Annotated in this window: 96 protein-coding genes, 1 tRNA gene and 1 pseudogene (1 of these 98 running past the window's edge); 34 read left to right on the top strand and 64 right to left on the bottom strand. The window is 48.7% G+C overall.

The annotated features are described in order from the left end of the window. Window positions 1-269 precede the first annotated feature (269 nt). Window positions 270-899 (bottom strand): O-methyltransferase, encoded by a 630-nt coding sequence (locus EJP77_RS15030; RefSeq protein ID WP_127200058.1) that lies wholly within the window; start codon window positions 897-899, stop codon window positions 270-272. A 171-nt stretch (window positions 900-1,070) separates the two neighbouring features. Between EJP77_RS15030 and EJP77_RS15025 the strand changes: the two genes are divergently transcribed. Beyond that, window positions 1,071-2,210 carry a THUMP domain-containing class I SAM-dependent RNA methyltransferase gene (locus EJP77_RS15025; RefSeq protein ID WP_127200057.1) on the top strand — a complete coding sequence of 380 codons (1,140 nt, stop codon included), beginning with the start codon at window positions 1,071-1,073 and terminating at the stop codon, window positions 2,208-2,210. 42 nt (window positions 2,211-2,252) lie between these two features. Further along, the gene (locus EJP77_RS15020; RefSeq protein ID WP_425464253.1) at window positions 2,253-4,232 is read left to right on the top strand and encodes an LTA synthase family protein; all 1,980 of its coding nucleotides are present in this window, start codon (window positions 2,253-2,255) and stop codon (window positions 4,230-4,232) included. A 171-nt stretch (window positions 4,233-4,403) separates the two neighbouring features. On the opposite strand, the gene EJP77_RS15015 is transcribed toward EJP77_RS15020, so the two are convergent. The 8 genes from EJP77_RS15015 to EJP77_RS14980 all read right to left on the bottom strand — a co-directional run bounded on the left by EJP77_RS15015 (window position 4,404) and on the right by EJP77_RS14980 (window position 9,786). Further along, window positions 4,404-4,637: a YuzB family protein gene (locus EJP77_RS15015; protein WP_127200056.1), complete on the bottom strand. Its 234-nt coding sequence runs from the start codon at window positions 4,635-4,637 to the stop codon at window positions 4,404-4,406. A gap of 281 nt (window positions 4,638-4,918) precedes the next feature. Beyond that, window positions 4,919-5,227, bottom strand: coding sequence for a HesB/IscA family protein (locus EJP77_RS15010; RefSeq protein WP_127200055.1), 309 nt, complete (start codon window positions 5,225-5,227; stop codon window positions 4,919-4,921). A 103-nt stretch (window positions 5,228-5,330) separates the two neighbouring features. Beyond that, on the bottom strand, window positions 5,331-5,570 hold the full coding sequence (locus EJP77_RS15005) for a hypothetical protein (protein ID WP_127200054.1): 240 nt from the start codon (window positions 5,568-5,570) through the stop codon (window positions 5,331-5,333). A gap of 601 nt (window positions 5,571-6,171) precedes the next feature. Further along, window positions 6,172-7,092, bottom strand: a complete 921-nt coding sequence (locus tag EJP77_RS15000; RefSeq protein WP_127200053.1) for a M14 family metallopeptidase — start codon at window positions 7,090-7,092, stop codon at window positions 6,172-6,174. A 320-nt stretch (window positions 7,093-7,412) separates the two neighbouring features. Beyond that, on the bottom strand, window positions 7,413-8,225 hold the full coding sequence (racE, locus tag EJP77_RS14995; protein ID WP_185897361.1) for a glutamate racemase: 813 nt from the start codon (window positions 8,223-8,225) through the stop codon (window positions 7,413-7,415). A gap of 232 nt (window positions 8,226-8,457) precedes the next feature. Further along, the gene (locus EJP77_RS14990; RefSeq protein ID WP_127200051.1) at window positions 8,458-8,817 is read right to left on the bottom strand and encodes a YtxH domain-containing protein; all 360 of its coding nucleotides are present in this window, start codon (window positions 8,815-8,817) and stop codon (window positions 8,458-8,460) included. Window positions 8,818-9,056: 239 nt separating this feature from the next. Further along, window positions 9,057-9,485 carry a DUF86 domain-containing protein gene (locus EJP77_RS14985; protein WP_127200050.1) on the bottom strand — a complete coding sequence of 143 codons (429 nt, stop codon included), beginning with the start codon at window positions 9,483-9,485 and terminating at the stop codon, window positions 9,057-9,059. Between the two features lie 13 nt (window positions 9,486-9,498). After that, window positions 9,499-9,786 carry a Dabb family protein gene (locus EJP77_RS14980; protein WP_127200049.1) on the bottom strand — a complete coding sequence of 96 codons (288 nt, stop codon included), beginning with the start codon at window positions 9,784-9,786 and terminating at the stop codon, window positions 9,499-9,501. A 222-nt stretch (window positions 9,787-10,008) separates the two neighbouring features. On the opposite strand from EJP77_RS14980, the gene EJP77_RS14975 reads away from it, so the two are divergent. Beyond that, window positions 10,009-10,389 carry a hypothetical protein gene (locus EJP77_RS14975; protein ID WP_127200048.1) on the top strand — a complete coding sequence of 127 codons (381 nt, stop codon included), beginning with the start codon at window positions 10,009-10,011 and terminating at the stop codon, window positions 10,387-10,389. A 71-nt stretch (window positions 10,390-10,460) separates the two neighbouring features. Here the strand turns inward: EJP77_RS14975 and EJP77_RS14970 are convergent, their stop codons facing one another. The 4 genes from EJP77_RS14970 to wecB all read right to left on the bottom strand — a co-directional run bounded on the left by EJP77_RS14970 (window position 10,461) and on the right by wecB (window position 14,934). Continuing rightward, complete coding sequence (locus tag EJP77_RS14970) at window positions 10,461-11,771, bottom strand: 6-phospho-beta-glucosidase (RefSeq protein WP_127200047.1); 1,311 nt, start codon at window positions 11,769-11,771, stop codon at window positions 10,461-10,463. Continuing rightward, window positions 11,771-12,769, bottom strand: a complete 999-nt coding sequence (locus EJP77_RS14965; RefSeq protein ID WP_342773024.1) for an N-acetylglucosamine kinase — start codon at window positions 12,767-12,769, stop codon at window positions 11,771-11,773. The genes EJP77_RS14970 and EJP77_RS14965 overlap by 1 nt, the downstream gene beginning before the upstream one ends. A 79-nt stretch (window positions 12,770-12,848) precedes the next feature. Next, on the bottom strand, window positions 12,849-13,733 hold the full coding sequence (locus EJP77_RS14960; protein WP_127200046.1) for an AraC family transcriptional regulator: 885 nt from the start codon (window positions 13,731-13,733) through the stop codon (window positions 12,849-12,851). A 91-nt stretch (window positions 13,734-13,824) separates the two neighbouring features. After that, window positions 13,825-14,934: a non-hydrolyzing UDP-N-acetylglucosamine 2-epimerase gene (gene wecB, locus EJP77_RS14955; protein ID WP_127200045.1), complete on the bottom strand. Its 1,110-nt coding sequence runs from the start codon at window positions 14,932-14,934 to the stop codon at window positions 13,825-13,827. A gap of 222 nt (window positions 14,935-15,156) precedes the next feature. On the opposite strand from wecB, the gene EJP77_RS14950 reads away from it, so the two are divergent. Next, on the top strand, window positions 15,157-16,176 hold the full coding sequence (locus tag EJP77_RS14950; protein ID WP_127200044.1) for a glycosyltransferase family protein: 1,020 nt from the start codon (window positions 15,157-15,159) through the stop codon (window positions 16,174-16,176). Between the two features lie 625 nt (window positions 16,177-16,801). On the opposite strand, the gene EJP77_RS20715 is transcribed toward EJP77_RS14950, so the two are convergent. Next, the gene (locus tag EJP77_RS20715; protein WP_185897360.1) at window positions 16,802-17,254 is read right to left on the bottom strand and encodes a hypothetical protein; all 453 of its coding nucleotides are present in this window, start codon (window positions 17,252-17,254) and stop codon (window positions 16,802-16,804) included. Window positions 17,255-17,273: 19 nt separating this feature from the next. Here EJP77_RS20715 and EJP77_RS20710 point away from each other — a divergent pair, with 19 nt between their 5' ends. The 4 genes from EJP77_RS20710 to EJP77_RS14930 are packed head-to-tail and all read left to right on the top strand — an operon-like array spanning window position 17,274 to window position 19,529. After that, a complete protein-coding gene (locus tag EJP77_RS20710; RefSeq protein ID WP_185897359.1) occupies window positions 17,274-17,945 on the top strand; it encodes a glycosyltransferase family 2 protein in 672 nt (223 codons plus the stop codon). Continuing rightward, window positions 17,942-18,964 (top strand): polysaccharide pyruvyl transferase family protein, encoded by a 1,023-nt coding sequence (locus EJP77_RS14940; RefSeq protein ID WP_127200042.1) that lies wholly within the window; start codon window positions 17,942-17,944, stop codon window positions 18,962-18,964. Before EJP77_RS20710 ends, EJP77_RS14940 begins: the two co-directional genes overlap by 4 nt. 23 nt (window positions 18,965-18,987) lie before the next feature. Next, the gene (locus tag EJP77_RS14935; protein WP_127200041.1) at window positions 18,988-19,284 is read left to right on the top strand and encodes a hypothetical protein; all 297 of its coding nucleotides are present in this window, start codon (window positions 18,988-18,990) and stop codon (window positions 19,282-19,284) included. 41 nt (window positions 19,285-19,325) lie between these two features. Next, window positions 19,326-19,529: a hypothetical protein gene (locus tag EJP77_RS14930; protein WP_127200040.1), complete on the top strand. Its 204-nt coding sequence runs from the start codon at window positions 19,326-19,328 to the stop codon at window positions 19,527-19,529. A gap of 137 nt (window positions 19,530-19,666) precedes the next feature. Here the strand turns inward: EJP77_RS14930 and EJP77_RS14925 are convergent, their stop codons facing one another. Continuing rightward, the gene (locus EJP77_RS14925) at window positions 19,667-20,437 is read right to left on the bottom strand and encodes a sugar phosphate isomerase/epimerase family protein (RefSeq protein WP_246021899.1); all 771 of its coding nucleotides are present in this window, start codon (window positions 20,435-20,437) and stop codon (window positions 19,667-19,669) included. Between the two features lie 263 nt (window positions 20,438-20,700). Here EJP77_RS14925 and EJP77_RS14920 point away from each other — a divergent pair, with 263 nt between their 5' ends. The 3 genes from EJP77_RS14920 (at window position 20,701) to EJP77_RS14910 (ending at window position 23,787) form a co-directional block, all read left to right on the top strand. Then, on the top strand, window positions 20,701-21,510 hold the full coding sequence (locus EJP77_RS14920; RefSeq protein ID WP_246021898.1) for an EcsC family protein: 810 nt from the start codon (window positions 20,701-20,703) through the stop codon (window positions 21,508-21,510). 641 nt (window positions 21,511-22,151) lie between these two features. Next, window positions 22,152-22,700, top strand: coding sequence for an RNA polymerase sigma factor (locus tag EJP77_RS14915; protein WP_425464251.1), 549 nt, complete (start codon window positions 22,152-22,154; stop codon window positions 22,698-22,700). Next, on the top strand, window positions 22,693-23,787 hold the full coding sequence (locus tag EJP77_RS14910) for a hypothetical protein (protein ID WP_127200038.1): 1,095 nt from the start codon (window positions 22,693-22,695) through the stop codon (window positions 23,785-23,787). Before EJP77_RS14915 ends, EJP77_RS14910 begins: the two co-directional genes overlap by 8 nt. A 92-nt stretch (window positions 23,788-23,879) precedes the next feature. On the opposite strand, the gene EJP77_RS14905 is transcribed toward EJP77_RS14910, so the two are convergent. Then, a complete protein-coding gene (locus tag EJP77_RS14905; protein WP_127200037.1) occupies window positions 23,880-25,073 on the bottom strand; it encodes an efflux RND transporter periplasmic adaptor subunit in 1,194 nt (397 codons plus the stop codon). A gap of 16 nt (window positions 25,074-25,089) precedes the next feature. Further along, on the bottom strand, window positions 25,090-28,197 hold the full coding sequence (locus EJP77_RS14900; protein ID WP_185897358.1) for an efflux RND transporter permease subunit: 3,108 nt from the start codon (window positions 28,195-28,197) through the stop codon (window positions 25,090-25,092). Window positions 28,198-28,395: 198 nt separating this feature from the next. Between EJP77_RS14900 and EJP77_RS14895 the strand changes: the two genes are divergently transcribed. Then, window positions 28,396-29,703 (top strand): extracellular solute-binding protein, encoded by a 1,308-nt coding sequence (locus EJP77_RS14895; RefSeq protein WP_127200036.1) that lies wholly within the window; start codon window positions 28,396-28,398, stop codon window positions 29,701-29,703. A 93-nt stretch (window positions 29,704-29,796) separates the two neighbouring features. Here EJP77_RS14895 and EJP77_RS14890 read toward each other — a convergent pair whose 3' ends face one another. The 16 genes from EJP77_RS14890 to EJP77_RS14815 all read right to left on the bottom strand — a co-directional run bounded on the left by EJP77_RS14890 (window position 29,797) and on the right by EJP77_RS14815 (window position 50,439). Then, window positions 29,797-31,371, bottom strand: coding sequence for a response regulator (locus tag EJP77_RS14890; protein WP_127200035.1), 1,575 nt, complete (start codon window positions 31,369-31,371; stop codon window positions 29,797-29,799). Continuing rightward, window positions 31,364-33,154: a sensor histidine kinase gene (locus tag EJP77_RS14885; protein ID WP_127200034.1), complete on the bottom strand. Its 1,791-nt coding sequence runs from the start codon at window positions 33,152-33,154 to the stop codon at window positions 31,364-31,366. Before EJP77_RS14885 ends, EJP77_RS14890 begins: the two co-directional genes overlap by 8 nt. Window positions 33,155-33,339: 185 nt before the next feature. Next, window positions 33,340-34,281 (bottom strand): ABC transporter permease, encoded by a 942-nt coding sequence (locus EJP77_RS14880; RefSeq protein ID WP_127200033.1) that lies wholly within the window; start codon window positions 34,279-34,281, stop codon window positions 33,340-33,342. Beyond that, a complete protein-coding gene (locus EJP77_RS14875) occupies window positions 34,278-35,768 on the bottom strand; it encodes a sugar ABC transporter ATP-binding protein (RefSeq protein ID WP_127200032.1) in 1,491 nt (496 codons plus the stop codon). The genes EJP77_RS14880 and EJP77_RS14875 overlap by 4 nt, the downstream gene beginning before the upstream one ends. A 31-nt stretch (window positions 35,769-35,799) precedes the next feature. After that, window positions 35,800-36,765, bottom strand: coding sequence for an ABC transporter permease (locus EJP77_RS14870; RefSeq protein WP_185897357.1), 966 nt, complete (start codon window positions 36,763-36,765; stop codon window positions 35,800-35,802). Between the two features lie 104 nt (window positions 36,766-36,869). Beyond that, window positions 36,870-38,036 carry a M24 family metallopeptidase gene (locus EJP77_RS14865; RefSeq protein WP_127200030.1) on the bottom strand — a complete coding sequence of 389 codons (1,167 nt, stop codon included), beginning with the start codon at window positions 38,034-38,036 and terminating at the stop codon, window positions 36,870-36,872. Window positions 38,037-38,091: 55 nt separating this feature from the next. Then, window positions 38,092-39,069, bottom strand: coding sequence for a substrate-binding domain-containing protein (locus EJP77_RS14860; RefSeq protein ID WP_127200029.1), 978 nt, complete (start codon window positions 39,067-39,069; stop codon window positions 38,092-38,094). A gap of 416 nt (window positions 39,070-39,485) precedes the next feature. Beyond that, window positions 39,486-41,831 carry a glycoside hydrolase family 65 protein gene (locus EJP77_RS14855; RefSeq protein ID WP_221886017.1) on the bottom strand — a complete coding sequence of 782 codons (2,346 nt, stop codon included), beginning with the start codon at window positions 41,829-41,831 and terminating at the stop codon, window positions 39,486-39,488. A gap of 67 nt (window positions 41,832-41,898) precedes the next feature. Then, window positions 41,899-42,993 carry a carbohydrate ABC transporter permease gene (locus EJP77_RS14850; RefSeq protein ID WP_127200028.1) on the bottom strand — a complete coding sequence of 365 codons (1,095 nt, stop codon included), beginning with the start codon at window positions 42,991-42,993 and terminating at the stop codon, window positions 41,899-41,901. After that, window positions 42,994-44,076: a carbohydrate ABC transporter permease gene (locus tag EJP77_RS14845; RefSeq protein ID WP_127200027.1), complete on the bottom strand. Its 1,083-nt coding sequence runs from the start codon at window positions 44,074-44,076 to the stop codon at window positions 42,994-42,996. Window positions 44,077-44,340: 264 nt separating this feature from the next. Beyond that, window positions 44,341-45,747, bottom strand: coding sequence for an ABC transporter substrate-binding protein (locus EJP77_RS14840; protein WP_127200026.1), 1,407 nt, complete (start codon window positions 45,745-45,747; stop codon window positions 44,341-44,343). 340 nt (window positions 45,748-46,087) lie between these two features. Next, the gene (locus tag EJP77_RS14835; protein WP_127200025.1) at window positions 46,088-47,092 is read right to left on the bottom strand and encodes a LacI family DNA-binding transcriptional regulator; all 1,005 of its coding nucleotides are present in this window, start codon (window positions 47,090-47,092) and stop codon (window positions 46,088-46,090) included. Between the two features lie 336 nt (window positions 47,093-47,428). After that, complete coding sequence (locus tag EJP77_RS14830; RefSeq protein ID WP_127200024.1) at window positions 47,429-47,953, bottom strand: DoxX family protein; 525 nt, start codon at window positions 47,951-47,953, stop codon at window positions 47,429-47,431. A gap of 195 nt (window positions 47,954-48,148) precedes the next feature. Further along, a complete protein-coding gene (gene mobA / locus EJP77_RS14825) occupies window positions 48,149-48,766 on the bottom strand; it encodes a molybdenum cofactor guanylyltransferase (RefSeq protein WP_127200023.1) in 618 nt (205 codons plus the stop codon). A 120-nt stretch (window positions 48,767-48,886) separates the two neighbouring features. After that, window positions 48,887-49,294: a nucleoside-diphosphate kinase gene (gene ndk, locus EJP77_RS14820; RefSeq protein ID WP_127200022.1), complete on the bottom strand. Its 408-nt coding sequence runs from the start codon at window positions 49,292-49,294 to the stop codon at window positions 48,887-48,889. A 65-nt stretch (window positions 49,295-49,359) separates the two neighbouring features. Then, on the bottom strand, window positions 49,360-50,439 hold the full coding sequence (locus EJP77_RS14815; protein WP_127200021.1) for an acyltransferase family protein: 1,080 nt from the start codon (window positions 50,437-50,439) through the stop codon (window positions 49,360-49,362). 247 nt (window positions 50,440-50,686) lie between these two features. Between EJP77_RS14815 and EJP77_RS14810 the strand changes: the two genes are divergently transcribed. Then, complete coding sequence (locus tag EJP77_RS14810) at window positions 50,687-51,418, top strand: Crp/Fnr family transcriptional regulator (protein WP_127200072.1); 732 nt, start codon at window positions 50,687-50,689, stop codon at window positions 51,416-51,418. Between the two features lie 159 nt (window positions 51,419-51,577). Here EJP77_RS14810 and EJP77_RS14805 read toward each other — a convergent pair whose 3' ends face one another. Beyond that, window positions 51,578-53,053 carry a protein adenylyltransferase SelO gene (locus EJP77_RS14805; protein WP_127200020.1) on the bottom strand — a complete coding sequence of 492 codons (1,476 nt, stop codon included), beginning with the start codon at window positions 53,051-53,053 and terminating at the stop codon, window positions 51,578-51,580. A gap of 157 nt (window positions 53,054-53,210) precedes the next feature. Next, window positions 53,211-53,336: pseudogene (locus EJP77_RS14800) on the bottom strand (5-methyltetrahydropteroyltriglutamate--homocysteine methyltransferase); the annotation flags it as partial. 79 nt (window positions 53,337-53,415) lie between these two features. Here EJP77_RS14800 and EJP77_RS14795 point away from each other — a divergent pair. Beyond that, window positions 53,416-54,168, top strand: a complete 753-nt coding sequence (locus tag EJP77_RS14795; RefSeq protein WP_246021897.1) for a YqjF family protein — start codon at window positions 53,416-53,418, stop codon at window positions 54,166-54,168. Window positions 54,169-54,740: 572 nt separating this feature from the next. Here the strand turns inward: EJP77_RS14795 and EJP77_RS14785 are convergent. From EJP77_RS14785 to EJP77_RS20705, 8 genes are all read right to left on the bottom strand, one after another. Next, window positions 54,741-55,925 (bottom strand): MFS transporter, encoded by a 1,185-nt coding sequence (locus EJP77_RS14785; RefSeq protein ID WP_127200019.1) that lies wholly within the window; start codon window positions 55,923-55,925, stop codon window positions 54,741-54,743. 69 nt (window positions 55,926-55,994) lie between these two features. Then, complete coding sequence (rfbA, locus tag EJP77_RS14780) at window positions 55,995-56,891, bottom strand: glucose-1-phosphate thymidylyltransferase RfbA (protein WP_127200018.1); 897 nt, start codon at window positions 56,889-56,891, stop codon at window positions 55,995-55,997. Further along, window positions 56,888-57,898: a dTDP-glucose 4,6-dehydratase gene (gene rfbB / locus EJP77_RS14775; RefSeq protein WP_127200017.1), complete on the bottom strand. Its 1,011-nt coding sequence runs from the start codon at window positions 57,896-57,898 to the stop codon at window positions 56,888-56,890. The genes rfbA and rfbB overlap by 4 nt, the downstream gene beginning before the upstream one ends. Window positions 57,899-57,910: 12 nt before the next feature. Next, a complete protein-coding gene (locus EJP77_RS14770) occupies window positions 57,911-58,492 on the bottom strand; it encodes a chorismate--pyruvate lyase family protein (protein ID WP_127200016.1) in 582 nt (193 codons plus the stop codon). Between the two features lie 31 nt (window positions 58,493-58,523). Next, on the bottom strand, window positions 58,524-60,752 hold the full coding sequence (locus EJP77_RS14765) for a prenyltransferase/squalene oxidase repeat-containing protein (RefSeq protein ID WP_127200015.1): 2,229 nt from the start codon (window positions 60,750-60,752) through the stop codon (window positions 58,524-58,526). Window positions 60,753-60,774: 22 nt separating this feature from the next. Further along, entirely contained in the window at window positions 60,775-61,992 is a 1,218-nt protein-coding gene (locus EJP77_RS14760; RefSeq protein WP_127200014.1) for an MFS transporter, read from the bottom strand. Beyond that, window positions 61,989-63,188 (bottom strand): glycosyltransferase family 28 protein, encoded by a 1,200-nt coding sequence (locus EJP77_RS14755; RefSeq protein WP_127200013.1) that lies wholly within the window; start codon window positions 63,186-63,188, stop codon window positions 61,989-61,991. Before EJP77_RS14755 ends, EJP77_RS14760 begins: the two co-directional genes overlap by 4 nt. A 93-nt stretch (window positions 63,189-63,281) precedes the next feature. After that, window positions 63,282-64,193: an acyltransferase gene (locus EJP77_RS20705; protein ID WP_185897356.1), complete on the bottom strand. Its 912-nt coding sequence runs from the start codon at window positions 64,191-64,193 to the stop codon at window positions 63,282-63,284. 205 nt (window positions 64,194-64,398) lie between these two features. Between EJP77_RS20705 and EJP77_RS14745 the strand changes: the two genes are divergently transcribed. The 3 genes from EJP77_RS14745 to EJP77_RS14735 all read left to right on the top strand — a co-directional run bounded on the left by EJP77_RS14745 (window position 64,399) and on the right by EJP77_RS14735 (window position 66,864). Next, window positions 64,399-65,199, top strand: coding sequence for a PaaX family transcriptional regulator C-terminal domain-containing protein (locus EJP77_RS14745; protein ID WP_127200012.1), 801 nt, complete (start codon window positions 64,399-64,401; stop codon window positions 65,197-65,199). A 326-nt stretch (window positions 65,200-65,525) separates the two neighbouring features. Then, window positions 65,526-66,086 (top strand): PadR family transcriptional regulator, encoded by a 561-nt coding sequence (locus tag EJP77_RS14740; RefSeq protein WP_127200011.1) that lies wholly within the window; start codon window positions 65,526-65,528, stop codon window positions 66,084-66,086. After that, window positions 66,061-66,864 (top strand): alpha/beta fold hydrolase, encoded by an 804-nt coding sequence (locus tag EJP77_RS14735; protein WP_127200010.1) that lies wholly within the window; start codon window positions 66,061-66,063, stop codon window positions 66,862-66,864. The genes EJP77_RS14740 and EJP77_RS14735 overlap by 26 nt, the downstream gene beginning before the upstream one ends. A gap of 6 nt (window positions 66,865-66,870) precedes the next feature. On the opposite strand, the gene EJP77_RS14730 is transcribed toward EJP77_RS14735, so the two are convergent. Next, a complete protein-coding gene (locus EJP77_RS14730) occupies window positions 66,871-68,571 on the bottom strand; it encodes an MFS transporter (protein WP_127200009.1) in 1,701 nt (566 codons plus the stop codon). A gap of 160 nt (window positions 68,572-68,731) precedes the next feature. Between EJP77_RS14730 and EJP77_RS14725 the strand changes: the two genes are divergently transcribed. Next, on the top strand, window positions 68,732-69,349 hold the full coding sequence (locus EJP77_RS14725; protein ID WP_127200008.1) for a TetR/AcrR family transcriptional regulator: 618 nt from the start codon (window positions 68,732-68,734) through the stop codon (window positions 69,347-69,349). 123 nt (window positions 69,350-69,472) lie between these two features. On the opposite strand, the gene EJP77_RS14720 is transcribed toward EJP77_RS14725, so the two are convergent. Next, the gene (locus EJP77_RS14720; protein WP_127200007.1) at window positions 69,473-70,642 is read right to left on the bottom strand and encodes an alanyl-tRNA editing protein; all 1,170 of its coding nucleotides are present in this window, start codon (window positions 70,640-70,642) and stop codon (window positions 69,473-69,475) included. Window positions 70,643-70,816: 174 nt separating this feature from the next. Between EJP77_RS14720 and EJP77_RS14715 the strand changes: the two genes are divergently transcribed. From EJP77_RS14715 to paiA, 3 genes are all read left to right on the top strand, one after another. Next, window positions 70,817-71,581 carry an SDR family oxidoreductase gene (locus EJP77_RS14715; RefSeq protein WP_127200006.1) on the top strand — a complete coding sequence of 255 codons (765 nt, stop codon included), beginning with the start codon at window positions 70,817-70,819 and terminating at the stop codon, window positions 71,579-71,581. Between the two features lie 173 nt (window positions 71,582-71,754). Further along, window positions 71,755-72,207, top strand: a complete 453-nt coding sequence (locus EJP77_RS14710; protein WP_127200005.1) for a MarR family winged helix-turn-helix transcriptional regulator — start codon at window positions 71,755-71,757, stop codon at window positions 72,205-72,207. A gap of 25 nt (window positions 72,208-72,232) precedes the next feature. Continuing rightward, complete coding sequence (paiA, locus tag EJP77_RS14705; RefSeq protein ID WP_127200004.1) at window positions 72,233-72,751, top strand: spermidine/spermine N(1)-acetyltransferase; 519 nt, start codon at window positions 72,233-72,235, stop codon at window positions 72,749-72,751. Between the two features lie 82 nt (window positions 72,752-72,833). On the opposite strand, the gene EJP77_RS14700 is transcribed toward paiA, so the two are convergent. Together EJP77_RS14700 and EJP77_RS14695 are read right to left on the bottom strand one after the other, a co-directional pair. Beyond that, window positions 72,834-73,745, bottom strand: a complete 912-nt coding sequence (locus EJP77_RS14700) for an NAD(P)-dependent alcohol dehydrogenase (RefSeq protein WP_127200003.1) — start codon at window positions 73,743-73,745, stop codon at window positions 72,834-72,836. Window positions 73,746-73,857: 112 nt separating this feature from the next. Then, window positions 73,858-76,566, bottom strand: coding sequence for a winged helix-turn-helix domain-containing protein (locus EJP77_RS14695; protein ID WP_342773021.1), 2,709 nt, complete (start codon window positions 76,564-76,566; stop codon window positions 73,858-73,860). 235 nt (window positions 76,567-76,801) lie between these two features. On the opposite strand from EJP77_RS14695, the gene EJP77_RS14690 reads away from it, so the two are divergent. From EJP77_RS14690 to EJP77_RS14660, 7 genes are all read left to right on the top strand, one after another. Then, the gene (locus tag EJP77_RS14690; RefSeq protein WP_246021901.1) at window positions 76,802-77,884 is read left to right on the top strand and encodes a sensor histidine kinase; all 1,083 of its coding nucleotides are present in this window, start codon (window positions 76,802-76,804) and stop codon (window positions 77,882-77,884) included. Further along, a complete protein-coding gene (locus tag EJP77_RS14685; RefSeq protein WP_127200001.1) occupies window positions 77,881-78,549 on the top strand; it encodes a response regulator in 669 nt (222 codons plus the stop codon). The genes EJP77_RS14690 and EJP77_RS14685 overlap by 4 nt, the downstream gene beginning before the upstream one ends. Window positions 78,550-78,710: 161 nt before the next feature. Continuing rightward, window positions 78,711-79,121: a DoxX family protein gene (locus EJP77_RS14680; protein WP_127200000.1), complete on the top strand. Its 411-nt coding sequence runs from the start codon at window positions 78,711-78,713 to the stop codon at window positions 79,119-79,121. Between the two features lie 133 nt (window positions 79,122-79,254). Continuing rightward, entirely contained in the window at window positions 79,255-80,142 is an 888-nt protein-coding gene (locus EJP77_RS14675) for a fructose bisphosphate aldolase (RefSeq protein ID WP_127199999.1), read from the top strand. 300 nt (window positions 80,143-80,442) lie between these two features. Further along, complete coding sequence (locus tag EJP77_RS14670; protein WP_127199998.1) at window positions 80,443-80,865, top strand: MarR family winged helix-turn-helix transcriptional regulator; 423 nt, start codon at window positions 80,443-80,445, stop codon at window positions 80,863-80,865. Window positions 80,866-80,891: 26 nt separating this feature from the next. Beyond that, a complete protein-coding gene (locus tag EJP77_RS14665) occupies window positions 80,892-81,533 on the top strand; it encodes a nitroreductase family protein (protein WP_127199997.1) in 642 nt (213 codons plus the stop codon). Window positions 81,534-81,587: 54 nt separating this feature from the next. Then, complete coding sequence (locus tag EJP77_RS14660; RefSeq protein ID WP_127199996.1) at window positions 81,588-81,884, top strand: putative quinol monooxygenase; 297 nt, start codon at window positions 81,588-81,590, stop codon at window positions 81,882-81,884. A gap of 166 nt (window positions 81,885-82,050) precedes the next feature. On the opposite strand, the gene EJP77_RS14655 is transcribed toward EJP77_RS14660, so the two are convergent. The 6 genes from EJP77_RS14655 to EJP77_RS14630 form a co-directional block, all read right to left on the bottom strand. Beyond that, window positions 82,051-82,866, bottom strand: coding sequence for an ABC transporter permease (locus EJP77_RS14655; RefSeq protein ID WP_127199995.1), 816 nt, complete (start codon window positions 82,864-82,866; stop codon window positions 82,051-82,053). Further along, window positions 82,863-83,891: an ATP-binding cassette domain-containing protein gene (locus tag EJP77_RS14650; RefSeq protein ID WP_127199994.1), complete on the bottom strand. Its 1,029-nt coding sequence runs from the start codon at window positions 83,889-83,891 to the stop codon at window positions 82,863-82,865. The genes EJP77_RS14655 and EJP77_RS14650 overlap by 4 nt, the downstream gene beginning before the upstream one ends. A gap of 251 nt (window positions 83,892-84,142) precedes the next feature. Continuing rightward, a complete protein-coding gene (locus EJP77_RS14645) occupies window positions 84,143-84,331 on the bottom strand; it encodes a hypothetical protein (RefSeq protein WP_127199993.1) in 189 nt (62 codons plus the stop codon). A 103-nt stretch (window positions 84,332-84,434) separates the two neighbouring features. Continuing rightward, window positions 84,435-85,424: a quinone oxidoreductase family protein gene (locus EJP77_RS14640; protein ID WP_127199992.1), complete on the bottom strand. Its 990-nt coding sequence runs from the start codon at window positions 85,422-85,424 to the stop codon at window positions 84,435-84,437. A 93-nt stretch (window positions 85,425-85,517) separates the two neighbouring features. Continuing rightward, window positions 85,518-86,348: a helix-turn-helix transcriptional regulator gene (locus EJP77_RS14635; RefSeq protein WP_127199991.1), complete on the bottom strand. Its 831-nt coding sequence runs from the start codon at window positions 86,346-86,348 to the stop codon at window positions 85,518-85,520. Between the two features lie 240 nt (window positions 86,349-86,588). Next, a complete protein-coding gene (locus EJP77_RS14630) occupies window positions 86,589-87,176 on the bottom strand; it encodes a TetR/AcrR family transcriptional regulator (RefSeq protein WP_127199990.1) in 588 nt (195 codons plus the stop codon). Window positions 87,177-87,347: 171 nt separating this feature from the next. Between EJP77_RS14630 and EJP77_RS14625 the strand changes: the two genes are divergently transcribed. From EJP77_RS14625 to EJP77_RS14610, 4 genes are all read left to right on the top strand, one after another. Then, a complete protein-coding gene (locus EJP77_RS14625) occupies window positions 87,348-88,562 on the top strand; it encodes an MFS transporter (protein WP_127199989.1) in 1,215 nt (404 codons plus the stop codon). Window positions 88,563-88,628: 66 nt separating this feature from the next. Continuing rightward, the gene (locus EJP77_RS14620; RefSeq protein ID WP_127199988.1) at window positions 88,629-89,483 is read left to right on the top strand and encodes an ABC transporter ATP-binding protein; all 855 of its coding nucleotides are present in this window, start codon (window positions 88,629-88,631) and stop codon (window positions 89,481-89,483) included. Next, entirely contained in the window at window positions 89,476-90,129 is a 654-nt protein-coding gene (locus EJP77_RS14615; protein ID WP_127199987.1) for an ABC-2 transporter permease, read from the top strand. Before EJP77_RS14620 ends, EJP77_RS14615 begins: the two co-directional genes overlap by 8 nt. Continuing rightward, a complete protein-coding gene (locus EJP77_RS14610) occupies window positions 90,129-90,494 on the top strand; it encodes a GntR family transcriptional regulator (protein ID WP_127199986.1) in 366 nt (121 codons plus the stop codon). The genes EJP77_RS14615 and EJP77_RS14610 overlap by 1 nt, the downstream gene beginning before the upstream one ends. On the opposite strand, the gene EJP77_RS14605 is transcribed toward EJP77_RS14610, so the two are convergent. Both EJP77_RS14605 and EJP77_RS14600 read right to left on the bottom strand, forming a co-directional pair. After that, window positions 90,488-91,453 (bottom strand): alpha/beta fold hydrolase, encoded by a 966-nt coding sequence (locus EJP77_RS14605; RefSeq protein ID WP_127199985.1) that lies wholly within the window; start codon window positions 91,451-91,453, stop codon window positions 90,488-90,490. The genes EJP77_RS14610 and EJP77_RS14605 overlap by 7 nt on opposite strands. Further along, window positions 91,443-92,015: a MarR family winged helix-turn-helix transcriptional regulator gene (locus EJP77_RS14600; protein ID WP_127199984.1), complete on the bottom strand. Its 573-nt coding sequence runs from the start codon at window positions 92,013-92,015 to the stop codon at window positions 91,443-91,445. Before EJP77_RS14600 ends, EJP77_RS14605 begins: the two co-directional genes overlap by 11 nt. Before the next feature lie 182 nt (window positions 92,016-92,197). Between EJP77_RS14600 and EJP77_RS14595 the strand changes: the two genes are divergently transcribed. After that, window positions 92,198-92,599, top strand: a complete 402-nt coding sequence (locus EJP77_RS14595; RefSeq protein WP_127199983.1) for a VOC family protein — start codon at window positions 92,198-92,200, stop codon at window positions 92,597-92,599. Between the two features lie 118 nt (window positions 92,600-92,717). Here EJP77_RS14595 and EJP77_RS14590 read toward each other — a convergent pair whose 3' ends face one another. The 7 genes from EJP77_RS14590 to EJP77_RS14560 all read right to left on the bottom strand — a co-directional run bounded on the left by EJP77_RS14590 (window position 92,718) and on the right by EJP77_RS14560 (window position 100,768). Next, window positions 92,718-93,428, bottom strand: a complete 711-nt coding sequence (locus EJP77_RS14590; RefSeq protein ID WP_127199982.1) for an SDR family oxidoreductase — start codon at window positions 93,426-93,428, stop codon at window positions 92,718-92,720. 65 nt (window positions 93,429-93,493) lie between these two features. Continuing rightward, on the bottom strand, window positions 93,494-94,075 hold the full coding sequence (locus tag EJP77_RS14585; protein ID WP_127199981.1) for a TetR/AcrR family transcriptional regulator: 582 nt from the start codon (window positions 94,073-94,075) through the stop codon (window positions 93,494-93,496). Between the two features lie 146 nt (window positions 94,076-94,221). Further along, complete coding sequence (locus tag EJP77_RS14580) at window positions 94,222-94,656, bottom strand: MarR family winged helix-turn-helix transcriptional regulator (protein ID WP_127199980.1); 435 nt, start codon at window positions 94,654-94,656, stop codon at window positions 94,222-94,224. An 8-nt stretch (window positions 94,657-94,664) separates the two neighbouring features. Beyond that, the gene (locus tag EJP77_RS14575) at window positions 94,665-95,534 is read right to left on the bottom strand and encodes a quinone oxidoreductase family protein (RefSeq protein ID WP_246021896.1); all 870 of its coding nucleotides are present in this window, start codon (window positions 95,532-95,534) and stop codon (window positions 94,665-94,667) included. A 348-nt stretch (window positions 95,535-95,882) separates the two neighbouring features. After that, window positions 95,883-96,698, bottom strand: coding sequence for a glycosyltransferase (locus EJP77_RS14570; RefSeq protein ID WP_127199978.1), 816 nt, complete (start codon window positions 96,696-96,698; stop codon window positions 95,883-95,885). After that, window positions 96,691-97,821, bottom strand: a complete 1,131-nt coding sequence (locus tag EJP77_RS14565; protein WP_425464250.1) for a tetratricopeptide repeat-containing glycosyltransferase family 2 protein — start codon at window positions 97,819-97,821, stop codon at window positions 96,691-96,693. Before EJP77_RS14565 ends, EJP77_RS14570 begins: the two co-directional genes overlap by 8 nt. Window positions 97,822-97,900: 79 nt before the next feature. Continuing rightward, entirely contained in the window at window positions 97,901-100,768 is a 2,868-nt protein-coding gene (locus EJP77_RS14560) for a collagen-like protein (RefSeq protein ID WP_221886016.1), read from the bottom strand. A 543-nt stretch (window positions 100,769-101,311) separates the two neighbouring features. Here EJP77_RS14560 and EJP77_RS14555 point away from each other — a divergent pair. Continuing rightward, a tRNA-Ala gene (locus EJP77_RS14555) sits at window positions 101,312-101,383 on the top strand. Between the two features lie 247 nt (window positions 101,384-101,630). Here the strand turns inward: EJP77_RS14555 and EJP77_RS14550 are convergent. Next, window positions 101,631-102,203: a C40 family peptidase gene (locus EJP77_RS14550; protein ID WP_246021895.1), complete on the bottom strand. Its 573-nt coding sequence runs from the start codon at window positions 102,201-102,203 to the stop codon at window positions 101,631-101,633. 248 nt (window positions 102,204-102,451) lie between these two features. Continuing rightward, window positions 102,452-102,684, bottom strand: the 3' portion of a protein-coding gene (locus tag EJP77_RS14545; RefSeq protein WP_127200066.1) for a TauD/TfdA dioxygenase family protein. The gene runs 700 nt beyond the window's last position; the window shows 233 of its 933 coding nt (coding positions 701-933); the start codon falls outside the window, past its right edge — the gene reads right to left on this strand; its stop codon occupies window positions 102,452-102,454.

Below are 102,684 nucleotides of genomic sequence, written 5' to 3'. Positions count from 1 at the left end.
AAAGGCGAACACTCCGTTTCTCCGGAATCGCCCGACCCTCTCCGCTCGGCATTAGCTGAGAAGGATAAAAAGGGCCACATAGCTGGCTTTCGGCGCCTGCATAAGAAGATCTAGCTGCAACAACCAGTAAGTAATTCAATAGCTAGGCACAACAAAAACCACCGAATCCGGGCCTTATTCCCTCGGTGGTTTTTGTTGTGCCATCCTCCTGTTCCTAGATCAAATATCAGAAAAGGAACTGATCAACTTGCTACTTATTTCAACTTATCCTACTTCACCAAAGCCAGCGCCAGGCCGTCATAGGCCGGCAGGAAAGTACTCATCAATCGTTCGTCCTGAGCAATGGTCTCGTTGAATTTGCGCATTGCCTGCACGGAAGGGCCGTTCTTGTCCGTGTTCAGCGTGCGGCCGCGCAGCAGGGTGTTGTCCCCTGCGATGATCGCTCCGGGACGTGCCAGCTGGATCGCATACTCCAGATAATTGGGATAATTCTCTTTATCCGCATCGATGAAGAAGAAATCGAACTTGTCCCCCTTGGCATGCAGCGCCTCCAGGGAGTCCAGAGCCGGGCCGACCATATAGACCGCTTGGTCGGCATAGCCGGCTTCACGCATGTTGTCGTGAGCCAAATCCGCATTCTCCTGGCTAATCTCCAGGGAGACGATGCGTCCTCCCGGGGCTAATCCGCGCGCCAGGCAAATGCCGCTATATCCACCCAGTGCTCCGATTTCGAGCACGGACTCCGCCTTCGACATTTGCACCAGCATGGTCAGGAGACGTCCATAGCCTGGCACGATGGAGACGTCCTGAATTCCTGCTGCCGCAATGGACTCTTTTACCCTGAGCAGAGTCTCGTCAGCCTGATACAAATCCTCACTATATTGTTCTGGTGTGATCATGAAGATCATTCCCCTTTCTTGAACCGAAATCGGGTACAAACATCCGGGCTCTTGAAGCGAAAGCCCAATTGTATGTTTATGTACATTGTCCTATACTATACTGAATGAACATCAACAGATAAATTGTATGATTATTAAGGCATTCCCACAAGTCAAAATGGAGTTGAGATCATGTCAAGGCAATTAGAATTAATCGCGACAGCACCGATGGGTCTGGAATCCATTGTTGCCCGTGAATTGAAGGATTTAGGATATGAAGATGTGAGTGTAGAGAACGGACGTGTTAATTTCACAGGCGATTTCATTGATATCTGCCGCTGTAATCTGTGGCTCCGGACTTCGGACCGCGTGCTGGTGAAAATGGGGGAGTTCAGCGCTGTAACGTTCGACGAGCTGTTCGAGGGAACCAAGGCGCTTCCTTGGCAGGACTGGATCCCGGCCCATGGCGAATTCCCGGTCGAAGGCCGGTCGCATAAATCCCAGCTCAGCAGCGTCCCTGCCTGCCAAGGCATCGTCAAGAAAGCCATAGTCGAGAAGCTGAAGGAAACCTACCATACCGAGTGGTTCGAAGAGAACGGCCCAAGGTATGTGATTGAAGTTAATCTTTTGAATGACAAAGCGTTACTTACGTTGGATACAACTGGTCCCGGACTGCATAAACGCGGTTACCGCAAGCATGCGACAGAGGCTCCGCTGAAAGAAACTCTGGCAGCCGCCTTGATTCTGCTCAGCCGCTGGGGTCCGCACCGTCCGCTATATGATCCATGCTGCGGATCGGGCACGATTCCAATTGAAGCTGCCATGATCGGCTGGAACATTGCTCCCGGCTTAAGACGCTCCTTCAATTCCGAGAATTGGCCGGTGATCGGTGAGGAGTTGTGGCAGGAAGCACGCGAAGAAGCCTTCGATGCGGTACGTGATGACATCCCGCTTCAGATTACAGGCAGCGATATCGATGGGGAAGCGATTGAGATCGCCATGGCGGCTGCGAAGAGCGCAGGACTTGGCAAAGAAATCACATTCAAAAGACTTCCCGCAGCCAGCATCACCCCAGAAGGCGACTTCGGCTGTCTAATCACCAATCCACCGTATGGTGAGCGTATTGGTGAGGAGAAAGAAATCCGGAAGCTGATCTCCCAGCTCGGCAGAGTAGCCGCTGGACTTCCAACCTGGTCTTTCTTCGCTATTACTCCGACCAAGCAATTTGAGCAGGACTTTCACAAAAAAGCGGACAAGCGCCGCAAGCTGTTCAATGGCCGGATCGAGTGTCAATATCTTCAATTTCTTGGGCCTCTTCCCCCTCGTCGTTAGCACGAAGGGGAACTTGTCCATGTAAAGGAAGGAGCGCTAGGGATCGAAGTGAATTTACTAGAAAAAAGCGGTGCTGGTTCATCGTTGAGACGTGTGTTTCAGTATCGAAATCTGGAATACTTACTATTTATCGCCGTCATAGTATGGAAGCTGGCTTACATGCATTCACATCTGCATGCGAACAACATCGACATGAGCAGACTCGATTATGTTATTGCCATCGGCTCCATTATGGCGGCTTCCTTCTGGACGTTATGGCTTCCGAGAAGAGGCCGTGGCATCGCGCTTAGCATCTTGAATCTTCTGCTAACTGCCCTGATCTTCTCGGACCTGGTATACTATCGGTACTTTCAGGATTTCATTACTATTCCGGTGCTGCTGCAGGCCGGCCAGGTAGGTGAACTGGGCGGGAGCATCCGCGAGCTGATCCACTGGACTGATATCTGGTTCTTCATCGATTGGATCTTCTATATTCCCATGATCTTCATCCTGGCTTCCCGTAGACGCCGCAGCACTGTATATGAGCGTGGAGCTAGAATAAGTGATTCTCGTCTAAAGAGAATCACCCGGCGTCTGATCACAGGAATGGTCACCTTAGGCCTCGGTCTTGCGCTGGCCTTAGGGCCGATCCATTATTATACTTCTACCTGGGCTGTCGGTCTTTTTGCCGGGAACTGGTGGAATATGGCGCTCTACAATGTAACAGGGCTACTCGGGTTTCACTATTATGATGCTTACAAGTACGGCCTTGAGCACTGGGGTCCGAAGAAACAGCTGTCGGATCAGGAACTTGCAGACATTAAAATGTGGTATGACAAGGCAAGCTCGGATCGCCCGGTTATGAACGAGACTTACGGAGCGTACAAAGGCAGTAATGTGATGGTCATCCAGGCCGAAGCCTTCATGAACTTCATGATTGGCAAGCAGGTGAACGGTCAGGAGATCACCCCGAACTTCAATAAGCTGATGAAGGAAAGCCTCTACTATTCCAATTATTATCATCAGACCGGACAGGGCCGGACTTCCGACGCCGACTTCTCCTCCCACAGCTCGCTGCATCCGCTGCCAACCGGGTCTGTCTTCACCCGTTACCCGGACCATCAATATGATGTGCTGCCCCAGATTCTGAAATCAGGTGGGTACACCACCGCGGCTTTCCATGCCTATGACAGCAGCTTCTGGAACCGGTATACGATGTATAAGAACATGGGTTATGACCGCTTTTACAGCAAAAAGGATTACGTGATCGATGAGCCGCTCGGATGGTCACTTGGAGACAAGTCCTTTTTCAAGCAATCACTTGAGTTCATGGGCAAGGAGAAACAGCCGTTCTATTCTTATCTGATCACGCTGTCCAGCCATCATCCTTATTCCCTGCCCAAATCTGTACAGCAGCTTGATGTAGGCGAGTTCTCCGGAACGATATTCGGAGATTATCTCGAAGCGATTCATTATACCGATGCGGCGCTTGGTCAACTCGTTGATCAGATGAAAGCCGAAGGATTATGGGACAAGACGATCTTGTACTTCTATGGCGATCATGATAACTCAATCAAAGATAAGTCTTATTATGAGAAATTTCTGGGCAAAAGCTTGACGGACCTGGATATGGAGCAAATTATGAATCAGGTTCCGCTGCTCGTCCACCTGCCTGACGGGAAGCATGCCGGGGTCTATGATGAGCCTGCGGGGCAACTCGATATGACTCCGTCCTTGCTGCATCTGCTGGGGATCTCATCCAAGCCTTACTATATGATGGGAAATGATATTTTTGATGATCGGAGTAAGATGGTTGTTCTAAGATCTGGCGCGTTCACCGACGGGGCCATCTACTATATTCCTTCAGCAGACGGTGTGTTCGAGAATGGGACGTGCTATGACCTAAACACCCGTCAGAAGACCGAGGTGGAGCGGGCAAGAGCCGGATATGAGGAAGCCAAGAAGCAGCTCGATTATTCAGATAAGACGATTATGTACGATTTGATACAGAAGTTCGAGGAAGCTGTTCCGCAGGGTCGTTAGACCGGCGGGCAGCTTTTTTGCCTTAAATATAGATTATCATCAAAATGTAAGCTTCAGCGCAGCTGCATGTTAGACAGGCGTTAAATTCCCAATAAGTGGAAAAAAGCCCGTCAAGCGCTTCGGCTTGTCCGGACTTCTATGGATGTTCCCAGTACCCATCGGCGCTGGCCCCTATACACGGGGCTTCTTCACGAAAGGCTGGGCTTTCGCAAGCACTTCATCTTCTGTTGGTGCGCTGACATAGCGGCCATTAATATAGACGAAAGCCCGTTTGCCACAAGGACCGCAGTAAGACTTACAGCCGACCTTGATCTCGGCATCTGGAGCCATCTTCTGGAGCTTGGGTACGAGCGTCTTCAGACGGACGTAATTGCATTTATCGCATACGCGGATATCGTTAGCCATGCTGCTTCCCTTCTTCTATAAAAACTAGTAATTTCATGATTCCTAGGACACATTCTAATACAACGTATAAAGTCAATAAACGTATTGTACCTTAACTCGTCAGGATGGCGCAAGATGATGGATCACAGCTTTTTTGCAGCTCAGAAACAATTCACACTCTTGCCTAAATGTAATTCTTAAGTCAGCTTATAAAGTTATGCACAAAAAGACCGCGCAGGGCGTATCAGCCTGTGGCCGGTACGCTGCGAAGTCTTATTACTCCTAAGTCACTGCCGCTTAGATTAGTGATCCCCGTGATTGCCTTTGGAAGGGTTCGTGATGACAAATCCTTCTTCCGGAAAATACAAGTAATCAATCTTCACACCTTCCAGGAACGGGTCGCTCAGATCCACGATTACATCGATTTCTTTGTCCGTGGACACTACCGTATCCTTATCTGAAGGCTTGACCAAATCCAGACCATAGTGAGCATGGTCCCCATGAGAATGCGTGACGAATACTTTCAGCGCAAGACCTTTGCCCTGGTTCTCTTCCTTCTCAAATTCTTTCTTTATGATTTTCGCAGCGTTGCGTGTAATCTTGACACTCATGGCTTTCTCTCCTATTCGTATGTTAAACCTAATATGGCTATTGTAAATAATCTGCCCCCCGCATGCAAGGAGCAGACCACAGGTCCATCAGGAATAAGGAATCTTACAGGAGTGGATACTTCTTCTCAGCGCGAGTAACGAACCAGTTCATCAAGAACATCGACACCGCGATATCATCCAGCGGCATGAAGGGCATCACATCGGGCAGTACCCAATAGAGCCCCGCCGGAACCAGGAACAGCAGCTTCTCGGACAAGGGTATTTGGGAGGACGTGATGAGTCTAGGCAGCCGGCGGAAAATATGGGCCCAGCGCTTGAGCGACCATAATTTTTGAAGTTTCATGTATGTCCCCTCCTATCAAATAAAATGATAACATCAAGGTGCAGTCGTAACTACGGGAAATGCTTGGACTTTCGGCCGCTGTTGCCTCCGGATTTCCTGATTATAGATAGGGTGGTCGAAATCCGGAGACAAAGGTNGGGAAATGCTTGGACTTTCGGCCGCTGTTGCCTCCGGATTTCCTGATTATAGATAGGGTGGTCGAAATCCGGAGACAAAGGTATATGCTTCCGATGTAGCTTTCTTGCAGAAAGCTTGTAGGCGGTCGCTTGCGCTCCTACAGTTCCAAGCTTCCCCTCCGTTACAGCACCCTTAGGTGTCATTTAATTTGTATAAGTTGAATTTAAGAATTACTAATAGGCAAGAGTGTGAAATGATTCCGGAGAAGCGGAGCGTTCTGAAAGCTTTCTGAAAGAAAGCTACATCGGAAGCATACGCTTTGTGATTAGACTTCTACCTATAAAATTTCAATGAAGAAGTCTGAGAACAACAGCGATCGTAGGAACATTTCACACGGCAGCCTACCATGTAAATCATTAGTTCAACTTATATAAGTTCAAATAGTCTACCCATAGGATACCCGTTTTCCTGGTTCCTGAATAATTCAGGATCGCATCGCTTCCGCGAACAGTTCGGATACTTCCGCATAGATTCTCTCGAAATCGGCTGGCGGCAGGGGATTGACGCCTTCTCCGGCCTCAATTGTGAAGCCCGGTCTTCTAAACTCCTTGATGAACCAATCCTTGTACCCGGCATCACTCCCGGTCAGCTTAACTGCTCGGTAACCCGATGCATAGGAGAACCGGTGAGCCAGCTTCTGAGATTCATAAGGTTCCAGATCCCGGTAGTTCCAGTAGATCTCCTTGCCCTGCGTATGCAGGGATAGAGCCAGCTCGAAGTTCTCCCACCGGGTCAGTTCCGCAAGCGCTTTCGCTTCGGGCTCTGTAAGGGGCGCCGAACCGCCATAATCCTGGGATGCAGGCATGTGGATCCCGCGCCTCTGCTGTTCCTCTTCCCAATAGGCCGGGAACTGGTCATTTAGGTCCACCCCGTGAATATTCGCCTTCCAGCGGCTGAAGTCCATGCTTCCTTTATTCCAGCTGATCAGTTCATCTGCATTGGCGTGGGAGGCAGTCACACCTTCTTGAGATAAATTCACCCCGTCCGGATTGACCATGGGCACTGCCCACAAGGTGAACTCCTTCAGCCACAAGCATGCTTCTGTGCTCCAGCGCTCCGTAGCCACAGCGCTCGACGCGGCGATCTCTTCCACGAATCGCAAAAGCAGCGGAGAAGTGATCCATTCATTCGCATGCACCGAGGCGTTCATATGAATGGCACGAGGTCCGGTGCCCAGGCGAAGACAGTGAATGGGCTTGCCCATGACACTTCGTCCGATCTCCAAGACATCAAGATCAGGGTAAGCGCACTGCAGCTGCTTGAGCTGCTGAATGAGGTCTTTGTACAAATATTGATTTCCTACCTGAACAATTCGTCCTCTGCCATGTTGCGAACAGAATTCCATGAACCCACCTCTTTCCACATTTTTAACGCCTGTACGGAAGAGCATATCAGTTAAAATGCAGTGTTTCTTTTCTACCATTGTATGCTCGGGATACTTCGCCATGTTAATGACCAGAACAGCAAATACCCCGGAGAACCTAAGTTCTACCGGGGGTACTGCCAAGCTGAATATTTATATAAAACACAGTTAAATTTCCGCATATATGAGTAAAGTCATAACTTCGGGGGAAAGTTTGTTTCAATTATCCGCTCCGCCCACGTTTACTCTGAATATTTTTATTCTAACTGCGTTTTATATATGTTGTCTTCCGGGTCTTTACCCTACAGCACAGGATTCTGCCATACAACAGGCGTAAGATTGATATGTTCACCAAGCCACTCACATGCAATGGACTGGAACATTTCCGCGTCCCCGCTGCAGAAGAACTGATGAATCGGCGTCTCTTCGCCGCGGGCGAGCTGGCCTTTCTGGTACAATACCGTGCTGATCTCCCGCGCTGTTTCATCCGCTGAACTGATCAACTTAACCTTAGGTCCCATTTCAAGCTGAATCGCTTTCTTAAGGAAAGGATAATGAGTGCATCCAAGGATTAGGCAGTCGATGTTATTCTGCTTGATTTCTTTGAGGGCATCCCTTACGACTTCCGCCGTCTCCTGCGTATCGAATACCCCCCGTTCCACCAGCGGCACAAGTGTAGGACAAGCCTCACTTACCACATGAATATAAGGAGACAGCTCTTTAAGAGCCGCAGGATAGGCGCCGCTTTGAATGGTTCCTGCCGTACCGATTACACCGATATGTCCTGTCTTCGTTGCACTGATGGCCGCTCGGGCTCCAGGGCGAATAACCCCGATGACTGGAATGGAAATCTTGGATGCAATGTAGTCGAGCGCAGCCGCTGTAGCTGTATTGCAGGCAATCACGATCATTTTTGGATTAAATTGAATTAAATAGTCAACTATCTGCTCCGTGAACAAGCGAACTTCTTCCGGTGTGCGAGGGCCGTAGGGAGTACGTGCCGTATCTCCAAAGTAGATGACCTTCTCCCGGGGGAGCTGTCTCATGACCTCTTTCGCTACCGTCAGTCCTCCTACTCCCGAATCTAGTATTGCGATAGCTTGCTGCACGAACATCCCGCTTCCTTTTTCATAGGTTGATATGGAAGGAACTTAACTTAATTGGCTTATACATTCGTTCGTTCCATATGATTCTCACCGTTACTTTATGACATCCGGTCACAAAGCGTACCTAAATATTAACCCAATTTATGCGGGGGGACAAGGAAAGTGGAATATCTTACAAAATGCAAATAAGACCCCGAAGGGTCTTATGCTATATGGCAGTTACTTGAACACTTTCAGCAAATTACTTGACGGCTTCGGCAGACTCCGTTAATTCTGCATCAGTGGACTCGTTATTGTTCTCCGAAGCGGAGATTTGGACCACGAGCTCCTCCTCACTCACGCCTGCTTTAACTTTTTTCTCACGAAGTGCTTGAATGCTGCTGACTACATCATGAGCCTTGTCTTTTACCTTATTGATCACTTCGGAAGTATGCTCACCCACCTTGCCTGCAACCTCACGGGATTTGTCGCTAACCTGACGCGCACCGTCCGCGATGTCCTTGCGTAGCTCACTGCCTTTCTTAGGAGCGAGCAGCAGGGCTGCCGCCGAACCGATTACACTTCCTACAAGCGCGCCCAACCAGAAATTCTTTTGACTCATTTAACATCTCTCCCTTTCGGCACCCGGATATCTAAGACCAGCTTCATCAGGGCGAATGCCTATATTGTTGATTCATTATAAGCAGCCTGGGCTCGTCTTGACACAGATGAAGATGAATTTCGGGGAAATTATTCTGAACGCAAATAAAAAAGCCCAAACCAAGATCCAATGACCATGATTCAGGCTTATTTTGCTGATTGGATGCCCGGACTTATCTGTTGACCCGGCTGCCACAGCATTTATTTAAGTTCTCGGTCCAGGTAATCTCTAACCTTCACCGCAAAAGACGTAAGCGCATCCGGCAATCCGGCCACCAGCTCACTCAGCCCATCTTTGCGCCAGTCAAAATACTCCTGAACCAGTGGCCTGCGAAGCCTAACCAGCTCTGTCAGCAGCTTGGCAAGCTGGCCGTCAACGACTTTCTCATCCAGCATGATGTCGATGATATCCTCATAGCTGCTGGCATCCCGCATGATGAAGCCGTCGATGAGATAGCTCCCTACATCGGTCACGACTTCAATACCCAGATGCAGCGCTCTCTCCTCAGCGAAGGCATAGAGAAGCTCCAGATTCTGATTTTGCTTGGCCTCGGCCTGATTCAGCACCTCGATAATCTGTGGAATCACGTTAAGCCGCCGCTCAATCTGTTCCCGGTTCACATAATACATCAGTCAGAACCCCTTAAAATTCAAAGTCTACAGCAACCTGTGATTCACGCACCTGAACCATATGCTCAATCACTTTCTTGTGCTCAGGATGAACCTGATAGCCCTGAAGATCTTCAAGCGAAGCGAAGGTTGTAATCAGTGCAATATCATAAGAGCGCTCGGAGTGGATGACATCGGAGCCAACCTGAATATCCACCAGCTGCTCTACTTTCCCTTCCAATCCGCGAAGTACGGATACGGTTCTCTCTACACTCTCAGGCGAAGAATCTTTCAATTTGAACAGGACGACATGCTTAATCATTTCGCGTTCTCTCCTTGTAGTTCGAAATGGTGTTTCAAGTGGATAACCCTTAGGAAAATATATCATGGTTGGGGGAAAAGCAAAAGTTAACCGGCTGTATTCAGTTGTAGAATTAGCAACGAAGCTTCGGGTAGAATGACCTTATATCACAACTTATCTAATTCATGTATCGTCTATATATAGAATAAGCCTTATTTAAATCATAGGAGCTGAAAGTATTCCATGAGAAGACACGCAATGATACTATTGTTGCTTGCCCTATTCGTTACAATCCTTACAGTTGGATGCAGTCGCGAGACTAAACAGGCCGACATCTACACCGCTGCCGGGAATATAGCTTCTTTAGAGAGAACAGGCGGAGTTACAGATGGAGTACGCTCGGAATATGTAGTCAAGCTTACTGAGCTAAAGCTAGCTCCGCAGAACTCAGATCAGCAAACTGGCTTTTTCTCGGTTACTAAGAATACCGTGATTTATCGAACTACTCACAACAAAAAGATAAAAGTTAATGTTCCAGCAATCGAAATAGGGAGGCATGCCGAAATCACCTGGCGTTTCGCTAATGATCATCTCATTGAAGCATTAGAAATTGATATGAAATAACAGCTTAACTTGTGAATCTCTAACAATTTAAATGTAGTTGTGTTTCTCAAGTTCCATTTGCATCTACCTGTCTAATCCTCAAAAAACAGCGGCAAATGCGCCATATGCGCCTCCAGCATCTCATCAAGAATCGCCCTGCCAACGGCGACCGAAGGCACCAGGGGATGGTGCGTTATCGCCTGCAGAGCAAGATCCCGATCACCGCTTACTGCGGCCTTGATCGCCATGCTCTCATAGGCCTTCACCGCATGAAGCAGGCCTTTCACATGCTCGGGAACATTTGTAGGCATCAAGGGAATAGGGCCCTGCCCTGTAACAACGCAGTTAATCTCGATGCTGGCATCCTCCGGCAGGAAATCGTATACGCTGCCATTCGGTACGTTCAGCGTCTGAATATCATTGCTGCCTTGATACAGCGAGCGCATCAGCTTCACAGCAGCCTCGGAATAATAGGCGCCGCCGCGCTGTTCCAGCTGCTTCGGCTTCTCCTCGAGCGCCTCATCCTTGTAGAGCTCGAACAGCTCCTTCTCCACCCGGCTTACCACATCCGCCCGGGTTCCATCTCGTCCAAGTGCTTCTTTCATTTCTTCATACTTTTCGGTCATCATATAGTAATATTTCAGATAATAAGTTGGAACCGCACCAAGGGAACGCAGGAAGTCACTATCCCAGCCTACGGTAGGCACATTCTTTGCCGAATACTCGCGGTCTCCGGCTAGAATCTCGGGCAGCTTCTCTTCCCCATCAACCAGTGCAGAGGTAACCCAGTGCAGGTGATTAATCCCCACGAACTCAGGCAGTACACGGTTCTCATCCACGTTATACACTTCGGCAAGGAACTTCTGGAAGTTGATGGGTGAGTTGCACAGACCCACTGTCTTCACTTTCGAGTATTTCGTAACTGCCTCTGTGATCATACCCGCCGGATTCGTGAAATTAAGCATCCAGGCATTCGGCGCAAGTTCTTCGATATCCCGGCAGATGTCCAGAATTACCGGAATGGTGCGAAGTGCTTTGAACATCCCCCCAGGACCGGTGGTCTCCTGACCGACAACCCCGTGACGAATCGGAATATGCTCATCAAGCTTCCGGGCTTCCAGCAGCCCAACACGAATCTGTGTACTTATGAAATCCGCATCCTTGATTGCCTCGCGGCGGTTCAACGTTAAGTGTACCTCCATGTGTATGCCCGCCTTGCGGACCATTCGTCTAGCCAGATTGCCGACAATATCAAGCTTCATCTTGCCTGCTTCGATATCCACCAGCCACAGCTCAGCCACCGGCATGTCGTGATAGCCTTGAATTAAGCCTTCCACTAATTCGGGAGTATAGGACGATCCTCCACCGATCACCGCAATTTTCAGTCCTTGCTTGTTAATCATTACACTCGCTCTCCTTCCGATTTAGAAAACGAAAATCGCTCCAGCATCCGAATCACTTTCTCATTGGCTGGGTACCCCGCTTCATCCATAGCACTGAGCACAGCACCCGCCACTGGCTCCATCTTAATCCGAGACACCGCAGCCTTCGGGGCCGTCTTGCGGAGTTCTTGCTTAATTGCTTCTATCATGCTGTTCTGTCCGCTTTTCGCAAGCACACTGCCGCCAAGAACCACATCGAATACCTCATCCTGCATACCAAGGCGGCGGATTAATGCAGCTGCCGCATTGCCGTGCTCGGTCCCCTGCTCCCACAGGAAGGACCGGGCCAGCTCATCTCCCTGCCGGGCAGCCTCGAATACAAGCTCGGCAAGCCTGAGCGGAGGACGTAACTGATCATCCAGGGCGGCGTCCAGCATATGTGGAACTTCAGGGAAATCGGTCTCCCGCAGCACCAAATCGTGCAGCAGGGTCGGCTTGCCGCGCCCATCCCAAGCACGTACAGCAGAGCGGAAGGCGAAGTCCGCCAGACTTCTGCCTGACCCATGCCCATCACCGAACAAGTAGCCGAAGCCCCCATACTGAAGCTCTTCCCCAGACCTGTTCCGGGCAGCTGCGTTGAAGCCGCTCCCGCTGATAATCACCGCACCATAAGACCTTGAAGTTCCTGCACGCATAGCGATCATCGTATCACAGGTAATCCGGTAATTAGGGAATCCAAGTGCCCCAATCATGGGCCGCAGAATCTTATAGTCCGGTTCCCGGTCTGCCCCGGCAAGCCCGAAATACGCATAGGTCACATCTTCAGGTGATACCCCCGCCTCGTCCAGAGCTGATCGGCAAGCCAATGCAATATTCTCCTCAGCCTCCTTGATACCGGTCTGATGGTTCCCGTTACCTGCAGCACCTTGGCCCATGACTTGTCCGTTACTATTCACGATCAGACTGTGCGTCTTGCTTCCTCCCGCATCTACTCCAAGGTAGCAATTCATCCCACTCATCACTCCTTCTCCCTTACAGGATACAAAAAAAGAACTATCGCATTCTTCTGCAATAGTCCTCTCAATTGATACTATCTTACTATTCTCTTCGATCCCCATGCAGGCGTCTGCGCATAGTGGAAGGCGAGACACCGAAATGCCTGAGGAACAACCGGTTAAAGTTCGATAAATTACGAAAACCACAGGAGATCGCAATATCAAGAATAGGATCGCTCCCCTCTTCAAGCAGCCGCACAGCATGAGACAGCCGCAACTGGACCAGATAATTCAGAGGCGAGCTGCCCGCCGCCTGACTGAATAACGTGCTGAACCGGGAAGGACTGAGGTGTACAAGATCAGCAAGCTCCCGCAGCGTCCATGCTCTGGATAGATCTCCTTCCATATTGCGGATAACCTCCCGCATCAGCTCAAGCTGACGGGGCGGCATGAAACCGGCCGAAGCGGGGTCTGCATCGAAATGCCGGTTGACCTCAGCCAGGAAGAGCATGAGCTGCCCGATGATGACCGAACGGCTGGAACGCTTATTCTGTATATATTCCTGATAAATATTCTCGATATAAGTTATCATCACCTGACTCTGAGTATGACCGTTCACAATATGATGAGACGGGCTGGAATCATGGCTACGAAATGGTAAAAGCAGTTCAGGATCAAACCTTTGTCCGCCCGCAAGCAGCTGCGGATTGAACATGATGACAATCATTTTGAGATCATGCCCCTCATAAGCCCGGTGCAGATCATTCGAATCAATCAGGAACAGATCTCCGCGCTCAAAAGGGTATTCCCGGCCGTTAATCACATAAGTGCCGCTTCCTTGGGCAATTAGGTTAATCTCAAGCGCTCTGTGCCAGTGCAGGCGCTGAAATGAAGGGGAGACTCCAAATGTACAGGAGGCCGTAAGCGGGAATTCAGCAGGAAGATATATGTCATCACGGGCAATGGGACTCAGATTCAACGGTTTCAATGCGGGATCTCCTTCCTGACATGACAAGACAAGTTAATACGATATGAATCTATTGAATCATACCCCCACTTACTTAACAACCAAGAGGTCCTCAGAGATCGAAGAACTCAAGAATGATCTGGACAATGTGTTCAGAGGCGTATCCATCCCCAAATGGATTGCTGGCTTCAGACATCATTCTGTACGCTTCCTTATCATCAAGCAAAATAGCCATCTCACGATAAACACGCTCGGTCCGTGTTCCTATACATCGAAGCGTTCCTGCCTCCACTCCTTCAGGCCGCTCGGTCTTCTCCCTCAGGACAAGAACCGGCTTGCCAAGGGATGGCGCCTCCTCCTGAATCCCGCCTGAGTCCGTCAATACGAAATGACAGCGCGCCATGAAGTTGTGCGTAGCTACAACATCCAGCGGTTCGGTGAGATGAATTCTTGCCTTACCGCCAAGAATCTCCCCCGCCAGCTTCACGATCTCCGGATTCGGATGAACCGGATAGATGAACTCCACGTCCTCACGCTCTGCGGCAATGCGCGCAACGGCTTCGAACACTTCTTTCATCGGATTGCCCCAATTCTCTCTCCGGTGCATCGTCATGAAGATCCATTTGCGGGACTTATCCAGCTTCGCCAGGAGCGGATGATTGAACTTCTCCTGGATGGTCCACTGGAGGGAATCAATGACCGTATTGCCGGTAACATGCACATTCGCAATCCGGTTCTCGGCGGCGAGCTGAAGTCCGGACTGGACGGTTGGCGCAAAATGCAGATCGGCCACCCGGCCGATGAACTCCCGGTTCATCTCCTCCGGATACGGCGCGTATTTATCATAAGTCCGCAGGCCTGCTTCTACGTGTCCAATTGGAATTTGTGAATAATAGGCGGCAAGTGCGCCCATAAATGCGGTGGTCGTATCCCCATGAACAAGGACTAGCTGGCATCCCGACGAACGGATCACCTTCTCAAGACCTGTCAGCACCGATACACTGAGCTCGGCCAGGCTCTGTCCCGGCTTCATCAGATCCAGATCATAGTCGGGCTTAATCCCGAATACCTCAAGCACTTGGTCGAGCATTTCTCTGTGCTGGGCTGTCACACATACAACCGGTCTGAGGCCGGGGGTACGCTCCAATACTTTTACAAGGGGGGCCATCTTGATCGCCTCTGGCCTCGTACCGAATACAACGAGCACACGAACCTCTTCCATCTCTATAATCTCCTCCTCTAGCAATATCGGGATAGTATATGAGAGTGCGCCGCAAAGCGTATCCGCAGAGGACCTCAAATGAGCTTCCTTCCAAATAAACAGACTCTTTCAGCCGCTTGCTATAACCAACTATTTTTGCCATGAGGCGGGCCATTGGCGTTATTCTATGAAGCTAGTAATGCATAGGATGGAGCAAGCTTTCACAAAGGAGGGAAAAGCATTTTGGCTGTCATTATTTATCCCAAAACTATGAATTGGACATTTATGAAACAGCGGCCTCAGCAGCTGATGACCCAATTCGGAGCTCTGGGACATCAAGTGTATTTCGAGAATCTGGCGCCGCTCTCCCCCCATCTACAAGAAGTTGAGCCTGGCGTTCATCTGTTCACCGATCACCAGAGCTTTATGTCACGGACGCTTCCACGCCTGCGCAAGGAACAGCCGGTAGTGGTCTGGACGACCTGGGCCAAACAGCGATCCAGGCTGACCTTATTCAAGCCGGACGCGGTAATCTATGACTGCTGCGATGAATTCCCGCACTGGGCAAAGTATGAAGCCAAGATGGTTGAAGCATCTGATCATCTTGTAGCGACGGCGAAGTCTATTAAGACACGGCTTGAACTGGCTTACCCTGACAAACCCGTCACGCTAATTCCCAATGCGGCGGATCAAAGCTTGTTCGATCTCCCGCCGAGCGCACGGCCTTCCGATCTTCCTGAAGGCCCGATTGTCGCGTATATCGGCGCATGGGCTTACTGGGTTGATCATGCCTTGTTCGAGCAAATCGCCCGCACCTACCCTGGAGTTAACTTCGTCTCCATTGGAGCTCCTTATGGCGATATTCCATCTTATACGGAGCTTCCCAATGTTCATGTGCTCGGCGAGAAGCCGCACAGTGTACTGAAGCAGTATTTTCCTCATATTGATGTCGCTATTATTCCTTTCCTATATCATCCGATCACGCTGGCTACCAATCCGGTCAAGGCTTATGAATATTTGGCCACCGGGGTTCGCGTGCTGTCCACAGCACTGCCCGAATGCATTCATATGGAGCCTCATGTAACTACGGCGACGACGCATGATGATTTTACCGCCAAGCTCGGTCATATGCTCGCCACGCCGGATTCCGAAGCGAACCGGAATGCAAGAACCCAGTATGCCCGGCAGAATCGCTGGCAGGAACGGGGAATCGCAGGAGATGAGGTTATTTCCGAGGTTCTCCGCAAGAAATCCTTACTGTAATGAACGGGCTGGACTCCCTAATTGAAAAAAAGGTGATGGCGATCCCTGAGTCCTTGCTATTCGATCCAAGGTTGTATGCTGACCGGCTAATACGTCTGCTGGAAAAGAAAACCCACCCCCAAGGGGAGTGGGTACTCTGGAATCCTGCGGCGGTTGCGGTCAGCAGGCCTGTAATGGATTGGCTTGAGCGGCAGATCACCGGGATGCCGGAACTTAATCATATCCGGGTTATTGCGCTGGAAGGCGCTCGGGCAGTTGCCGGAAACCAGCAGAAATCCAGGCGGCTCTTGGTGCATGAGGAAGCCGCCAATGCCTCGCATTCGCCTGCTGGGGCTCATGCACCCTGTGTTCCTTTGATATGGCGGCGGGATTACTTGCTTCAGGAGCTTGGTCGTGCTTTTGATCCTTTGCCTTCGGCACTCTATCTGCCCTACGAGATCATGCCAATGGATCCGCATCAGATCGCAATTATCCCTGTTCCGCCAATTCTTCATCGCAATGAAATCGAAGAACAAACTCCCCCAGATCCAGCGCACCGTCCACTTCATTCCGGGATACGATGGCGGGTGATCCCTTCCCGCCCCCAGCTTGAAGGTGTGGTGCCTGTTATCGCCAACAGCCGTGTCTACCGCCAAGCGGCAGATACCGGGCTGGAGGGCGGCTGGTCTAGCGTCCAGCGGCAGGGTGGCGGCGGAGATGGACCAGGAACTGGGAGCAATGACCCCGCTGGGGCGAGTGGCGAAGATGAGCCGGGGGTGCACAGCGGTTGGCCCGCTCTTCGCCAGACCGGGAGTGGATTTGCCTTCCATCGGTCTGGCAGCGCGAACGATCCGGGAACTGGGGCGAGTGGCGGCAAAGCCGCCCCATCCCAGCCTGGGAACAGCTCTGGCCTTGCACGGCATAGCGGCCGTGATGCCGTGCCCGGTGCCGGGGCAGAAGGCGACCGAACCACCCTTGCCCAGACAGAGAACAGCCCTTCCCTTGTTGCACGGCAGGGCGGCCATGAAGCAGAACGAGGCGCCGGAGCAGAACGGAGACCGTCTGCCCCACCAACCCATACCAGCCCGGCTGTCTCCATCCTTCTGCCGGTCTACAACATGCGGGCTTCGCTCGGATGGGCGGTAAGGTCGGTTCTGGCCCAGACCTTACCGGACTTTGAGCTGCTCATCGGAGATGACGGCTCGGAGGATGGGTCGGCAGATCTGCCGTACCTGCTAAGCGACCCGCGGATTCGCATTCATCGCTTCTCCCCTAACCGGGGCAAGGTGTTCGTGCTTAACGAACTACTAGCCTTGGCGCGGGGCAGGTATGTGCTGGAGCTGGACGGGGACGACTGGCTCCAGCCCGAGGCGGCGGCGCTGCTCACCGCCGCCATGGATGGCGCGCCGGAAGCGGCCATCGCGACCGGCGCCAGCGGCCTGTGGCAGGGCACGCGCCACCTAGGCCCCTTGTGGCGCGGGGCCTTGCCTTACCGCGGGCACCGCGCGGACGCTGATGCGGCCGCCCCGCTGGTGCCGCGGCTGTACCGCGCGGCGATGCTGCGCGGGATCGGCGGCTGGCCGATTAGAGCCGGTGCGGATGCACGGCTCTTCGAGGACATTGCCGTCTGCGAGGCGCTGCTCGCCGAGCATCCGCACCCGGCCGTCATAGATCGGCCGGTGTATCACCGCGTACTCCGCGCTGACAGTGTCAGCCAGCGCGGCGGCGCGCGGTATCCCGCCTGGTTCAAAGCCCAGGCGGATAATATGAAAGGAGGACATCCGCAATGAATATTGCTGTCTGTGGTTATTACGGGATGGGCAATTTCGGTGATGATCTGTTCCTGCGTACTTTTCAGCAGGTCTTCTATCCGCACCAGGTCTATCCCTGGAACTCGCAGCTTGATCCAGATAAGACGGACGCCGTCATCATTGGAGGCGGCGATCTGATTACCCCCTATGCTTTCAACAGATACTATTTCCCGCCTGAACTTAGAGACAAACCCACCTGGCTGTACGGAGTCGGCATCGTGGATGCCTATCCCGAGGAGAGCTGGCCCGCCGCTCAGGTCGGACTGTACCGCGAGACCATCAGCCGCGCGAAGCGGGCGATATTCCGCGATTCAAGATCTGCGGATATTGCTAGACGTGCTGGCTTCCACAAGAACGTGGAAGTCGCACCGGATATGGCTTTTGGCTACAGGCAGCCGCGATATCCGTATAAGCAGCCCTCGCAGCTGCCTACAATCGGCATCTGTGTGTTCGCTTATGATTCCTTCCCGTTCGATTCCTTTGTCACACTAATGAAGTCCTTATCGGAACGGGGATATCATCTGCGTCTTATTCCAGCTGTAAACCATCCGAATGGCGGAGGATACTCTGACTATCCGATGTGTGTCCGGCTCAAAAACCGGCTTAGGGAGCTGCGTCCGGGTGCATCTATTGATATTTTGCCGCTGCTGCTCGATCTGGACCTGACCTACAGTGCAATCCAATCCGTCGATTATTTAATCAGCTTCAAACTCCATCCAACTCTGGTTGCACTGCGCGCAGGCATCCCAGCCTTAGCCTTCAGCGGGATGAGCAAGATTAAGAGCCTGCTTGCGGCATTTGGACTGGAGCAATATTACTGCAACTACAAAGAACCTCTTGAAAGCTTCAACCCGGTTATTGATGACTTTCTTGCTAACGGCCCGAATCTGGTTCGCTCACGTGCACGTCAGTTCCGATTAACCGAGCGGGAGAGCTTCAAGAGTCTGCTGCGGCTTCGTAAAGATATTGAGAAGTACCTGCTGTGGCATGGAAAATAGACCTGATTTAAGGAGGAATTCACATGTGGTTTTTTGGAATTGGTCATCTTAGACGAGAAGTGAAGCATCTTGCGAAATCCGTACGGCATCTGACGGAGCGTCTGGATGAAATAGAGAGAAATCTGGCTTCCGGCTTGTTCCCAAATCCTGCTCTGCAGGAGGTTCTTCAGGAAAAGATCGGGCAGACCGTCACGATCAGCACCGCCAGTGCAACCGTGGAAGGTATTCTGCTGACCGCAGGAACCGATGCCTTAGAGATCCGTGAGTCTACAGGGGATTTGGTGCTCATTCCTTACTCCCGGATCACTGTTCTGCAGTAACTTTAAATAGACACCTAACACCTATGAGAGGAGCTTGCTCTATGAATTTCCGTAAGCTTGCCCAAGGCTTCGTTGGCAAAGAGGTTGAAGTTCTGACACCTAACGATCTAATCTCCGGCACTCTGATCTCGGTTGGCGATACCACCGTGCTGCTAAAAGTACCCCCTGTCATATACGGTCCGCCGACGGATCTCGCCATAATTCCTTTACAGGCTGTAGAATTTATTCGTGTCGTAGCCTCTTAAAGCAGTACAGCAAAGCCCCGGGAATTCACACTTCCCGGGGCTTACATATTATCCTGGCATGACTCTACAGATACCCAATTGAGAGTAAGGGCATCCGGTCCCGAACTTCATCCCTTTTTTGTTGATTATGGTCTCAATTACATACACTCACGTACAATTCTCTTGATTCTGTCAAGCCCTTCCCACATGTCCCCGGGACCGTCATAAATAAGAACATAGGACCCTTCGTAGCCTTGGTCTTTGACTGCGGTTAAGCATCTTCTGAATTCGTCCTCATCCGGAACCCCATTCTCATCGTAACGAGCTTTCGCATGGACGGATACACTATGGGGTATTGTATCTGCAATCTCTGCATATTTAAGCGAGCCTTTGAAATTTCCAAAATCAGTGATCATTTTCATACCCTGGCCCGTTCTCTCAAGAATCTGAAGGCAGGTTGACGCGCGAGACGTGAGCGCTTTGAAATTCTCCGTAATGACCTCGACTGCATAAGATTTGGCGTACTCAGCCAGTTCAGACAAGACTTCTGCAGAGCGCTGAATCGCCTCCTCATCCGAAGAATCAGCCTCACCGGCGATAACCCGAATCTTCTTGGCCCCGCTTAAGGAGGCAATCTTGATCCAGCTGCGGATATAACCTATGTCCGATTCTCTTCTTACTGGATCGACAGTCGTAATATCACCATAATCAAGAAGCAGGGTGTCGAACTGTACTCCAGCTGCCTGGAAAGCTTCTTTCAGTTGATTCAGGTATACTGGATCCACAGCCAGAAAATGAAAATGACATATCTCGACAGCCTGGTACCCCCTTCGGGCCGCTTCAGCTGGCAGCTCCAGCAGAGTAAGGATTTGGGGTTGATCCTGAATATCCATTTGCTGAGTCTCGTTCACAGCATCCCAGATCGTCAACCTCAGGGGTCCGAGTAGCCGATGAAGGCTCCAGGTGCTTACGGATAATTATGACATAAGGATCACTCTCCAAATCTCTAATTTTTTAGAATTCAATATCATTCCAGCATAATCAGTACCTCATTACAAGTAGAGAATTTATAGGTATTGGGCTGCAACCCGACTCCTTAATCCTCGTATAATCCTTAGAAGGAGTGGTCATTTCCATGTCAAACCCTATGCCTATTGGGCCAAATTCGGAAACACAAGAAGAATTGAGAGTCATGCTTAAAGAGATAGAGTCTTGGGAGAAAAGCCAGAAGGATCTCTGGTTCTGGGAGAAAATCGGGCGGCTGCCCTTTATGCTGTTGGATCGCCTTACCCCCAAATTCATACAGAAGAAGCTCGGACAAGCTATGGATGAAATCGGCGGCTTCGTGCAGACCGGCGGACAGTATCTGATCTCCGAGTCAGCCGTGCTCAGCAAGCTTCGTAGTGAAGCGGTCCGCAGAGCCGGCGACGGGGCTTCCCATGTAGAGATTGAAGATCCATTAACCCTGGAGTCGGCCCGCCATCTGCCGATCACCGTTATGGACAAAACCAGTGATGAACTGGTCCAGAGCCGGGCTGCCTTCGCCACCGCCCAAGGGGCAACGACCGGATTCGGAGGCTTATTCACCTTAGCCATTGATATCCCTGCCATCCTAGGGTTGTCTCTTAAGACAATCCAGGAGATTGCCATTACTTATGGTTATGATCCCAAGGAAAAGTTGGAGCGCATCTTCGTGATAAAATGCCTGCAGTTCGCTTCGGCCGATATTGTCGGCAAGAAAGCCGTGCTTGAGGATCTGGCCGACTTCGGTAACGAGAACCGCCAGCGGGAGTCGCTCTCCCAGCTTCAAGGCTGGCGCGAAGTAATCGCTTCCTACCGGGACAACTTCGGATGGAAGAAGCTGTTCCAGCTTGTTCCTGTCGCAGGAGCACTCTTTGGCGCCATCATCAACCGGGGGACGCTCCAGGATGTAGCCGAAGCAGCTACCATGCTCTACCGGAAGCGGCGAATTCTTGAACGCCTGCGGGAGCTGGAAGCTTAGAGAGGGTGGATTCCCTGGATTCTTTGGGGCTGCCTCGACTGAATTCTTTGAGCTCACTTACAGTAATCGTATGCTTTACCTGACTTCCTTGGGCTGCCTGTCCAAGGATCGATACAGCACTTTGGCAGAGATAGGGGCCGTCCCAATTGCAAAAATTCAAAGCTTATAGACAACTCTTCTAAGAAATGGAGGCAAAGCTCTAGCCCAAGGAAGTCATCCTTGGGCTGGAGCTTTGCTGTTTGGGTCTATCGCTTGTTTCCTCAGGATATTGTGGGCGGGTGAAAGCCCGCCCACCTTCAGACTCACTTTCGAAAGACTTGGCAAAGAGTGAATCCATAGAGGGGGTTCTTGTTTTATGGTTCGTTGAAATTTCGCTCAAATTTCGCCGAAAGTCTGCGGAGAGACAGACTTAAGGACAAGCGAAAGCGGTCGCCTTTGTATTCGGATATATTCCACTGAAAATCATTCTATATATCCGAATACAACAGCGATGGGAGTAACGTTCGTTCTCGGAGCTTTTAGAACACAAACCGAACTCCTTAACAAAGAGCTGTCTTTTTCTCTACTGCCAAAAAATTTGCCAACCAATTAAGGGAACTAAATTTTGGTTTCTTTTGTCTAATGAGTAAGAGGTGAAGAAATTGGAACAAACACAGTGGGAATACATGATTCATATTGATCAGATGACTCCTTCGGATCTTCATGATCTCATGAATGCCTTCGGTCAGGATGTCTGGAATCTGGCCTATATCCTGACTCGAAGGCACGATTTGGCGGACGATATTGTGCAGGATGTTTTTCTAAAGGCTTATTCTTCGATTCATACGTTTCGCGGACATTCGGCGATCAAGACCTGGCTCCTGTCCATTACCCGCAACACATCTATTAATTATTTGAGATCCGCCTTTGTGAGAAAAGTCACCCTTTTCGAGTGGATTAACACTAAGGAGTCCTCCCCCTCAGCAGAGCAGAAAGTGATGGAGTATACCTTCTCATCGGAGATCTGGGATACCGTGCTAAAGCTGCCGATCAAGCTGAGAGAAGTCCTAATTCTCCATGCGAAATACGAGATGACTACCAAGGAGATCGCCGCCATGCTCCAGCTGTCCGAAGGTACCGTCAAATCCAGATTATTCAGAGCCCACGGAAGAATGGCCGCGTACCGAAAGGAGAGTGCTCTCTATGAGTAAGGGAACCGAAGAGCTGTATGATCAATTGAAGCAGGGCCCTTTTCAGCACCGGACGTTCACCAAAGACCATATGAACCGTATCGTCCATGAGGCAACTAAGCAGAATAAGCGTTCATCCCCTACCAAATCCAGGCTAGTCTGGGCTGCGGCCGCTTTTGTAATCATCATCAGTATTGGAACAATCTATGCGTATCTAAAGGGAAATCCGGCCGCTAAAGAGGTTGTTGCGACTCCTCCTATCGTCAGTCCGAAGGTTCAGGAATCAACAAGCGACATACCCGTGAAGCCCGACAAACCTAGCGGACAGCTGGGGGAACAGCTTCCTTTCACTGCTGAAATGGTGGAGTCAATTACGGTTAAGCCCTCAGGTAAAAGCACTGAAATTGCCGTTCCGAAGTCACGTTACACAGTGATCACAAACGGATTATATTGGGAGGACCTCTCCATCGCCAAGGCAGAAAATGACACTCCTGACGACAAACAGGTACAGATTCGAATTCATACCTCCAAAGGGGTTTACAGCGTGCCCTACAGCCTGGACAGCAATACTTATCAGCTTGGAAGTGCTCGCTACTACGCGGATGACCAAATGCTGCGCTTGATGTCTGGGCTGCTCGAACCTGATTCAGACCTGGCGAAGGTCGAACGGCTCTCGGCTGCAGCGCAGGAGGAAGTAGACAGAGGCGAAATGAAGCGAAATGACAACCTAACCTATAAGGCCGAACGGTTAAATGTAGACGGGAAGGATACTAACGGCTGGCTCAGTCAACTTGGACTTCAATCAAAGAGCTACACTTTCGCGAAGAGGTACTATAATAGCTTGACCCAACGTGTGAGCAACGTACTCTATTATAAGGAAACAGGCATAATTGCTTCGGCAAGTGAGGTCATTTTTCTGGACAGTAAATTCCAGACCCCGGATGGGATCAAGGTCGGTCTGACCAAGCAGCAGGTGCAGTCTAAGCTCGGGAAGCCGAATATGGAGACTGACTCCAGTTGGGATTACCGCGTAGGCGACTCGTTAAAGTTCCATCTGTATTTCGAAAATAACGAGGTGATCTTCATTTCCCTGACTATGCCCGCGTAAATCACCTGCCCAGCAAGAGAGAAGAGGCCTTCCGAACACCCGGAGAGCCTCTTCTTCTGTAACTCTATTTTGCTATAGATTCAGATCACCGGTCACTGGACCTGGACCTTCTCTCCATCTTTCAGCGTATACTGACCTGACACCACCAGCTTATCCCCGGCTGATGCCCCCTGAATCTCCTGATAAATTCCGCTCAGTCTTCCGAGTTCGATCTTCACCTGCTGAACTTTGTCTCCTTTCAGCACGAATATATAACTATGGTCCCCATCGCGGACGATGCTCCCTGTAGGGACAGCGAGAACGCTCTCCTCTTCTTCTGTAGTTAATTGAACCTGTACTCTGGAGCCAGGAACAAAGAAGGCGTCTTTGTTATCCGCTGTCAGCTGAAGAGTATATAACCGGGTAGTCGTGTTTGGAACGCCGGAGAGATAAGCAACTCGGACCTCCCGCTTATTTTGCGGCTGATCGGCATAATAGACACGGACGGTCTTCTTTCCCTTGACCAGCTGCGCCAAATCTTCGCTAAGCTCAGCTTGAATCGTTACTTGATTGGCATTAAGAATTAAGCAGGCCTTGCTTCCCTGTGTTATGCTGGCTCCTGCCGTTATGGCCAGCTCGGCCAGCGTTCCGCTGGATGGGGCTGTAATATTATAAGTATCCAGGGTCGCTCTTGCCTGCTCGAGCGATACTTTGGCTGTCTCGAGTTGAGATTTGGCGGCAGGTACCGAGCTTTTGGATTCCAGGAACTTGAGCTGTACCTTTGAGGTTTCCAGATTGTCTTTGGCTGTGTTGTACAGCTCTTCATTATTTGCCCGGGTTGCTTCCTTCAACTGTTTCTCATAACCGCTGATGGTCCGCTCCAGCTGTGCCCGGTTCGATTCCAGTTCTAGCTTGGCTGAACTCAAAGCTCTCTCCGCACTGGACACCGAGGCCTCTGCTGTTGCTACAGATAAGCGGGCTGTCCCGGAGGAGATCCGGGCAATAACTTGACCTTTCGTAACCTTGGCCCCATTATTCTTAAGTATTTCGGTTATTGTACCCGATGCCTCTGCAATGACACCAACCTGTACCGAGGCATTCACATCCGCGACCTGCTCCCGGGGAGGGCCCATCGAATGCACTCCAATATCCTCCACCTTAACTTTAGAGATCCCGGTTGTCCCCTGTACCGGTGACACCGTCGAGGCTGAGGTACAGCCGGCTGCAACGGTTGCCGTTAGTACAAGGCAAGCTGCTGTTATTATCCATTTGGCCGTGCGCTTCTTCGGATTCAATCTCACCATCATTCACCTTACCCTTTCTTTACATATCCAGGCTCTTCTCTTCCCTTGGCTCCTGTCCCTTGTCAGATGAAGACCTGCGGAATAATTTCTTCCTGATCGAATCGAGCAGCTCGTAGATGACGGGAACAACTACGAGTGTCAGAATGGTAGAAGTCGTTAACCCTCCAATGACAACGACCGCGAGACCTTTGGAGATCAGCGTTCCATGAGACAGTCCCAGCGCCAGTGGAATCATAGCGACAATTGTAGCTCCGGCAGTCATAATAATGGGACGAAGCCGAACCCTGCCAGCTTCGAGTAACGCGTGTCTGACATCATAACCGCCCTTCATTAATTGCTGTGCCCGGTCAAGAAGGACAATCGCATTCGTGACTACGATCCCGATCAGCATCATGAAGCCGATTAGCGAGGTAATATTAATGGCTTCACGTGATATTAAGAGGCCTAGCAATCCTCCAATTACAGCTAGAGGCAGTGAGAATAGAATGGCGAAAGGTGTGCTGGCATTACCGAAACACAGCACCATAATCAAATATACGATGGCAATAGCCGCACCCATGGAGACGAACAGCTGACTAAAGTTCTTCGCAATTTCATCGGTTACCCCACCTGCGCTGGAAGATACCCCTTCTGGAAGCTCAATGGCATCCAGTGCAGCCGCAACCTTGGAGCTTACCGCAGCTTTATCCGGCGAGTCGATGGATGCCGTGATGCTGACAACCTGCTTCTGCTTCTCACGCTGCAGCGCAATGGGAGCTTCCACCTTTTCAATTTTGGCAACTTCGTTCAAATATACGATGTCACCTGAAGAGGTGCGCAGTGGAATTTTGCCCAGCTGCTGAATAGAGTCCTTATCCGCTGAGGAGAGCTGAACCTCTACCGTATACAGAATGTTGTCAAAACGAATGCTGCCCATCTCCGTCTGTTCAATCCAGCTGCGGACCGTATTTTGGATGGCTGATGTACTAAGTCCGAACCTCTTGGCTTTGGTCTGCGACACGGTTGCGATAACCTGGGTTTTGGCATCTCCTAGCGTATCCTTGATATTTTTAAGCTCAGGGAACTGCTTGATTTTAGCTTTCACCTGGGCAGCTGCCTGCTCCAGCATCTTCTGATTATCCCCTGACAGAACATAGGAGAAGTCAGTTGAGCCGAGCCCTCCGCCTCCACTCGATAAGGAGTCTGGAGTCACCTCTGTTCCCTTTGGAAGCTCGGCTAGAATCAAAGCCTTATACTGTTCTTTGATCGCCTTGGCGTCTGCATCATCATTCAGTTCTGTATTAATCTGCACCATATAGGGAAGCTGCTTATCCGTCCCTCCGTAACCGACAAGCGATTCGGTGAAATTAAAGATTGGGTTCCCTTGATCGTCTTTCGCCTGCTTCAGCAAATTCTCAACCTGCTTCGATTGGGCATCCGAGCTCTCTATTGAGGTGTTATACGGCAGCTTGATCGTGAAGCTGAGCTGGCGCCCGGCTTCGCCGTCAGACATGTTATTCACAGCAAGACTTGGAATGGTAATGAACAGAGTCACAACAAACACAATCCCAGATAACAGAAGCGTCTTGATACGGTGGTTCAGACACCAGGTCAGAATCTTTTCATAAAAAGCAGCCGTTCTGCCGGTCTCCTCCTCATTATGCGTTCCCAGATTGACGCCCCGCAGAACCATCAGCTTGGCCATTAGAGGTATGACCGTAAGCGCCACAAGCAGCGATGCCATAAGAGCACAGGCTACAGTCAAGGCAAAAGGCCTAAAGAACTCACCAATCATTCCGCTAACAAAGGCAATGGGAAGAAATACACCTACTGTCACCAGCGTAGACGAGGTGATCGCCATGGAGACCTGACTTACAGCGAGGAGAAGAACCGATTGATTTCTCTCTTTAGCTTTTTGAAGATTCGTATAGATGTTCTCAATAACTACGATGCTGTCATCCACAATCCGGCCAACTGAGATGAATATACCTCCAAGTGACATGACATTTAGCGTGAGACCGAGATAGTTCATCATGATAAAAGTAATCAGAATCGAAAGAGGGATGGATACCAGCACAATTGCCGTCATCCTAATGTTGCGAAGGAACAGTAGGATGATCAAGGAGGCAAGCACGACACCAATAATTCCTTCGCGCAGCAGGCCGCTGATCGATTCCCGCACCTCATCCGCACTGTCATATACCTTCTTGAACGTGATGTTCGGATGGGCAAGCTCCCATTTCTCCAGAAGGGAATTGGTCTCATTGGAGAATTCTACAGCGTTGGCGGTCTGGGTTTTATATAGATTAATCCCGATTGCAGGCTTGCCGTCAACTCGGGAAATGAACTCCGACTCCGTTACGGCCTTGATCTCCGCCAGATCCTTAAGTGTAAGAGACTGTCCTTGACTGGATACGAGCTCCAAATGGTTCAAACTGTAAATACTATCGAGTTCTCCCGTAACCCGCACCATCTGCGTATTTCCATCCAGCTTGATGGTTCCCACTGTCCCCGAGGCCAGCGAGGCCTGAATGGCGGCGGTAACGTCCGCAGGAGCAAGGCCATAAGCATTTAGCGCATCGGCCTTCAATTCAATATCGAGCGAGGTCCTTCTCGCTCCGATCGTATCGATATGGTCGACTCCTTTTACAGAGGAGAATCCCGACTTCATCTCGCTTTTATACAAGTTATCCAGGTCTGATTGACTCATCCCTTTGTCCGCATAAACGGCTAGATAATAAGCAGGGATAGAGGCAAATCCCAAGGTCGATACGATCGGTCTAGAGGCTTCCATAGGAATCGGAACTCCCTGGATCAAGCTATCCAGGTCCTGTTTCTTCTGGTCGAGATCCACACCCTGGGTGAACTTCACCATTACCTCGGAGCCCGTATCACTTGAGGTGGAGCTGATCGTCTCTATACCCTCAACATTGGCAATTTTGTCCTCAATGGGCTTGGATACCTGACTCATAACATCTTCGGGAGATGCAGAATAAGCAGTAGACACTACCATATATGGAAATGATACGTCCGGCATATTCTCAAGCTTAAGCGACCCTGCGGAATAAAAACCCGCACCGAACAGAATCGCAATCATAATCAACATGGCCGAAGCTTTATTCATGGAGAATCGTATTAGGCCTTTCAAACAGTTACCTCCTTTAACTTTAATGTTTATCCAGAGCGAGTCCCATGATAACCCAGCAATGTAAACTGAATATTTCCTGAATATTTCCTAAATCTTTCCATAAACTTAACTCCAATAATTAGTATCGATTTAATAAGCCAGAGACCCTATAATATAGTTAGGAACAAAGGGATTCTCATCATAATTCGGGGGTAAGATATGAAACGAATTAAGTCCAAACTTCTGTATGTAATTCTCTCAGTTTCCGTTCTGCTTCTATTAGTTCTACTTGTCCTGAAATTAAACACGAATCATTCATCGGAGGTCTCCATTTCAAAGGAAGCCGCCAACAGACCTGAACAGATAAAAATCATGGTTGATGATACACATTACTCTTATATCAAGGCTATATCCGAACAATTTGAGAACCAGTACGGCATTAAAGTTAATATTATTTCTATGGACTTCAACCTTCTATATCATCGTATAGAGAAAAGTCTGAACCAATCCAATACAGATCTAGATTTAATTCTTGTAGATACCGTATGGACCCCAGAGTTCGCGAGGGCCGGCTATTTAGAACCGTTGAGAAACTATGCCCAAAGCAATCTCAGAGATAAAATAATTCCTATCGCATATGATCAACGAATAATAAGCAACGACCTGTATGCGCTTCCTGAACTATATGCCTTTCCACTTTCTATCGAGGAAAAATTTCTATACTATAATGAGAAATTGCTGAAGAGTGCCGGTATCTATGCGCCCCCAAGTACTTGGGAAGAGCTTAGCGAGATGACGCAGTATATGCGGGATAAGGGTCTGATTGACCACGGTATGATCTGGGGCTGGTCCCCGGGAGAAGGCTTGGTCTGTGATTATACGCTTCTGTCGAATGCCCTTGGGGTGCAGTCCAAGGATGTGAATGGACACTGGATTTTTGATCAAGGTAAAGGTGTTACAGCATTAAGCTTTATGGCACACTCACTGGAAAGCGGCTTATCTGATCCCTTATCTTTGAGATTAAGTGACAGAGAGGCTGTGAAGAAATTTGCTGAGGGGAAGACGCCCTTCATGATCGGATGGGCTTATGCGGATAAGATGCTGAATCAGAAGGCTGATTACAAAATGTCTCTTGTACCTGGGTTCAAAGGTTATCAAAAGAGTTCAACGGTAACGGGCGGTGGTGCACTAAGTATTACCCGAACCTCAAGACATAAAGATTGGGCATGGAAGTTCATCGATCTGATAAACAGCTCCAGAGAGCAAATATCACCGAAAGACTATATTGGAAGTATCCCCGTCTGGAATGATCAGATCTCATATTTTGAGAACTCCGACAAATATCTGAATCGTAATCTGATGACCGAGCAGTTCGAATATGCGATTAACCGTCCAACTATGTCCTCCTATGTAGAATGGTCAAATATCATGCAAACCTCTATTGATTCAGCCTTAAACGGGAAGTTGACGGCTAAAGAAGCTCTAAATGAAGCCAAACATAAAGTCCTGCAGCAAGAGATTAAATAAAAATTTCATCCTTCGAAAAGCAGAAAGGGTGTTCCTAAGCAGTTACAACCTAACTTAGGAACACCCTTCTATTATTTATATCTTGGATTTGTATCAAGAACATTTGATTGAGGTTTTCTCCTTATATTCGGAGGGCGTGATGCCATAATATTTTTTGAACACCTGACCGAAGTATTTACCATCCATAAAACCTACGTTATTAGCAATTTCCTGCACGGTATGACGTTGGCTGCTGTTCAGCATTTCTTTGGCTTTTTCCACGCGCAGCACGGTTAAATACTCATTGAAGTTTATCCCTTTCTCTTTCTTAAACAGACGACTGACATGACTTGCAGACACATGGAACGTATCCGCAATATACTGAAGATTCAAAAGGGCATCAGAATAGTGGGTATCTAAATACAAAATAATTCTGTCACTTAAAGATCTAGCCCTCTCTACTTCCTTTCTCCGGTTCATTTCATCGCATACTCGAATTATAATTCGGCTGATCACGGAACAGTACTCATTAAAAGTACGCAGTCCCGTAATCTCGGTGATGGCCTGAGTGATTTGATTCTTCGCTTCCCCTTGGGGAACGTGCTTGGACAGCCCAATAAGGAAATCAAGACAGCTGTTAAGTGCTGCGCTCTTGTTCCGTAACGCCTTGATATTTGAGGCAAAAACCTCCCAATAGAATTTGGCCTCATTATAATCGCCTTCCAGAATAGATTCAGTCAGCCGAGGATCCATGAGAGTATTCACTTGTGCGATAGCGCTTCCAGAAAACGGTTCAGGTTTGTGGAGTCCCCAAAACAATTGAATATCCAGCATTTTCAAAGCCTGTTGAAAGGAATCGCAGATTTGCTCCATACCTCTAAAGCTGGATCCAATCCCCACACTTACTTGTTTCTTCAGATAAGTACTCACGTTCTCCAGGCACAGGGTTGTGGCTTCGAGCACCCGTCTCTGCATAATAATCTCTTGAATACTAGCATCTGTCTTCACAACAACTACACTCTTGCCTTCAAAATTGACTATTGTTGTATTCATATCAAACAAGCGGTAGGTCTCTGTAACTATATTATTAACTGCGAATTGATAGATAGAAGCATATTCTGCATAGGATGGATCGGAAGCTTCATATAACTCGAACACAACGATCTGACCACTGGTGACCTTGATTCCGCATTCTTTCATTTTCTTAACTGTATTCTCAAGCTCCCGATTTCCATTGACGATCAGATTCATAATCATACCCGATTCCAGAATATCAAGATTCTCCCGCTCAGCATCCCCGATCATCGGCGTATGACTTTGCATTTTGTCAATCGCTTTAAGAATACACGCCTTCAGATCGGCGATTTCTATCGGTTTGAGTAAATAATCAAAGACCTGATGTCTCATTGCCGTCCGGGCAAATTCGAAATCGCTATAACCGCTTAATAATATGGTAATGATGTCAGGGTATTGTCCCCTTATATATTCAGCCAGCTCAAGACCGTTCATTCCGGGCATCTTGATGTCCGAGATCACAATATCGGGTCTTACCTTCTCAATAACTTCCTTACCCTCCTGTCCATTAGAGGCTGTTGCAACCACGGTACAGTTCATTTCCTGCCAGTTCACCTTCTCACTAAGACCCCGGCTTACGATAGCTTCATCATCCACAATCACGATTTTATACACCCGCCAGCTCCCCCTTCTCTTCAGATCGGTAAGGATCGCCCGGATATTTCACTATGGGCAAAATAATCTCAATAATCGTTCCACTATTCTCGGCACTGACTATGGTTAGTCCATATGGCTCGCCAAACAGCATTTGAATTCGCTTGTGTACGTTCTTAAGACCGTTCCCGGTTCCTTTCGCACTTCCCGGATTCTCTTCACCATTAGACTGAAGCAGAACTATTCTCTTGTTCTCCTCAATCCCAACACCGTCATCTATGACACGTAGTTTAACGTAATTCGAATCCCGGACTCCAATGATGCTTAAATGGCCTGTGCCTATTTTATTCTCCAGACCATGAACGAACGAGTTCTCCACAATCGGTTGAAGGACAAACCTTGGAATGTACAGCTCCTTAAGCGAATCCTCAATGTGGATAGCAATCTGAATTTTATTCTCAAAACGGGTCTTCTGTATCGATAAATAGGCATTAATATAATCCAGTTCCGATTGAACAGGTATCATGTCTTTACCATCAACCAGATTGGATTTGAGTAGATGGGCCAGGGACACGGCAACATTCTCGATCTTCTTGTTCTCTCCGTACATAGACAGCCACCGAATCGTATCCAGCGTGTTATACAAGAAATGCGGGTTAATCTGAGCCTTCAACGCTCTAAATTCCGATTCTCTCTGGGCAAGCTCTTTTTGATAGACTTCAGAGATTAAATAGTTAATCTTGTGCATCATCCGGTTAAAGCTGCGCCCAAGCCTGCCGAACTCATCTCTACGTCTGATATCCACCTTCTGATCGAACTCATCGGTCTCCACCTGATCCATCACCTTCTTCAAGTCATGCAGCGGAGCGATCAAATGCTTGGTGCTGAGCCATGTGAGCACTACTCCAACCAGCACTCCAATGAGACCAATGCCAATAATCCATTGCCCAATCAGCTCCGTGCCCTTTGAAATTTCCTTCAAGGGAACCAGGGATACGACTCGCCAATTCGCCTGGTCAGAGACATAAGTGGTGAAGAGCATCTTACCGAAGGGCTCAACTTCGAGAAGAGTCGGGACACCCACGGCCTTGTCCTTGGCTTTGGTCAGAAGATCCTGCGCATTGATCTTCGGATCCTCACTGCTGCTGACCAGTAAGTTATCCTTCTCATCAAAAACTAAACTGTACCTGGAAGTCTCGGACTGCAGCCGTTGCTTCAAATAGTCGTCCTGAAGCGAAATGGTGATGTATCCGAGCATCTTTAACGAATCCCGCTGCCTTATGGCACGTTCGACATAAATCACTCCGTTATTAACCCGCCAAGTTATTCTTCCTACGGTATCATACCGCTGTTTTCTCAGCTGGGATTGAACATCATCTTGGATGTTGGGATTTCCTGATGGGTTGTAATTCAGCTTCACCAGGAAATCCTCGGTGTTGAACAAATACACCGATTCAAATTTATCTGTGGAGTACATGACTTTGGCCAGAAGGACCTGTTCAAGCTGTCTGCGTTGTTCATAAGACATCATCTGGCTCGCCTGAAGCATCGTCTGAAGCTCCGCATCCTGCGAAATACTGTCCATAAGCTTGCCCATATAGGAAATAGCATCATCCATATTCTCACTCATAAATTGGACCTTTTGAGCATCATTTGATTGGGCGTCCTTCAAATGAAAGTTAAAAGATACGATATAAGTGACCATATCGATGATGCTAACTACAAAGATTAACATAATTACAACCATAGTAATCATCTTACGTTTCACGCTTGAAGATAAGTAAGTTCGCAGTGAATGCTTCATCGTCCGGTAGCTCCTTAGAACGTAAGGTGATAAGTATCTCTATATAAATCTCATACTATCAAAAATGTGATTTTTCGGGTAATTGTAATCTTTTACATCACGCCTATTAAGTTAGATGAATTCAGGCCGGACATTCACAATAGAACGTCCAGCCTGTTCAGCGTTCCACCTGCAGACTCTCTGTGTCAGGCAATCCCAGCAGAGGCTTTGGACTTGAGCATTCGTGAGATGGCGAGTGCTGCAAGTATAATAATTAGTCCCCGTACGATAGGCTGCACGAACGATGAGATATTAAGCAGGTTCATTATATTCATAACGACGGCAAATATCAGTAGTCCGATAAAGCTGCCGCCTATCGTTCCGCGTCCACCTGTTAAGCTCGTTCCGCCAACAATAACGACGGCTATGGCCACCAATTCAAACTGATAACCCGAACGCGGCTCACCCATTCCAATTCTGGAGGTAATCAGCATACCTGCAAGCGCAGCGAGTACCCCACTAATGATATAGACCCAGATTTTAACGCGCTTCACGTTAATTCCGAACAGCCGCGAGGTCTCCTCGCCCCCTCCAATGGCTAGCACGTGTCTTCCAAACGGGGTGTGATTAAGAACCACATATCCAATAATAAAGACCACAACCACATAAATAGCAGGAAGAGGAATACCAAGTACACTACCATTTGCTAGATACGAAAAGGCTGGTGTAATGTTTCCGAGAATAGGTCCGCCATTCGTATACCAAAGTGTTACTGCCCGGAAAATAGCCATCGTTGCGAGTGTAGCCATAAACGGTTCAACCCGGAATTTAGTAAGGACAATCCCATTGATTGCGCCAATCACCGCTCCGATCAACAATACGAGCACAAGGATTCCTGCTAGTCCTAACTGCTGCGAGTTAGCACTTACAACGGCTGCCAAGGCCACGATAGAACCTACCGAAAGGTCAATTCCGCCTGTGAGAATTACCAGGGTCATCCCTACGGCAATCAGAGCACTTTCGGCGCTGAACTGAAGCAGATTCATTAAATTGCTGTACGTCAGGAACTTATCAGACAGAAATGTTCCCACAATCATCAACACAACAAGAGTTGCTAAGGGTAGATAGGTTCTGAGTTTTTTCATCATTTCACCTCTTGTAAAGCGTATTCCATAATTTTCTCTTCCGTTGCTTCACTTCGGTCCAGCTCACCCGTGATCGTTCCACCCGAGAAGACCAGGATGCGGTCGCACATCCCCAGAAGTTCCGGCAGTTCGGAGGATACGATAATCAGGGACAAATCTTTATTTAACAGTTTGTTAATTTCCTGATAGATTTCCATTTTGGCACCTACGTCAACTCCCCGCGTAGGCTCTTCGAGAATAAGAATCTTATATTTGTCCAGAAGCCATCTACCGATCAAGGCTTTCTGCTGGTTGCCTCCGCTTAAGCTGCGGATAGGGGTCCTGATATTTTTCGGCCTCACCGACAGCTGCTCTACCAGTTCGTTCGCTTGCTTCACTTCTTTGGATCGATTGACGAGCCCATTCTTCCTGAACTTCTTCAACGAAGTGATGGACATATTGGCTCTTACGCTTAAATTGAGAAACAGCCCCTGTGATTTACGATCCTCTGGAACAAATGCGATGCCCCTTGAGATGCATTGACGCGGGTTCTTCGGTGAGAACGGCTTCCCGTCAAGCGTAATTTGACCTGAGTAATGTTTTACGAGTCCAAACAGTACTTTAGAGATAATATTACCGCCCGATCCCGCAAGTCCCGCGATCCCAAGGATCTCCCGTTTTTTCAGACTAAGGTTAACGTCATGTAGAACACCTGGAAGATGGAGGTCCTGAACCCGAAGCACTTCATCGCCGATGGTCTCCGTATTCACAGGGTAATATTCCTTAAGCTCACGCCCGATCATCAGCTGAACCAATCTCGTCTCGTCGGTATCTCCTATGTCCAATGTCTTTACGTGCTGTCCGTCCCGCAATACGGTTACCCGGTCAGCCATCGCGAAGATCTCTCTGAGACGGTGGGAAATGTAAATGATCGTCACATTTCTTTTGCGCAGCTCGGCGATCGTCTTGAACAGCACCTGCAGTTCATCCTCATTCAGATTCGCGGAAGGCTCATCCATAATTAACAGCTCCGCTTTGAACGAGACAGCCCGTGCGATCTCCACCATTTTACGTTCAGAAATGCTGAGATCTTCCATCTTCTTATAGGGATCAATCTTGATATCCAGGTTATTCAGCAGTTCCTTGGCCTCCTGGTACAAGGCTTTCCACTGCAGTAAGGTGCCTTTGCGAGGTTCTCTGCCCAGATAAATATTCTCTGCAACAGAAAGTGCGGGAATCTCCTGAATTTCCTGGAATAACGTGCTTACACCGCTACTCTGGGCCATATAAGGGGATAAGAACTGAACGGTCTGGCCCTTGAAATGAACCGTTCCCTCTGAAGGAAGATGAACGCCGGACAGAATCTTGATCAGGGTGGATTTGCCTGCCCCATTCTCTCCGACGATGGCATGAAACTCCCCTTCATGGATCTTTACATTAATATCTTTAAGTGCATAATTATTGCCAAATTGCTTGGAGATACCGGCTAGTTCGAGTATAACGTTATCCATATGATTTCCCTCTTTATCCGTATTTGTAGGTCTACTTATTGTTCTTCGAGGCAGAGAATATGACAGCCCCCAGAATAATGAGTCCTAAAATAAACTGTTGAATATAAGGATTCATGTCAAGGAAGACTAGTAAGTTAAACAGCAAACCCGAAAGTAACGCGCCCAAGAATGCTCCCCAAATGCTGCCTTTACCGCCTGACAAGCTGGCCCCGCCTACAACAACCGCGGCTATCGCACTCAGTTCCATACCTGTTGCCCCGCTGTTGCCGGACATCGGCTGGTAAGCACCTGTTCTTGAAGCAATCAGTAGGCCGGCGATGGCGGCGAATAGACCGGACAGCACATAGACGATCAGCTGTACACGATTCACATGAATGCCGGAGTTATGAGCGGCAATCCTGTTGGACCCCACACTGTAGACCTGTCTGCCAAATACGGTTTTGTTCAGAATGATGAAGCCGATAATATACAGAACCAGCATGATAATCACCGGGTATGGAATTTCGCCCAGATACCCTCCGCCAATCTCAAGGAAGCTATCGCTGGCATCTCCGCTAATCCCTTTTCCCTTTGTCATGTAAAGGGTCGTGCCGTCAATGATAACTTTGGTGCCTAAGGTAACGATAAAAGGCTGCAGCTTTCCATAAGTGATGAGCAGGCCATTCATCAGCCCGAAGAACATTCCCAGGGCCAGAACAATGATAACAATCATGCCCGTGGACATATTCTGCTGAACCAGCATAATGGAAGCTAAGCTTACGGCCTGCATGATCGAACCAACCGATAGATCAATTCCCCCAATCAGTACCGTCAGAAGCATCCCGATCGATACGATGGCCGGATATGAGATCTGCCGAAGCAAATTCGAGGCGTTGTAGGAAGTGAAGAATTCCGGCGAGAATATAGGAGAGATTGCCGTAATCAGGACGATAAAAAGCAGCAGCAAAGTCTCTTCCTGTTTGAACAGTGAACGTGCCTTCTGAATAGTAGTTTCCATCTGCCTGAGTCCCCTTTTATGGATGCAACAAATATGGCTTTGCATCAGCAAGTGTTGCAAAGCCATAGCAGCTTCAAAATTGAGCGTTCTAATTTATTACAAGATTAATCTTGGTACCAGTTACATACATAAGGATGGTTCGTAAGCGACTCCGGTCCGTCCTTGCGGATAACTACTGTATCTTCTACACGGGTTCCAGCATATCCAGGAATCAACAAGGTGATTTCGAAGGCAATGGTCTGATTCTCAACCAGAACGTCCTGGCTGTCTGGACCTACTACTGGAATTTCCTCCTCCGGATCCATACCTGTAGAGTGAGCACAGCCGCGGCCTTCTCCGGCCATATGCGGATAACCTTCACGTTTGAGCACTTCGTTAGCAGCCACATCCGCTTCAGCCCCGGTCATACCCGGTCTTAGTGCAGACATCCCCGCTCTCCAAGCTTCCAGACAAGTATCAAGCAGACGTTGTTTCTCAGGGTCAACTTTACCGTATGCCACACCGCGGGCCATGTCAGAAGAATAGCCATTGTATCTGCAGCCGATATCGATCAGGATGGTATCGCCTTTTACAATTTGACGGTCACGCGGACGTGCCAGGAAGAAGTCACCGGAGTTAGGGCCCGATTGAACCATCATGTCAAAAGATACGGTGTCTGCGCCGCTCGCAAACATGTGTGCCATCGCTTGACGGGTAACTTCTCTCTCCGTCAGTTTCTCGGTTGCCAGCAGCTCATGAATTTTCTCAATCCCCATATCTGCAAGGCGGCCTGCCACCTTCATGTTGCGGATTTCAGTTTCACTCTTGATCGATTTCAGGTATTCGATAATGTTGGTCTTCTGAAGTACAGATTTCGGATTCAAACTGTCCTTGATGATCTCATAGAACTCAAGTGCGCAGTATTTCGAACCGCTGAGGCCGATCTTTGCAGAAGGCTTGCCCTTCTGGAAGTCCTTCAGTACATTGCCGAGTTCTTGACGGATTCCTCTTACATCTGAGAACCAAGTCTCATCCTGAGCGTAGGAGACCAGACTTCCTTCAGCGAACAAAGTCGGCTCACCATCGAGTGGAATGAACACCATAGCTGGATAAGGGAATACCCCATCAAATGCCCGGTAGTTAGCCAACCAGCGAACGTTACTCATCCGATAAGAGTCGGAATATACGAGCAATCCATCGAGCCCTTCAGCTTCCATCTTGATTCTTGCCTTTTTCACACGCTCTTGATATTCAGCCACCTGTATCTCTTGCATAGCATCCTCGAAACCCATTGTAATTCCTCCTAAGTTCAAATTTTGGTTGTATGAATCTGTGTCAGGTTAGTCCTTAGAACGTTGATTTCGGATCGTAATATTTATCTACATTGGATTTATCAATAACCGGGGAGTCCAGAATGACACGCTTTTGAATTTCTTTGCCGTTAGCCGCATCAATTGCCAGCTTCACAGCCGTCTCAAAACTCCATTCATTCTTCACGGTCATCATCAGCTCATTCGTATTCTTGATTTTCTCCAAGGCTTCTTTCTGGGAGTCCATGCTGACCACCTTGATTTTGTCCATCCGGCCAGCTTTCTTGATTGCCTCAATTGCCCCTAAAGCCATCTCGTCATTTTGAGCAAAGACTACGTCAATATTACTGTTCGCCTGCAAAATATTCGTCATGACCTGCATCGCTGGCAGACGTAACCATTCTCCAGACTGCTCAGCTACAATCTTGATGTCCGGATACTTTTTGATCTCAGGCATAAATCCTTTCGTACGCAGCTGGGAATTGGTGGATTCTACAACGCCATTCAGAATTACCAGATTTCCTTTGTTGCCTAGCTTGTCCGCAATGTACTTGGCTGCCTGCTGTCCCATCAATACTTCATCCGAAGCGACAAAAGTCGTATACGGAATTTTGTCATCTTCCGGAACCCCGGAAGCAGCGATGATGAGCGGTATCTTCGCCCGATCGGCTTCTTTGTAAGCCGGGTAGATCGCATTACCGGAAAGGCTGCTTACGATGATTGCGTCAACCTTACGGGCAATCAAGCTTTCAATGTTAGCAATCTCCTTACTTGCATCCCCTTGTCCGTCTGTTACAATGAGTTCAACTCCAAGATCTGCGGCAGCCTTCTTCGCTGTATCCACATTAGCGATCCGGAACGGGTGATTCATGACAGTCTGCGAGAAACCGATTACAATTTTCTTTTTGCCATCTGAGCCACCTGAAGCCTTAGAGTCCTTAGCTTCACCACAGCCGGTAACAACCAGAGTGAACATCATCAGAAAAACTAGCATTTTCACTGCACTCTTCTTCATTTTCCTGCGCCCCCTATAAATATATTTGGTCTTGACTGATTAACTGGAACATCATTCAACCTATTTATAAAGGTTGACACATTCACCCCCATCGCGGCAGGAACGAAGTAAGCTTGCTTGCTTGTTCCTCTTAAGTTGGTGTTGCTCTGTGGCTATGAACTGATTATATCCTCTCTCTTACCGCCGTAAGGGTTGAAAAAAGTGACATCAAGGTCGAAACTTTTGATTAGCTACTCAGCATGGAACAGCCGTAATGTATAGGGCGTTCCAATTAACATAACCACTTACTGACCTCCGGATGGATGAATCATCCCCCTCTCTCCAACACAAACCAAAAAGCCACTTCTATGAAGTGGCTTTGGACTTTAACTAACAAGACGAACCCTGTAGGCTCAGTGTATTCTGTTCTTATCGAGCTAAGCTCGCACCGGCTCATTCCACGCTAGGGTCAGGCTTCGATCCTTATGCTTGATCGTGATCGACTCCCCTTCAAGAAGCGTATACTGAACGCCTTCCCCATCTACGAGGATCTCCAGTAGCGCGCCCTGATTAACAATTTTGAAGCGGTAGCTCTCCCACTGCTTGGGCAGCACCGGATTAAATACCAGCATGCCATCAATCAGGCGCATCCCGCCAAACCCGTTCACAATCGACATCCATGAACCGGCCATCGCTGCGGTATGCAGGCCGTCCTTCGCATTCTTGTTGATATCATCCAGATCCATACGAACTGTGCGATCGAAGTAAGAATAGGCATTCTCAAGTTCTCCAATCTCGGCGGAAACAATGCTGTGAATACAAGGCGACAAGGACGAGTCATGCGTAGTTAGCGGTTCGTAATAGTTATAATTCCGAACCTTCTCCTCCAAGGTGAACTTGTCTCCAAGCAGGAACATCGCAAGCACAAGATCAGCCTGCTTCAGCACCTGGTGACGATAGATCACAAGCGGATGGAAATGGAGCAGCAGCGGATATTTGTCCGCAGGTGTGTTCTCGAAGTCCCATTTTTGCTTACTGAGGAAGGTGTCGTCCTGGGCGTAAATATCCAACTCCTCATCATAAGGAACGAACATTTTATTCGCTGCCTCTAACCAGACTTTCATTTCCTCGTCCGTAAGGTTAATGCGGCTGCACAGCTGTTTAAATTGATCCGGATATTCACTTCGCAGAAGCTCCGCGGTCTGATAAGCATAGTTCAGCTGATCCTGAACCATAAGATTCGTATACGCATTGTTATTGACAATCGCAGTATATTCATCCGGACCTGTCACCGCATCAATACAGAAGGCACCGCCTTTGGCAGGATTGAAATGTCCCAGATCCACCCAGAAACGTGAAGTCTCGAACAGGATTTCAGCTCCTTTGCTGACCAGGAATTCCGTATCCCCCGTTGCAAGTACGTACTGCTTGATCCCGTAAGCAATGTCTGCATTAATATGAGCCTGGGCGGTGCCGGCTGGAAAGTATGAAGAGTTCTCCTCCCCGTCAATGGTTCTCCACGGATAGAGGGCTCCCTTCTGGGACATTACGGCTGCCCGCTCCCTCGCCTTGTCCAGTGTGGAATAGCGAAATTCCAGCAATGAACGGCTGATCTGCGGCTGTGTATACGTGAAGAAAGGAAGCATGTACATTTCCGTATCCCAGAAATAATGACCTTCATACCCCTCTCCAGTCAAGCCCTTTGCACCAATATTGGTCAATCCATCACGCCCTACCGATTGCAGCAGCTGAAACGCATTGAACCGAATCCCCTGCTGAAGGGCGGGATCGCCGTTAATCTCTACATCAGCATGTCTCCAGAATTCTCCCAAGAAAGCGGTCTGCTCCTGAAGGAGAGCCTCGAAGCCCGTAGCCGCCGCCATACCAAGAACCTGCTCGGTCCTTTCAAAGAGTTCAGCTTCCGGATAGTCCTTAGATGTGTGGTAAGAGATGTACTTCGTTAGGGAAGTGCTGTCCCCCTTGAGCAGGGGAACCGCATATTCCACCGTAAGGCGTTCCTCTTCCTTCTTCCCAGTTACAGCTACCTCATGGCCTGCATTTGAGCTTAACCCATGGCTCATCGCCGTTACTAACGCAAACTGCGTATGCCGGGTACGCTGCTTCATGATCGCGAATTTCTCTGAATGCTCCATGCTTTCCATAATCAAGCTTGGCAGCGCACTCCCTGCACCCAGACGCGGATCATCCGTCGCCTCCTGCTGAGCAATCCTGCCATCCATAGCCGAAGATAAGGTCACTGTTCCTTCAAAATTAAGCGCCGTAACCTCATAATCCACGGCCGCCAAATGCTTATGGGCAAGCGGTACCAATCTGCGGATTCGGATCCGCACCTGATGGCCAGCCGGAGATTCCCAATCTACCTCCCTCAGGAGATAGCCCATCTTCATATCCAGCTCACGCTTGTAACTGAGGACCCTGCCTCGGTTAAGATGGAACTGCTCTCCCTCTACTCGAAGCTGGATAATCTGGGCATTGGTCACATTCAGCATCGCTTGGTTGCGTGAAGGATAGCCGTAGGCCCCCTCAGGATATACAATCGGTTCCGAATCATAGAAACCGTTCAGATAGTTCCCGGTAACCGAAGTTCCTTCGCTGCCATGAAACCCTTCCTCGAAATTTCCGCGCATTCCAATATAACCATTACCAGTAGCGAACAGACTCTCACTTCTCTGGTTGTTCAAATCATCATAAGTATCTTCACCCAGGCTCCAGTCCGCATAAGGATAGAGAGGCTCCGGGTGTTCGTATGGTTTCATCTTCATCTAGCTGTACGGCCTCCTTGTCTTCCTTCCTTGATATCTGTAGCTGAATCCATATCTGCTTACTTCATTATCCCTTAACCGATCCACCCATCAAGCCTCTTACAAAATACTTCTGCAGCAGGAAGAAGATCGCGAGCGGCATCAGCATCGAGATGAATGCTGCTGACGTTAACAAGTGCCAGTCGTTGCCTCTGGAACCTACAAGGTCCGCAATCTTCATGGACATGACCTGAACACCTGGCTGGTTGCCGATAAAGATCAGCGATACAAGATAATCGTTCCACACCCACAGGAACTGGAAGATGCCAATCGACGCGAGCGCCGGTACAGATAAAGGCAGAATAAGCTTGCTGAAGATTGTAAAATGATTCGCACCATCCATAAATGCGGATTCGAACAAATCCTTCGGAAGCTGGCTGATGAAGTTGTACATGAAATACGTCACCAGCGGCAGACCAAAGGCGGTATGAGCCAGCCATATGCCGAGGTAGCTTCCGTTTAGGCCAAGGGAAGTATAATCCTTAAGCACAGGAATCAGGGCGACCTGTATAGGAATAACCAGCATCGCGATGATAATCACGAACAAGGTCTTGCGGCCCGGGAACCGGAGCCAAGCGAAAGCATATGCGGCAAAAGAAGCGATCAGCACCGGAATAACTGTGGCCGGTACAGCAATAGTTAGTGTATTCCAGAATGCCTGGGACAAGCCGGTACCCTTCTCTGTCGTTTCACTGCCGTCTGCATTCTTAAGGGTATATTCCTTACCTGTAATGACGTTGTTATAGTTATCCAAAGTCAGATCTGTGCTGGTTACCCAGCCCTGCTTCTCGATGCTAATGACCCGGGCTCTGCGGTTCTCCCAGATCAGACGGTTCCCATCTACCTCTACACCCGCTTTTAGCTGGTCGTCGGTATAAGTCTTGCCGTTAACCTCAATCGGCCCGCGCAGATCCACGTCCTTGGGAAGCTTAATGGTGTCCCCGGCAGCCTTCCACTCCTGATGGGGCAGCACCTTCCACCAACCTGTGCTAAGAATATCTGCAGCAGGCCGGAAGGATGAAATCAAGAGCCCCAAAGTAGGAAGCAGCCAGATTAGACAAATGAAGCCCAGTACGATGTTAACGATCCACTTGCCGCTTTTTCTTTTCTTCTTGAAGGCCATTTAGAATCCCCCCTGCTTGCGGAACTGACGCAAATTAATAAAGATTACAGGCAGGACAGCAATCAACAGCACGATGGCCAGCGTAGAACCATAACCGAAATTCCGGTACATGAAGAACTGCCGGTAGAACTGCGTTGCCACTACCTCTGTATCGTATTGACCCCCCGTCATCACCATGACGACGTCAAATATTTTCAGCGTAAAGACGATAATCGTCGTTGTGACCGTCAAAATCGTTGTGGAGATAAACGGAATGATAATGCGGAAAAATATTTTGATCTCGCCAGCTCCATCGACACGTGCGGCCTCGAGAATGTCATCAGGCACCCCTTTGATCGCCGCGGAGAAAATGACCATGGCAAATCCGGTTTGCATCCATATCAAGATAATAATCAGGAAAAAGTTATTCCACGGTTGCAGCATACTTGCCCATGCTTGCGGCTCACCGCCAAGCGCGACCACAAATGCATTCAGCAGACCAATCTGCTCATCACCAGGTTGGTAGTAATAGACGAACTTCCAAATGACACCGGCTGCCACGAATGAAATAGCCATAGGCATGAAAATAATAGATTTCGCGATTTTCTCATAGCTGCTTCGATCTGCAAGAATAGCAATCAGAAGGCCAAAAGCTACACAGGCCAGTGTTCCCACGAACACCCACAACAGATTGTTGCGAAGTGCCGTCGCCATCAGATGATCACTAAAAATAGCGACATAGTTCCCCAAGCCGACAAATTTATCGGACGAAGCATTAAAAAAGCTCAGGTACAGCGTTCTTATCGCAGGCAGTACAAGCAACCAGCCTAGTACAATGACGGCAGGTCCTATAAATATAAAAGGTAATATTCTTCTGCGGACATAGTCTGGATACTGCTCGGCTGCCCAGCTCAGGGTGTAATAGATCAGGTAAACGCCCAGAACACCCCAAAGGACCGCAAGAACCGCAGTAAGCAGCGGGTTTAATGTCGAGTCACGAAAAAACTTAAAGATCAGGCCATTAACGACAATATTGGCGAGCAATACGCCAAAGGACAACAACACCGCCCTCATGCTGATTCTTTGCTTGGCTTGTGCATCCATAATTGATCCTCCTCAAAGTTTTGCGAAGCAAAACTCTCATCGTAAGCATAAACTAAGTTTTGCAAGGCAAAACTTTCTTCGTAAGCATGAGCTTGTTTTGCGAAGCAAAACTCTCATCGTAAGCGTAAACTAAGTTTTGCGGAGCAAAACTTTCTTCGTAAGCATTTAAGAGAACAAAAAGAGGGGCGGTTCAATCACCTTTCAAGCTGCCCCTCTTCCTGCTCTAAGCTATCTAGCCGCCTATTCTGGCTTAAGATTGATTAGTTAGTTTTTCCAGCCAGCCTGAATTTGTTTGAGTGCATCGTCCAGTGTAGCTGTACCACTTACATAGTCTGTCATACCCTTCCAGAACGTACCTGCGCCTACTTTACCAGGCATCAAGTCAGAACCGTCAAAGCGAAGTGTCGAAGCCTCTTGAACCAGCTTCGCCATACGGCGATCCGATTCAGATTGGTACCAGTCCAGGGAAGCGTCATTCATAGGTGCGATTACACCACCAGATTGAACCCAAGTTTTGATAGATTCACCTGTTGTGAAGAACTGCATAACTGCACGTACTTCCGGACGGTCATTGAACATTGCATAGATATCGCCCGCTACAAGTACTGGTTTGCCGTATTTCTCATCGATTGGCGGTAGGTAGAACCAGTCGTAGTCTTGATCGACTTTAGCTGTTGTAGGGAAGAAGCTGGTAATAAAGTTACCCATCAGGTTGAACCAAGCTTTTGGAGGGTTATCGAACATTGGTTTTGGAGCATCCCCGAATGCTGTAGTTACAATCGACTTCGTTCCGCCGTATACGTAGTCTTTGTTCATCCAAATTTTGGACATTACGTCAACGGCATGCTTCACCTCAGGAGAAGTGAATGGAAGCTCGCCTTTTACCCATTTATCGTAGTTCTCAGGTGTAGTTGTACGCAGCATGATGTTCTCGATCCAGTCCGTAGCAGGCCAGCCTGTAGCTGCACCACTCTCAATACCGATAGCCCATGCCGGATCTCCGTCCTTGGCAATTTGTTCAGTCAAAGCCATCATTTCATCCCAAGTTTGCGGCACTTTGTATCCGGCTTCATCAAATTGTTTCTTTGGATACCACACTAAGCTCTTCACGTTACTGCGGTTCCAGATCCCCGCCATGATCTTGCCGTCTTTGCCGTCCATCATGGACATATCTAGCCAGCTTTGGTTGTAGTTCTTCTTCATCTTGTCCTGATCCAGCACGTTGGTCAGGTCAACAACTTTACCTGTCTTGGCAATCGAATTTAGAAGACCTGGCTGCGGGAAGTCGGCAATGTCCGGAGCGCTTCCGCCGTCAACACGGATGTTGATGGTGGCTTCAAATTCCTTGGAGCCTTCGTATTGAATATCGATCCCTGTTTTGTCTTCAAAATCCTTAATGCTGCTTTCAAATTTCTTCTGGTCCGCGTCCACGAATGGTCCGAACATGGTTACTTTTGTACCTTTATATTCACCTTTCAACGCCTTATCCAGTTCAGCACCTGCTGCTGCAGTGGTTGTCGTGGTAGTGGTGTTGTTATTATTGTTATTCGTATTCGTAGAAGCCGCAGGATCTGTTGGGCCGCCACCACTTCCGCAAGCGCTGAGCATCATGGTTAAAGATAAGCAGGCTACCATAAGTAGTGAAGCTTTTGTTTTTCCTGTCTTTTTCATCTTCGTACACATCCCCTTATTATTTGATAAAGAATAGCAGTGACATTCTTCCTTCTGTCGGTCCAAGACCGGTCTGCCGGATCACCTCCTTACAAGGCTGTTCAAGATGGATCATGAATTATCTTCATAATGAGCTAAATACCATCAATTTAATATAGCGCTTTCACGAGTTCTGTAAAAAATAAACTTACTGTCTATAAAAAACAAACTTAACGATAAATCAAAGTACCACCTTAATGCTAAATCCTATAAATAGCACTTCAATCGACGGACAATTATGTCTTAAGTGCTCCGAATGAACTTTTTTTGAAAAGCTTTTCAAAAAGGCTGATATCGTCCATCATTTCTCACGGGATGACTCTCTGACAATCAGCTTGTGATTCATTCGTTCTCTCACGATCTCTACTGTTCCTGTAGTGACAAGTTCGTGCAGCTTCTCCGCAGCCCTGTAGCCCAATTCGTAGGTTGGCTGTGCAATCGTCGTAAGCTTTGGAACAAACATCCCCGCCATTCGAATATTATCGAATCCTACAACGGACACCTGGCCTGGAACAAGAATGCCTCTGTCCTTCAAATACGAGATCGTCCCCATGGCAAATTCATCGGCGACACAGAACACGGCTGTCAGCTCCGGGTAATCTGTAAATAATTCATGTGCAGCCTGATAAGCATGCTCAAAACGATGGGCCGCATATTTGATATTGCAGGAATTTCGCTCCAGTCCAAATTCAGTGAGCGCCCTTACAAACCCTTGATAACGCGGGGGTCCCGAGATGGAATCATTGTGATTGAAACCGATCATCCCTATCTCTTGATGGCCAATCTCGATGAGGAACTTTACCGCATCATAGGCAGCAGCCTCATCGTCAATCTCCACACAGGGAACATCAAATTCATCAGAATGGGACGAGACCAGCACAAACGGAATTCTGCATCCAACCAGCTTCTCGTAATACTCCGGGTACAGCACGTCACTCGCGAATACGACTCCATCCACCTGCTTCTCGTGAAAGTTGTCAATGTAAGAGAGCAGCCGGTTCTTATCCCGGTCTGTGTTGCAGATCATAAGACTGTAACCAAGCTTAATGCATGCATCCTGCATTCCCCTGATCACTCCGGCAAAGTACAAATTCTCAATATCCGGGATAAGCAGGCCCAGCGTAAATGATTTCTTATAAATCAAACCTCTGGCGAAAGAATTGGGTTGATACTTAAGCTTCTCTACAGCCTCCAATACGCGGATACGCTTGCTCTCTACGACCGATTCCGGGGTGTTCATCACACGAGATACTGTGCTGATCGATACATCCGCCATCTTGGCTACATCTCGAATTGTTGGCTTCATGATCATAACTTCCTTCTTTTTGAGAACCTTTTCAAAGTGATTATAACAAGGTGAAATTGTAATTGGCAAGACTTTTTTTGAAGCGCTTTCAAAGTACCCTTCCGTCTACTATTTTTGCGATTATATTACCGGCCTTTTTGGCAGTTCATCACCCTATGATTCTTTTAAATTATTATAACAACCGTTCCATAAGAATGTCTCGAACTCCAACCAGCCTGCTTATTCGGTAAGCTGCCTGGAATGGACAAAAAGATCCGCAGCCTTTAGCAGCCAGCGGATCCTTTGTTCATTTACTATGAATCTCGTATTGTTAATTCCTTTGCTGTTACAATTTCTTTATTGTATTCCCTTTACCCCGTTGTCTGTTCCCCGGTGAAACATCTTGCCAAACACCTTTCTAAGGTAAGGAAGAACATAGAAGTCAGCTCCGAATTTACCAGCATTGGCACCTGCTACGACGATGAAGATTCCTAACATGATCATCCATGGGTTAGTGCTTACAGTTCCCGCATACACGAACATGAAGTTCATTAACAATCCGAAGAATGCTGCTGCTGCTGTTAGACATCCAAGGATGAGTCCAAGTCCTACCAGGAATTCACCCAGTGGAATTAATATATTAAACAACTTGGCATTGGGGATGGCGAAATGATTCAGGAACGCTACGAAGTTCGGATACACCAGATCACCTGTTGCTTTATCCATAACCGGCTTAGCTACCGCACCTTTCAGGAAGCCACTTGCATCAAATCCACCCGTTAATTTATGCCAACCTGCGTTAATCCATTCCCAGCCAACATAGATCCGAACAATAACCAACAGGACCGCTGCAATCTTGTTTTCTCTTAACCATTTAATCATCTTAACCATCTCCCTGTTCTTTATGTCTTTATTGTAGGGCCGCCAAGGAGGTCGTACTGTGATATACCTCACACTTTTGTGATTTTTTTCACATTTAATTTTAAATAGATTTATTTCTTCAAAAAAGCAGCTTCGGCAAGTGTTTTCACCGAGCTGCTTATTAGAATTTACCTATCTACAGTATCGATACTATCTCTAGATCGTCTGTATACTTCCGCCCTCAAATGAACTGACTTCGGCCTGGGCTTGCTCCAATTCGTCCAGGCTTCTGATGAACTCTAGACCGATTCCTCTCTCTTCCAACTCATACTCCAGCATATCCAGAGTATTGAGTCTGCGGATTAACGAAGAGGTACGATTATCCCCGTTATTCACCAGAGTCTGAATGTGCCCCGCACAAGACTTGTCATATACCCCGTGAAGGGGATAGCTTACCCCGCCAATCCACGGAATTGCGGCCTCATAACCCGCCTGCTTACGCTCAAGTAGCAGTGAAGCCGCCTGGGCGGATATATAAGGCATATCGCTGCCAACGGCCCAGATACTCTGATGTGAGGAAAGGCTGAATCCTGCATACATCCCTCCCAGAGGTCCTCTTCCTCTGTAAAAGTCGGTAATAATCCGTATGCTCGGATCGAGAATTTTCAGAAAAGGTCTCGGGTCTGGAGTAGCGACGATGATCTCCTCGCATATTTGCAGCATCTCTCTGACTTGGGTTTGAATCAGCGGTTCACCCTGGTAAGGAAGAAGCGCCGCCATTTGACTATCTCCCTGTGTGTCGGAACTGCCTGCCAAGATCAATCCCGTTAACATTATATCTCCTCCTTCATTCAGATAAACGGTAAGTCCTTTCTTGGCTTAAGTCCAAAAAAGGCATAAACCCTGGTGTAATTCCAAGGGATTATGCCGTACACCTTCATTCATCTTCTAATTCTATTGACCGAAAAATACGGAAATTTCCCGTTCTGCGTTCTCGGGGCAATCTGACCCGTGAATCACATTGGCTTCTACTGAGGTTCCATAATCTCCCCTAATCGTGCCGGGTGAGGCTTCAGCAGGATTGGTAGGCCCGATCATACTTCTTGAGAGCTGTACAGCATTCTCAGCTTCCCAGACCATAGCGAACACCGGACCTGATGTAATATAGTCGACCAGTTCCTGAAAGAACGGCTTTGCACTTAAGTGGGAGTAATGCTGCTCAGCCATGGCGCTGCTCATTACCAACTGCTTAGCATGAATCAACTTGAATCCTCTGTGCTCAAAGCGGCTCATGATATCGCCAACGATTCCCCGCTTGGTGCCATCCGGTTTTACCATTACAAATGTCTGTGTGACTGCCATATGCTCATCTCCTTCGGATACTTTCTCATTTTAGTTCGTCTAGAATCCCTCATCTGTGCGCTAGGTCACAGCTTCTTCAGCATGCGACTCGGGCGCCAGCGCACAGCAAGCTGCCGCCCCATTCGGGAGAATCCCCCCAGATCGGGCTCAATTAACCACTTAGTTAATCGCCGTGTCTGCGGCAAAGCAAGGATAACCGTAATGGTCAGTATTGCTGCACCCAGAATGACAAGATCGGCTGGTTGACGAACATATTCATAAAGCCCTAAACGGATCCCACTTCGTATGAACAAGCCGTGAAGCAGGAAGACATAGAGGGTTCTGGAGCCCAGATTTGTAACTATCGAACGCTTCTGCGGGATGAAAGCCAGAAAAGTCAGGCTTCCCGCAGCCTGGAGCAAATACCAGCCGATCCGTGACAGGGCTGCAGTAGTTCCCCCTGTGCCCATCTCAGCATAAGTGAATTTCCCGTACAGCCAATCGGGAGTCCCATGCCAGGCCAGCAGGGATACCACAGCAAGAAGAAGTATAGACAGCGCCCCCTGCACAAGACGGCTTGATCCGCTGGATAAGACCAGCAGCTTTCTTGGATGCACGGTATAACCGGCTGCGAAGAAAGGCAGAAATACAAACAAGCGGGATAAGCTGAGCCAGGAGCCGTCACCGCCCAGATAACCGGCAACTACACCTAGAGCCATGGATATAAGAACAGGATGCTTGATGTTCAAAGCACACATAATCCGGAGCAGAACGCGCCAGCCGATATGCGCAACTAAGAACCAAAGCATGAGGTAAGGAATAAAAAAGGAATGCTTCTGCTGAGGAACCTGAAAGAATAAAACATCAACCGTAGAGTACAAAGTCTGGAATATGACGTACTGAACGGCAATAGAGCAAAGGGAAGCCCATCCATTTCGGCCAAGCAAATTATGCCTGGAGAAATATCCAGTCACAAACGCGAACAGTGGAATATGGAATATAAAGATCCAGGCATGCAGATTCTCCATTACCCCAAAGCGCCCCATAATAGGCTCAATCCCTGTTGCGATTACGACCAGCAGAATCAAAATAAATCTTAAATTGAGCATCCAGGTATCATAATTGACCTCTGATAAACTGCTGTCTTTCTCTTCTTGAATATCCATTTGTCATGTCTCCGTTTCTCTTCCTGGAAGAGGATTTTCTCTTTATCTCTTCTTCCAAGCCTCCTATACCCGGAGTGTAACAAACGCTGTAGACCTGCAATATGATTGAAGTCACAGCCTACCTGTGATCAACCTCATAGTTTTATCAGGGGATTTCTGCATAAAGATCAGTGGTTTCCCTGATAACGATAAATCGAAGATCACGATATGATGAATTCAGACGAAATACAAGGAGGACGAACGGATGATGACCAAACAACTAGGAAGAGAAGTAGCGACCCAAGATCAGGCACAGGGGATTCGGCAGTTTTTTTCGGAGGAGAATTTTGATAGGCTTACAAGCATTATGTATCCCAAGAATGTTCACAAAGGCTCCAACCTATTCTGGGAAGGTGACACCGCGGATTACCTGTACTATGTTCGCAGCGGCCGTATCAAAGTAACGAAATCAGCGGACGACGGCAAAGAGTTCACCCTGTATCTTCATAACAAAGGCGATCTTATCGGTTATGGGGATGTATTGTCCGAATCCGTTCATATGCTTAGTGCGGAAGCGCTTGAGAATTGTGAAGTGGGTGTTATTCAGCGCAAAGACCTTGAAGTCCTGCTCTGGCAGCATGGTGACCTGGCTGTGGAATTCATGCGCTGGCAGGGAATGACCCACATGCTCACTCAGACGAAGATGCGCGACCTTCTGATGTTCGGGAAGACTGGAGCACTCTGCTCCCTGCTCATCCGTCTGAACAACTCGTACGGCCAAGCTCACGGCAAGCATCGCCGCCTGTCGATCAAGATTAACAACACCGAGATGTCGGATATGATTGGAGCCACTCGTGAAAGTGTGAATCGTATGCTTAGTGATCTGAAGAAAGACGGGATCATTGACATCGAAGAAGGTCATATTGTGATCTACGATCTTGAGCACCTTCGTGACGTGTGTCACTGCGATAACTGTCCGGCACATATTTGCAGAGTGTAGATATAGACATGTTTTGCAACTCTTCTTGTTCCTTAAGGTCCGGTCTCATCCAAAGTTCGTTCGTCTGCGAATACAAGGTCATAGCTATACCAAAAAGCACCTTCAACTGCGAGTTGGAGGTGCTTTTTGGTGTTGTATCCCTCAGGGTCCGCCTTATGTTCAGGTACCGCAAAAGGTACGGTAAGGACGGTTCGTAGGTTCAGGCAGCGTGGTGTACTCAAGCTGGTCAGAGGAATAGGAGAAGGGATCCCCAAGAACCTTGAGCAGCCGCTCCATCACACTGTAATCTCCGTGGGCTACAGCCGCCTGGAGGGCTTCCTCAACCCGGTGGTTGCGCGGGATCACAGCCGGATTGCTGCTTCGCATCCGTTTTTGTGAAGCGGCCCTGTCTCCCGGCTGTCTGTCCAGCCTTGCCTGCCACTTCTCCTGCCATCCGGCAAAATCCTCTGTGCCGTAGAGGGGATTCTCCTCTTGCTTGCCTATTGTAAAGGCCCGGAAGGTATTGGTGTAATCAGCACCATATTTCTTCATCATATCAAGAAGCTCTTGAATTAGTGTCTCATCTTCGGGCTCTGCATTTAAGATTCCCAGCTTGCCTCTCATCCCAGCCATCCAGTGACCATGATATAACTCTCTAAAATTATAAATCTCGGCTTCAGCCAGGCGCACCGCTTCCTCCCGGTCGCTGTGCAGCAGCGGAAGCAGAGTCTCGGCGAACCTCGCAAGGTTCCATGCAGCAATCTGCGGCTGGTTGCCGTAGGCATAACGCCCATGCAGGTCAATGGAACTGAAAACGGTCTCCGGGTCATAAGAATCCATGAAGGCACACGGCCCGAAGTCGATACTCTCTCCGCTGAGTGCCATATTATCCGTATTCATGACCCCATGGATAAAACCCACTAGCTGCCACTTTGCGATCAGCTCGGCCTGCCGCTTAACCACTTCCTGAAGCAAGCTCAGGTACTGGCTATCATCTGTTCCAACTGCAGGATAATGCCTCTGTATTGTATAGTCCGCCAAGGCTTGAAGCTCGCCAGATGTGCCCCAGGCCGCAGCATACTGAAAGGTGCCTACCCGAAGATGACTGGCTGCAACGCGGGTTAGCACTGCGCCAGGCTGCTCCGTCTCCCGATATACAGGCTCACCTGTTGTCACTACCGCCAGGCTCCGCGTAGTTGGAATTCCAAGCGCATGCATGGCTTCACTGATAATGTACTCCCGCAGCATCGGCCCGAGAGCTGCCCGTCCATCTCCGCGGCGGGAGTACGGCGTTCTGCCCGAGCCCTTCAGCTGAATATCGTAGCGCTCACCTGCCGGAGTAATCTGTTCACCAAGAAGTACAGCCCGTCCATCTCCAAGCTTGGTAAAATTCCCAAATTGGTGCCCCGCGTAAGCCTCAGCAATAGGCAAAGCTCCGGAAGGAATCTGGTTACCGGCAAGTTCCGCTACCCCTTCCTCAGTCTGCAGAACCTGAAGCTTCAAGCCCAGGGCATCTGCAAGCGGGCCATTGACTACGACTAACCCGGGCGCCTGAACAGGGGTCGGGTTGACTTCCGAGAACAAGGACTCGGGCAGACGAGCATAACTGTTGTCCAGATTCCATCCAGCCCCTGGATTCGCTTTTTTCTCCGTCATGTGTATCTCCTTCTTAAGGCATTCTAATACACTAATTCTGCAAATTAGTGATTTGCCCTTGTAGTGTGATCTTCTGCTTATATATTATACCCTCATTTGGACTAACCCAAAAAAAGACTGCTCATCAAGCAGAAGGCACTTGAGGCAGTCTCTTTTTCTACTTCCAGATTTCGTCGGCAATCTCCTTGATAAAGGCCAGCTTCTCCCACTGCTGTTCTTCAGTCAAGATATTCCCTTCTTCTGTCGATGCGAACCCGCATTGAGGACTGAGACAAATATGGTTTGGTGAAGTCTCCTGCGCGTTCAGACTGAGATGGGTAATATAAGATAATTCAACGATGCATCTTTAAGGAGGTAATATTGTGAACAACCGTACAATTCTTAGTCATACAGAACATCGTCCTATTCCATTACCGGAGGGACCTTGGGTAATGAAACAAGTGTGGAGGCATTTGTTATTCGCTCACTGGCCCGTCCATGAGGCTGATTTGCTTCCTTATATTCCACCTGGACTTAAGCTGCAGCAGTGGGAAGGCAGGCCGTGGATAAGTGTTTCCCCATTTTGGGTTGATCCACTCCGTCTAAGAGGAATCCCCCCGGTTCCATTTACCCGCCGTTTTCTTGAATTAAATGTTCGAACATACACTGAGTATCACGGCAAACCTGGCGTCTTATTTCTGACTTTGGAGGCCTCCAATCCATTAGCTGTTATCGCCGCCCGAACACTTGCCCACCTCCCATATCATCACGCCAAGATGCACGCGCAATTTGTGGATCACTCCATTCAATACAGAAGCACAAGACATGCCTCAGATAGGCAGAAAATGGAGTTCATTGGATATTATAGACCCTTGTCCGATTCAATCTTTCATGCTGGGCCCGGTACGCTTACCCACTGGCTCACTGAAAGATACTGCCTGTTCACGACAGACTCGAAAGGACATTTGTATAGCGGTGAAATTCATCACCTTCCATGGCCACTACAAGAAGCCGAGCTTGAGATAAAGAATAATACCTTAACTAAATCACTGGGTCTGGAACATGACCGGGAACCTTCTGTTCTTACATTTACAGAGCGGCTTGATGTTCTTTTCTGGCCGATAAAAAAACTCTGATCTTAAGTATTCCATATGCTGACACGGACTGAGGGATCTTCGAACATGCGAGAATAGCTATTTACTCCGATAGATTTCAGTTCCTTGGCTGCCTCTCCGGTTAAACGCTAAATTTGTGAGAACCCCTGAGGGTTCGCCCGTGCGGAAGAAGACTTCGAGGAATAGCTTCAAGTTCAGGAGCACGGGTCTGAATCTACCGCTAAGAGGCCTCGTCGAGAACGCTTCGTCAGCCATTTAAATCGAGATTCGGACATCCCTATAGGGGTTGCCATGCAAGTGTACCTCCAGGCTCCATAAGAGATTGGTGAGGAAAAAGCGGAGATGCCGCTTTTTTGGTTTACTTTTCACAGCTGCTTTAAGAAATGATATTTCAAATATTCACAGAAGCATGGAACGGTTGTTCATCCACGTATGTGACACCATTCACATTTCAAACAAAAAAATAAACCCTCGAATTAATCGAAAAGTTTTTCTCTAGGTATATGCGGGTAAGAACTTCGCCCATTTGTACGATCCCTGCCAACTGCACAAAAAGCCGCCAGGAGCATTCCTGACGGCCTTCAGTCCTACGCTTAATTTAACCCCTGCGCGGTTTCCCCGGTTCGTTTGTCCACTAGTGCTACCCGGCTGTTGACCCATAACAGAATCGACAAGAAATAGCAAATGGCCGTAAAGACGATCACTGCGGTGAATCCGTGGAAAGAGGCATACAGCAGCCCAGCCACATAGGCTCCGATCGTTGTAGCCGTGTACATTACCGCATTCGAAAGGGAAGCAATCGTTCCCCGCGCCGTGGCCGACAACGTCTGCAGCAGCGACATCATAACAGGAAAGATCGTGCCCGCGATCATATATATGAAGAAATATAAGCCCTTGACTGCGATGCCGGAAGGGGCAAAGTTCAGCGCCGCATAAAGCACAAGCATCAGCGTAATGCCAAGCGGAAGAACGACATGACGACCCCATTTCTCCACGACGCGGCTGCCGAAAAAGCTGCCGACAATGTTGCCTAGTCCCAGAAAAATCAGCACGGAGCCGATCTCGGTAATGTTCATGCCGAACTTGTCGGCCAGCCACGTTCCCATAAATGTGAAAGCGGCGAAGTTTCCGGTTTGGAACATCAAATAGGCAAAAAATGACTTTTGCGCTTTGCCTTCCCGCAGCAAGGTCAAGTAGCGACCGCCGATTGAAGGCTGTTTGCCGGTAACGGCTGGTTTGAAGTCCGGAACGAAAATAAGAATTAAAATCAGCAGTAGTACCGAGAAACCGCCAATGATGAAGAAAGGCAAATGCCACGATCCTACGGCCAAGTATGTGCCGATAGGCACCCCAAGCGTCTGGGAAACGGCGAGACCAGCTGTCGCTATCCCCATTGACTTGACGATTTTATTCGGCTTCACGAGCATCGGGATCGTCGCCCATACCTGCGGCGAAGTAAAGGCGGCGCTGATGCCCGCCAAGGCGCGAAACGCGAACATCGACCAAAAGTCAAAAGCAAACCCGCACAGAAAGGTCGATATAGCGAAACCAAGCATCCCGTAAATCATTACCTTGCGACGGTTCCAGCCGTCGGAAAGCGGTCCGGCCAGAAGGGCAAACAGTGCGTATCCTACTGAATAGGCTCCCATCATCCAACCGGAAGCTTGAATGCTGACCCCGAACTCGCTTCGCAGCGTCGGTAGCAATGGCGAGATCAGAAAGGTGTCCGTTCCGATGACGAACATAATTAAGAAATACAAACTTAACACTTTAGCCATGATTCCTACTCTCCCCGTTTGTAATAATGGCAATCCTTCAAAACAGCACCCGTTCCTTACACCATCGAATCAGGTTACAAAATGTCTGTCGGCAGCAAATTCATGGAGGAACAATTTCAGCAAGTACTCCTTGTACTCGCTTTTGGGCATACGCTGGATATTGGATTCCAATTGCGATAGCGTGATGTATCCCATGCGATAGGCGATTTCCTCCAGGCAGGCGATTTTCAAGCCTTGCCTTTTCTCAATCGCCGCCACGAAGCTGGAAGCTTCCAGCAAGCTTTGCGGCGTGCCCGTATCCAACCAGGCGATGCCTCTGCCAAGCAGTTCGACCTGTAGCGTCTGCTGCTGCAAATAATGTTTGTTAATGTCGGTAATTTCCAGCTCCCCTCTGGCCGAGGGAACGAGTGTTTTGGCAATGTCCAGCACACTGCTGCTGTAAAAATAAAGACCGGGTACCGCATAGTTCGATTTGGGCTCGCTCGGCTTTTCTTCGATGCCGACGATGCGTTTGTCTTCATCGAATTCGATTACGCCGTAGCGCTCGGGGTCATTGACCCAGTAACCGAATACGAGACCTCCTTCCCCCATGCTATGCTTGCCATGAAGCTGGGTATCGAGCCCGTTTCCATAAAAAATGTTGTCGCCTAAGATAAGACAAACGGACTCCCCGCGAATGTATGGCTCGGCGATTAGAAAAGCCTGGGCTACTCCCTCTGGCTTCTCCTGCTCCTCATAATGAATTTGGATGCCCAGACGAGAGCCGTCGCCAAGAAGCCGTTGAAACATAGGAATATCGTGCGGCGTCGATATGAGCACGACTTCGCGGATGCCGGAAAGCATCAGTGTCGAAAGCGGATAATAAATCATCGGTTTGTCATAGACGCAAGCCAGATGCTTGCTGGCTGAACTTGTGATCGGATACAGCCGGGACCCTTGCCCACCCGCCAGTAAAATACCTTTCATTGGACTACCACTTCCGTTTGCAAACGGAGGGGATTCGCCAAGTACCACTCAACGGTTTTGCGCAAACCGCTAGTCAGCGATTGAGCAGGTTCCCAGCCCAGCTCCGATTTTATTTTAGTCGCTTGGATGGCATAGCGCTGGTCATGGCCTGCCCGATCGGCAACGAAGGTAATCAGCTGCCGCAGCGCCTGCACGTCCCTGCCCGTGTAGTCGGCCACGATTTCGCAGAGTTCCAGAGCCAGCTCCAAATTGCTCTTCTCGTTATTGCCTCCGACGACATAGGTCTCACCTCGGCGTCCCTTGTGAATGACTTGCCAGATAGCGTCGCAATGGTCTTCCACATAAAGCCAGTCCCTGACATTGCTGCCATCGCCGTAAATAGGCACGGGTTCTCCGTGCAGCAGCTTGCGGAGCACGGTGGGGATCAGCTTTTCGCCATGCTGGTAAGGACCGTAATTGTTAGAGCAATTCGTTAACGTTACAGGCAAACCGTACGTATGCGAATAAGCGCGAACCAGATGGTCGCTGCTCGCTTTAGAAGCGGAATACGGACTGTTCGGCGAATAGGGGGATTCTTCGGTAAAATAACCATCTTTGCCCAAAGAGCCGTATACTTCATCCGTGCTGACGTGATGAAACAGATGTAGCCCAGCGGCTTGCCAACTAATTCGCGCCAGCTCTAGCAGTTGAAAAGTCCCTATGATATTCGTACGAATAAACGCTTCCGGGTCTGCGATGCTGCGATCTACATGACTTTCTGCGGCGAAATGGACGATCGTATCCGGGTTATACTCCCGAAATACGTATTCCAGCTCGCGCCGATCAGCAATATCGATCTGTTCGAAGCTGTAATTCGGATGTCCGCTGATCACTTCTAAATTTTGACTATTACCCGCATACGTCATGGCATCCACATTGAGAAAACGATGCTCAGGGTGCTGCGGCACAAACCGATTCAGAAAATTCGCGCCGATAAATCCTGCTCCGCCCGTCACTAGGAATTTCATGCCCATCCCTCCTCAGATTATATTTTCTTTCAAGTCAGATACCATGTAGTTCAGAATCGTTGACATATGAAATACTTCCGTAAGATAAAACCACCACTTCCCTTCGCGTATCATCACATATTTCTTGACAGGATACTCGGCTCTGTCGAAAACAAAAGGATGGTAATTAAGGGAATGAGGACCTAGTTCCTCATAGCCCGCGAACAGAATCTGCCGGCGGTACTCCATTTCTTTAATCAATTTGCCCAGAGGAACCTTCCCTTTCATAAGCTGTTCCTGGAGAGCGCCGCTTAGCACCTGAGGATTGCCGTACACAAGATTGGTCGAAATCACTTCATTTTGATAATAGAGCGAGGTTACTCTGCGCAGAAACGGACCCGCGTCTTCGATCGGAAAATGCAATTCGGGCAATAACTCCCTGCGGAATACCCACTCCTGGTCATGAACCTCCACCGTTACTTCGCCGCCTACGATCAATTCCAACATCTTAGTTGTCGAACCGTCGCTATGCAAAAGAATGTCTTCGAATCTTCCGATGACGGATTCACGTGATTTACCTCGATATTCAAGCAAATAATCAGTATTGGCCCTCATTCTCCGATCCCTCCGTTATATCTATCTTTATTTATGAAACCATCGCAACCCACGTGCGGCTAAGTAAATTTTCTAACATATAGGCTGTGTGCAGACAAATAAATCCCTCGTCCGTCGTATCCGAAACGCCGCCTAGTTGCCGTCCGAAGCCGCCGTCCGGATTCTGGTGAGCGCTCATCCATTTCTTGCAGGCTTCGATATTGGCCGGATGCTCACCCAGAAGATAGAGCGCAGCGATCGCATGATAACTACCCACGAAACTGCGCGCCCGGCCTGGCCGGTAGACAAAGCCACCGTCGGGCATTTGGCAGCTTTGCAGCCAGTTCACCGTCAATTCGACATGCGGAGGCTCATATCCGAGGATATATAGGGAACTGATCGCCCGATAAGCCGAAAACGTTTCTGACGGAGCTCCCGGATGGATACCGTAAGCTCCTTGCTCGTCGGCACATGACACGATGAATCTGGCACACGCCTCTTTGTCATGCGGCTCCGCATCCAGCGCTTTTAGCGCTGCCACGGAGAGATTCGTGTGCCATATGTCGCTTCGGTAGCCGGGGGCATTGCCGAAGCCGCCGTCGGGATTTTGGCAGCTTTGCAAATACGTGATGCAAGCGGCAGGATGCGACGGAGCTTCCCCCAGAATATGCAAAGACAGCACGCCGCAATAGGTGGTGAACGCTTCGCTCGGATGACCCGGCTGCTCGCCGAAGCCGCCGTCCGGATTCTGGCAAACGCGGATGTTGGCCGCCAGCAAAGCGGGCTCGGGCACTTCTTCCTTCAGCACGTGAAAGTCGGCCAGCACATGTAGCGTCGAGAACACTTGGCTGGAGCGGTCGGAGCGAAAGCCAAGCGGCGACCGGTAAGGCGTGAGACCGTAGCCGCCGCCGCTTCTCGTCAGCTTCAGCCATTTTACATACTGCGGGATATCAATATACGGCGCAGATAACGCATGCAAGCTGCTTGTCAGTTCCTCGTCCAGCTTGTGTTCCAGAAGGTCCACCTTGACGGACACTGGTTCGTTGTACGCAGCCGCCTCCCTGAACTCGGAAACCCGTGCCGCTGTCAGCGCGAGTCCTGCCCATGCCTGCGTGTACGCCTGCTTCTGCTGGAGGGGAACATATGCGAAATTGCCCGCGTGGAACGAGCCCGGCGTATGCGGCGGCACCCAGAAATGCCGTCCGAGCGGCACAGTCGGATCGACAGGAGTCGAGAACCAGTTGCCTTGGCCATGAAAGACGCCGCCAGCTCTGTGATCCGTATAGTTATGAATAACATTGAATGCGGTTCTCGCAACTTCCTGAAGCTCCGGTTTCTGTTGCCAGCCGATTTCGTGCAAGGCGAGCAGTAGGATCGCATGGTCGCTTACTTTCAGCACTGGAAATGGCGACGCGCTGCCAAAATAGCCCTGGATACCGTCTACCTCAACCGTCCCATCGGTGCGTGAACGATCCCAATAACCGCCATACATCGGATGAACCAGATGCCGGGCGATGAACGCAATGAGCTGCTCCGCTTCCGCCAGCAGGTCCGATCGGTTGAGCGTCCTGGATAGACGAGCCAGCGACAAAGCCGCCAACGCCTGCGACTCTAGCCGCTTGCCGCCAAGCAAGATCGGCGTTCCTTCGGCGCTCAGCTTGTCGTGTGCGCCTCCCTCCTTCTTGTCGATGAACAGCACCAGATGATCAAGCGCGCTGTCGCGCTTGGCGCGGAAATCCGCATGAGGCTGCAATTGTTCAGCCAAATCAAGCGCAAGGACGCTCAGTGCCGCCGTCTTCAGATCACGGCGGTCATCAAGCTGACTACTCCAATCGCGGTTCAGGATGGAAGCGAAATTGTGCGTGTGGAGAGCTGCCGAAATATGATCGACTAGAAGCAACCCTTCTTGTACGAGGCTGCTGTCCTTCGCCACAGAACCGGCTTCCAGCAAGGCAAGCGCGGCGAGCACTTGCCGACTCGCAGTTTTGACGTAACCAGGCGCATGCGGCCGCCAATAACGGTCAGTAAGTTCGATGTACCCTGCATTTTCCGGGTCTTTGAGCTGCAAAAGGCTTTGCGCGAGTACGGCTGCTTTGTCTGCATGGTCGGCCGACCGGCTTAGCGCCCATACTGACAAAGCCTGATCCTCCAGTTGCTTATCATCACAAATAATATCAATGCCATTCGCATCCAGAGACGTTACGACGCCTCCATGCGCCTGATCGACCAACGCGTTCCATAAGTAATCCAGTTGGCTTTCTACCTGTTTGGTTATGGTCATCTCTACACCTATCCTTTTCAACTTATTCGTTGGCTATCTTGATTTGACGCCTATGCGCAGGAGCGCTGAGCCGAAGCATGCCGACAACTGCTGCGGCGATGGCCGACCCGCAGATCCATCCCACTCCCATGAAGTCAAAATGTTCCAATATCCAGCCGTTCAAGGCTACCCCGACCGTTGTACCCGCGTACATCGCCGCATTATTCAGTGACATGACGGTCCCTCTAACCTGCGGTTCCAATTCGCTGAGCAGAGAATTGAAGGCCACGAGCGATGCGCCTCCGCTGAATTGCCAGACGACAATAGCGAGCATGACGAGCAGCGAATGAGCCGACAAGTAGGGCAGCGAAAGCAAGCTTCCCGCCATCAGCAGCATGAAGAACAGAGCGACGGAGCGTTCTCCCCACCGGTCAGAAGCGTACCCGCCTGCCAAATTGCCCGCCAGATTGCCGCCTCCTATAGCCGCGATCGCCCAGCCCATACCGACAAGCGACATATTCATGTATTTCCATAGAAATACTCCGATAAATGTGTACATACCCAGACTTCCCAGACTCATGAAAAACATGACCCCAAGCCCTGTTAACGCTTGTTTATTACGGATAGCGCGGCTCAAACCCAGGGCGATGGCCGCTGGCAGAGATCCCTGCGGTACCTTCGGGGGCGACGTTCTGTTTCGCGCAAACCCATTCATGAACGTCAGACTTCCCATTAATGAAAGCCCAGCAAGCATGAAAAAAGCCGATCGCCATCCCCATACGGACGCGCTCCATGCAGCCAGCGGAACGCCCAGGATTTGACTAAGCGAAAGAGCCGACGTTACGATCCCAAGCACTCTCCCCCGTCTTTCGTAAGGAAAATGGTCGCCGATAAGCGCCCAGACCTGCGGTGATATGGCGGCTGCCGCCACGCCGGATAAAGCGCGAAACAGCAGCATCATCCTGTAGCTTTGCGACAGCCCGCACAGGACTGTAAAGACCGTGAACAAACTCGCGCCTCCCAGCAAAATGCGACTGCGTCCGATACGATCGGACATTGGTCCCAGGATAATCGCGGAAACGGCGTAGCAGCCCGCATAAGCCAACACGAACTGCCCTCCCTGCGCTTCTTCCATATGGTAGGCTGCTGCCAGCTTAGGCAGAAGCGGCGAAACGAGAAACGTGTCGCAGCCGACCGTAAAGATCAGCAGAAACAATATAGCGGTCATGCGTGCTTCCTGGAGCGTGGATACCGCCTTCATCGCTGCAAAATGGCTTCCTGTCTGGCGGCAGCCCCGGACTGTCCCGCCCGCTTGATCCACTCCGCAGCGCGAAGCGCGCCTTCGGCATCGGGGGCTACGCTGGCATACGCAGCTTGCAGCCTCGCTGCTTCCTGCGGATCACGCAATTTCAGAATCTTGCTCGTTAGAGCTTCGCTGTCCAGCCCCAACTGTACGAGATAGCCCAGCAGCTCTAGACGGCGGAATGCCTCAAGCTCGTGGTATTCCTTGGGAGAACTGAGCAGAAACACCGTTGGAATGCGCAAGGCGGATATTTCCGTTACGGTGATCCAGCCCGGATGGGCCAGCACGACGTCCGCCGATCTCAGCAGCGGGATCCAGTTGGGCACATACGTGACGCAGACGACGCCTTCCGGAACGTCAAGCTGTTCGCGGGCGATCAGAATCATTCTTGCATGCGGAATGGCTTCTTTCACGCTGGCGTACGTATCCAGATAGGTTTTTTGCATCGCCCGCATGTTTTCCCTGAACATAGCAGTGCCGCCCATCGTCGCCACGATCAGGAACTCGCCCTCTTCGATGCCGAATTGTTCCCTTTCATGGCGGCGGTCAAGCGCTTTGTCGATCGGGCGAATCATGGGCCCGACGAATTTCATCTTTCCCTGTTCAATCAGCTTTTCGGCGACCGAGCCTCGATCTATCTCTTCCACAAATGGTTTATCTGTCAGCACATACGTCGCCGAACCGGTCAGGGAAACAAACAGCTGGTTAAGCACTGTGCGAACCTGCTCCAGCTCTTCCGCATGAACGGTAAAACCGGCGCGAATTAGTTCTTCGTCAGATGTGCCCGTAATTGTGAAGTTATACCTTTCTGTGACCAGCACGCTGGGAATGCCGGCTATTTGTGCAGCGGCCAAAGCACTGAAGTCATAATCAGAAACGACGACATCCGGATTGGATTGAAGCAACAGATTCGTTAGACGCAGAATGCGTTGGGAATTGTAGAACATAGGGGATAAATAATTTTCTAACATTGTATTCCAATCTAAAAAGTCGGATAAATGCGAATGTTTGGAGTGGTCAACGGCCTTTTTCGGGGATAAATCAATCACCTCCACGCCGATTTCCTCAAACAACGGTGAAAAAATCGATTGCAGCGATCCCAAATAGACCTCAATAGTAAGAGATGGATCAGAATGTAGCAATGCCCGGGCCAACGAATATATTCTCATGTTATGCCCCGAGCCTGTAACTATAGGAATTAAAGATATACGCAAATACTTCATCTCCTTTTTGGGCTGGTGCTGTGATCATTCTTGAATGATCGATTGGGCAGGAACGCCTGATACGGTATCATAGGGAAGAACGTGTTTAAGGACTAGTGAGCCCGGAAGGATAACCGCTCCTTCTCCTATCGTAACGCCGCCGATAATGATACTGTCGCGGCCTATGCGCGCTTTGGACTCGACCACAATCGGTTGTCTGAGCTGCGGCAAACTGAGAAATTCGTATTCATGGGTTGTCGTTACCATGAGCACCTCATCATCAATCTCTACCTGATCGCCTAACCGGATGCCGCCAAGTGCTTCGAGAATGACGCCCGTGCCAAGCACGACATCGTCGCCAGCGTGAATGCCTCCTACTCCCTCTTCATTCGCGCCGCCGATCAGCACGCTGCGGCTGCCTACACGCAAATGACGGCCTGCCTGAATCGTAGCGGTAATAAAACAGTCATCGCCGATCTGCGCTTCGTCGTCTGCCAGTGGTGTCTCTCTGCTCCTCTGCCGGATGAATGAAAGAAACTCGCCGAATTCGGGAATGCCGTCATTCGTAACCTGGCGCATTTTGCGTAAAACGGCTGGCCGTCCGGCAGCAACCATATAGTCCGGCACATCGGACGTGACATAGCTACCCGCTCCGATAACGGCACCTTCGCCAATGCGTACGCCTGGCTCAACCGTCACCCCCGCTCCAATCCAGCTGTAGCGTCCGACGCTGATCGGAGCATCCTGAGTTCCCAGAAGCCGGCACTTGGCTCCCATCATGGAGGCTTCCCCCAACTGAACATGCTGGAGACTGCAGCGAAAACCGATAAAGACGCCATCGCTAATGTTCGAATGCATGATGCTTGTCCCTCTGCGAATCCAGCTTGAGCGGTCGCTGACCGAAGATGAAGCAAGAATAACAGTCGGCTCTACCCATGTGCATGCGTAAGTCTTCAATCCTCCGCTCCCTCCGCTCCACTATTTTATATATATTCCTAATTCTGTATTTACCTGAATTGTAACAACTGCAAATGCGATAGTCAATATAAATGTTATATATACATTTTTATTATAGATCGGATTTCTTCCCTCGCCAATGTATCGCCAAATCGTCAATTCGCGTATAATAAAATTACTATCTAGCCAAAGCTGAGGTACCCATATGTTATCTCTGGAAAAACAAATTCTCTACATGATTCGACATCGACACTATATGACAACATCCGAGATTATTGACATTTACCAGCATCGCGGCAAGAACTCCCAAATTATCCGGAACACCCTCGCCTCCCTAAAGCAGAAGGGATACATTGCGGTGGAAAACCGCTCTTATTCCGTCACCGAATCAGGCTTGTCGGTCATTCGCAGCCTGCAGATCAAAATGAATGAAGTGGAGCAGCCGTGGGACGGTCTCTGGTATATAATCATGTTCAGCTTCCCGGAGCGGCTGCGCTCTCTTCGCAATTCCTTCCGGCGGGAGCTTACCCAGGTCGGATACGGTGCGTTATATGATGGCGTTTATATTTGTCCTTTTAATCGAAAAGACGCGATTCTTGCCTTTGCCCGAAAGCATGGTTTGGAAGACATGATTTGTATGTTGCACGGACAGATGGATGTCGGTGACATTACTGCTGTGAAGGCCAAGCAAATATGGCCGATCCAGGAACTTCAGAAGAAGTACGAAACATTTATGCGCTGGTCTGGGGAGAAGCAGAAGCAATTAACCTTTTCCTTAGAACGAGGTGAGGAGATCACGGCATGGCAAGTGCTGCTCGAGATTTTGGAGCTTGGGGAAAATTTCGGTGAAGTTTTGCTGGAAGATCCTTTCCTTGCCCGCGAGCTGCTGCCCGATCAATGGCCCATGAAACAAGCATGGAACGCCTACAATCAGTACTTGCAACAACTGCTTCCTCTGCTGCAGGCGGATACGGAACTACTGTCCCTGATTGTTCCCACTACGTAGACGTCACCGTCAGAGTATGGGGCGTCCTGCAAACATTAAAAGAGGCAAAGAGCTCACACTCTTTGCCTCTTTTTTCATAATGTAGTGAGAATTATTTCCTGTAAATCATTGAAAGAAACTCACTTCACTCGTATGAAAGATGGTTATTTGATTCTCGTAGCAGATGGTTGTTCGATGAATATTCCTACCACCGTAGAGAATCTAATTACATATGTGAATGCCTAAAAACAAATGTAAAGCCACAGATTTATTATTAAAACTACATCTTACATATACCTAATAGGTATGTTATAATCTGATTACCACATTTTAGGGAAGTGAATGTAATGGGGTTTGTTATATTAGGGCTTCTAATGATTCGTAGTCTATCCCAGTATGATATACGGAACGCGCTGCAGCAGAAAGTATCTCCATTTTTCAGTGCAAGTCTTGGTAGTATACAAGCCGCTCTGAAGAAGCTGGAGAGCCTGGACCACATTGTATGTCATGAAGTAACTGAGAATGGGCGAAGGAAGAAGATCTATTCCATCAACCAATCAGGAACACAGTATTTTAAGGATTGGATGTTATCCCAGGTCGCACCCAGCCGTTTGGAGCAGGATGTGACTACCCGGTTGTTTTTCTTGGGGTTAATGACTATGACAGATCGTCTGACTATTCTAAATATAGTGGTTGTCCAGCTCGAAGCCTCTGTTCATGAGTTCGAAGCTGCCTTTCTGGAGGCTAATCATAAGGAAATACCTGACCATCTTAAAGACATAGCAGCCTATCAACTCAAAACATTGGAGCTTGGGCTCTATTATCACCAGAGCATGTTGGAATGGTTCACGAAACTCTCGAAGGAATTGGAGGCACAGCTGAATGGAGAGAAAGATGAGTATGCGTAAGCTGAATTTTAAGAATACTGACTATTCCTATATATGGATTGCCAATGAGGGAAAAGAAACGATTGTGATGCTGCATCCGGCCTTTGCTGACCATACCATGTTCGAGCAGCAGATCTCCCATTTCAGGATGAACTATCAGCTGATTCTCCTGGATTTGCCCGGTCACGGGAACAGTTCGCTCCTCAGTTCCAAGGTCACTATGCAAGATGTACCAAATCTGCTGCACCAAATCTTAACTGCTAATAACATCAGCGCCTGCCATCTGCTGGGTGTCTCCATGGGATCTCTTGTCGCCCAGGCCTTTGCGGATCGTTACCCTGACCAGGTAAAGTCGGTAATCATAGTAGGCGGTTACTCCATACATAAAGCGAACGAGATTATATTAAAGGGCCAACGAAAAGAGGGCCTAAAGTGGTTACTGTATATGCTGCAGCCCATGAGGAAGTTCAGGGATTATGTGTCTTCCGTCTCCTGCTATTCGGATGAATGCCGCGCCTTGTTCGCCCAAGGGAGTAAGCATTTTAACAGACGCTCCTTTCGGTCCATGGCAGGGATGAACACTTTTTTTAGACGAAAAGATAACCCCATGCCCTATCCTCTTCTCCTTATCGTAGGCGAACATGATCTCCCCCTCATCCGGGCAGCTGCCGATGAGCTGCATCAATTAGAAGTACATTCCCAGCTCGTGCTTCTTCAAAGAGCCGGGCATTGTGCCAATGCGGATACACCTCATGAATTTAACAAGACGGTCGAACAGTTCTTATCGGAAATTCATTAATGCCCCTTAGACTTCTGCATTATGAAGCCCCTTTACGACTTTCCGATGCTTCCGCCCCCTGCGGCCATCACTCAAGAGTGCAAATAGAATCCCCGGCACAACCATGTAACTCGCGACCTTAAAGGTGTGGTTAAAGGCTTGAACCGATGCGTCTTGCATCCGGCTTGCTGCACCCGACAACACCAATTCGATCTCTTTCATCTGACCCTGGCGATCATCGTCAAGGGTCTTTTGTTCCTCCAGATTAAGCCTAGAGATCGCCTGCTCTATACTCTGTTCAATCCCCTCACTATCCGTCGTACTATCGATACCGGTTACTCCGTCCTCAGTGCCGCCCCGGCTCTGAAGCTTGTTCATGACACTGACCAGGATCTCCCGGCTGGCTGGCAGAAGCTTCGAGTCATTCTGAATGGCCTCAGCACTTAGAACCTTGGCGGTTTCAACCTGATCGTTGATATTGAGCTGGAACAAGGTCACTATGATAGCTACTCCAAGCACACTCCCAAATGCCTTGGACATGTTGATTACACCTGAAGCTATCCCGACCTTCTCTTCAGGAACATGGCGGATGGCCGAAGACATGACCGGCGCCATGGTAAGACCTACTCCAATCCCCGCTGCCGCCAGCCGGATCAGCACATCTCCAACTGCAGAATTCACACCAAGGCTGCTTAAAGAATAAGTAGCCCCGCCTATTACAGCAACCCCTGAGGCCGCGAACCAGCGGCTGCCGTACTTACCCGACAGACCTCCCGAGACTGCCGAGCTCACGATGGACCCTACTGCCAGCATCGACAAGACCAGCCCGGCCTTAAGTACAGTCATTCCTAACACGCTAATTAGGAAGAAGGAAGTCAATAGTGCGATATTGGATAGTGCAGCGCCTACGATAAGCAGGGTTAGTGAGGAGCCGTTGAATGCCGAAATTCTAAGGAGCATAAGAGGAAGCATAGGCTCCTTCACCTTCCACTGGATATAGAAGAATATCAGCAGACAGAACAATCCGGCACCCATCAAGCTGTAGATATAACCAGAGTTCCAGCCGTAATCCTTTGCCTCAATTAAGGCGTACGTAAGAGCAAGCATGGCTCCCGTGATTCCAAGCATCCCTCCGTAATCGATCGACCTGCTTGCTGAATCATCTCTGGATTCTTTTATGAACAGCAGGGTCAACAGGATACTAAGCAGCCCCAGTGGCACATTTACAAAGAAAATCCATGCCCAACTCAGCTTCTCTGTAATCATCCCACCCAGAGAGGGGCCGCATGCAGCAGCCAATCCAGCAATAGCGCCCCATACGCCAATGATCACTCCATGCTGTTCTTTTGGAAAGGAGGTTGTCGTTAAAGGAATAGTCACAGGGACTATAATCGCACCGGCCAGACCCTGGATTACTCTGAAGACGATCAGCATCGCAAGACTTGATGAGAAGCCGGCAAGGAGTGAAGCTAAGGTGAATACCACAACGCCAATAATAAATACTTTCTTCCGTCCGAATTGGTCCGCCAGCCTGGATGCGGTCAGAATGAGGGCAGCAAAAGCTAAATTATACCCGTTCATTACCCAGGAAATCTCCGACACGGTCCCGCCAAAATGACGCGTCATCTCCGGTAAAGCAATGTTAATTATGGTCGTGTCCAATAGAGCCATGAAATAACCCAGCACAATCGCTGTAAAAATGAATACTCTTCTGAGTCTCATACTCATTCCTTAACCCTCCTTATAATATGAACTTTTGTTCATGTTTGTAATTATATGAACTATAGTTCATATTTGTCAATCGAAATTATGAACTTTAGTTCACCTTTCGTTGACAGTCCGAAGTCTCTCCTCTACAATCGAGATACAAAAGGGGGACGGGAATGTAATGGGCGAGACTGAAGATAAAGTAAGAACTCCACAGCAGGAGCGGAGCATCAAGACCAAGGAAGCCATTATTCAGGCAGCCATGAAGCTTTTCTCCGAGAAGGGCTATCACAATACCAATACGAAGCAAATCTCTGCTGCAGCAGGAGTATCGACCGGAAGCTTCTACTCCTACTTCACGGATAAGAGAGCTGTGTTCATAGATTCTCTGAAGCTTTATAATGAAAATCTGTTAGCCCGGGTTGATGCTTCTCTTGGTGAAGTTGACTTCAAGAGTATGGACAAGCATACGGCCATTGCTCATATGGTGGACAGCCTTCTTGAGTCGCACCAGGTCTATTCGGAGTTCCATAAGGAACTTGCGGTTATGTACAACTCTGATAAAGAAATTCAGTCGCTTATGGATGAACAGTTCGACCTTGGCCGCCGCAAAACTTTGAGCTACCTTCAACAGGGTCAGGGCGATCTTAAGGTTGAAGATCTGGAGGCTGCCTCATGGGTTGTTTTCGAGGCCCTGAACAGCATTGTCGATATGATCGTGTTCTCACCCAGGAACGTCTCCGCTGACCGCCTGAAGAATGAGCTCGTCCGCATGATTGTGGTTTATTTGTATAAATAGGCATGGCTTAGCGCACCAAAAAGCCGTATAGACACAAGGTTAGCTTGTATCTACACGGCTTTATTTGGGTTCATGAACCTATGTGTCTCTGGCTCAAGCAGCGGACATATAAGCAGCCCGCTACTAGCTTAGGGATTGTCTTGTAAATTCGATAAAGGCAGCAGCATCATCCCAGCTTGGGAACCCGGCCTGAGCCAGCTTATCACTGCCCCCGCCTTTTCCATGATAGGTTCCAAGATTCTCTTTGAAGTAAGCCCCGCAGGAAAGCTCCTGGTTCCCGTTCTGGGCAAGGACAACCTTATGTTCCTGCTCTGAAGCAAGCAGCACATACCGCCCGCCGCCTTCACTCAGCTTGACCGCAAGCGTCTGCATATCCTTCATCGGCTTGTTCTCAAAAACATGCATAATTAGACTGCCTTCAGCTCCGGATAAGAGCTTCTGCGCGAAATAGCTGTCGTTCTCTGCCTTTACAGCTGCCAATTCCAGTTGAAGCTGCTTATGCTCATGCTCCCATTTCTCCAGGCGATCCAGAATTTCATCCCGGCCCGTATTGAATTTGGTCGATAGGCTTGCGAGAATCTGCATGCTTGCATTGAACTCTTCGAGCGCCCGGTATCCACATTTGAAATAGATTCGGGTATTTCCCTTCTGCTTCTCAGACTTCAACAGCTTGATGATGCCGATCTCCCCTGTCGAAGTAACATGGGTCCCTCCGCACGCATTATATTCCACACCGGCAATCTCAACAATCCGAATGTTCTCCGTCACTTTAGGCTGCTTCACCAGTGGGAGGTGCGCGGCTTCTTCGTTAGTAACAAAATAACTGTCAATACTGCGGTTCAGATAGATCAGACGGTTGGCTTCACATTCGATGGCGGTCAACTGTTCGTTCGTCAAATCCAGCTTGTCTATATCAATCGTGGCATAGTCGTCTCCCAGGTGGAAGCTGACGGTCAAGGCGTCAAGCAGATTCAGACATACAGCTGACAGCAGATGCTGGCCGCTGTGGTGCTTCATATGGTCGAACCTCCGCTTCCAATCCACCCGGCAGCTGACCCGCTCCCCTTCGGGCTGGCGTTCCAGCTTATGCAGAACCGCATTCCCCTCAAGAATCACATCCAGAACAGGGATCTCATTGATCCATCCCAGGTCACAGGGCTGTCCGCCTCCATGCGGATAATAAGCGGTCTCCTCCAAAGTAATATAGAGCCCGTCCTCTCTTTCGAGAACCTGACTAATACCCGTCTGCCATTCGGTAGTGTAGGCGGAATCATAATAAAGCTTCTTGGTCATTATCCAGTTCCTTTCCCATTTAGACCTTTCCTAGTTCAGTACAACTTCGGTATTGCACAAGCTTACTATAATTCCATCTTCACGCCAATGGCATACTCTCGAATGAGAGAGCAACAAATTGAAACTTCCCTTGTGATAGAACTGGAGATGAGACAATAAGAAGGAGATGAGTATATGAATACGTTACAAGGTAAGACAGCGCTGGTCACAGGGGCCAGCCGCGGGATTGGCCGTTCCATTGCACTGCGTCTGGCTCAGGAGGGCGCGTTGGTTGCTGTACATTATGCCAGGAACCAAGCTGCAGCGGAGCAGGTAGTTCAAGAGATCAATAATTTTGGAGGCAAAGCATTCGCGATCGGCACAGAGTTCAGTACATTAAATCATATCGAAGCGTTCATTCATCTGCTTGACGTACAGCTGGAGGAACAGACGGGAAGTACAGAGTTCGATATTCTCGTAAATAATGCGGGAATCGGCCAGGTGTTATCCTTGGAAGAATTAACTGAGGAAGCGATAGATGAGGTCCTTAACATTAATGTTAAGGTCCCGCTCTTCCTTACCCAGCAAGCGCTCCCACGGCTGAGAGATGGCGGACGAATCATCAACTTATCCTCCGTCGTGACCCGAACTGCCTACCCCGCAGTATTCGGTTACAGCCTGACCAAGGGCGCGATTAACACCTTCACACTGGCTTTGGCCAAACACCTCGGACCACGCAATATTACCGTTAATGCCATTCAGCCGGGTATTATCAATACGGACATGAATGCAGGGACACTGCAGGATCCTGATGGAGAAAAGTTCGTAGCCGGCCTCTCCGCATTCAACCGGGTAGGCCAGCCCGCAGATATTGCGGATATCGCGGCCTTCCTGGCTTCCTCAGATAGCCGCTGGGTAACGGGTCAGCTTATCGATGCTTCCGGCGGCTCACATTTGTAAGCTTTAGTCTTCTTAATTTTTTGTTGCAAATGCAATCATCTTTGTTGCATTTGCAACAAAGATGATTTATATTCAAACTTAAGAATTGCCAGTAGGCATGAGTATGGAATGATTCCTTCTCACACTCATGCCTTATCTGTAGTTCAATAGTTCAAATATATAAGGGGTTCATTATGAAAGAAATTCTTCGTGAAATTGGAATGATAGCCAGGGCACTAGATTCCATCAGCAATATAGAATTTAAGGAACATGACCTTTCCAAAGGGCAGTATTTGTACCTTGTGCGGATATGTGAACATCCGGGAATCATTCAAGAAAAGCTGGCTGAGATGATAAAAGTCGATCGAACTACAGCAGCCCGTGCTGTCCAGAAACTTGAAAATAGCGGGTTTATCGAAAAGAAAGAAGACAGACATAACAAAAAAATTAAATTGCTCTTTCCAACAGAGAAAGGGCAAAATGTTTATCCTTTTATAAAAAAAGAAAATGAGCATTCCAACCACGTGGCATTAGAAGGCCTGTCAGAAAGAGAAACAGAAACGATCTTCAATCTTCTCCAAAGAGTAAGAAGCAATGTGGAAAAGGACTGGGAGTTTGTAAAAAAGGGAAACAAGAGAAATTATTAATTGCACAAAGGAGCAGCTTATTTCAATGACAATAAATATACACAAGTGTACCCTCGAAGATTTAAACACGCTTCAGGAAATAAGTTATGAAACCTTTAATGAAACATTCAAGCATCAGAATTCACCGGAAAATATGAAGGCCTATATGGAAAAGGCATTTAACCTAAACCAAATAAAGAAAGAATTATCCCATATCTCTTCTCAGTTCTATTTTGCTTATTTTCATAATGAAGTCGCTGGGTATTTAAAAGTTAATTTTAATGGGGCCCAGTCTGAAGAAATGGGTGAGGATTCGCTGGAAATCGAGAGAATCTACATAAAGCCCAATTATCAAAAGCACGGGCTTGGTAAATATCTGCTCAGCAAAGCTGCGGAAATTGCGAAAGAACGTAATATGAAGTCAATCTGGCTAGGTGTATGGGAGAAAAACAATAATGCGATCTCCTTCTATAAGAAGATGGGGTTTGTGCAAACAGGAGCCCATCCCTTTCGTATGGGGAATGAAGAACAGGTGGATTTCATAATGACCAGAACCTTAATATAGGCTCAAACAAAAGAAAACCCCTTGTCTCACATCTACGGGGCTTCTCAGCATCTTAATTTTGTTATTTGTTTGTCTTTTCGGCTTAACTCACCTGAATGACTACACTGCCCTTCTTATGGCCTTTCTCTACATACCTGTGAGCTTCAGGAATTTGCTCCAGCGGGTAGGTTCGATCAATGACGGACCTTAAATTCCCCTGCTCCATAAGCTCCTTGATGAACAGGAGATCCTGAGGAAGTACCTTGGCAATGCCCTGTCCATCCACGGTCACGTAAGAACCGCCGGGAGTTAGTGCATTCTTGCATCTGGATTTTGAGCATTTCCCGACCGCATCGAAGATCAGGTCATAGTGCTCATTTTGACTAGCAAAATCTTCTTTCGTATAATCAACGACCCTATCGGCTCCCAAGGACTTCACCATTTCCAGATTGGCTCCACTGCACACCCCGGTCACCTCGGCTCCAAAGTACTTTGCAAGCTGTACCGCCGCAGTCCCCACTGTTCCAGAAGCGCCATAGATCAGGACTTTCTGGCCCTGCTGAATATTGCCTTTTCCCAGAAAATATATCGCTGTAGTTCCTCCGAATAAAATAGAAGCAGATTCTTCATAGGATACATGTTCCGGCTTGATCTCCATCAAGCTATTCTCAGAAAGGCAGGCATACTCGGCATGGCCGCCGAATTTCATCCCGGTTAATGCAAACACCGAATCGCCCACCTTATACCTCTTAACATCCTTGCCAACAGCTTCAACCACACCTGCTAATTCGACTCCAAGAACAGGTTTTCTAGGCTTACGAAGACCCAGAACCAAGCGCATGGGAATCCACAGCAAGAGAGGGCTTTGAAAAGCACGAACCCTGATATCCCCCGCAGTTACGGTCGTTGCATGAACCTTGATCCGCACCTCATTGTCCTTTGGCATAACCTGGTCTACTTCCCTGAGCTTGAGCACATCTGCTGACCCGTACTGTGTACATACTATCGCCTTCATAAGATAGCCTCCAAACCTGAATTTGCAACTAGTATATTCGCAGTACGGTATGCTCATATAGCTACTAAAGTATGGTTTTACAAAATAAAGGCCACCGTAATGTGCGCAGGGATCACAGCAGCCCCAGTGCTCGGGCACGTGCTACGGCCTCAGTGCGCCTAGATACCTGAAGTTTATCAAATATAATCCGGTTATGCCCCTTAACCGTAGTCAGTGCGATATGCAGCCGCTCGCTAATCTCAAGATTCGAGAGCCCCTCTGCAATGAGGCGAAGAACCTCGAGCTCCCGCCCACTTAATGGCTCGATTAGGGTTGCAGCCTGGACAGCGCGGTCGGAATGATCAGAAGGAGCGAGGACCTGACTTTTCAGTCCCTCTCCTTGAAACGCTGACAGCAGCTTACCTACATAAACCTTCATGATTCCATGAGCAGCCGTCTCACAAAGAAGCCGCTCGATATCACTGCCCTCGTCTAGAAAAATCCGGAGGAAGCCGCTCGGCTCAGCCATCGTTAGAGCTTCAGTCAAAATTTTCACAGCTGCTAATTTATCTCCGTGTACATAGAGAACAGCAGCCTGCAGTACCATCACCTTGAGCGTTTCATCGTGAAGCTGCTTCTCCTGAGCCTTATTCCGCAGTAGCATAAGTACCGATAGTGCGGCAGTGGTATCACCCTGTGCCAGATGAAGCCGGGCTTTAGCTAGATGCAGTTCGTGTTTCTGTGCTAATTGGGCGGCTGCCTTGAGCTCCCCTTGGCGAAGCAGTAAGGTCACGTGTGCGGCTGCAATGCGGGGAAGCTGATGATCGAAGTTGTGCTGCCTGGCGATCTGATCAGCCTTGGCCAGAATATAGGCAGCACTGCTCACCTCTCCAAGTGCAAGCTTTATTCGGGCCAGGAACAATTCACCCGCAACGACTCTATCCGCCTGTTCGAGCTGCTGTGCTAACTCTACACTCCGCTGTCCTAACTCTTGGGCACCCTCCAGGTCGTTCCATTCATAACTTAACCGGGCCAAGCCCAGGTACGCTTCACAAGCAGCCGGCAGCGGCGGATCTCCTGCCATATCAAGAACAAGCCGGTAGGTCTCAGCTGCGGCATGAAGCTGATTGTCAGATTCCTGTATGATTCCAAGGCCCAGTGTGGCCATAATCGTGATCATGATATGCCCGATCCTCTGACTGTTCGATAACGCTTCGGCGTAGGCTTTACCGGCTCCGGCACGATCCCCGAGAAGCTGGTACGCATAGCCCAGTGTCCAGATCGTCGCCGTACGGACAGGCAGGTTGTCAGGATGCAGATATTCCAGAGCACGACGAGACTCGGCCATGATCACCTCGGCCTGGTGCCTGCTGACTGCCACTGTGGCGCGTATGGAAGCGATATGTCCTATTAAATCACGAGCTTTATCGTTCTGCCCGGCCGCTTGCAGAACTTGTTCAGCAGCTGAAAGCTTCTCCTCCACTCCAGACATCTGCCCCCTCATTAATAGCCCGGAAGCATACATCACACAGAGTGAAGGTCTGGCATCCATTTCCTTGCCCGGTAAGGATTCGAGCCAATTCATGACAGGAACCACCGCTCCACGGAACAGCAAGGGCATTCCATCCCCCTCTGCCAGGTGAACAGCCCGGTCTATATCCCGGGCGAATACGGCATGGTGAAAGGCTTCAATGGCAAGCCCGTGTTCTTCATACCAGCTGCTGGCACGAAGATGGTAGGAATTCTGTCTGTACTCGGGGAGCCGCTGTCTCAGAAAATCGGCAAAAAGATGGTGATAGCGATACCAACAGCGCTCATGGTCCAGCGGAACGAGGAAGAGGTTCGCACGTTCCAGATATTCCAGGGTATCCTGCCCGGTAGAGGGTCCGGCATGATCAGGATCTGTCTCTCTGCTGAGAACGGCATCACACAAAGGGCCGCACAACCGATCAAGGATGGAGGTGCCCAGAAGAAAGTTCTGGACATATTCGGGCTGCTGCGCCAAGACTTCTTCCATCAGGTAATCCGTTATGAAGCGATGACTTCCAGTGAAGGATTCAATAAAGCTGCTGATGTCGCTAGACCCCTGCATGGAAATCGCAGCTAATTGCAGTCCCGCGGCCCAGCCCTCCGTCCGAGTCTCCAAAGCTGAGATATGCTCAGCTGTAAGGGATAAGCCTGTCTCCCGGCTCAGAAATTCAGTCGTTTCAGACGAGTTAAAGCGCAAATCCGCTGCCCGCAGCTCTGTTAATTGTCCCCGAGCGCGCAGGCGGGCCAGAGATAGGCGCGGATCCGTGCGGGTAGCCATAACGATGTGCATCTGCGGGGGCATATGCTCGATCAGATAGCCGAGGGCATGGTCAATCTGTCTGTCATGAATCACGTGATAGTCGTCCAGAACGAGGACGAATGGGTCTGAAATCGTAGTAATCCCCTGAATTAAAGCGGCCAAAATAGATTCGATGGGCGGTGGTTGCGGGGACTTAAAAAGCCCAATCAGCCCCTCCTCCATACTACTGGCTCCTACCGACTGCAGCGCAGCAAAAAGGTAGGTCATAAAACGGGTAGAATCGTTATCCGCTTCATCCAGCGATAACCAGGCGACTTGTCGCTCGCAGCTTGTAAGCCAATGGCTGACCAGCGTAGTCTTGCCAAAGCCGGTAGAAGCAGAGATTAGTGTCAGCTTACCCGGTAGACCCTGATTCAGTCTCTCAGTCAGACGTGAGCGGGCAACAAGACTTGGCCGAAGCGGGGGAATATATAGTTTGGTATACAGGATTGGAGTAGTTGTCATACCCTGATTATAATAAGGAGAATCATGGACCTTCAATAAAAAGTTCAACAGATTACTGCGGTATGGACTCATGTGCTAGTTGTTTTTATAATGGAATTTACAGGAAAGATATTACTAATCGCGAGGTGATGGAAGCAGAATGATCGAGGACACGATAAGATCAAAGGACTATACCCAGGTATGGAAATTTCTTTTGGGCTCAAAACTGCTTATTGATTTTACATTATCGGGGGTCTTCTTTTTCCAGCAATCGCTCACGCTATTTTGGAGATTGAGTTTGGTGATGATATCACTGGCGGTTTTTCTACTCATCAATTTCTATTACTTTACCAAGCGAGATAGGAAGAACTGGCTTATTCATGTCCTCATTCTGGATTTTCTACTATCCGCTTCTTACGGGTATGTCTATGTCGCCGGAAATTTCCCCAACCATTTATTTATTGGAATTACAGCCTTGGCGATCCTGATGTTAATCAGAAATACGCGAATGCAGATCTTGGCCAGTATTCTGTTATTGATCGGGTATCTAGTTACAATGGGAAGCATTGACTGGTATCTATATCAGCGGTTTGATCAAGCTAGCTACTTCACTTCCTGTTCATTTATTATTTTTGCCGGAATTGTGAGCTTTCTTCTCCAAATATATCAACGCGGGCGCCAGGAGACGATTCAGCTCTATACCCAGCTGAAGGAATCGCACGAGCAGCTTAAGAACTATACTCTCAAAGTGGAGGAGTTGGCCGCAGCCAGAGAACGTGTCCGAATTGCCCGGGAAATCCATGATACCGTTGGTCATAAATTGACCGCATTATTGGTCCAAATGCAAGCGGCACGCAAACTAAGGCCTATAGATTCAGCACGCAGTGAACAGACCTATCTCGAGTGTGAAGATCTTGTCCGCTCCTCTCTGCAGGAGGTCCGGCTGTCCGTTCGTACGATTCGGGATGAGCCATTCAGGTCAACTTCTCTAACAGACAGCCTTAGACAACTAGCTGATGAATTCACCAAGCTCGCCGAGGTCCAGACCGTCTTCGAAGTAAATGGGAACCCTCTGCCCTTACCTGCTAATCTTCAATTAACGGCCTATCGAATTACACAAGAGTCCCTTACAAATGCTCAAAAGCACGGTCAAGCAAAGCAGGCCAAAATCTCACTAACCTACTCCGTGAACGGGCTGTCTCTATGTATATTTAATGACGGAGAGATCCCCTCGGAGCTAAAGCCGGGGTTTGGATTAATCAATTTGCAGGAAAGAGTGAAGGAGTGTAACGGAGACGTGCGTTTTAGTATGGATAGCCAGGAAGGCTTTGCTGTCGAGGTACAGCTCCCTTATTCTCTACCAGAAATGGAGCGTGTGCTGAATTGAGAATTCTAATCGTGGACGATCAACGGCTTATGAGAGAAGGTCTCGCGACCCTCATCGGCTTAGAACCGGATATCGAAGTCGTTGGAACCGCTGTGGATGGAATAGACGCCTATTCCAAAGCGCTTGAGCTGCGGCCGGAGGTGATCTTGATGGATATCCGGATGCCAGGCATGGACGGTGTCGATGGATCGGAATTGATCCTGAAGCATTTGCCGGAGACCAAGATCCTGATTCTGACCACCTTTGATGACGCAGAATTAATCTTGCGGGCAATGGATACAGGTGTCCATGGGTATCTGTTAAAGGATATGCCGTCCGAAGCCATCGTAAGTGCACTGCATACCATTTACAATGGCGGAACCGTGCTACAGCCCGATATTACCGCAATGCTGCTTAGGGAGCTCAGGAGCTTATCCAAAATCAATCAGCCGGAAGCTCATCCCCTAAGGCTGAGTGAACCCCAGGGACTCCTGCTTCTTACAGAACGGGAAAGAGAAGTACTCGCTGTACTGGGCCAAGGGTTGAACAACAAAGAGATTGCAGATTTGCTTCATATTACCGAAGGGACTGTGAAGAATCATGTCTCAAATCTTATAGCCAAACTTGGGATGCGTGACCGGACACAAGCCGCTATATTCTCAGTTCGCCACCAAATTCAAGTTTAACTACAAGGGCATGACTTTTGGCATAGAGTATGCGAATCTGCATATTCTAGCGATCAACTGTTCTGCCTTTTTGGCTTGAAATCCATTACTTCTCACAGATTTGCTTACACACCGTTCTGAGTACAATCAAAGTGTAAGAAATTTGAGGAGGAGTTATGAAGATGAGAAAAATACAAATAGCCTACTGGATTGTCACGGCGTGCACCCTAATAGGGTTCCTACTTAGTGCCGTCAATGAGATCCTTAGATCTCCGGACACCCTAATTTCAACAACACAGGTGCTGGGTTACCCTGCTTACTTTCTGACCCTTCTGGGCGTGGCAAAAATCATAGGGATTATGGTACTCGTTATTCCCAAATACTTCAGACTCAAGGAATGGGCCTACGCCGGTTTTACAATTGACTGCATTTCCGCATTCTGGTCCGAAATCGCTGTAGGTAATCCTAAAGGCAGTATTAAGTCCGTTGTGGTCTTCTTGTTCGTGATGCTCTCTTACTACCTGCTCCGCAGAATTCAGAAAGGTGCAGATTTACAAGTGTCTCAGGAATCCAAGCGTGTCCATACTGTATAACAAGGATCACGAGCTCTAACGCATAGTTCCGGGCAACCTCCCGAATTGCAGGTTTAGATTTTGTGAATATTGGGTATAAGAAGCCTGAATCCTGGCATCCGTATAACTCCAATCCTACGAAGGAGCGATAGTCATGAATATGAAGCAGCTCGATCGAATCCGTACGGGAAAAGGGTTTATTGCGGCCCTAGACCAAAGTGGCGGAAGCACACCCAAAGCTCTGCTGCATTACGGAATTGAAGAAACCCGCTATGCGAACGAAGATGAGATGTATGCATTGGTTCATGAGATGAGAACCCGGATTATCAAGAGCTCGGCATTTGATTCCCGGTTTATTCTCGGGGCTATTCTGTTTGAAAATACGATGGATCGCGAGATTGACGGCCAACTTACGGCCGATTATCTATGGGAGAAGAAAGGGATTGTGCCTTTCCTGAAAATCGACAAAGGACTCGCTGATCTCGAAGACGGGGTCCAGCTGATGAAGCCCAATCCGGGCCTCGGGGATCTGCTGAAGCGGGCGACCGGACGCGGCATCTTCGGAACGAAAATGCGCTCCGTCATTCATGAAGCTAACCCTGCCGGGATCAAGAAGGTCGTTCAGCAGCAGTTCGCCACAGCCAAACAGATCATGGACATGGGACTTGTCCCTATTATTGAGCCCGAAGTCGATATTACCCGCCCGGACAAAGCCGAATCGGAAAAGCTGTTAAAAGCCGAGCTGACCCAGCATTTATCGACCTTGGACCCGCACGCACAGGTTATGCTTAAACTCTCCATACCGAGTGAAGACAACTTCTATAGTGATTTAATGAACGAGCCCCATGTTGTAAGAATTGTGGCCTTGTCAGGCGGCTACTCGCAGACGGAAGCTAACGAGAAGCTCGCCCGCAACCACGGCTTGATCGCCAGCTTCTCGCGCGCCTTATCCGAGGGACTCACCGCCGGGCAGAGCAACGATGAATTCGACGCCATGCTGTCCCAGTCTATTCAGAGCATTTATGAGGCTTCGATCAAATAAATCACCAATTGAGCAATTAGCTTCATCGATAAGCAAGGTCTTTAACGCCCTCGAACTTGGAACAAAGTTCGGGGGCGTTTGTCTCAATATATTGCCCTGAAACGGGATATCCTATGGAGAACCAAGTCACTGTTTAAGGAGGTTCATCTCCTATTTCTATTCCTGTTGCAAAATCAAAACACACATGTTATATTGATTGAGCCATCAATTATTGATACGTCAATTATTGAGGTATCCAGTAATTGATTAAGCAATGGCATCCCCATTGTTCATGTCCAGATTCACCCGGGAGGTCTAGTCATGACATGTAATGTTACCAAAGAAGAGCAAATTATTACTCTGCTGAACGCACTGGGCAACAAGATAAGCCCCAAGTTCGAACGATGCACCGGGATCAGTTCATCCCGCTTCGAGATTCTTCATCAACTGGACCAAGTTGAGGAGATCAACCAATCCATGCTGCAGAAGGTCATTAATATTGATAGTGCTGCCATCACCCGTCATTTGAAGCAGCTGGAAGCCGATGGCATGGTCAGCAGACGCAAAAATCCGGAAGATAATCGGGTCACCTTTGTACGTCTTACAGATGATGGCCGCAAACATATTGAAGGTTACAAAATCGAGAAGCTCAGCTTCATGGATCAGATTTTCAAGGATTTCAGCAAGGAAGAGATTGACTCCTTGGCAGATTTCCTGGAACGTATGCAGAACAATTACTTTTGAACCCATAGACAGAGGAGAGAATCACGATGACAACAACAATTCAAAGAACCAATGATTTCAAAGAAATTACTTTTGGCCGCCGTTCAGTGAAGGCTTATGATCCCGATACCAAGATCAGCCGTGAAGAAATGACCGAGATCCTGGCTGAAGCTTCCCGCGCTCCATCCTCAGTTAACATGCAGCCTTGGCGTTTCCTGGTTGTTGACACGGCTGAAGGCAAAGAGAAGCTGGCCCCACTTTCCAAGTTCAATCAGACCCAGGTGCTAACCTCATCCGCCGTTATTGCGGTGTTCATTGACATGAACAATGGTGAATATATGGAGGAAATTTTCGGGAAAGCGGTAGAACTTGGATATATGCCGCAAGAAATTAAAGAAATGCAGATGAATGCCTTCAAGCCTTATTATGATACCATCTCAAAGGCTGATCTCCGTGATGTGAACCTAATTGATGCAGGGCTTGTATCCATGCAGCTGATGCTGGTGGCTCGTGCACACGGCTATGATACCAATCCAATCGGCGGTTATGAGAAAGACCAAATTGCCGAAGCTTTCGGCATGGACAAGGAACGTTATCAGCCCGTTATGCTGATCTCGATCGGGAAGTCGGCCAAAGAAGGACACCCTTCCTACCGTCTGCCTGTGGAGACGATTACTACCTGGGCGTAAGGTCAGGCGACCTTTACCGTATCATCAACTTACACCCTATGGAGGTTGAACAAGATGATTATCATTCACGCACATTTGCAAGTTATACCGGATCAGGAAGTCGTTTTTCTGGATGCTGCCAAACAACTGATCGCTGCCACACGTAATGAAGAAGGCAATATCAGTTATGACCTTGTCAAAAGCACGGAGCGCGAGCACCACTACACCATGATTGAGCTGTGGAAAGATGAAGCTGCTACGGCTGCTCATAACACCAGTGCGCATTTTCAGGCTTTTGTTAAGCAGGCTCCTGAATTTATGGCCGCTCCGATGAACGTCGCGGTATTTGCCGGAGAAGCTGTTCAGCGCTAAGGTAGCAGCCGGACATCATCCAGGTTGGGCAGACTTCTGCCATTTACCCGGAATACAATAATCCATCCAGAGCCTTAATGAACAGTTAAGGATCTGGATGGATTATTTGTGTTATGCTCCCCACTAGGCAGCCGGCGGGCCGGAATCTTCGGATCGGCCTGCGATCCTAAGTCCGGCGCATGTATGCACGTACCGTCAGCGGCGCGAAGACAGCCACAATAACAGCAACGCCGATGAGGGAGATCGTGAGGTCCGTACCTACCGTCCCATGATTGGCCAGATCCCTGACGGCAGTGACCAGATGAGAGATCGGATTGATGTTCACGAACCACTGAAGCCATCCGGGCATCGTATCGACAGGCACGAAAGCGTTGGAAAGAAAGGTTAGCGGAAACAATACAATCATAGAGATCCCTTGAACGCTTGAAGCGGTGCGGGCGATCACTCCGAAGAAGGCGAAGATCCAACTGATCGCCCAAGAACACACGATGACCAGCACTCCAGCCAGAGCCACATATCCCAGACCCCCACCAGGCTGGTAACCCATAATATATCCCATAGTTAGAGTAAGCACCGTTGCAATCGTATAACGGATGGTGTCTGCCAGCAGGGCTCCGGCCAGAGGTGCAATCCGGGCGATAGGCAGTGACTTGAACCGGTCAAACACCCCCTTATCCATATCCTCACGCAGCTGGACGCCGGTGACAATCGAGGTCGTGATCACGGTCTGCACAAGGATGCCTGGAATAATGACAGGCAGATAATTGATTACGTTCCCCGATATAGCTCCCCCAAAAATATACGTGAACATCAGCGTGAAGATAATCGGTTGGAACGTAACATCGAACAATTGCTCTGGGGTGCGTTTAATCCGCAGCAGACCTCGATAAGCCATCGTAAGCGAATTGCGAATCGTCTGGCCGATACTCGTATGGTTTTTCAGGTGGCGCTGGGAAGCCGGTTTTATTGATGTACTACTCATACTCCTACCTCCTCAGTTACGTGTGACTGACCTGACACTTGCGAGTCAGTTTCTTGTATACCCTCTCCCGTAATGGTCAGAAATACCTCATCAAGAGTGGGCTTCTGCACACTGATCTCGGCCAGGTGGATTCCTCCACTACGAAGGGCAATCAGCAGATCGGTGACCAGGTCGGCTTCTGCCATCGGCGCCGTTATGCGTCCGGCCTCTGCCGATACATTGGAACGAACCTGAAGCACCTGTTCTACAATGTGGCGCGCTTCCTGAATGTCCTGGGTATCCTGGACTCTCAAATGCAGGGACGAGCTGCCGACAGAAGACTTCAGTTCATCTGCCGTTCCCTCTGCGACGACCCGGCCGCGATCAATAACCGCAATCCGGTCAGCGAGCTGATCAGCTTCATCAAGGTACTGGGTCGTGAGAAGTACGGTTGAACCCGTGTTCACCAGCCGGTGAATCGTATCCCACATCTGCGCTCGCGTGCGCGGATCGAGTCCCGTTGTAGGTTCATCCAGGAAAATAAGCGGCGGCTGCGCAATGAGGCTTGCCGCCAAATCCAGCCGGCGGCGCATACCTCCGGAGAATTTCTTAAGCGGACGGCTGGCCGCTTCTGTTAGACCGAACTCCTCCAGCAGATCCGAGGCCTTACGGCGCGCCTCACTACGAGTCAGTCCAAGCAGCCGGGAGAAAATAATCAGATTCTCCGTCGCGCTGAGTGACTCGTCAACCGATGCGTACTGACCGGTTACTCCGATCAGTTGACGCACGATCTGTGACTCTTTTACCACATCATGCCCGAAGATTCGTGCCGAACCTCCATCCGGCCTTAATAAAGTTGCAAGCATACGAATTGTTGTGGTCTTGCCTGCTCCATTCGGACCAAGCACTCCATAGATCGAACCGGTGCGCACCTTCAAATCCACGCCATCTACTGCACGATTGCTGCCAAAATTTTTGATGAGTCCGTGGGCTTCTACAGCCCACTCCCCTTGATCTGAACCTGCTTTCCCGTACCTATTATCCACTCCGTCTCCCCCTTGTTAACTGATACTAACAATCTTATCTCGCAATGATAAATGGAGTTTAAACTGTAAGTTCTACCATCTTATTGCATTGTAAGAAATTCCATTCAGCTAATACACTGGCGGGAGAATGATTTGTAGATCGGTCTCGAGTCTGAGAACCAAGCCTGCTTGTCATGCCTTCAACACAAAAAGCCCCCGCAAGGCGGAGGGCGTTCTGGCTGATGTACGATGTATAACTATTCTGTACGTCTTTATCGGGATCTGCTGAAGAACAAGTTGACTACGAAATGAAGCGACAGAAGGGCAAACAGCACCATATTGACTATTACGGATACACTTCCAGATACGAATAAAGCCATATAGATCATAGCCAGTACCATATAAAGGTTAGACTCATCCAGTATGTCCATCAGTGTACGCATAAACTTATTGTTCAACATGACGAAGCAGCCTCCCTTGTGATTTATGGAATAATTATACATTTTCGAAGGATGATTGACAAATACCGGAATTCTTAAAGTTATTTTCGGCTGGGAGTCAGTCTTATATCTTCAACACAAGTTTGCCCACTGTGTTTTTATTTTCAAGGAGAGCAAGGGCTTCAGCAGCCTTTTCCAGAGGATACACCCCTTGAATCTCTGCATGGATCTCTTTTTTCGCCAGCATATTTAACACTTCCCGGGCCGCTTTCCCAGCCTCCACAGGATTACTGTCGCTATATCCACCTAATGTAAAGCCTGCGAACTGATGATTGGAGAACCATATTTGATTAAAAGAATGCATAACATCCTCTTCACCGCTTGCATTTCCTACTACAACCAATTGTCCCAACGGGCGAAGCACCTTCAGACTTTGCTTACGCATACTTCCCCCAACTGGATCAAAGACAGCATCAACGCCTTGTTGTCCAGTTGCCCGAAGGGTCTGCTCTACAAAATCGGTTCGGAGGAATAACTCATCATACCCAAGAGATGCAGCGAGCTTTATTTTCTCGTGACTCCCTACGGTCCCAAGCACCTTTCCTGCACCCAGACGTTTCGCCATTTGGCCCAGGAAACTGCCCAGCCCGCCAACCGCTGCATGGACAAGTACACTATCCCCTGTTCTTATTCTATGTACTTCTTGTATGGCCAGGTAAGCAGTCGTCAGATTCACAATCGAGGCTGCTGCTGTCACCAGGTCCAGGTCGGCTTCTAGTTGATCCAACGGAACTGTTAGATCCGGTCTTACGTTTGCGACGGATGCAAATCCGCCCAGATCATGTAGGGTCATCGAGGCAACGGGCTGACCAACATAGAAACCCTCCACGCCTTCACCGATGGCACGTACATACCCCGACACTTCCAAGCCAGGTGTAAGCGGCATAGGATAAGCGGCGTTAAATTCGCCGCGGCTCAGCAGCACTTCGAAATAACCTACACCTGCATAAGCAACATCAATCGTAAGCATACCTGGAGCTGGCTGCAAATCCGGCTTTTCCTGTATTTTCAAGCTCTCAGGTCCTCCGGGTTGATCTATAATAATAGCTTTCATTTTGTAACCTCCTATATTTGATATAGGATAATTATATTTCGCGTCCAAGAAGGTAACCAGTTTGCAGTTATACAGGTATCCTTACTAACAGGCTTATTTCAGAAATTCCCTGAGTTTTAGTTCCGTATCGGTACCCGCTACGGGTGTAAATACACAGCAGTGTAGATTGGCATCTCCGTTAATGCTAGAGAACGTATTTAATTGAAAAAATAAACGTCCGGCGGCGGGATGATCAAATGTGTAAAGTATAGCTGTCTTCTGCCGCACCTCATGAACACGCCATAACGCGAGAAACTCCTCGCTTTCCTGGCACATCTGGCTAACGAATTTCTCGTTCCAAGGATCGCCCACCTGCTGGTCAAAGGATGACCGAAACACGCCGATGGTGTAATCTGCGAACTCTTCCCAATTCACCAACTGCTTCCGTAGGCTGGGCTCGGTAAATATCAACCGTGTCATCACACGTTCTCCAGCGGGTATCGCACTGAAATTCACGATAGCCTCAGTTGCCACCCTGTTGTAGGCCAGCACTTCAGTTCGGTGGTTGGCGATAATTGCAGGATAGTGCAGTTGGTCGATGATCTGTTGCAATCCTGGGCTCATTTCTGCTTGCGGGTAAAGGTCACTCTTCCCGCCGTAATTGGCTAAACGGAGCAAATGAAGCTGCTCCTCTGAAGACAATTGCAAGGCTCTTCCGACACTCTCAATCACTTCTCTTGAAGCCGTGTTCACTCTGCCTTGTTCCAGCCAGGTATACCAAGTAATGCTTACGCCCGCAAGATGAGCCACCTCTTCTCTCCGTAATCCCGGCGTTCTTCTTCTTCCAAATCGTCCAGTCGTCTCGATATGATCCGGTTTGATCCGTTCGCGGCGAGATTTCAGAAATTCTCCGAGTATTTTCGTTCTATGATTATCTGAGGACATTCAGTAGCCTCCTTTTTTGCGTAAATAACTCTATTATACAATTCAGCAGCTCATTTCCAAGTTGTGACAAAAAATAAAGCTTACACCGCGCATTTGGCCCCAGTGTAAGCTTCATAAGATAAGAATCTGCTAGTAAACCCGTTTACCTGTTGATCGTTTCTATTAGTAGCGAGAGGACTTGTGCACTTTCTGCACGAGTAACTTTCTCGTATGGCATAAAGAGTTGGTTACTGCCATGAATTATGCCAAGCCCTTGCTGGGCATACCTTTAAAGACATGGGTTACTAACTGCTTTACATAGTCTTCATCAATCGGATCCCCCGTAACCAGCAGACGGTAGAAAATTGGGCCATAAAGGAGATCTGTTAATAGTGCGATATCGAGACTCTTCTCTAGTTCTCCGCGCTGAACCGCCCGGTCCAACATATCACGAAATTCCTGCCGCCGGGGCTGGATGTAGCGGGTCCGAAAAGCCTCAGCCAGCGCAGAATCAACCTGCCCTTCGCCTATAATCTCCAGTAAAATCGTGCCCTCACGTCTTAACATAAACCGGGCCATATTTGTGGCATGTTCCAGAATATCCTGAAGTACAGTGCCTGTGTCCGGTACAGGCAGTCTAGCAGCTGCAGCGGATAGGAAGCCATCCATCACTACAGCGGCCTTATTAGGCCACCATTTATAGATGGTAGCTTTACTTACCTTGGCTCGCTCAGCGATCTTTTCCACCGTAACCGCTCCAAAGCCAATGTCCATCAACAACTCATAGGCAGCCGAAAGGATGGAACTTTGCGTCTCCACATTCCGCGGACGGCCTCTTTTTGTCTGCACATGAATCCTCCTTCTCTCGTGATACCCGTTGTAAACGCTATAAACTATACGTTTAGTATACAAAATACAAAACTTAAAAAAAAGCCTATTTACAATACGATACGTTCAGTATATTATATTAACAAAAATAACCAATACTAAACGTTTAGTATTTAAATGAGGAGGATAATTATGCTTAACGTACAAGGTACTCAGGACAGCCGCATCTCACGTTGGATGATGTTTCTGCTCGCAGCGGCATGCGGACTTATCGCTGCCAATCTCTATTATGCTCAAACCCTGGTTGGACCGATCCGTGATGCCATTGGCCTCAGTACTGGATCAGCAGGATTGATTGTTACAGTTACCCAGATCGGTTATGTAGCCGGGCTGCTGTTCATTGTTCCGCTTAGTGACATTATTGAGAATCGGCGTCTCACCGTTATCATGCTTTTAATTGCGGCTGCCTCACTGCTAACTGCTGCATTTGCACCCGTCGCGCCTTTGTTTCTGACCGCATCTCTTTTTATTGGAATAGGATCCGTAGTAGCCCAGATTCTAGTGCCATTCGCCGCCTATTTATCGTCCGAAGAACAGCGCGGCCGCGTGGTCGGCAATGTAATGAGCGGACTCCTGCTCGGCATCATGTTAGCCCGGCCGCTCGCAAGCTTTGTAACCAGTCTTTGGGGCTGGAGAGCTATATTTGTGCTGTCTACAATTGTGATCTTTTTATTGACTGGATTGCTATCCATTGCACTTCCTGTGCGAAAGCCAACTCCTGCAGTACGTTACGGTAAGCTAATCCTCTCCTTGGGCTCTATATTAAACAGCATGCCAGCATTAAGACGTCGTGCGCTGTATCAAGCTTGTTTATTTGGCGCTTTCAGCTTATTTTGGACCGTCGTTCCATTACATCTAGCCGATAACTTCGGGATGTCCCAAGTAGGTATAGCATGGTTCGCCCTTGTTGGTGTAGGCGGCGCCATTGCTGCGCCGATTGCAGGAAGATTGGCGGATCGAGGCTGGAGTAAAGTGTTAACAGGTACAGCTATGATTGTGGCCGTATTGTCCTTCTTGTTCATCCATCTGTTCGAGAGCTCTTCAATCTTTGCTCTAGTTCTTCTCTTTGTATCGGCAATTACACTCGATATGGCTGTGTCGGGGAATTTGGTGGTTAGTCAGCGTGTAATTTATTCACTCGGGAACGAAGCAAGAGGTCGCTTGAATGGACTATTCATGGCTATCTTCTTCCTTGGCGGAGCCATCGGATCATCCATAGGGGGATGGTCTTATACCCAAGGGGGCTGGAGTCTTACATCCCTTATTGGAACGATCCTGCCGGTCTTGGCTTTGCTCTACTTTCTCACTGAGAAAAAAACATCCACAGTAAAGGCTTCCAGGAATTGACACTCCAAAACCCCTGTGATATATTGTGCATATACAACATACACAATATGAAGCGGAGGTTAGGCTATGCTGGCATTAGACATTAAGAATCTCAGCAAGAGGTATGAGCATTTTCATTTGCAAGACGTATCTTTTCAACTGGAACAAGGCTACATCATGGGATTTATCGGGGCCAATGGCGCTGGGAAAACAACGACCATTAAGTCTATTCTGAATTTGACTCGTATCGATAGCGGAGAAATTCATATTCTGGGTAAGAACATGGCCGAGCACGAAGTCGAACTGAAGCAAGAAATCGGCTCAGCATTTGGGGACATCAACTTCTATACCCGCAGCAAGATCAGCTCACTAACGAATGTGATTAAGACATTCTACCGGAACTGGGATGATGCAACCTATCACAGGTATATGAAGAAATTCAACCTTATTGAAGACAAGAAGATTGCCGAGCTGTCCACTGGAATGAAGGTGAAATACAATTTGGCCCTCGCATTGTCGCATGGCGCAAAGCTGCTTATTCTGGATGAGCCCACCAGCGGGCTCGATCCGGTTGCCCGGGATCATCTGTTGGATATTTTCCAAGAGCTGGTGGGCAGCGGAGAGATCAGCATTCTTTTCTCAACCCATATCACTTCCGACCTGGAGAAATGCGCGGATTATATTACTTATCTCCACAACGGACGAATCATCAACAGTGCCGAGAAAGAAGAGTTTATAGATACCTACCGCCTGTTGAATGGAAGAAAGGAACAACTGGAGCAGATCAAAGACCGACTGATCTCCTACAAGACGAACTCGTTCGGATTTACAGGCCTGATTTATACTACGGACTTGGACCCCGCGCTCCATCTTACATCCACCGTGCCTAATCTTGAGGAGATCATGATCTATTGCTCGAAGAAGGAGGATACGTATGTATAACTTGCTGAGGAAAGAACTAAAGCTTGGCGTAAGTCCGTTCTTCTACGTACTGCCTTTTCTGACCGGTGCTTTGATGCTGATTCCCGGGTGGCTGTATTTCCTGGTTATCCTGTACTTTTGTTTTATTACGATTCCGAATATGTTCGGAGGATATAAAAGTCAGAACGATCTGATGTTCACAAGCATGCTACCTGTAACCAAAAAGGACATAGTTAAAGCCAAAATATCCTTTGTTGTTATTCTGGAATTGCTCCATATCGTTGTTGCTGTTATTTTTGGCATGATAAGCATTCGCTTATATCCTAAACTGACCTATCTCTTCTTTGCCCCTTCCTTAGGCTTTTGGGGACTCTGCTTCGTTATGCTGGCAATCTTCAATATCATCTTTATACCCATGTACTACAAGACGGCTTATAAATACGGCGCTGCTTCCATTGCATCCATCACAGCTGCTATCCTTTTTGCCGGGGTCGCTGAATGGCTTGGCATAGCCAACCCGTTTGTGTTTGATCTGTTCAAAGGAACGGGTGCTGGTAATTTGGCCATCCAACTATCCATCCTGCTCATAGGAATTACAATATTTGCGATATTTACGATTATCGCTTATCATATTGCAATCAAACGGTTTGAGAAAGTGGAAATCTAATGAACATTGCTATTTCGAACACCTCAGACAAACCTATTTACCAGCAGCTGTTTGAACAAATCAGCGCACAAATCCTTAAGGGCGAGCTAGTTACTGGCTATAGCCTGCCACCCATACGACAGGCGGCCTCGGAGCTCCGTGTTAGTATCATAACCGTCAAGAAAGCGTGGGAAGAGCTCGAACGGCTTGGTTTGATCTACACCGTTACAGGCAAAGGATGTTTTGTAGCCGAGCTCTCGTCCGGCGAGATGCTTCACAAACGCAATGAAATGCTCTTGCAGCAGATGCGAATTGACGCTTCATATTACAAATCCTTTGGTCTGACGATTGAAGAGGTCTTCGAGCTTATGAAAAAAATTTATTGACGCTCCATCTCATATACCTTATGAAGGGCTTTATAGAACAGATCCGGCTGGTCCATCATGGTCATATGTCCGGCATCAGGAATCATGTAGAGCCCTTTATTAGGGGCCACGATCTCCTCAAAGTATTGCTGTGCAAGGACATAAGGGGCCTGCCAGTCGTTCTCGCCCAATAAGTAGTAGACGGGCACCTGATATTCTGCCTTCTCCTTACGAAGATCGAAATCGCCCAGAAATTCATGCAGCTTGGCATTCGCCTTGAAAATTTTCATAAAAGCCGTAATATCGGATAAGCGGAAGATAGGACTTTTAAATACGGTTAACCACGCTCCAAGACCGAGCTTTATTGCCAAATTGTATTTACCTTGAAGCTTTCTGACCTTCTCACATTTCTCAAGGAACTCACGGTTAAATACAATTCTTGAACCAGGATATTCGCCAATCGATTTAAGCCTGGCAAGCGATTTGTGATCACCGGCCTGCTCGATCATTTCCTTAACCTTGTTATATCCGATCCGTTCATTCTCCAACATATTAATAACGGGTCCAACGGCAATGAAATAGGATACTTCCTCAGGATACCTTCTTATCAACATGGAACCCAGTATACTTCCCCATGAATGACCGAGGATCACGATTTTCCTCTTATCATATTTCGTCTTCAAATACTGAATCACAACGAGTAGATCCTGCATGAGCAATTCGAAGTCTGGTAGTTGATCCGGATTCTTCGTTAATGTCTTCCCGGTTCCCCTCTGGTCCCAATGAACGACCGTATAGATCTCCTCCCATGATTCCTGGAACGCCCTCGTGAACAAGGACTCGGCAGAGCCTGGTCCCCCATGCAGGAACAGCAGCACAGGGTTTGCGGGATTTGTTCCTCTATGGTAGAGGAATTGACGGATTCCGTTAACGGGAACATACTCGGCAATACAGATCGGTCGCTTGGCATTATTCTTCATGGTTCCGCTCCCCACTCGTAGACTGCTGTCTGCGTCTTCCAAATTCCTTAATTACCCTTGCCTGGATATCGCTCAGATCCTGAACAGGCTCTAGCTTGCCTTCTTCTTCAAATCCGTCTTGTTCCTCGCCATCAAAGCGGTACATCTTCTTGAGCAAGTTCCACATTTGCTCCAGCTCCTCTGCTCCAAACTCTGCAAACAGGTCTGTCAAAAAATAAATGCCTTTCTCCGCCACTTCCACCAGGACATGTTGTCCCAGCTCTGTAATGGTGACATTGACTGCACGCTTGTCCTTTAGGCTAGGCTTAATGAGAATATATCCGTTCTTCTCCAGGATGGTAATGATCTGCTTCACGCTCTGTTTGGTCGTTCCAAGCTTCCTCGCAATGTTGTTAATCGTAGTCTCATCCTGCGGCAAATGTGTAATGGCAAGCATGGCCATGTACTGCCTGGAGGTCAGCTTTTCCAGGTAGGCATCGCCTTTCATCTGGATCTTGTTAGCTAGCGAGAACAATGTTGCATAAGTCTGCTGCATCAGAAACAATTCTTTATAAATATCCATAATTAGTCGAGTTAGCTCCTTCAATTTAGACAGTATAAGTTCTAAATAAATTATAGAGCACATCTAAAATTCAGTCAATATACTGTCTTTCAGTCGAGCCGTTCTTGGCATCCATTTATCATATTGAAAAAGTCACCTGGGTTGGGATACTATGCTAAACTCAAAATGGAGGTGCGTTTAATATGAAGCTCGTAAGATTGGAAGGACTTACACTGCTGGCTGACGATGTTGGCCGATTGGCCCGATTTTACCAGGAGGTCTTAGGATTTGAGATTGTTGTTGAAGAGGATCATTATGTGGAATTTAACAATTCAGGGGTGAGATTAGCTATTTGCTCTAGATCTCTGATGTCCGAGAATACCAACGGCTATTCTTCTTACAGTGAATTTCGCAAAGGCCAAGCCGTAGAGCTTAACTTCCAATGTGATTCGCCGGACCAAGTACACGCCTTGTACAATGAGTTCGTTTCGAAAGGAGCCATCGACGTCACAGCCCCACAAATCAAGTCTTGGGGTCATACAACGGGTTTCTTCGGCGATCCTGAGGGAAATGTACATTCCATATTTGCGGTAAATCCTGTGTGAATTGCGGTAGGTCTTGCGTGACGAGTGTTTCGGTTCGTCCCCATTGTCCTGTTAGTAAAACCCCGATCCTACTGGATCGAGGTTCCTTTCTTGCGTTTATGGTCAGCAGTTATTCAACTTACCAAGGCAAAGCCTCCTGCTTATGGAAGAAGCCTCCGCTAGGCCCATCACTAGGGAGTGTAGCCAAGTACACCGCCGTCTCCGCCCCTTCGGGAATTTCCATGACTGCGCCGCTTCCACCCATGTCGGTTTTGACCCATCCCGGATGAGAAGCGTTAACTTTAATCGGGGTATCCTTAAGCTGAATGGACAGCTGAGCAGTCAAGGCGTTCAGCGCAGCTTTGGAAGTTGTATAGACAGGGGCGGCAGCCATTCCGTACATTTCGTTCGTGAGAATGGTTCCAATCGATCCGAGGATGCTGGACTGATTCACAATTCTCCCTGCCGGGCTCAATTTCAGCAAAGGCAGCAGTGCGAGGGTCAGCGCATAAGCACCGAAAAAATTCGTTTCAAAACCGCGCCGCATGACATCAATGCCCGTACCTTCATGATCCACATAGATTCCCGCATTGTTCACGAGAACATCCAGCTTACCATATTCCGTTTCAATCCGATCGGCTGCTGATTGGATATGCTCTGCGTTCGTAACATCCAGTTCAATCGGATAAGCTCGGACTTGTTCAGCTTGCAGCTGTTCGGACGCCTGTGATGCCTTTTGCAGACTTCGTGCCCCAATCAGTACAATCATGCCTTGCTTTCCTAACTGACGTGCGATCTCCAGGCCAATTCCTTTATTTGCCCCTGTGATCAATGCGATTTTCTCACTCATTCTTTAACGCCTCCAGATTCGTATTCTAGTTATGTACCGTTCAGTACATAATGGCTAAAAAAAACTTACTCCAAAAGAGTAAGAATTTCCGCAGCGACATGTTCGACCCGCGACGGACTCGGTTTCATCTTCATCGTCACCGTTAATCCAATCGCGGTTAATGTCAACACACGCGCAATTGAAGATGGGTTCAGTTGATCGGGTAATTCGCCGGACTGAATTCCGCCTTCAATTGATTTCCTGAACAATTCGGTTAATCGGGCTTCAAACTCTTCTGTAATCTGCGCGAAGACAGGTTCATGAGGTGCCAATTCAACCATCGTATTCACACATAGACAGCCAAAGTCCGGATTACTCCCGCCCGAGCCCTCAATGACCCCTTGAAAATACGCAAGGAAAGACGCTTTCACCGAAGGCATGCTCCGAAGCTTGTTCTCGACATAGGTAAGACTCAACTCTACATAAGCTCTCAGCGCGGTCTCAAACAGTTCTTTCTTCCCACCGAATGTAGCATAGAGACTTGGCCGTGCAATCTGCATACGTTCGGTAAGGTCGCCGATGGACGTTGCTTCATAGCCCTTTTCCCAAAAAACCTGCATTGCTGCAGTTAATGCGACCCGTTCATCAAATTCTTTCGGTCTTACCAAGAGACATCCACTCTTTCTGTACTGATCAGTACAAATTGATTGTATTTTATTCCCTCCTGCTTTGTCAACGTGAATTGTTAATACAAAAAAACACCGGCCCGTTAAGGTCGATGTTCTTTGCACTTCAGTCCGTCTTGACTCATAGTTTAGTCGAATTTGTTTAGCGAATCGGTCAAACGCCTCAAATGATTCAATAAGCTATTTTTGTCCTCCGGTGTCCAATCCCCCAATGCTTCTTGCATAAGCCTCTGGCGGGTGGAATTAATCATGGAGTAAATTTCCTTCCCGTAACTGGTTAATTCGGACAAGCGAATGCGTGAATCGTCGACTGATGGATAGGTGTGCACCAATCCTGCCGCCTCCAGCTTATCGATTTGGCGGCTAACACTCGAGTAATTCTTCCCCATTAGGTTGGCCAAATCGCCAACACTTGTCGATTGAAGATGAGCGATGCCCCCAAAAACCTGAAAGGCTGCTGCCTCCATCTCAACACCGGCACTGGCAATCATTTTCTTATCACGATCCGTCCGGTTAATCATCGTAACCAAATCAATTACCGCTTTAAAAATTAGTTCTTCCATGAAGCATATTATACCCTCACAACCGGTCTCGGCGTCAAGGGAGCATGCCAAGCAGCTTCAATATCCTGTAAGGCAAACTCCGCTACAGCAATGTTTATCTTCCCCTCTGCAGCCATTTCAAAAACGCTTTTAGCAGAGGACATCATATCAGCTAGGGAAACACTCCTTCCCCCGCTTCCAAGCAGTTCAATTGATGAGGCGCGAAGGATCGATGAGGGAACGTTGATCGTTTCCTGCCCCGACGATGTTCCGATACTCACAAAACGAGTTGTCTGTTTTGTGCCCGTCTTAGCGATAGCTGACATGATAGCCACAGCGCTATCACCCCACAAATAGTCAAGTACAACGTCAACACCCCCGGCAACAGCTGGCATTAAGGCATTTTCAAATTCATTACTACCATCTTTGACGCTCATATCGAATGCAACGACTTCATCAGCCCCAAGCAATCGCAATTTGGACTCATTACGCCCCGTCACAATGATTTTCATAGCTCCCAGATACTTGGCTATCTGAACAGCTAAACTGCCGGATGCCCCCGTGGCCCCATTAATCAGAACAGTTTGCCCGGGCTTGAAGTGAGCCCGATATACCAAAGCTGCCCATGACGATGTAGCCGGATTAGCGATAGCGGCGGCGGTGATATCATCAAGGCCATCTGGTAAAGGGACAATCATTGTCTCCTTGACCAAGGTTTGCTCTGCCAGACTGCCATAAGGCGCGGTAGGCTGCGCAAAGTATACACGAGTGCCATCTTCCAAAGTACCCACTCCGTCTGCACCAGCTATGAGTGGGAAGTTAACTTCTGATGAGTAATGCATTCCCATGGAACGGAATTTGCTAAGTCTACTTAAAGCTGCCGTCGAAACGTTAACCAAGACATGCCCCTCCGTGGCAACTGGTGAATCACACTGACCAAACACAAGGGTTGCCCCCATTTCCTTCACGATGGCTGCCTTCACAGTTCATCAGCACCTCTCTAATATATTTATGTGCAACTTGCACATAAATAGAGTATCACAATTATGTGCATATTGCACATTTTTGACAAAGACTTGTACATTGGACGACCGGGGGTTATATATGAACCGGCGCTGCGTGCGGACTGAGCCTATTACGATCAGGAGGTCGCTTCAGCCCAAAAGTAAAAAAAGAAGCACCACAACTTTAAGTTGTGGTGCTTCTTTTTTATGAGCCCTAGGGGGATCGAACCCCTGACCTCATTGCTAATCCCCATTCTCAAGTTTGAATTTATCAACCCCTTCCAGATCAGATTCCCGGTAAATATGATATGCTGGAAAAAAAGTATCCACATATAACGGAAACCCCATCGCGGCGGCGCGAACACAGAAATGACGATCCTCCCCCCAAAAGGAAAGATTTTTAATAGGATTAAAGTTCACTCCAGCAACCATCGCTTGACGGCTGATAAGGGTACACGCCCCTAATCCCCCTATTTCATAAACTCCTGGCACCTTTAATTGAGTAATAAATTGCTCGTAGCGTATGGCTCTATCCTTGTCGCTTAACTTCTCTCCTCTTTGCTGTTCCCACTGCGTATACTCGTCCTGGAGCCATACTTGAGGCTGAGGTGCAGTATTCGGCTGCCATGAAGTCCAAAAGATTTCCGACACAATATCTTTTCCCGAAGCGACTAGTTGTTCAACCGTTTTGGGATGCAGCAACAAATCCGAATCAACTAAAAACAAAAAGTCGTACTGTTCATCCGTGGCATGTCGGATCAGGGTATTCTTAAATTCTGCCACTTTCCAAATAAGATGTTCGTTCCAAAAATGCGTATTCTCGTTCCGGTAATATTCGTCTCTATACTTGGATTTCTGCACCATGACTGGGTTTGCTATCTGGGCAAACTCTTGAAGCATTGCACTAGATTGTTCGTCTTGGTTGTCGTCAATAAAAAAATATCCAAACTCTACATGGTCCTGTCTTAAACGACACAGAGAACTTAAGAACTCACGTAATATGGCCGGCTTTTGATGGACAGGGCTTCCGAGCAACACACGTTTTTTGTTCTCATTCATGAGAATCACTGTCTCCTAGGATAGTTTCCAAATAACGTTTATTTTGGATAACCCTTGGATCAGTCGGTCGATAGCTGCGGGCAATCTCATTATGATTGTAAGCAAGCCTGTATTCGCCAATTCGGTCGTAACATACACAAAGCTGAAGATGAGGGAGCCAAGATGAGCATGTATGGTTGAAGAAGCCCAGGTTATCTCCTGGCAGTTTGTATTGGGTGGCAAGCTTATACCAGAATATCGCTGTCCGTATTTCGTCCTGGCTCAAAAAATGATATCCAATACGACAACAAAATTCGGGTCGTGGGCTGCTGTATCGGAAGGAGCGCAGAGAGGATTCCAACTCTTTTTCACGATTACCGAGCTCGTGGTAACAATCCGCTAATTTTCCGCAGGAAGAAATAATATCTTCAATCCACCCTTTCTCAGAAGCAAGAAATTGCTCGTAATAACAAATCGCTCGATCGTACATCTTGTGATCAACGAGCTCATTTGCAAAATAATATAAGTCCCTTGGAGTAAACACCTCGCCGCGGAGTAACCGTTTTTCATAAATGTTAAGATTCCTGTCGCTGTCATGGTGGAGACTGCTGTGTGTAATGGCAACATCGCTATTCAAAATATTCCCCCACACCTCAAGGTACTCGTGGACTGCACCAATCCATTGGAACTTATTTTCCCTCAATACGAGTCGATTACGCCGAACACTCGAAGTCACATTCCCAAATTCATCAAAAGCCAAATGGTACTCCATTGTAACGGAATCAATAGATGGATCGAGCATCTCTTTGAGATCCATAAGTTTTTTGCGATCCTCATCCTTTAACTCATCGTCCGCGTCTAACCAAAAAATATAATCTTTATTAGCGCAACTGAAAGCATAATTCCGGGCGGCTGCAAAATCATCGATCCATTCAAAGCCGTAAATTTGGCTCGTATATTGAAGTGCAATTTCTTTCGTGTTATCACTTGATCCCGTATCTACAATAATGATTTCTTCAACAATGTTCTGAACAGATTCCAAACATCGACCGATTGTATCCTCTTCGTTTTTTACAATCATACAAAGACTTATGGAGATCAAATCGCTCACCTCATTACAGTTATATTCTGAGGGAAATGGCATGTGAGGCGTCGTCCTAATTAAACCAAGCATTTCAAAACAAAAAAGCGGCTACCCAAAAAAGGATTAGCCGCCTTTTAACTTAAGGCTGTATTAAAGCTCCCGTAAGGGTGATTGCTCCAATTGCATTTGCTGTACCAACAGTAGTAAGTGCAGCTAACGAATACGAAACATTACCCGTTCCAGGAGTTAGATCAACGTGGTCAACACTTGTAGCTGCAAATGTGTTATTTCCAACCGCATGTTGATTAATGCTAAATATATTAGTTGTCCCACGTTGAATTTGCAGTTGGAGTACTGTATCACCTGAAGTAGAAACCCAACCTACGATTCCCGTTAACCACACCCTACTTCCTGCCGGAACTCCTGTTATTGTAATAGTCTTTAATGTTGTTACGGCAGTTGTTATCGGGATTGCCGAACTTCCCGTCGTATTTGGTGAATTCTCCGATACCTGAAACTGTTGGAAGACCCCTGCCGTGCCGGTGGCTCCCGTTACTCCTGTGGCTCCTGTTGCCCCGGTTGCCCCAGTCGCTCCGGTGGCTCCGGTTGCCCCGGTTGCCCCGGTTGCCCCGGTGGCTCCGGTTGCTCCGGTGGCCCCGGTTGCCCCGGTTGCCCCGGTTGCTCCGGTTGCTCCAGTGGCCCCGGTTGCCCCGGTGGCTCCGGTTGCTCCGGTGGCCCCGGTTGCCCCGGTTGCCCCGGTTGCTCCGGTTGCTCCAGTGGCCCCGGTTGCCCCGGTGGCTCCGGTTGCTCCGGTGGCTCCTGTTATTCCCGTTGCTCCAATTTCCCCAGTCGCTCCAGTTTCCCCAGTCGCTCCGGTTGCTCCCGTTGCTCCGGTGGCTCCGGTTGCTCCCGTTGCTCCGGTGGCTCCAGTCGCTCCTGTTACTCCCGTTGCTCCAATTTCCCCAGTCGCTCCAGTTGCCCCAGTCGCTCCGGTTACTCCCGTTGCCCCTCTTTCTCCTGTTGCCCCGGTTGCCCCAGTTACTCCTGTCGCTCCCGTTGCTCCAGTTTCCCCGGTTGCTCCAGTTGCTCCGGTGGCTCCGGTTGCTCCGGTTGCCCCGGTTGCTCCGGTCGCTCCGGTTGCGCCGGTTGCTCCAGTCGCTCCTGTTCCTCCTGTTGCCCCGGTTGCTCCGGTGGCTCCGGTGGCTCCGGTTGCCCCAGTCGCTCCGGTAACTCCTGTTGCTCCTGTTCCTCCGGTGGCTCCGGTTGCTCCGGTTGCCCCGGTGGCTCCGGTTGCCCCAGTCGCTCCGGTGGCTCCGGTTGCCCCGGTTGCCCCTGTTGCTCCTGTTACTCCCGTTGCTCCGGTTGCTCCAGTTGCTCCAGTCGCTCCTGTTATTCCCGTTGCTCCAGTCGCTCCTGTTATTCCCGTTGCTCCAGTCGCTCCAGTTTCTCCAGTGGCTCCTGTTACTCCCGTTGCTCCAATTTCTCCTGTTGCCCCTGTTGCCCCTGTTGCCCCAGTTACTCCTGTCGCTCCAGTTGCTCCAGTTGCTCCAGTTGCTCCAGTTGCTCCAGTTTCCCCTATTGCTCCAGTTACTCCTGTCGCTCCAGTTGCTCCAGTTTCCCCTGTTGCTCCGGTTACTCCAGTTGCCCCAGTCGCTCCTGCTTCCCCTGTTGCTCCTGTCGCTCCGGTTACTCCAGTCGCTCCGGTTGCCCCGGTTGCTCCTGTTGCCCCTGTTGCCCCAGTTACTCCTGTCGCTCCGGTTACTCCAGTCGCTCCGGGTGCCCCGGTTGCTCCGGTTACTCCCGTTGCCCCAATTGCTCCTGTTGCCCCTGTTGCTCCGGTTGCTCCAGTTGCCCCAGTCGCTCCGGTTCCTCCTGTTGCTCCTGTTCCCCCGGTGGCTCCAGTTGCTCCTGTAGCTCCAGTTGCTCCGGTGGCCCCAGTTTCCCCTGTTGCTCCAGTTGCTCCTGTCGCCCCTGCTTCCCCTGTTGCTCCTGCTTCCCCTGTTGCTCCGGTTACTCCTGTTGCCCCAGTCGCCCCTGCTTCCCCTGTTGCTCCGGTTACTCCCGTTGCCCCTGTTTCTCCTATTGCCCCTGTTGCCCCAGTTACTCCTGTCGCTCCTGTTGCTCCTGTTGCCCCAGTCGCTCCTGCTTCCCCTGTTGCTCCTGTCGCTCCAGTTGCTCCAGTTGCCCCAGTCGCTCCGGTTACTCCTGTTGCCCCTGTTTCTCCTGTTGCCCCTGTTGCCCCTGTTGCCCCTGTTGCCCCTGTTGCCCCAGTTACTCCTGTCGCTCCAGTTGCTCCTGTTGCTCCAGTTTCTCCTGTTGCTCCAGTTTCTCCTGTTGCTCCAGTTTCTCCTGTTGCTCCAGTTTCTCCTGTTGCTCCAGTTTCTCCTGTTGCTCCAGTTTCTCCTGTTGCTCCAGTTTCTCCTGTTGCTCCAGTTTCTCCTGTTGCTCCAGTTTCTCCTGTTGCTCCAGTTTCTCCTGTTGCTCCAGTTTCTCCTGTTGCTCCAGTTTCTCCTGTTGCTCCAGTTTCTCCTGTTGCTCCAGTTTCTCCTGTTGCTCCAGTTTCTCCTGTTGCTCCAGTTTCTCCTGTTGCTCCAGTTTCTCCTGTTGCTCCAGTTTCTCCTGTTGCTCCAGTTTCTCCTGTTGCTCCAGTTTCTCCTGTTGCTCCAGTTTCTCCTGTTGCTCCAGTTTCTCCTGTTGCTCCAGTTTCTCCTGTTGCTCCAGTTTCTCCTGTTGCTCCAGTTTCTCCTGTTGCTCCAGTTTCTCCTGTTGCTCCAGTTTCTCCTGTTGCTCCAGTTAGATCGGCTGCCCCAGCGACTTCGGTCACTCCATTCAAAACAGCAGGATCGGGAACATATGTTGGATCATTTGGATCAATTGGATCATTTGGATCATTTGGATCTAATGTTTTAGAATTTTTAAGTTCTCTGATGTATCTTAATGCTTGATGTAGTTGAAGTAAGGCATCTACAACCTCTTTCCTAGCACGAGTTGTTTTTTGTCTTTTCACAAGGTAAGTAGCTTTTCGTAACTCTTTCATTGCCAAATTAACTTTTCTTACACACCTTTTTCGTAACCTCTCCCTACTATTCATTTTTCCCTCTCTCCCGGTATTTTCGAGGGTACGTATTTTTTTTATTTAAGCTCCCTAAAGCTTTACCAAGAATGACTAAGGTGGTTTCAATTTCGTCCACTGCACGTTCATATCTTTCTCGTCTTAAATGGTGTTTTGCTCTCCGCAGTCGTCGGTTTGAAACATTTAAAATACGTATTCGATTCCGACTGGCCATCTATTGTTCTCCCTTCGGAAATTGTATTTTTCTTTGTCCACGATTCTTTCTGGGTATCACAACATTGTACGGGCAGGAGATTAATATCAGCACGATATTCGCCTATTTATGAAAATTCTTATACCAATCCCTTATCCCACCCAAACTACTACAGATGTTCTACGCAACATCCAAGCTAGGACTTAAAACCAGAGTCCCCTCACTTAGTTAATTTATTGACAGGCTGGCATATTACATGTTAAATTATTTCTTGTGTTTAACTCGGGGCGTTAGTTCAGTGGGAGAACGCTTCGCTGGCAGCGAAGAGGTCAGGGGTTCGACCCCCCTACGCTCCATAATGTAAAGACCCTTTAGCAGGGTCTTTTTTTGTTTTGTATATAACCTACCTTTAACCCGCATTTACATATGCTTATCTTCTCTATTCCTTACTTCTTCCAAGCAAATTGTTCAGTGATATATCATTTCTAACCTGCAGCAAGCAGCTCTTTTATGTATTAAAAAAGCTATGCATATACATAGCTTTTAGAGACTTAATAAATTAGATAACTTACTATATTTGGCTTAAAAAAGAGCTTGTCCGATTTACAGCACGCGACGAGCCGTGACGTAAGTTTTGTCCCAGGTGCTTCCCTTGAATGTTGAGATGGTAACACCAATACCTACCCGGTAAGTATGAAGCAGCTTCCCATTTCCAATGTAAATGCTTACGTGATTAATCACGCCATCGCGGTTCGTATCGGAGAACACCAGGTCTCCTGACTTAAGCTTACTTTTAGACACGTACTTGCCGGCTCTGGATTGATCTTTGGATGAGCGTGGAATACGGACGCCAACCTGCTTGTAGAGATACTGAGTAAATGAAGAACAGTCAAAGCTGCTAGTGACTCCGGTTTTAGCTCCGAACTTATAAGGAGTCCCCAGAAATCTTTCACCAGATGCAGTTATACGGTTCGCCTTTGTGCTGCTGGTAACCGTCGCACTTGTGGCCGCATGTGCTGATTGAGCGTTTAATAAGACACTTCCGGACAAAGATACCAAAAGGCTTAGACTGATTCCTACTATGGTTTTACCAATACGTCTAATGTTCGTGTTGTTCATGATGTACTCCCTTGTGTTCGTATTGGCGGCGTGAACCGCCTTACCCAAAAGTAACATATTTGTAACTTCCATTATGTACCTAACTATTTGCAAACTACCAATAGATCAAGGTTTATCCTACTTTATTAAAAGTTGATTAAAATTCCATTCTAATTTCTCCTTGACAATCCTGGTAGATTCGTCCTCTTCTTCCGCATCTGCACAGTAAAGTAAAAGGCACGAACAGCTTATAAAGCAAGCTGCTCGTGCCTTTTCGGCTAACCTTTTCATAGTTTTATTTATCTGATCTCTAGTCCAAAAGCGTTCTAAGCCGTCTGAGCTTCCTCCCCTGATGCTTGACTAACCTTCGTATGCGTTCTGCTCTTCCGTCCGTCGATGCTAACAGGAACATCCCCATCAATAGTCACTCTGCGAACCACACGATGCTGATCCCCGTAGTCATTTACGGCGTAATGCTGTGTAGCCCGGTTATCCCAGATGACTACGTCTCCAACGGACCAGCGCCAGCGGACCGTATTCTCGAGGCGGGTGATGTGAG

The sequence above is a fragment of the Paenibacillus zeisoli genome, assembly GCF_003994465.1.
In the GTDB taxonomy this organism is placed as follows: domain Bacteria; phylum Bacillota; class Bacilli; order Paenibacillales; family Paenibacillaceae; genus Fontibacillus; species Fontibacillus zeisoli.
Note: the sequence above shows the minus strand (reverse complement) of the source record. Positions and strands in the feature narration are given on the sequence as shown.

Bases quoted from the DNA above. Each gene is read 5' to 3' on its own strand.
- EJP77_RS14665 (WP_127199997.1), top strand. From the start codon at position 80,892: ATGACAACAACAATTCAAAGAACCAATGATTTCAAAGAAATTACTTTT.
- EJP77_RS14640 (WP_127199992.1), bottom strand. From the start codon at position 85,424: ATGAAAGCTATTATTATAGATCAACCCGGAGGACCTGAGAGCTTGAAA.
- EJP77_RS14610 (WP_127199986.1), top strand. From the start codon at position 90,129: ATGAACATTGCTATTTCGAACACCTCAGACAAACCTATTTACCAGCAG.
- EJP77_RS14725 (WP_127200008.1), top strand. From the start codon at position 68,732: ATGGGCGAGACTGAAGATAAAGTAAGAACTCCACAGCAGGAGCGGAGC.
- EJP77_RS20710 (WP_185897359.1), top strand. From the start codon at position 17,274: ATGCGGGCTTCGCTCGGATGGGCGGTAAGGTCGGTTCTGGCCCAGACC.
- EJP77_RS14735 (WP_127200010.1), top strand. From the start codon at position 66,061: ATGGAGAGAAAGATGAGTATGCGTAAGCTGAATTTTAAGAATACTGAC.
- EJP77_RS14920 (WP_246021898.1), top strand. From the start codon at position 20,701: ATGCTTAAAGAGATAGAGTCTTGGGAGAAAAGCCAGAAGGATCTCTGG.
- EJP77_RS14580 (WP_127199980.1), bottom strand. From the start codon at position 94,656: ATGGAAGAACTAATTTTTAAAGCGGTAATTGATTTGGTTACGATGATT.
- rfbA (WP_127200018.1), bottom strand. From the start codon at position 56,891: ATGAAAGGTATTTTACTGGCGGGTGGGCAAGGGTCCCGGCTGTATCCG.
- EJP77_RS14700 (WP_127200003.1), bottom strand. From the start codon at position 73,745: ATGAAGGCGATAGTATGTACACAGTACGGGTCAGCAGATGTGCTCAAG.
- EJP77_RS14660 (WP_127199996.1), top strand. From the start codon at position 81,588: ATGATTATCATTCACGCACATTTGCAAGTTATACCGGATCAGGAAGTC.
- EJP77_RS14830 (WP_127200024.1), bottom strand. From the start codon at position 47,953: ATGATTAAATGGTTAAGAGAAAACAAGATTGCAGCGGTCCTGTTGGTT.
- EJP77_RS14965 (WP_342773024.1), bottom strand. From the start codon at position 12,769: ATGAGTGGGATGAATTGCTACCTTGGAGTAGATGCGGGAGGAAGCAAG.
- EJP77_RS14710 (WP_127200005.1), top strand. From the start codon at position 71,755: ATGAAAGAAATTCTTCGTGAAATTGGAATGATAGCCAGGGCACTAGAT.
- EJP77_RS14980 (WP_127200049.1), bottom strand. From the start codon at position 9,786: ATGATTAAGCATGTCGTCCTGTTCAAATTGAAAGATTCTTCGCCTGAG.
- EJP77_RS14930 (WP_127200040.1), top strand. From the start codon at position 19,326: ATGAATTTCCGTAAGCTTGCCCAAGGCTTCGTTGGCAAAGAGGTTGAA.
- EJP77_RS14550 (WP_246021895.1), bottom strand. From the start codon at position 102,203: ATGTTACTTTTGGGTAAGGCGGTTCACGCCGCCAATACGAACACAAGG.
- EJP77_RS14740 (WP_127200011.1), top strand. From the start codon at position 65,526: ATGGGGTTTGTTATATTAGGGCTTCTAATGATTCGTAGTCTATCCCAG.
- EJP77_RS14870 (WP_185897357.1), bottom strand. From the start codon at position 36,765: ATGGAAACTACTATTCAGAAGGCACGTTCACTGTTCAAACAGGAAGAG.
- EJP77_RS14745 (WP_127200012.1), top strand. From the start codon at position 64,399: ATGTTATCTCTGGAAAAACAAATTCTCTACATGATTCGACATCGACAC.
- EJP77_RS14590 (WP_127199982.1), bottom strand. From the start codon at position 93,428: ATGAGTGAGAAAATCGCATTGATCACAGGGGCAAATAAAGGAATTGGC.
- EJP77_RS15015 (WP_127200056.1), bottom strand. From the start codon at position 4,637: ATGGCTAACGATATCCGCGTATGCGATAAATGCAATTACGTCCGTCTG.
- rfbB (WP_127200017.1), bottom strand. From the start codon at position 57,898: ATGAAATTCCTAGTGACGGGCGGAGCAGGATTTATCGGCGCGAATTTT.
- EJP77_RS14810 (WP_127200072.1), top strand. From the start codon at position 50,687: ATGACCAAACAACTAGGAAGAGAAGTAGCGACCCAAGATCAGGCACAG.
- ndk (WP_127200022.1), bottom strand. From the start codon at position 49,294: ATGGCAGTCACACAGACATTTGTAATGGTAAAACCGGATGGCACCAAG.
- EJP77_RS14635 (WP_127199991.1), bottom strand. From the start codon at position 86,348: ATGTCCTCAGATAATCATAGAACGAAAATACTCGGAGAATTTCTGAAA.
- EJP77_RS14720 (WP_127200007.1), bottom strand. From the start codon at position 70,642: ATGACCAAGAAGCTTTATTATGATTCCGCCTACACTACCGAATGGCAG.
- EJP77_RS14605 (WP_127199985.1), bottom strand. From the start codon at position 91,453: ATGAAGAATAATGCCAAGCGACCGATCTGTATTGCCGAGTATGTTCCC.
- wecB (WP_127200045.1), bottom strand. From the start codon at position 14,934: ATGGAAGAGGTTCGTGTGCTCGTTGTATTCGGTACGAGGCCAGAGGCG.
- EJP77_RS14885 (WP_127200034.1), bottom strand. From the start codon at position 33,154: ATGAAGCATTCACTGCGAACTTACTTATCTTCAAGCGTGAAACGTAAG.
- EJP77_RS14875 (WP_127200032.1), bottom strand. From the start codon at position 35,768: ATGGATAACGTTATACTCGAACTAGCCGGTATCTCCAAGCAATTTGGC.
- EJP77_RS14625 (WP_127199989.1), top strand. From the start codon at position 87,348: ATGCTTAACGTACAAGGTACTCAGGACAGCCGCATCTCACGTTGGATG.
- EJP77_RS14785 (WP_127200019.1), bottom strand. From the start codon at position 55,925: ATGGCTAAAGTGTTAAGTTTGTATTTCTTAATTATGTTCGTCATCGGA.
- EJP77_RS14985 (WP_127200050.1), bottom strand. From the start codon at position 9,485: ATGTATTATGTGAACCGGGAACAGATTGAGCGGCGGCTTAACGTGATT.
- EJP77_RS14855 (WP_221886017.1), bottom strand. From the start codon at position 41,831: ATGAAGATGAAACCATACGAACACCCGGAGCCTCTCTATCCTTATGCG.
- EJP77_RS14845 (WP_127200027.1), bottom strand. From the start codon at position 44,076: ATGGATGCACAAGCCAAGCAAAGAATCAGCATGAGGGCGGTGTTGTTG.
- EJP77_RS14690 (WP_246021901.1), top strand. From the start codon at position 76,802: ATGATATCACTGGCGGTTTTTCTACTCATCAATTTCTATTACTTTACC.
- EJP77_RS14940 (WP_127200042.1), top strand. From the start codon at position 17,942: ATGAATATTGCTGTCTGTGGTTATTACGGGATGGGCAATTTCGGTGAT.
- EJP77_RS14655 (WP_127199995.1), bottom strand. From the start codon at position 82,866: ATGAGTAGTACATCAATAAAACCGGCTTCCCAGCGCCACCTGAAAAAC.
- EJP77_RS14860 (WP_127200029.1), bottom strand. From the start codon at position 39,069: ATGAAGAAGAGTGCAGTGAAAATGCTAGTTTTTCTGATGATGTTCACT.
- EJP77_RS14770 (WP_127200016.1), bottom strand. From the start codon at position 58,492: ATGAGGGCCAATACTGATTATTTGCTTGAATATCGAGGTAAATCACGT.
- EJP77_RS14895 (WP_127200036.1), top strand. From the start codon at position 28,396: ATGAAACGAATTAAGTCCAAACTTCTGTATGTAATTCTCTCAGTTTCC.
- EJP77_RS14910 (WP_127200038.1), top strand. From the start codon at position 22,693: ATGAGTAAGGGAACCGAAGAGCTGTATGATCAATTGAAGCAGGGCCCT.
- EJP77_RS14620 (WP_127199988.1), top strand. From the start codon at position 88,629: ATGCTGGCATTAGACATTAAGAATCTCAGCAAGAGGTATGAGCATTTT.
- EJP77_RS14970 (WP_127200047.1), bottom strand. From the start codon at position 11,771: ATGATTAACAAGCAAGGACTGAAAATTGCGGTGATCGGTGGAGGATCG.
- EJP77_RS14570 (WP_127199978.1), bottom strand. From the start codon at position 96,698: ATGAATGAGAACAAAAAACGTGTGTTGCTCGGAAGCCCTGTCCATCAA.
- EJP77_RS14865 (WP_127200030.1), bottom strand. From the start codon at position 38,036: ATGGGTTTCGAGGATGCTATGCAAGAGATACAGGTGGCTGAATATCAA.
- EJP77_RS14675 (WP_127199999.1), top strand. From the start codon at position 79,255: ATGAATATGAAGCAGCTCGATCGAATCCGTACGGGAAAAGGGTTTATT.
- EJP77_RS14905 (WP_127200037.1), bottom strand. From the start codon at position 25,073: ATGATGGTGAGATTGAATCCGAAGAAGCGCACGGCCAAATGGATAATA.
- EJP77_RS14815 (WP_127200021.1), bottom strand. From the start codon at position 50,439: ATGGATATTCAAGAAGAGAAAGACAGCAGTTTATCAGAGGTCAATTAT.
- EJP77_RS14730 (WP_127200009.1), bottom strand. From the start codon at position 68,571: ATGAGTATGAGACTCAGAAGAGTATTCATTTTTACAGCGATTGTGCTG.
- EJP77_RS14760 (WP_127200014.1), bottom strand. From the start codon at position 61,992: ATGAAGGCGGTATCCACGCTCCAGGAAGCACGCATGACCGCTATATTG.
- paiA (WP_127200004.1), top strand. From the start codon at position 72,233: ATGACAATAAATATACACAAGTGTACCCTCGAAGATTTAAACACGCTT.
- EJP77_RS14935 (WP_127200041.1), top strand. From the start codon at position 18,988: ATGTGGTTTTTTGGAATTGGTCATCTTAGACGAGAAGTGAAGCATCTT.
- racE (WP_185897361.1), bottom strand. From the start codon at position 8,225: ATGTTCGTGCAGCAAGCTATCGCAATACTAGATTCGGGAGTAGGAGGA.
- EJP77_RS15010 (WP_127200055.1), bottom strand. From the start codon at position 5,227: ATGAGTGTCAAGATTACACGCAACGCTGCGAAAATCATAAAGAAAGAA.
- EJP77_RS14850 (WP_127200028.1), bottom strand. From the start codon at position 42,993: ATGGCCTTCAAGAAGAAAAGAAAAAGCGGCAAGTGGATCGTTAACATC.
- EJP77_RS14880 (WP_127200033.1), bottom strand. From the start codon at position 34,281: ATGATGAAAAAACTCAGAACCTATCTACCCTTAGCAACTCTTGTTGTG.
- EJP77_RS15030 (WP_127200058.1), bottom strand. From the start codon at position 899: ATGATCACACCAGAACAATATAGTGAGGATTTGTATCAGGCTGACGAG.
- EJP77_RS14670 (WP_127199998.1), top strand. From the start codon at position 80,443: ATGACATGTAATGTTACCAAAGAAGAGCAAATTATTACTCTGCTGAAC.
- EJP77_RS15005 (WP_127200054.1), bottom strand. From the start codon at position 5,570: ATGAAACTTCAAAAATTATGGTCGCTCAAGCGCTGGGCCCATATTTTC.
- EJP77_RS14680 (WP_127200000.1), top strand. From the start codon at position 78,711: ATGAGAAAAATACAAATAGCCTACTGGATTGTCACGGCGTGCACCCTA.
- EJP77_RS14715 (WP_127200006.1), top strand. From the start codon at position 70,817: ATGAATACGTTACAAGGTAAGACAGCGCTGGTCACAGGGGCCAGCCGC.
- EJP77_RS20715 (WP_185897360.1), bottom strand. From the start codon at position 17,254: ATGGAGACAGCCGGGCTGGTATGGGTTGGTGGGGCAGACGGTCTCCGT.
- EJP77_RS14595 (WP_127199983.1), top strand. From the start codon at position 92,198: ATGAAGCTCGTAAGATTGGAAGGACTTACACTGCTGGCTGACGATGTT.
- EJP77_RS14565 (WP_425464250.1), bottom strand. From the start codon at position 97,821: ATGCCATTTCCCTCAGAATATAACTGTAATGAGGTGAGCGATTTGATC.
- EJP77_RS14765 (WP_127200015.1), bottom strand. From the start codon at position 60,752: ATGACCATAACCAAACAGGTAGAAAGCCAACTGGATTACTTATGGAAC.
- EJP77_RS14805 (WP_127200020.1), bottom strand. From the start codon at position 53,053: ATGACGGAGAAAAAAGCGAATCCAGGGGCTGGATGGAATCTGGACAAC.
- EJP77_RS15000 (WP_127200053.1), bottom strand. From the start codon at position 7,092: ATGGAATTCTGTTCGCAACATGGCAGAGGACGAATTGTTCAGGTAGGA.
- mobA (WP_127200023.1), bottom strand. From the start codon at position 48,766: ATGTTAACGGGATTGATCTTGGCAGGCAGTTCCGACACACAGGGAGAT.
- EJP77_RS14615 (WP_127199987.1), top strand. From the start codon at position 89,476: ATGTATAACTTGCTGAGGAAAGAACTAAAGCTTGGCGTAAGTCCGTTC.
- EJP77_RS14645 (WP_127199993.1), bottom strand. From the start codon at position 84,331: ATGTTGAACAATAAGTTTATGCGTACACTGATGGACATACTGGATGAG.
- EJP77_RS14835 (WP_127200025.1), bottom strand. From the start codon at position 47,092: ATGAAGCCAACAATTCGAGATGTAGCCAAGATGGCGGATGTATCGATC.
- EJP77_RS14600 (WP_127199984.1), bottom strand. From the start codon at position 92,015: ATGGATATTTATAAAGAATTGTTTCTGATGCAGCAGACTTATGCAACA.
- EJP77_RS14990 (WP_127200051.1), bottom strand. From the start codon at position 8,817: ATGAGTCAAAAGAATTTCTGGTTGGGCGCGCTTGTAGGAAGTGTAATC.
- EJP77_RS14975 (WP_127200048.1), top strand. From the start codon at position 10,009: ATGAGAAGACACGCAATGATACTATTGTTGCTTGCCCTATTCGTTACA.
- EJP77_RS15025 (WP_127200057.1), top strand. From the start codon at position 1,071: ATGTCAAGGCAATTAGAATTAATCGCGACAGCACCGATGGGTCTGGAA.
- EJP77_RS14840 (WP_127200026.1), bottom strand. From the start codon at position 45,747: ATGAAAAAGACAGGAAAAACAAAAGCTTCACTACTTATGGTAGCCTGC.